The 115,343-nt window shown below is 58.6% G+C and carries 71 protein-coding genes and 1 pseudogene; 40 read left to right on the top strand and 32 right to left on the bottom strand.

The window, feature by feature from the left end:
- Positions 1-213: 213 nt before the first annotated feature.
- The 9 genes from gspM to gspE all read right to left on the bottom strand — a co-directional run bounded on the left by gspM (position 214) and on the right by gspE (position 7,421).
- Complete coding sequence (gene gspM / locus QMK55_RS01220) at positions 214-816, bottom strand: type II secretion system protein GspM (protein ID WP_320328477.1); 603 nt, start codon at positions 814-816, stop codon at positions 214-216.
- Positions 791-1,723 carry a PilN domain-containing protein gene (locus QMK55_RS01215; RefSeq protein WP_320328476.1) on the bottom strand — a complete coding sequence of 311 codons (933 nt, stop codon included), beginning with the start codon at positions 1,721-1,723 and terminating at the stop codon, positions 791-793. The genes gspM and QMK55_RS01215 overlap by 26 nt, the downstream gene beginning before the upstream one ends.
- Before the next feature lie 173 nt (positions 1,724-1,896).
- Positions 1,897-2,607, bottom strand: coding sequence for a PilX N-terminal domain-containing pilus assembly protein (locus QMK55_RS01210; RefSeq protein WP_320328475.1), 711 nt, complete (start codon positions 2,605-2,607; stop codon positions 1,897-1,899).
- A complete protein-coding gene (locus QMK55_RS01205) occupies positions 2,604-3,236 on the bottom strand; it encodes a prepilin-type N-terminal cleavage/methylation domain-containing protein (RefSeq protein ID WP_320328474.1) in 633 nt (210 codons plus the stop codon). Before QMK55_RS01205 ends, QMK55_RS01210 begins: the two co-directional genes overlap by 4 nt.
- Positions 3,233-3,610, bottom strand: coding sequence for a type II secretion system protein (locus QMK55_RS01200; RefSeq protein ID WP_320328473.1), 378 nt, complete (start codon positions 3,608-3,610; stop codon positions 3,233-3,235). The genes QMK55_RS01205 and QMK55_RS01200 overlap by 4 nt, the downstream gene beginning before the upstream one ends.
- Positions 3,607-4,056, bottom strand: a complete 450-nt coding sequence (locus QMK55_RS01195) for a GspH/FimT family pseudopilin (protein ID WP_320328472.1) — start codon at positions 4,054-4,056, stop codon at positions 3,607-3,609. Before QMK55_RS01195 ends, QMK55_RS01200 begins: the two co-directional genes overlap by 4 nt.
- Before the next feature lie 11 nt (positions 4,057-4,067).
- The gene (gene gspG / locus QMK55_RS01190; protein ID WP_320328471.1) at positions 4,068-4,490 is read right to left on the bottom strand and encodes a type II secretion system major pseudopilin GspG; all 423 of its coding nucleotides are present in this window, start codon (positions 4,488-4,490) and stop codon (positions 4,068-4,070) included.
- A gap of 13 nt (positions 4,491-4,503) precedes the next feature.
- Positions 4,504-5,715, bottom strand: a complete 1,212-nt coding sequence (locus QMK55_RS01185; RefSeq protein WP_320328470.1) for a type II secretion system F family protein — start codon at positions 5,713-5,715, stop codon at positions 4,504-4,506.
- 2 nt (positions 5,716-5,717) lie between these two features.
- Positions 5,718-7,421 (bottom strand): type II secretion system ATPase GspE, encoded by a 1,704-nt coding sequence (gene gspE, locus QMK55_RS01180; protein WP_413787263.1) that lies wholly within the window; start codon positions 7,419-7,421, stop codon positions 5,718-5,720.
- A 325-nt stretch (positions 7,422-7,746) separates the two neighbouring features.
- On the opposite strand from gspE, the gene QMK55_RS01175 reads away from it, so the two are divergent.
- The 7 genes from QMK55_RS01175 to QMK55_RS01145 all read left to right on the top strand — a co-directional run bounded on the left by QMK55_RS01175 (position 7,747) and on the right by QMK55_RS01145 (position 16,587).
- Positions 7,747-9,315, top strand: a complete 1,569-nt coding sequence (locus QMK55_RS01175; protein WP_320328468.1) for a DUF6531 domain-containing protein — start codon at positions 7,747-7,749, stop codon at positions 9,313-9,315.
- Positions 9,316-9,653: 338 nt separating this feature from the next.
- Positions 9,654-11,087, top strand: a complete 1,434-nt coding sequence (locus QMK55_RS01170; RefSeq protein WP_320328467.1) for a DUF6531 domain-containing protein — start codon at positions 9,654-9,656, stop codon at positions 11,085-11,087.
- 82 nt (positions 11,088-11,169) lie between these two features.
- Positions 11,170-13,821: an RHS repeat-associated core domain-containing protein gene (locus QMK55_RS01165; RefSeq protein WP_320328466.1), complete on the top strand. Its 2,652-nt coding sequence runs from the start codon at positions 11,170-11,172 to the stop codon at positions 13,819-13,821.
- A 9-nt stretch (positions 13,822-13,830) separates the two neighbouring features.
- Positions 13,831-14,235 carry a DUF4279 domain-containing protein gene (locus tag QMK55_RS01160; RefSeq protein ID WP_320328465.1) on the top strand — a complete coding sequence of 135 codons (405 nt, stop codon included), beginning with the start codon at positions 13,831-13,833 and terminating at the stop codon, positions 14,233-14,235.
- Between the two features lie 1,004 nt (positions 14,236-15,239).
- Entirely contained in the window at positions 15,240-15,932 is a 693-nt protein-coding gene (locus QMK55_RS01155) for an ImmA/IrrE family metallo-endopeptidase (RefSeq protein ID WP_320328464.1), read from the top strand.
- Positions 15,933-15,952: 20 nt separating this feature from the next.
- The gene (locus QMK55_RS01150) at positions 15,953-16,189 is read left to right on the top strand and encodes a hypothetical protein (RefSeq protein ID WP_320328463.1); all 237 of its coding nucleotides are present in this window, start codon (positions 15,953-15,955) and stop codon (positions 16,187-16,189) included.
- Complete coding sequence (locus QMK55_RS01145; protein ID WP_320328462.1) at positions 16,186-16,587, top strand: hypothetical protein; 402 nt, start codon at positions 16,186-16,188, stop codon at positions 16,585-16,587. The genes QMK55_RS01150 and QMK55_RS01145 overlap by 4 nt, the downstream gene beginning before the upstream one ends.
- A gap of 324 nt (positions 16,588-16,911) precedes the next feature.
- On the opposite strand, the gene QMK55_RS01140 is transcribed toward QMK55_RS01145, so the two are convergent.
- The 6 genes from QMK55_RS01140 to QMK55_RS01115 all read right to left on the bottom strand — a co-directional run bounded on the left by QMK55_RS01140 (position 16,912) and on the right by QMK55_RS01115 (position 22,470).
- Positions 16,912-17,076, bottom strand: a complete 165-nt coding sequence (locus QMK55_RS01140; RefSeq protein WP_320328461.1) for a hypothetical protein — start codon at positions 17,074-17,076, stop codon at positions 16,912-16,914.
- A gap of 449 nt (positions 17,077-17,525) precedes the next feature.
- The gene (locus QMK55_RS01135) at positions 17,526-17,990 is read right to left on the bottom strand and encodes a hypothetical protein (RefSeq protein WP_320328460.1); all 465 of its coding nucleotides are present in this window, start codon (positions 17,988-17,990) and stop codon (positions 17,526-17,528) included.
- Between the two features lie 101 nt (positions 17,991-18,091).
- Positions 18,092-18,523, bottom strand: coding sequence for a Mov34/MPN/PAD-1 family protein (locus QMK55_RS01130; protein WP_320328459.1), 432 nt, complete (start codon positions 18,521-18,523; stop codon positions 18,092-18,094).
- A gap of 26 nt (positions 18,524-18,549) precedes the next feature.
- Complete coding sequence (locus QMK55_RS01125) at positions 18,550-20,268, bottom strand: ThiF family adenylyltransferase (protein ID WP_320328458.1); 1,719 nt, start codon at positions 20,266-20,268, stop codon at positions 18,550-18,552.
- A gap of 1 nt (position 20,269) precedes the next feature.
- Positions 20,270-21,466, bottom strand: a complete 1,197-nt coding sequence (locus tag QMK55_RS01120; protein WP_320328457.1) for a CBASS cGAMP synthase — start codon at positions 21,464-21,466, stop codon at positions 20,270-20,272.
- Entirely contained in the window at positions 21,460-22,470 is a 1,011-nt protein-coding gene (locus QMK55_RS01115) for a CBASS cGAMP-activated phospholipase (RefSeq protein ID WP_320328456.1), read from the bottom strand. Before QMK55_RS01115 ends, QMK55_RS01120 begins: the two co-directional genes overlap by 7 nt.
- 251 nt (positions 22,471-22,721) lie before the next feature.
- Between QMK55_RS01115 and QMK55_RS01110 the strand changes: the two genes are divergently transcribed.
- Entirely contained in the window at positions 22,722-23,399 is a 678-nt protein-coding gene (locus QMK55_RS01110) for a response regulator transcription factor (protein ID WP_320328455.1), read from the top strand.
- Positions 23,387-25,513, top strand: coding sequence for a HAMP domain-containing sensor histidine kinase (locus QMK55_RS01105; protein WP_320328454.1), 2,127 nt, complete (start codon positions 23,387-23,389; stop codon positions 25,511-25,513). Before QMK55_RS01110 ends, QMK55_RS01105 begins: the two co-directional genes overlap by 13 nt.
- Positions 25,514-25,666: 153 nt before the next feature.
- Here the strand turns inward: QMK55_RS01105 and QMK55_RS01100 are convergent, their stop codons facing one another.
- Positions 25,667-26,794, bottom strand: a complete 1,128-nt coding sequence (locus QMK55_RS01100) for a ParA family protein (RefSeq protein WP_320328453.1) — start codon at positions 26,792-26,794, stop codon at positions 25,667-25,669.
- A 790-nt stretch (positions 26,795-27,584) separates the two neighbouring features.
- Between QMK55_RS01100 and QMK55_RS01095 the strand changes: the two genes are divergently transcribed.
- Entirely contained in the window at positions 27,585-27,890 is a 306-nt protein-coding gene (locus QMK55_RS01095) for a hypothetical protein (RefSeq protein ID WP_320328452.1), read from the top strand.
- 65 nt (positions 27,891-27,955) lie between these two features.
- Positions 27,956-28,702, top strand: a complete 747-nt coding sequence (locus tag QMK55_RS01090) for a hypothetical protein (protein ID WP_320328451.1) — start codon at positions 27,956-27,958, stop codon at positions 28,700-28,702.
- Positions 28,703-28,885: 183 nt separating this feature from the next.
- Here the strand turns inward: QMK55_RS01090 and QMK55_RS01085 are convergent, their stop codons facing one another.
- Positions 28,886-29,617 (bottom strand): hypothetical protein, encoded by a 732-nt coding sequence (locus QMK55_RS01085; protein ID WP_320328450.1) that lies wholly within the window; start codon positions 29,615-29,617, stop codon positions 28,886-28,888.
- Between the two features lie 213 nt (positions 29,618-29,830).
- The gene (locus QMK55_RS01080) at positions 29,831-30,178 is read right to left on the bottom strand and encodes a helix-turn-helix transcriptional regulator (RefSeq protein ID WP_320330233.1); all 348 of its coding nucleotides are present in this window, start codon (positions 30,176-30,178) and stop codon (positions 29,831-29,833) included.
- Between the two features lie 246 nt (positions 30,179-30,424).
- Between QMK55_RS01080 and QMK55_RS01075 the strand changes: the two genes are divergently transcribed.
- On the top strand, positions 30,425-30,976 hold the full coding sequence (locus tag QMK55_RS01075; protein WP_320328449.1) for an Imm57 family immunity protein: 552 nt from the start codon (positions 30,425-30,427) through the stop codon (positions 30,974-30,976).
- 297 nt (positions 30,977-31,273) lie between these two features.
- Here QMK55_RS01075 and QMK55_RS01070 read toward each other — a convergent pair whose 3' ends face one another.
- Genes QMK55_RS01070 through QMK55_RS01055 form a run of 4 tightly spaced genes read right to left on the bottom strand, consistent with a single transcriptional unit; the run spans position 31,274 to position 36,578 of the window.
- A complete protein-coding gene (locus tag QMK55_RS01070; protein WP_320328448.1) occupies positions 31,274-31,687 on the bottom strand; it encodes a hypothetical protein in 414 nt (137 codons plus the stop codon).
- The gene (locus QMK55_RS01065; protein WP_320328447.1) at positions 31,680-33,725 is read right to left on the bottom strand and encodes a hypothetical protein; all 2,046 of its coding nucleotides are present in this window, start codon (positions 33,723-33,725) and stop codon (positions 31,680-31,682) included. Before QMK55_RS01065 ends, QMK55_RS01070 begins: the two co-directional genes overlap by 8 nt.
- 1 nt (position 33,726) lies before the next feature.
- Positions 33,727-35,328: a hypothetical protein gene (locus QMK55_RS01060; RefSeq protein WP_320328446.1), complete on the bottom strand. Its 1,602-nt coding sequence runs from the start codon at positions 35,326-35,328 to the stop codon at positions 33,727-33,729.
- Complete coding sequence (locus QMK55_RS01055) at positions 35,325-36,578, bottom strand: site-specific integrase (RefSeq protein ID WP_320328445.1); 1,254 nt, start codon at positions 36,576-36,578, stop codon at positions 35,325-35,327. The genes QMK55_RS01060 and QMK55_RS01055 overlap by 4 nt, the downstream gene beginning before the upstream one ends.
- 94 nt (positions 36,579-36,672) lie before the next feature.
- Between QMK55_RS01055 and dnaQ the strand changes: the two genes are divergently transcribed.
- The 3 genes from dnaQ (at position 36,673) to QMK55_RS01040 (ending at position 40,561) form a co-directional block, all read left to right on the top strand.
- Positions 36,673-37,431, top strand: coding sequence for a DNA polymerase III subunit epsilon (gene dnaQ, locus QMK55_RS01050; protein WP_320328444.1), 759 nt, complete (start codon positions 36,673-36,675; stop codon positions 37,429-37,431).
- Between the two features lie 245 nt (positions 37,432-37,676).
- Positions 37,677-39,932, top strand: coding sequence for an Orn/Lys/Arg decarboxylase N-terminal domain-containing protein (locus QMK55_RS01045; protein ID WP_102357116.1), 2,256 nt, complete (start codon positions 37,677-37,679; stop codon positions 39,930-39,932).
- 14 nt (positions 39,933-39,946) lie between these two features.
- Positions 39,947-40,561, top strand: a complete 615-nt coding sequence (locus QMK55_RS01040) for a GNAT family N-acetyltransferase (RefSeq protein WP_102357117.1) — start codon at positions 39,947-39,949, stop codon at positions 40,559-40,561.
- On the opposite strand, the gene QMK55_RS01035 is transcribed toward QMK55_RS01040, so the two are convergent.
- Together QMK55_RS01035 and QMK55_RS01030 are read right to left on the bottom strand one after the other, a co-directional pair.
- Positions 40,527-41,420 (bottom strand): LysR substrate-binding domain-containing protein, encoded by an 894-nt coding sequence (locus QMK55_RS01035; RefSeq protein ID WP_320328443.1) that lies wholly within the window; start codon positions 41,418-41,420, stop codon positions 40,527-40,529. The two genes, QMK55_RS01040 and QMK55_RS01035, sit on opposite strands and share 35 nt — an antisense overlap.
- Positions 41,421-41,504: 84 nt before the next feature.
- Entirely contained in the window at positions 41,505-41,735 is a 231-nt protein-coding gene (locus tag QMK55_RS01030) for a hypothetical protein (protein WP_102357120.1), read from the bottom strand.
- Positions 41,736-41,918: 183 nt separating this feature from the next.
- Between QMK55_RS01030 and QMK55_RS01025 the strand changes: the two genes are divergently transcribed.
- Both QMK55_RS01025 and QMK55_RS01020 read left to right on the top strand, forming a co-directional pair.
- Positions 41,919-42,476, top strand: coding sequence for an NADPH-dependent FMN reductase (locus QMK55_RS01025; RefSeq protein ID WP_102357122.1), 558 nt, complete (start codon positions 41,919-41,921; stop codon positions 42,474-42,476).
- Positions 42,477-42,636: 160 nt separating this feature from the next.
- Positions 42,637-43,920: an arsenic transporter gene (locus QMK55_RS01020; protein ID WP_320328442.1), complete on the top strand. Its 1,284-nt coding sequence runs from the start codon at positions 42,637-42,639 to the stop codon at positions 43,918-43,920.
- 105 nt (positions 43,921-44,025) lie between these two features.
- Here the strand turns inward: QMK55_RS01020 and QMK55_RS01015 are convergent, their stop codons facing one another.
- Entirely contained in the window at positions 44,026-44,976 is a 951-nt protein-coding gene (locus QMK55_RS01015; RefSeq protein WP_320328441.1) for a DUF1853 family protein, read from the bottom strand.
- Between the two features lie 115 nt (positions 44,977-45,091).
- On the opposite strand from QMK55_RS01015, the gene QMK55_RS01010 reads away from it, so the two are divergent.
- From QMK55_RS01010 to QMK55_RS28530, 7 genes and pseudogenes are all read left to right on the top strand, one after another.
- Entirely contained in the window at positions 45,092-45,982 is an 891-nt protein-coding gene (locus QMK55_RS01010) for an NAD(+) kinase (protein WP_003224174.1), read from the top strand.
- Complete coding sequence (locus tag QMK55_RS01005; protein WP_320328440.1) at positions 45,982-46,953, top strand: metallophosphoesterase; 972 nt, start codon at positions 45,982-45,984, stop codon at positions 46,951-46,953. The genes QMK55_RS01010 and QMK55_RS01005 overlap by 1 nt, the downstream gene beginning before the upstream one ends.
- Positions 46,950-47,819, top strand: a complete 870-nt coding sequence (locus tag QMK55_RS01000; RefSeq protein ID WP_320328439.1) for a rhomboid family intramembrane serine protease — start codon at positions 46,950-46,952, stop codon at positions 47,817-47,819. The genes QMK55_RS01005 and QMK55_RS01000 overlap by 4 nt, the downstream gene beginning before the upstream one ends.
- Before the next feature lie 33 nt (positions 47,820-47,852).
- Positions 47,853-48,113: a YeaC family protein gene (locus tag QMK55_RS00995; protein ID WP_320328438.1), complete on the top strand. Its 261-nt coding sequence runs from the start codon at positions 47,853-47,855 to the stop codon at positions 48,111-48,113.
- Entirely contained in the window at positions 48,110-48,940 is an 831-nt protein-coding gene (locus tag QMK55_RS00990; protein WP_320328437.1) for a DUF2797 domain-containing protein, read from the top strand. Before QMK55_RS00995 ends, QMK55_RS00990 begins: the two co-directional genes overlap by 4 nt.
- 10 nt (positions 48,941-48,950) lie before the next feature.
- The gene (pepN, locus tag QMK55_RS00985; RefSeq protein ID WP_320328436.1) at positions 48,951-51,608 is read left to right on the top strand and encodes an aminopeptidase N; all 2,658 of its coding nucleotides are present in this window, start codon (positions 48,951-48,953) and stop codon (positions 51,606-51,608) included.
- Positions 51,609-51,941: 333 nt separating this feature from the next.
- Positions 51,942-52,028 (top strand): annotated as a pseudogene (locus QMK55_RS28530) (hypothetical protein); the annotation flags it as partial.
- A 254-nt stretch (positions 52,029-52,282) separates the two neighbouring features.
- Here QMK55_RS28530 and katG read toward each other — a convergent pair.
- Positions 52,283-54,553, bottom strand: coding sequence for a catalase/peroxidase HPI (gene katG / locus QMK55_RS00980; protein WP_320328435.1), 2,271 nt, complete (start codon positions 54,551-54,553; stop codon positions 52,283-52,285).
- Between the two features lie 336 nt (positions 54,554-54,889).
- On the opposite strand from katG, the gene QMK55_RS00975 reads away from it, so the two are divergent.
- Positions 54,890-56,926, top strand: coding sequence for a TonB-dependent receptor (locus tag QMK55_RS00975; protein ID WP_320328434.1), 2,037 nt, complete (start codon positions 54,890-54,892; stop codon positions 56,924-56,926).
- 53 nt (positions 56,927-56,979) lie between these two features.
- On the opposite strand, the gene QMK55_RS00970 is transcribed toward QMK55_RS00975, so the two are convergent.
- Positions 56,980-59,190 carry an LTA synthase family protein gene (locus tag QMK55_RS00970; RefSeq protein ID WP_320328433.1) on the bottom strand — a complete coding sequence of 737 codons (2,211 nt, stop codon included), beginning with the start codon at positions 59,188-59,190 and terminating at the stop codon, positions 56,980-56,982.
- Positions 59,191-59,523: 333 nt separating this feature from the next.
- Here QMK55_RS00970 and QMK55_RS00965 point away from each other — a divergent pair, with 333 nt between their 5' ends.
- Entirely contained in the window at positions 59,524-60,015 is a 492-nt protein-coding gene (locus tag QMK55_RS00965; protein WP_320328432.1) for a hypothetical protein, read from the top strand.
- 7 nt (positions 60,016-60,022) lie between these two features.
- Positions 60,023-60,592, top strand: coding sequence for a hypothetical protein (locus QMK55_RS00960; RefSeq protein WP_320328431.1), 570 nt, complete (start codon positions 60,023-60,025; stop codon positions 60,590-60,592).
- Between the two features lie 241 nt (positions 60,593-60,833).
- On the opposite strand, the gene QMK55_RS00955 is transcribed toward QMK55_RS00960, so the two are convergent.
- The 4 genes from QMK55_RS00955 to QMK55_RS00940 form a co-directional block, all read right to left on the bottom strand.
- A complete protein-coding gene (locus QMK55_RS00955) occupies positions 60,834-61,313 on the bottom strand; it encodes a copper chaperone PCu(A)C (protein WP_102357143.1) in 480 nt (159 codons plus the stop codon).
- Entirely contained in the window at positions 61,313-61,918 is a 606-nt protein-coding gene (locus QMK55_RS00950; RefSeq protein ID WP_102357144.1) for an SCO family protein, read from the bottom strand. The genes QMK55_RS00955 and QMK55_RS00950 overlap by 1 nt, the downstream gene beginning before the upstream one ends.
- A gap of 156 nt (positions 61,919-62,074) precedes the next feature.
- Entirely contained in the window at positions 62,075-63,481 is a 1,407-nt protein-coding gene (locus QMK55_RS00945; RefSeq protein WP_320328430.1) for an efflux transporter outer membrane subunit, read from the bottom strand.
- A 103-nt stretch (positions 63,482-63,584) separates the two neighbouring features.
- Positions 63,585-64,379: a helix-turn-helix transcriptional regulator gene (locus tag QMK55_RS00940; protein ID WP_320328429.1), complete on the bottom strand. Its 795-nt coding sequence runs from the start codon at positions 64,377-64,379 to the stop codon at positions 63,585-63,587.
- A gap of 488 nt (positions 64,380-64,867) precedes the next feature.
- Between QMK55_RS00940 and QMK55_RS00935 the strand changes: the two genes are divergently transcribed.
- From QMK55_RS00935 to QMK55_RS00915, 5 genes are all read left to right on the top strand, one after another.
- On the top strand, positions 64,868-71,281 hold the full coding sequence (locus QMK55_RS00935; protein ID WP_320328428.1) for a non-ribosomal peptide synthetase: 6,414 nt from the start codon (positions 64,868-64,870) through the stop codon (positions 71,279-71,281).
- A 208-nt stretch (positions 71,282-71,489) separates the two neighbouring features.
- On the top strand, positions 71,490-84,503 hold the full coding sequence (locus QMK55_RS00930) for a non-ribosomal peptide synthetase (RefSeq protein ID WP_320328427.1): 13,014 nt from the start codon (positions 71,490-71,492) through the stop codon (positions 84,501-84,503).
- Complete coding sequence (locus QMK55_RS00925; protein WP_320328426.1) at positions 84,500-102,322, top strand: non-ribosomal peptide synthase/polyketide synthase; 17,823 nt, start codon at positions 84,500-84,502, stop codon at positions 102,320-102,322. Before QMK55_RS00930 ends, QMK55_RS00925 begins: the two co-directional genes overlap by 4 nt.
- 66 nt (positions 102,323-102,388) lie before the next feature.
- Positions 102,389-103,537 carry a macrolide transporter subunit MacA gene (gene macA, locus QMK55_RS00920; protein WP_102359029.1) on the top strand — a complete coding sequence of 383 codons (1,149 nt, stop codon included), beginning with the start codon at positions 102,389-102,391 and terminating at the stop codon, positions 103,535-103,537.
- Positions 103,538-103,539: 2 nt separating this feature from the next.
- A complete protein-coding gene (locus tag QMK55_RS00915; RefSeq protein ID WP_320328425.1) occupies positions 103,540-105,498 on the top strand; it encodes a MacB family efflux pump subunit in 1,959 nt (652 codons plus the stop codon).
- A 65-nt stretch (positions 105,499-105,563) separates the two neighbouring features.
- Here the strand turns inward: QMK55_RS00915 and QMK55_RS00910 are convergent, their stop codons facing one another.
- Positions 105,564-106,319: a helix-turn-helix transcriptional regulator gene (locus QMK55_RS00910; protein WP_102359027.1), complete on the bottom strand. Its 756-nt coding sequence runs from the start codon at positions 106,317-106,319 to the stop codon at positions 105,564-105,566.
- A 320-nt stretch (positions 106,320-106,639) separates the two neighbouring features.
- On the opposite strand from QMK55_RS00910, the gene ycaC reads away from it, so the two are divergent.
- From ycaC to QMK55_RS00870, 8 genes are all read left to right on the top strand, one after another.
- On the top strand, positions 106,640-107,272 hold the full coding sequence (gene ycaC, locus QMK55_RS00905) for an isochorismate family cysteine hydrolase YcaC (protein ID WP_102359026.1): 633 nt from the start codon (positions 106,640-106,642) through the stop codon (positions 107,270-107,272).
- 244 nt (positions 107,273-107,516) lie between these two features.
- The gene (locus QMK55_RS00900; protein WP_320328424.1) at positions 107,517-108,569 is read left to right on the top strand and encodes an isopenicillin N synthase family oxygenase; all 1,053 of its coding nucleotides are present in this window, start codon (positions 107,517-107,519) and stop codon (positions 108,567-108,569) included.
- A 27-nt stretch (positions 108,570-108,596) separates the two neighbouring features.
- Positions 108,597-109,406, top strand: a complete 810-nt coding sequence (locus QMK55_RS00895; protein WP_102359024.1) for a MetQ/NlpA family ABC transporter substrate-binding protein — start codon at positions 108,597-108,599, stop codon at positions 109,404-109,406.
- A complete protein-coding gene (locus QMK55_RS00890) occupies positions 109,403-110,203 on the top strand; it encodes a methionine ABC transporter ATP-binding protein (protein ID WP_102359023.1) in 801 nt (266 codons plus the stop codon). Before QMK55_RS00895 ends, QMK55_RS00890 begins: the two co-directional genes overlap by 4 nt.
- On the top strand, positions 110,200-110,871 hold the full coding sequence (locus tag QMK55_RS00885; RefSeq protein ID WP_102359022.1) for a methionine ABC transporter permease: 672 nt from the start codon (positions 110,200-110,202) through the stop codon (positions 110,869-110,871). The genes QMK55_RS00890 and QMK55_RS00885 overlap by 4 nt, the downstream gene beginning before the upstream one ends.
- A gap of 8 nt (positions 110,872-110,879) precedes the next feature.
- Positions 110,880-112,430: a sugar ABC transporter ATP-binding protein gene (locus QMK55_RS00880; RefSeq protein ID WP_320328423.1), complete on the top strand. Its 1,551-nt coding sequence runs from the start codon at positions 110,880-110,882 to the stop codon at positions 112,428-112,430.
- Entirely contained in the window at positions 112,423-113,448 is a 1,026-nt protein-coding gene (locus tag QMK55_RS00875) for an ABC transporter permease (RefSeq protein WP_320328422.1), read from the top strand. The genes QMK55_RS00880 and QMK55_RS00875 overlap by 8 nt, the downstream gene beginning before the upstream one ends.
- A gap of 25 nt (positions 113,449-113,473) precedes the next feature.
- Positions 113,474-114,529, top strand: a complete 1,056-nt coding sequence (locus tag QMK55_RS00870; RefSeq protein WP_102359019.1) for a substrate-binding domain-containing protein — start codon at positions 113,474-113,476, stop codon at positions 114,527-114,529.
- Positions 114,530-115,343 lie beyond the last annotated feature (814 nt).

Here is a 115,343-nt window from a genome sequence, read left to right as displayed (position 1 = left end):
TAAACAATGACTGAGTCCAGATTTCACTGTATGCCTGCAGGGGAATAGGCGAAACCTCAGTTTGTGGCGATGATATCTTTATTATTGGTGGTTGTTCCGCTTGCGGAAACCAGACAACGTTGGCGCCCCAACCGTTTAACATGGCGATGCCCGCACCAGCTAGTACAAGTAGGAGTGGTAGCGATAGCCGGAGATGGCGGGCTAGTTTTACGATCATTCTGCTTTCGCTTTTGGATTATTGCGCGTGTACGCGCTCACAAGCATCTGTGCTGTCAGTCTGTAGCTCTGCTTGGGAGATTGCAAGGGAGACCTTCTTAAACTCAGCGTTTCGATAAAAATCGATACCCGTTCGTTTTCAAGGTTGTAGACAAATGCTGCCAGAGGCTGAATGCTACAGTTGAGGTTGATACTGACTTTGACTTGTTTATACAGGCCAGTTTCGTTTGCTGTAACTGGCATTTTATTGGTGATGCTGCAGCCGCCTCCCCCAGATGATGAGACCGCTTGAAGTCGTGAGGAGGCCAACTGCATTAGTTGGGCCGTGGCAGCTCCAGTATCGGAGTCTGAAAGTAGGTACTCGTTATTTTGAGGGGCGCTTGTAGCCTCTGCTAGCTGCGCATCAATGACAGGCCGTTGAGCCTGGAGAGCTTGATATTGTTGCTGACTAATACGGAGAGTATGCATTTCATCAGCGATCGCCATCAATGGGGCCGTAAACCACCAATGGATACCGAGAAAGTAAACGCCAATCAGTGTAAGTACGGCGAGGGCTATTGCCGTACTTCGTTGCTCACGGGCTGATAGTGGGCGGGGCATGGCTATCGTCCTTGGTTCGTAGACGAGCGGTTATATTAAAGCGGTCTAGCCCTGTACTGCGATCTGGCTGAATAATGCCTTGAAACCGAATGTTCTCCAAGCTAGTGCAGGATTTCATTTTCCCGATCAGCTCGTTGGCTTGGCTGCTTTGCCCATTTAGATCAACTTCTCCTGCCTGGCTGACCTCAAGCTGCTCCAGCCAGGTGTTCGCCGGTATGCAGATGGTCAATTCGCGTAGCAGTGAAGCTTTAGAGACGGCTTGAGCTTTCTGATTTTGAATGAATTGCCCCGTTGTTAATGCAGTGTTCAACTGCTCTTGCAACGTTTTTGTCTGCTGAGTCGCGTTTCGTAACGCTCTGACCTGCATGCTCATCTCTTCAAGCGCGTCCTGACGATTACTGACCCAAAGGAGCATCACGGAAACGAGAAGCGCAATACCTGAGATAGCTAATGAGAGTTTGATATATCGAGCCGGATTGTTTTTTTCGGGGCGGTGTGAAAACGGCAATAAATTAATATTTACACGCTTCTGCTGCTCATCTAGGACATCCACTGCGTCAAAACTAAGCCCTTCTCCAGCGGCTTTATCGAGGATGCTATCGAGTCGTTTCCGAAGCACAACCACCAGCAGAAGGCCTGTGCTTCCGGAACGGCTGCTGCCTATTTGATCCCAAGCTAGATCAAAGTAGACTTGCTTGGACGTAAAAGGAGTGTATTTGTCCATCTCAAACGCTACAACCGTCTCGGCATCTGCTAGGGCGGCGGCAGGTAGCTGAATTGGTTCTAGAAGGATTTCCTCGTAAGGTAGGACTAGGATTTTTCTACTTTGGTGCTCTCCATCAGGCATTGCATCCCGCTTGGGCTGGATGCTCAATGAATCCCAAAATGAGCCGGTATGCCAGTACAAGAGTATTTCTTTCTCTGAGGTTTCCAGCCTTTCTTTCCACTTTTGGGGAAGACAATCGACTAGTTCTTTACGCCACCAGAACAAAAATGCAGGTAGCACTGATCGCCGCCATTGATAGCATAGGCGGTTCTCCAGCACCTGAAGTGTTGATGACCAACTCCTTAAGAATGTCTTCATTCTTGCCAGCGCAACACACGGTAGAGTTGCGCATTGTCTCCTTGTGAGTTGAGAAGGAATGTCACATTCAGATCGGCTGTCGTACCGGTGGTATGGATAGCGTAGATCTTTGCACTGAGAACGCTACCAGGATTACCTCTCGAAACAGGAATTTCCAGCTTAAGGGCAGCCCGAACCGGGGCTAGCGCGAACGATGTGTCAGGCTGAACCAGCCCAGACCATAGCGTCAAGAACGGTTCCATTTGAACATAGAGTCGTGAGTCCATTTCGGGGAATTGCTGAAGCTCCTCTATCGCTTTAATGGTGCTTAAATTTGCCCGTCTTTTGGATAGCTCCTGAGCCATTTGCTGAGTCTGATTAGGGGAGGCACCAAAGAAGCTGGCTAGGAGGGTGAGGCTTTCTATGCTGCAAAAATTTAAATCGAGCTTGCCACGCTCGCTGTAGACCCTTAGCGTCAGCTGAGTATCCTCAAAGAAAAAGGGGTAGGGGCGACCGTCAGCAATCATTACTGATTTAGATGAGCTTAGGTCTTTGAGAGCCATTGCGAAACCGGCTTCGGCGGCGAGTTGGGCTTCAAGGTGATGCAATTCATAGGCGCTCTGCCGGTTTTCCAGGCGGGTTGTTTGTACTGCTGTTCCTACTATCAAACTCAATAGCGCTAATGCCCATAGAGCAACTATCAAGGCTGCGCCACGCTGGGTTCTCATGGCGTGATCCGGTCTATAGGTGCCATTGGGCTAAGGCGTATAGCAACAACGAGCTGAGGCCAACTGATTGGGCCTTGAGTATCCAGATCAACTTTAATGTACTGAGGAAGGCGCTCGGGCCACGGCCAGTTCTCAAGCCAATTGGTTACACGTTGATTATTGTCTAGGCCTCTGTAGCTGATGCGAAGATTTTGAACGTTCTGAAGTAATATTTGTGGTTCTCCCCACGCATTCACCCCTTGGGTTGGAGTTTGTCTGAAGCTAACTTGTAAGTTTGAAGAAGCTTCATCGTTATCAGCTAATTCAATTGAGTGTATCTTTACACCTCCCAGAAGCGGTGGAGGCATCGGAGCGACAAAGCGCAGCTGTTGTCGTTCACCATCGAAAATCCAGTCAGTATTCTTACCGTCGCGCAGAAAAACGATAGGTAAGCTTTGTTGTAGAGACTTGCGAATGAAGCTTTGCGCAGATCTGATTTCACTCAAACGAGTTGAGTAATATTCACTGATGGAAAGTGTGCGGTTGCTAAGAGTTAGTGTTGATGCGATTAGCACCATTAATAAGCCCATTAAACTCATGGTGATCATTACTTCAAGCAATGTAAAGCCGCGGGCCTTTGAGTTCATCATCTTTGTACCGCGCTACTGCTTTGAGCTCTTAAAGTGACAAGTTTTTGTTTGTGGGTGTCGCGTTCGACAATTAATTCCAGTCGGTAAATATCGGTTGGAGGCGTTCCTGGGATTAGAGTTGAGGTCAATTGCCATTGAATGTCTTGATTTTTTCCGTGCCATTGCCCTGTTCTGAGAGGCTCAGTTATCTGTCTTTCGAGGATTGACTTGGCAAACAACGCTAAATAGGTAATCTGCCTATCCTTGTCCAATGCTCTAGTAGAGTTGCTTAACGTGTTCAAGAAAAGCGCGGAGCCAATACTCAAAAGTACTATTGCTGCCAGAATTTCCAGGAGCGTGAACCCGGATTGAGTGTGTTTATTTAGCGCAGTCATGGTTGCTCAACGTCCGTCCACGATACTCTACCGGTTAGCCAGGCGATGTCCACTCGCCAAGAGCGATTGTCCTTTATTAAAACAATATTCCCACCGCTGGAACTACCATCCGGATAGAAGGCGATAGCCTCTCCATCAGGCAGTAGTTTTGCTGCGGTAGTTACACGCATGATCATTCCTTTGGGAAGGACGTGTTCCGGTAGTCCTGGTATTTGATAACCATTGCTCGAAAGATCGAATTGCAGAGTTTTTGTTTGGCTACTAACGATGGCTTGATTCCGGACTTCACGCAGTGCGAAAACTAAATCTGTTTTGGCTCGTCTGTCGCGATGCTTTTCAAGTCCTTGGGAAAAACCATAGAGGAGGAGGGTGAGTCCTACTGAAATGATCAAGATTACGACTAGAGTCTCCAGCAGTGTAAAGCCCCGCTGGGTTTTATGACTCATGCTCACAACTCTCATTCCCAGTTGCCGACATCGGCGTTGTATCCCTCGCCTCCAAGTCGCCCATCCTTACCATAAAATATTAGATCGAAAGGGCCGTGCTCCCCGGGGTACTGGTAACCAAAATCATTTCCAAAGGGATCCTTTAGTTCGCTAGGCTTGGCATAAGGCCCATTCCAGCTCCTTGCTGTGGTCGGCTTGGTAGTCAGGTCGGAGAGGTCTTTAGGTGGAGAGCCGATATCCAATCCATAGCTTTCAATTTTCATTGAAAGGCTAGCAAGTTGTGCCTTGCCAGCACCGTATTTCCCCTTATCTACGTTTCCCCCAATTTGGCGGACGACAATAGTGGCAATCACGCCGATCAATACGATTACCGCAAGCATTTCTAAAAGGGTGAAACCACGGCTTATTGGGGAGAACGATTGCATTCGTTTCATCGTCAGCTTCCATTCATATATTGCTGGTCAGACTCATCAACGGAAGCATGATCGCCAACATGATGACAGCCACCAGCGTGGCCATTATTAGGGTCAATGTGGGTACTAATGCAGCCAAAAGCAGATCTATGTTGCGCTTAGCATCATCTTCATATATCGATCCCACCTTGAGCAGCATTGTGTCGAGTGTGCCAGTTTCCTCTCCGACCTGAATCATCTGGATTGCCAAGTCAGGAAAGATATTCTCCGCTTCAAGTGTGGTTGAAAGACGACCCCCGTCTTTTACTTTCAAGATTGCTCGCTCTAAGGCTTCACGGATCGATTGGTTTTTACAGACTTGTAAGGTGATATCAAATGAAGCTATCAGCGGTACGCCTTGGCTCAGAAGTGTGCCAAGGGTGCGTGCTAGCCGGGCCGTTTCCAGTTTTAAAAGCAAGGGCCCTGCCACCCACCACTGAAGCATGCGTTTATGCCATCTGCGTCGCCCCTCAATGCTTCGTAAGTGCTTACCTATTAGCAAAATAGCTCCAGCGATCAGCAGCGCCACATACAACCCATAGTCCGCTAAGAACTGCCCAAGACTGAGTATCGCTTCTGTGATTAAGGGGATTGGAACGCCAAGGTTGGAAAAAATGGGAACAAATTGAGGAACTACGTAAGCTAGTAATAACAAGAGTGATCCGAGCACTCCGATAAGTAGAAACGCAGGGTAGATCAATGCATTGATGACCTCGCCCCTAACCTTCAGTGTACGCTCCAGGTATGCTGTCAATTGACCAAGCGCCATACCTAACGCTCCACCTGCTTCGCCCGCCTTTATCAGACTAAGGTAGAGAGGCGGGAACTGAATGCCTTCCAATGACATTGCGTGTGAGAGCGTCTGTCCAGCTTTCACGCGATCACGGACGCGTTCGAGCAACTGCCGAGCCTGGGGATTGCTAGGTTGGCGCACAAGCGTGCTCAATGCGCGCTCTAAAGGCTGGCCTGCTCCAATTAAGGTGGCCAGTTGCTGTGTAAAACGAGCTAACTCCGTCCCGTTCAAGGGAAGAGGATTGAGCCACCCTCCTAGACTAAGGCGAGTGATGTCATTTGACGGTGCCACCTGAAGCACAAGCAAGCCTAGCTCTTGCAACTGAGTGGCAGCGTCTTCAGCAGTGTTGGCATCAAGCAGGCCTTCGACAGCACTGCCGCTTGAGTCTAATGCTCGGTATCTAAATTGCTGCATACTCACTCACTGCGTGTGACTCGAAGTACTTCCTCTAGGCTGGTGACTCCAGCTAAGGCTTGACGCAATCCATCTTCATAAAGTGTACGAAGTCCTGATGTGCGAGCAGCGGCCTCAAGAGTTGCTGCATCTGCGTGGCGCATTAACAAGGAGCGCAGCTCATCGTTCATCACCAGGAGTTCGGTTAGGGCGCTGCGTCCTCGGTACCCGTTGTCAGGCGCATTTTTCATAGGGCGATAGAGACGTATGGGCCTGGCGTCTGTGTACTTATCGAGTTGATGCTCTGCAATGATCTCAGGTGTCGCCTCGAACACTTCTCGCCAATCTGGTATAAGTCTGCGTACGAGTCGCTGTGCCAGAATAGCGTTCACTGTAGACGCAATCAGGTAGCTTTCCACACCCATATCCAAGAGTCTGGTGATGCTTGCTGCGGCACTGTTGGTGTGCAACGTCGAAAGCACCATGTGTCCGGTGAGGGATGATTGGATAGCAATCCTGCATGTTTCCAGATCTCGCATTTCACCGATCATGATGACATCGGGATCCTGACGTACGATTGAGCGCAGCACTCCAGAAAAATCCAATCCTATTACTGGTTTAACCTGAATCTGATTGATACCGTCAAGCTGGTACTCAACGGGGTCTTCGACTGTAATAATCTTCCTTTCTGGCGTATTAAGACGCGATAGAGCAGTGTAGAGGGTCGTGGTTTTTCCCGAACCTGTAGGGCCGGTTACCAATAGAATTCCGTGAGGTCGGTCAAGTACCTCTAAAAATTTATCAAGTCGTTCTCCGTCGAAACCTAGGCTAGGAAACTCAAAAGAAACGGTCTGGCGATCCAACAAGCGCATCACTACCGATTCGCCAAAGCTGGTGGGAACGGTGGATACTCGCAAGTCGAGCTCTTTTCCCTGAATTCGAAGCATGATGCGGCCATCCTGCGGGAGGCGTCGTTCGGCTATATCTAGCTTGGCCATGATCTTGATTCGAGAAATGACAGCAGCAGAAGAACTCACGGGCGGTGCTTCGGCAAGGTGTAGTACCCCATCAATCCGATACCGGACTTTCAACTCGCTTTCAAAGGGTTCAACGTGGATGTCAGACGCCCTCTGTTCAACCGCTCGCTGCAACAGTAAATTCACTAGTCGGATAACAGGTGCCTCTGAAGCGAGATCTTTCAGGTGTTCGATATCCGCTGATTGTTCCTCGATGTTTATGTCTAAATTTTCAATTAAGGTTCCCATTGCTGTTCGCCCACGACCATAAAACCGCTCGATCAAATCTTCAATTTCACTTCTTAATCCGATCGATATTCGTATACTGCAATCGCAGGCATACGTGAGTGCCTTCAGAGCTCGGTGCAATGTTGGATTTGCAATGAGTACGTGCAGCTCACCGTGTTCTTTCGATAAAGGCACCATGCAATGATGCTTTAAAAAACGTAAGGATAATTCTGGTAAATTAATACTGCTTTCTAATATCTCTGCTGAATATAATAAAGGTACATTGAATATCGTTGACCAGGCCAATGCTAGATCCTGCTCTGATACGACTCCTAGAGACAGCAGTATCTCGGTCAGCTCCTGGGTGTGGTGGCTCAGCTGCAACTGCTGTGCTCTGTCCACATCCGACTGCTTAAGGCGGCCTGATTCTAAAAGCCATTGAATGACGGCTTCAGCTGGATCAAGGGTTCCCGTCAAGATCAAGGCCACGCCAATTGGGGAGAGTGATGGGTGCTCGCTGTACGCGTGCGGGTTCTGATTGGAATGGCGTATAGAAACTCAAATATCTTCATAAATTCAGATCCTTAGCATGCAAAACGGTCTGCGCTTTAACATCTGATCTACCTGCTGCCCAGTAGAGCTAGCCCTTAATCAGATGGTGTAATTTCTAGATTATTCCTTATGCATCTGTAGCACGCGCTTGCGGATTTTGTCGCATTTTCATAAAAAAAATTGCGAACCTGTAAAGAGTGGCTATAACTTTTTATTCAGTTGATATCGCTTGTAATCAGGCTGGCAAGGAGGCTCTATGCGAGGTGTCGATTCGAAAAGCTTTGGAGCTATCGGAGCTACACTGCTTTTTTTAGCATATGGAATGCCTTGTAGTGCTGAAAATATGTGGATTGGTTTTCGTTCAACAATCACCCCGCAGCCAGATATAATGTCAGCCTGCAAAGAAGCAGTCGAAGTTGAATACGCGCCAGGGGCGTGGCCTTGGTCTCAAGATCTTTTATACAAGGAGACTTTGCATTTTACAAAGCTTGATTATCTTTACATTAATCCAATCATAGCGCAGTGTGAGTTCAAGGCTCGAAGCCCCTATAATCCTGAAATTTATACCTCCCAAGGTGTAGTGATTGCGCGCTATGGAACTCAGTGTGACCCCGGCAATGAGTTTAATCCAAATAATGGTCGTTGTGAGTCAACGTCTGGAGAAATGCCAAGAAAGCAGTTGGGTATTCCTCCATTTCAAGGATGTGAGTCTAATACTTTTGTAGGTAATCCTGTAAATTTTGCAACGGGTAATAAGTTCCAGGTTGAAAAAGATTATCCGGCGTCTAGCAACTCTCCCCTGGAGGTTGTGCGATATTATAATAGTAAAGATGGAGTTTGGAGGCATTCCTATTCTCAAAGTATGTTTTTAACTCCGGAGATGGTGCTGATCACCCTAGGTGACGGGAGGCAGATAAAGTTTTCACGCGCGGGGTCTGTTATTACGCCCGAGTCTACAGAGCTTGGAACTTTGCAAAATACACCTGATGGGGGGTGGATCTACACATCTCCTGAAAACGAGGTTCTGAAATTTAGCGACTGGGCGCGACTTATAGGTAAAGTTGATGCGTTCGGGCGCAGTGTAAGCATTGAAAGGTCAGGCACCACGGTTAATGTGACCGATAGCTTTGGTAGGGTACTTACTTTGACGGAGTATGGTGTAGCTCAATTATTGTCGGTAGACGCGCCAGGGCTGAAAATTAAATATAACTACAATGATCAAGGTGAGTTAGCTTCTGTCGATTATCAGAGGCAGGCTGCTGAGCCTCTCGAAAGAAGAAGCTATCTTTATAAGCCTGGAACTGATAAGAAGCTTTTGGTTGGTCTAGTCGATCAGAGAGGAGTGCGAAGTTCGAGCTGGTCATATGATGATATTGGGCGGGCTGTTTCTAGCGAGCGTGCTGGTGGGGTGGGACGAACAAATATTGTTTATAATGATGATGGGTCGGTTACTGTTGTTAATGAGCTCGGCAAGTCGACCGTTTATCAATTCAGCTTAATGCAAGGTGTAAAGAGGGTTGTTTCAATTGTTGGGCAACCCTCGCCAAATTGCCCTTATAGTAACTCATCATACACATACGACTCTCGCGGGTTAGTAGCAACCAAGACCGACGCGGAAGGTCACCTAACAAGCTATTCATATAATGACCGGGGGCAGGAGATCGTTCGCGTTGAAGGGGCGGGCACTGCACAGGAAAGAACGATTAGCACTGAGTGGGATCCGGTATTGCCTTTGAAGAGGAAAATTGTCGAGCCGACAAGAAAGACAATATTAAATTATGATACTCAGGGTAGGCCGCTGTCTGTTCAGGTGACTAGTAATTAATTCTCATGGGCTGGCTTTGTATTTTTTTGGAGGTGGCATTACATATTATTTCGTGCAGTCGTCAGATGCTGTGTCTATGTTGTCGATAGGGTGTTTTTTTGCGATAGGTTTTGCTGTTGATTTGTTGAAGTGATTGGGGTGGTTGGTTTGAGGGTGAACAATATGACGCTTCCAGTGTTTTTTTGGAAGGGGCTGCAGTCCTATAGATTTTATTTGTGAGTCTATGTCTGATTTTGCAGTGCTAGGCTAAGTACGAAATGTTGAAGCCGTTTTGTTGAGGCAGAAAAGTTGGGAGATATTGTCATTCCTGGTTCAAGGTGTCGCAGGGAGGCTGTTCAGTGAAAAATAACATTATTAATAGATGCAAGATAATAACAGCAGTGATGCTGATTTCTTTCGGGTTGGCGTGTTCGTCGAGTTGGGCAACAACTAACGCAGAGGCATATAGCGATTGTCTAGGTTATCAAAAATCATTCGTGATACTTTTTGGCGCTGGTGAGCAGTGTGTACTTGGCGTAAATCCTTATAGCACGACTGGCGCATATTCTTATGGATATTATACGCCGTGGTATGGCACCTTTTATTCCAGAACGATTGATCAGTACGCTGGAGTGGTGCCTGACGACCTAACTAAGGCGGGAGGGGCAAGCTCTTTATGTGGTGTTGAGAATGTGTTCGTTACAGATCCGATTAACCCTTTGAATGGCAATGAATACTTTGTTGAAAATGATTATGAGGGGGGGCGAGGGCTAGTTTTTAGGAGATTCTACAATAGTGTTGTCGGGTCGTGGACGTACAGTTACTCACGAAATCTTTATATAAAAAGCACGCGTATAGATTTGATCTCTGATGATGGAGAGAAGATTTCTTTTAACTTAATAGGAGGCTCGTGGGTTGGGCCAAAAGGTGCGGGTCGCTTAACCGCGACTGGTAGCGGGTGGAAAATTGTCAGCATCGGAAATGAGTCGAGCTACTTTAATAGCCTTGGGCAGCTTACAAAAGTCTCTAAGCCCTATAATGAGGTATCGCTTAGCTACTCTTCTTGGTATAGCACTGTAACTATCACAAGCTCCTTGGGTGACTCGGCAACGTTGGCGACTGACAATACAAATGGATACGTCGCTTTGAAATCCGCTGTGTTTCCGGGTGTGACTTTTACGTATCAGACTGACACTAAAGCATTTTTTACAGGCGTGACAAAGACTCGCGGTACAAGCGTGCTCAATAAAACTTATTTATATGAGAAACCAGGAAAGCCAAGACTGCTGACCGGCGTGATTGACGAAAGGGGGATTCGTTATGCTACTTGGGATTACGATGACCAGGATCGAGCTGTTTTCAGTGATACAGCAGGAATTGGTGCGGTTTCTATCGTATATAACAATGATGGCTCATCGGTGGTGACTAATGAGCTTGGAAAAAAAGTAAAATATCAAGCGGTATCGTACGATGGAGTGAGGCGTGTGTCATCAGTTGATGGAGAACCCTCACCAAACTGTCCGGCTAGCAACTCTAGCTATACCTATAGTCCTGAAGGTCAGATATTGACTAAGACGGATGCGTTGGGGGTTGTTACTTCATACACCTATAATGATCGAGGACTTGAAGTGAGCCGTGAAGAGGCGAGTGGCACCTCTTTGACAAGAATGGTTAAAACCGAATGGGATCCATCTCTCCCTTTGCCCACAAAAATTACTGAATCGGAGCATACTGCTATTTATACTTATGATGATAAGGGTCGGGCTCTAAGTCGGATAGTTAAAGGAAACTAAATTAAATATTGATGAGGGTATTGTCATGTCGAGTCCTGCGCTTCGGCTTAGTCTTCTAATCTCGATGCTAGCAAGTTTTGTCATGGTTCAGTCTGCGTCAGCTGATAATACTATTAATTATACGTATACAAGCCTTGGTCAGGTTGCAAGCATCGATGGGCCGCGTACGGATGTATCGGATGTTACAAGCTATGCATACGATCCCCAGGGCAATCTAACCACAATCACCAATGCGCTGGGCCAGGTTGTGACATTGGCCAATTTTGATAATCAGGGGCATGCGCAGTCGGTGACTGATCCCAATGGGGTGGTTACGATATTAGGCTATACCCCACAGGGCTGGTTGGCATCCAGTAGCACGGCTGGATCCACCACTCAGTACAGCTACAATGCCGTAGGTGACCTCACGCGTACCACGTTACCGGACGGCAGTTTTCTTGCTTACTCCTATGATGACGCACGACGCCTGATCAGCGTTGCAAATGCTCTCGGTGAAACTCGAACCTATACCCTGGATGCAATGGGTAACCGCACGGTTGTGCAGGTAAAGGACGCGAGTGGCGGCCTAACTCGTCTACAGCAGCGTACATATGACGAATTGGGGCGGTTGCTTACCCTGGTTGGGGCAAGTGGGCAAACGACGCGCTACGCTTACGATCTGAACAACCAACGTATAAAGCAGACGGACGCGCGGAGTAATGCCACTACGCAGGCATTTGATGCCTTGGGTCGAGTAACTCAAGTGGTGGATCCCTTGAGTGGTGTCAGTGCGCTAACCTATAACGCTGGTAATAATATCACCCAGTTTGTGGATCCTCGCGGTGTCACGACACAATATGTGTATGACAGTTATGGTCGTGTCCTACAGGTGAAAAGCCCTGATAGCGGCACTTCGACCTACGTTTACGATGATGGTGGCAATGTCACACAAAAAACCGATGCTCGGGGTTTGATCACAACCTATCAGTACGATGCCCTCAATCGTCTGACGGCGCAGCGCTATCCATCAAGTCCAGAATTGGATGTACTGTACACCTATGATGCAAGCGCTACGGATAATAAGGGCATCGGGCGTCTTACAGGTGTTCAAGATGCAAGCGGTACTGTGTCATATAAGTATGATAGTCGTGGGTTGCTTATTGCTCAGGATAGTGTTCTGAAGTTGGATGGGCTCGATGTAAGTACTAGTCAAAGCTATGGTTACGATAGTGCAGGGCGGCTGGTAAGTTATAACTATCCTGATGACATAGTTTTAAATTATGCGCGTGATAGTTCTGGCCAAATAAATGCTATCACAGCAGTGTTTTTAGGAGATGCCTATCCAATAGCTAGCAACATCAGCTATGTCCCGTTCGGCCCGGTTAAACAATTGACATGGGGCAACGGTTTTGCGTTGAACCGAACGTATGATCAAGATTATCAGCTCACTACGCAGAACGTCGGCACTTGGCAGCATCAGTATGGCTACGATGCGGTAGGCAACATTACTAGCCAACAAAGCAGCCTCTGGGAAGGCGTGCAATACCAGTATGATGCCTTGAACCGCCTTACACGTGAGCAGGCAGTCAGTACGCAAAAGGACTATGTCCTGGATGCTTCTGGTAATCGCACCTTGCGCACAACATTAAACCTTGGTACTGGCAACATCAGTGAGACACAAGAGGCTACTATTGCGTTGGATAGTAACCGCTTGGCGACAGTTAATGGCTCTCAACTTGTCTACGATGCAACTGGCAATATTCAGCAGCACATCAACGGTCTGAATTATTCCTATGATGCATCTGGGCGAATGAATGCAGTTTATCAAGCGGGCAACCAAAAGGTTGCCACTTACGGTTATAATGCACAGGGGCAGCGAAGCATTCAATTAAATTATGACCCTGTAAGCGGCGCCCTGCTGAATGGCAGCGTCTATCTGTATGGTCGTGATGGAAATCTTATTGGTCAGGCAAATTATAATTCGACCGGGCAAAGAACCTTAACACGCTATTGGATATGGCTGCATGGCATGCCACTGGCGCAGGTAGAACTCACCTATGCGAATGGCTCTCATAATGGCGGCCAGTTGATTTATCTGCATCCGGATCACTTGAATACTCCGCGCCTGGCCAGTACGGATCAAGGTGTTGTTTGGAGCTGGAACAGTGATGCATATGGCAATGCGCTCCCGAATGAAGATGTTGATGGGAATGGAGTTCAGACTCACATTCCGCTGCGTTTCCCTGGGCAGTTTTATGATCAGCAAGCGCAGCTAAACTACAATTATTTTAGAGATTATGATCAAAGTATTGGTCGGTACATTGAGAGTGATCTTATTGGGCTGAGAGGTGGTATCAATACATATGTTTATGCTGCAGCAAATCCGCTTCGCTATATAGATACGTATGGGTTAAACTCGACTGGCAGCACTCTTGTTTACGGCCCTGGGGGAGGGGGGGTAGGCGTTGGGGGCGCAGTGCTGGGCGTTGGTGCGGTAGAGATAATTCTTCAGCAGCTATCTCCGCCGATGTTAGCAAAGCCTATTCAGGGCTCGAAACCCAAAGGCTGCCCTCCTGGAACTATTCCGATTGATAAATATCCAGGACTTGATAAAGATGACCTTCACGGAGTGAAGGATGGAGTATTTGCGGGCCCTCAGGACTGGACAGGTGTTGCACCTAATGGCGATGTTATAACTGGCGATTCGGATGGTAATGCAGTAAATAATGGCCCAATTACAGACTATCTACCTTAGGAGGCTGCGATGAATCCTTACTCCTTCACTGTTTCGCTTCGGCTCTCTGGAGCTAGGTTTGATCCAGATTCGGCGAGTACTCAGCTTGGGATGGTTCCAAAGTGGAAGCATGTCTCAGGCGAAAAAAGAATAGCACCTAGTGGGCGAGAACTATCAGGTTCCTATGAGACTAATGCTTGTTCTTACTTGCTATGTCAAAAGCGTGTTGGCAGTCTAAGTGAGTTTATTTCTGAGCAAGTTAGTATGCTTGAAGAAAAATCAGTAAGTTTTCGACAGCTAGCTGAGTCAGGAGGGAAAGCTGAGTTTTTTGTTGGTTTGTATGTCTCGGGGAATTCGGGGGAGGTTATAAGGTATAATCTCTTAGAGCGATTAGGTGCGTTGGGTATTGATCTGAGCTTGGATATTTATGGTTAAGAGTCTAGGCTAGAATATTTTATTCTTAATGAGGTTTCTTGGTTTTAATCATGGTCTTCTCTATTCCGGATAAGGCTAACGTCGTTAGTATATCAATGAAACTGATCCAGAGCCGTGATGGGTCATCCAGGACGGTCATTCCTGCGAGCCATGTTGACTACCTTCGCTTGCTGGGGTTCGAGATTCCGGCCATTCTTGATGTGTTTATTGTAGCCTTCAATCACTGATTGAAGATTGGACAAAGTTTGTCGCGTTGCCCACGCTGGTGAGGCAAACAATCGCGTTGCGTTCGGCCTGCCATTTTCTGTAATCCCACTCCGATCGGCTTGTTCTATGATTGGCTCCTGATCATTGACTGGAGCACCGCTATTGGATCGTGCAAAGACAATGTCACTCGCGGAGAGTGAGGGGCTGCAATCGGTAATTGATAACGCACGAAAGCATGCCGAAGCGGGTTATCCAGACTTTACGGAGAGTGATCCTGCTACGTTCGATGCGGACTTTGTTATCAATAAAGAGCGAGAGGGGATGAGTGTCGCTCAGTCGCTCGAGGCACTCGTCGCATTCAAGCGCAGCCGCAGATTTTAAAGCTTACTTGCTGCTAACTTTCGGTTTGGGTGTTTTGGCTCTGCCAGGCATTTAATAGCTTCATCTGTCGTCCACCTCTATAACAATTCCGGCTCTAGTCCCAAAGTTCACATGACTCATGGGCGTGTGAGCGATTGTTTAGGGCACCTTGGTGCGTTAGAGCCCGCCACCGTCCAACCGCCGAGCGCCTGTATACAGGCGTATGGCAGTCCGAGGCTCGCCGCGTGATCGTCACGCTGAAACCCCTGGCATTGCCTGCGCGTCTTTGTACCGAGCCCTGAGTCACAAGCTAGAGCGTCTCGCTACTCATGATCCGGATCGCGATAAAAAACTGATAAATGCGGATCCAAAAAATTGCCAAATCTACATGTTGTGCTTTAATTTTATATAAGGCACATCATGTGGTGTTTTCTTTCATGAATAGATCAAGTATTCAACAAGACGTCGCTCTGCTGCAGCGGGAAATTTGGAAGCAGAAGGAAATGCTGTGGCCTGATCGACAGCTAATGCCCCTACAAATGCTGGAGCCCGATGCTGCAGCGTACCTGCTCGATGTTGAATACTTGATGCTTCCAAACTTGGGATCCTCCAGATTCATGCGTTCTGGCCAGGGCCCAGGCATCGCGGGACTCATCGATCGCCAGGCCAACAAAATTGCCATTTCGATGGCCTACCCGGAGCAAGTTCAGCGGTTTACTGGCGCTCATGAAGTGGGTCACTTCATTCTGCACGAGGGTCAGATCATGCTCCGTGACCGTCCACTGGACGGCTCTGCCAATGCCGGTCATAGATCAGACATTGAACGAGAGGCGGATTATTTCGCCGCATGCTTTCTCATGCCGCCGAACCTTCTGATGGCGCATTTTGAAGCGCAGTTTGGATGCAAAAGCGCCTTTAAGTTTACCGAAACGACGTCCTTCCACCTGAACCACAACGATCCTGACTCGTTGCAATATGCTTCGCAGGGCTCTCTGGATCGCGAGTTTGCCTTGGCTCGCTGTGAAAACTTTGGTGGCCGAAGAATGAATTCCCTGGCTAAACAATTTCGGGTCTCCGACAGCGCGATGGCGCTTCGGATCAAAGAGCTGGGACTGGTGGTGTGGCCATGACATCCAACCTGGAGACCGACATGAACATTTCCGAGCAGCACACCATTCAATGTCCACAATGCGGTGGTACTCAATTCGAACAGCCGCAGGTTTTGACCGACGGAGATTGGGTCACCTGCGTGACTTGCACACAGTCTTTTCCACTGGACGACATCGGCCAAGTGGGACTCGATCAGGCGATGGAGGTCGTAATTCCCGAAATCAAAGCTGAGGTTGAAAAAATGCTGGAAGGCATGTTCAAGGGCAAGTTCAAATGACCCTGTATGAGACGTTGACGCTATTGGCGTCTCTCCTCGCTCTCGTGGTGTCCACCGTGTCTTTGGTTCGTGGCCGTAAACTGGGCCAGGTTCAGGAAGACCTTGCCAAGATCACTTCCGAACTCGCCCTAAGACAGATTGATTCACTCGATATCGCCAAGCTGGACAAAGCGGTTCCGCAACTGGGTGTGCATATCACAAGCTTGGCTAAAACAAGCTATTTCATCATCACAAATACGGGGCAGGGGAGTGCTTTTGATGTTGATCTGGAGTTGATCGATTGTCCCGATAATCCGTTGGTCAGGGCGGTTGATCTCTTGCCATGTCCCGAGCTCAAGCCTCGCAGCACGGTGAAACTCTTGGCAAGCTTCCATATGTCGAGTCCGCTTCGATATTAGGTCAAACTGAGATGGACGACGGAGAACGGGAGAGGGGAATCCGAGGTTTTTTGGGTTTCTCAGGCATAGCGCTGAACGTTGGGGCCATGACATTCAGCCGGCTGCCTCTGTGAATGAAGAGTGTGCCTCTCTCTAACAGTGCCGATCCTGCAGATAATCCTCTACCGCGATGAGCAGAAGCTTGTTCCGAAAGGCAGGTATTGCGAGGTTAGCCAGGTAGCGGGGCAGCGAGTAAGCCACCCTTCGATGTGTTGCAACCGGATTGGTGAAGAGGCAATGGTAGAACCTGCCAGACTCATCTAGCTAGGTGTTGCTGGCGTTCTCTCAATCAGTAGAGGGAGGCCCATAAATATGTATCAGAGCGCCGAGTGCCGCCGTACAAGCCAAAATGGCCATGAATAAAGGCGGTTGAGCCGCTTGAGGCCCCTCTACCAGCGCATAGACCAAAACGGCTATTACCACAATCAACGCAACCGCAATTTTACCCATGTCCGATTTCCTGGAGGGTAGTGGCATATTGAGGTTGTGGTGCCACTACGCGACCGAGCGTAACTGAGCAATATGACAGTTGTATATCTCGATCGTGGCTATGGAAACCGGCATGCTTAGCATGCTGTGTTCAACAGCTAATCGAATCCCCCCATCCCCTGTTTAGGGCAGTCTTTCCAGGAATTCCTGTGGTATCGCGTGCCTCCATTGCGTTGCCAAACTGTATCTCCTTGGAACTAACTGAAGGCGAGTTCTGAGCCGAAAGGCGTCGCATTGATTGCCGCCGACCTCCAATTGACGGCAATCTTCACGGCCCGGTTTGATACTAAATCGAAGGTGATGGATTCCCAGTCATCCACGACATCCTGACAGGCCTCTTTTGGTGTGAAGCTTGTCCTGATGATGGCCACAGCTCTGCAGGGTTGATCTGGGACTATTTATTGTTGAGTTCATGAGTCTTTTTTAGAGTGAATAAAGCTGACAAATGGTGAAGAAAGGAAGAAAAAAACTGAAAAAGTAAAGCATAAAATGCTAGCGGTTTTAGCTGCATCAGTTACAGCTTTGAGTGCCTCTAATGATGCGCTAGACGAGTTTATTTTATGCTGAGCGATAAAGCATTCAGCTCGGTAGTTGGAAAGTGTTCTGCAGTCTGTCTGATCCAGAACGAGCTGAGTGTTCGCTTCAAATTTGTACTTTTCGGTGTATGCGTCAATTTCTTTGTCGTATATTGTCAATGCGGTTTGCGACATTCCGATTAAATATACTCCTATTGAAACAGTACCGGCTTTAAATAGTCCTGAGTATGTGGGTTTGTCAAAGAGTATTGAGAGAAGCCTTACCATTCCTGAGCCAAAACTTGTCGTCGGATTGATTTCAGATTGTGCGACTTCTGAGGGCGGGGGCAGGGTGTTCATTTAGTTTTCTCCATTAGGGTATTTTGTGTTGATTGGAGTTTTGAGTGAATTAAAAATACTGGCTAAGCGGTAGAAAAGGCAAGTAACAGGTAGGGCTAACTTTATCCGCTACGAGTTAGAGGTACTGTTCTTTGATTCACGTGATAGGCTGAAAAAATCTTTTCGCGCTCCCCCACAATTATGAAGAGCAATGGTTTGTTCAGGGTCAAACCGAGTTTTCTCCACTCGTTGTAGTCGATGCAAGAAGGTGATGGATTTAATTGCGGGTGTGTATGCCAGTCTCCCAGGTAATCAATGCGGCCCTGGCTATCTTCCCAAGCCCTTGTCACGGTAAGCTGATGACCAGGATCCAAGCGTTCAAAACTGACCCGTGAGCTTCGATCTAGGGGCATGGGGACTGTCGCGCGCAAGACATGAAGGTGCTGACCTGATCGATATCCCATCAGCGTACCTCCAGCTTCGTGCTTCGTTTTACTGTCTTGACGATAAGCACATATGACGTCCAGAACATTGCTTTCGACGAGGATGTACATCCCCTGTAGCTCCGGGGCCGTGAGAATTATTTCTTCGCGCATGCGGGACAGTTACTCAGCGGTGTAATGTCTTGGTTCTTTATTTTGCGGGTGTCTGCGTTTTCCACTGCTCTGGTTCGAAACCTAGGGCTTGGGCTGCCATTCTTTTTCCAGTCAATCAACATGTCTGTGACCAAGGCAGCAGCAGATAGCGATGCGGACACTGCGTACGGTGTAAAGTGTTGGCAAGCGCGAAATCCCTTTTCCACATCGTTATTGAGCACTGGAAATCGTTCCGTCATTTCGTTCCCAGGGTCATACCGCCGCAAGCAGCGGAAGCAACCGTGTTTCAATGAGTCAGTCCATAACGCTTGAACACATTCGCCATTACCCTTGATCCATGCATGCAAGACTGGAGGAAATGTCCTTTCATTGCTAATGCGTAGCGCATTCAACATTTCTGAAAGGGGTTCTTCACCGGTCGCATTGATGATGAGATCGAAGCTGGAGTAATCGAGTTTGGGTGTTATTGCGATAGGCCGAGACTCGATGTTGCTGTAGGGGAACTGCAAATCAAGCTCATCCTTCAAGGCTTGAGTTTTACGCTTGAGCAACGCGTTAAACCCGAGAGCGTGTCGACCTATGTTTTCAGGCGCCAAAAACTGACTGTCGATCAGCGTGAGCACGCCGCCTTCTGTACCAGCGCCCAGTCGCGTCAATGCTTGAGCGACATATCCTCCGACCGAACCACACCCAAGTAGTGCAATTTTCAGCCCGGACAGCCCGTTTTTCAGTGAGCCCGACAGGTTTCGCGTGTGTACAAAGTTCGCACTAAGATCTGTCGTAAGGAGACGTAATATCTGCTCTGATCCGCCGACTCGATGGAGATATTGAAAGTATGCTTTACCCGCAAATTTTCGGCTCCCCGCAGCCCCTTTGGTAGTTGCTTTGGTGATGTAACGCTTGTTGACTGTAAAGCCAAATCCGATCCACCCTACAGGCGAATCAATCAGTATATAAATTCGGCTTGAGTTCAAAATCGACGTGTCAGCTTCAATCCGCCTTTGCAGTGCGGTATAGAGTGAATTGTCCCACGTTTTCAGCCAAGTCAACGTCTCCTTGACTGTCCATGGGAGTGCTACGGAAGTGTCCGGTCGCGTAGTTGTCCGGAAAAGCCAGCAAGATTGTGTCTCAAGTGGTTGGACGCTTGCGCCCCAAGAGAGGGCGATCCGATCCGCAGCTTCTTTGCTGGTGGTAATGATGTCGCCAAATGGCCCTTTGGGGGACAGTCTGTATGCCTTAGCTGTGTCGTTTGCTGATGTTAGTTCAGACAATCCAATTGGGAGCAGTGTCCCCGCGCTCGATCCTGCCCAATAGGACTGAAACTCTGCTTGGATGTCAGCTTGGCTTTTTGCGGGGTTGCTGATGAGTTGGTCGATAAGGCTTGTGGCTTGCTGCAAGCAAAAAGCGACTGCTCCAGTCGGATTGTATCGATCGAGCACTACAGATCCTTCAGCCAAGTAGCAAAAGTCGCCACCGACCACTGAGTGCGCCATTCGAATCGGCAGAAAAGAAGGCTTCTCTGTAATCCGGATTTTCGGGTAGACAAGAAAATCCCAATCGGCCACGGCCAATTCAATGGGAACTGGCCCAGCGATGGACGTCAATGTTCCAAGAAAACGGCGCACCCCATTCTTGGTCGGACGGGTTTTGAAGCCCAGTCCATGCATGTAGCGAAGCACATCGCCAAGGCCTTCAAATTCCATATCAACCTGCGGAAGTGTTCGGTACACGAGGGGCAGGCACTACGGCAGGTGCGGTTGAACGCACAATTTCCGTGGCGCTTTCAATATCAATCAGATTTGTGTTCGATGGGATTCGCTCACCGAGCTGACCTGAGATGATCTGCAATGCCTGATGCTTTTGGTACTCCTGGCACCCTCTGGCTCTTCTGAGCGCCACGGCCAGATCCTCGGCTTTACTTGAGGCTTCGTCGCGTTCTTCCTCGTTTAAGCGGTTGAAGTCCTCTGCGCCGTCATCAATCCCGGGCTCGCGAATTTCAGCACTCAGTGCTGTGGACAGAGCGTTGGCAGCATTCTCGAAAGCAATATCATCGCGGCCCCGTTTACCTTCGAAGCTCTGCGCAATCGCGATCATCAACGAAATGGAGGTTGGCCCGCGAGATTTCCAGTGGAAGTCACGCCAGGCTTTGGCGTACCGACATACGCGAAGGAACTGATTACCCAGATCATCAAAGCGTGCGACTTGGTCTCTGATCCATTTGGCAACATCTTCAGGGTCTGATGCCCTCCACAAACCAGACCGAGATGCGAGCATGATGGTGTCAAGATCGTCCCATGTCTGAGCGATAGCCTTCGCTAACACCTCAAAGCTTTCGCTTCCGTTAACACTGTCAAAAACCATCGAACGCCGCTCGTTGCTGAGTGCAACTGTGCGCTCGACAACCTTATTGAACTCCTCAATCGGCGCGGCGTACAGCGGAATGTCAATGTGTGCCCACGAGCAGACATCTATCCGGATGCAGGTATCTTTGGCATCGGTGCCGGTTATCAGCCTCCATCCTTCCTGAGCGCAAAGAACCTGCAAAAGCGTTTCAACCAGGTCGAAGTACTTTTTGGCCATCGCCGCTGGCGGGCCGTTTTCCTGCCAAACATCCACAGGCAGGTAGACGCCATAGTCCAGGTCAATTTCCTGTTTGTCAGGGTGCGCAGGTTGGATACAAGTTTTATACGACCAGGAACCTTGCGTTCTGAACCGAGGCTCCACACGCTTTTCCATACCCAGTACAGCGACGGTCGCGTTGGCAATCGCGGGCTTCAAATACTCACGAATTTTTGTCCGGCATTGGGTCAGAAAGTCACGCTGCTCGTCCGTGGGCGCGATTTTGTCGCTGAAAACGATGTCGTTAGCGGAAGAGAAAAACAGCTTCGTAAGGTTCAGCATGTTTCAGGCTCCTGACGTGTTGCGTTGTTGCCGTAGTAAAAGTTTATTGGACGAGCTTGGTGCGCAAGGAACTCCATGAAGTCCGTTTTTCCAAGGCATGTTTTGGCTTTCTCAAGGCCAGAGCCGATGAGCACTTCCTGCGCGTGGATGTCCGCTTTGTCTAGGGCGACCGCCTTGGAGCGATCGTCTGTGAGATCTTCGTCGACATGCATGTAGCGTGAGCCGAGCTTGTGCTGCAGCATGAAGTCGCAGAGCGACTCTTGAACGGAAATCGACAAGCCAAACAGCCGCTGTGCTGCTTTCAGGGGATTGCCTCCGCCCCAGTCCATGGCACCGCCCTCACGGTTGTTTTTTGGGTTCACTGTAAATTTGGACGACATCGTCCCGATGGACAGGAGATGAATGTCCGAGCTGGCTACGTCGAAAAACGTTTCGGCTTCATGGAGCGCGAGAAGACCAGGGGCGTTGGCAAACAACCCGCCATCGACGTATTGGTTGTGTTGGAACTGATGACGCGGAAAGTAGGTTGGAGCCGCACTGGTGGCGAGGGCTATGTCCACCATTGAGTGTTGGTGGTCACGGCGAAAGCTTTCATGGTGCGGGGTTTTGAACAGCACTGGCTTGCCCGTCGAATAATTGATCGACGGGATGACGACCGGGTGCAGGCAATCACCAAGAAGCTTGGTGCCCAGCATTTCAGGCGTTGATATTTGCTTTTTAAGCTCATCGCTGCTGAACGTGGATTTAAAGATCGGCATGCTCGTGCGGGGGTTGAAGATCGCCTCTCCATGCTTTTTAAAGAGGTCTACGATTGCTTGAGCAGGAATCTCTGATGCGATGGCGAGTGCCAGGATGCCGCCAATCGATGTTCCGGCAATGAGATCGAAATGGCGAGAGATGGGGCCGCCGATTTCGCGTTCGACCTCTGCCAATATGGTCGCGGTGTACAGCCCTCTGTACCCCCCGCCTGATAGTGCTAAAACCTGAAAGCGATCTGATGACATTTAGACTAATCTCCGGTGCTGCGTATGGGGAGCACGATTAGTCGCAATTTACCGGGATCATCGTGAGCGAAAAATGGAGTTTGGTGTAGTGTTTAGTAAGTTTCGCCTGCGTCGGCTGTCTTTCCGTTCATGAAACTACGTAATGTGATCGAAATATACTGAGCGTGAGTATTTGCTCACGTTTTGTGTGTTGATTTGGCAAGGAATATAAAGAACTATAGGATGGAGCGGTTTTTTCTGAGGAGGGCCAGATGTACAGAATTGCGATAATTGAAGATTCGGAAACCGTGAACAATGCTCTTGCGGATTTCTGCCGTAAGCTCAATGGCGAAACGCAGGTAGAACAATTTTTTGACAGAGCCTCGGCGCAGGCTGCGATCAAAGAAAATAATTATTCATTGATCGTCTTGGATATTGAACTTCCTCCCGAAAGAAATGCCGGTGTAGGTATTATAAGCGAAAATTCAAAATGTTTTAGAAGTCCTGTTATGGTCGTTTCGGGACTAGATTCATCCGTCTATCGCTCAATCATGTATGAACTTGATGTGTGGGACTATCTGGAAAAACCTATTGCGCCAGATGGCCAGTCTTTTTTGGCTGCAGCCATGCGAGTGTTGCGAACCGAGCAAAACTCGCAAGTTGAAGACGTTGAAGACGACTTTTCGATAGATCCTGATACGGCAAAAGCGAGTTATAAGGGGAAAAGGCTGAATCTGCCTGAAACCGCTAAAGTAATGTTGAATCGCTTTTATAAGGCAAAGGGTGAGCTCGTTCCCTACGAGGCACTTTTTGATCTAGTGAGAACTGGTAAAAATAAAGAAGCGATTCGGCAGCATATAAAAAATATCCGTGACGCACTGAAGGATGTTGGCGAGGTCAAGGATCATATTCATGTCGTCAGAATGAAGGGCGTGCGGTGGGTGGACTAGACTTACGAAAAGTAAGAAACAATTTAAATAAGGCTACTTTCAGGATTTATATTGTTGGTGTTCTTATTATTTTGTTTTTTGTTGTGATATTTGGAACATATTTTGCGCTCAATGTGAGCTTTGGGTCTGTGTTTCAACAGTATAGATCGAACGTTCAAAGAAATCTGCAGCGAATCGTTTATGAGTTCGATTCTATTGATGGGAGAATCCAGCTGGATAATGCAGGGTATTCAGCTCCCGATATTTTTGGTGTACCGGTTTTTAAAATTCCGCTGGAATATATAAATGTTACTCCTGGGCATGTGGAAGACATAAAGCCTCTACTTGGATGTAGCTTTTCAAGTCTTCTTTCCCCTCAAGATAAACTGTGCGTGGGTATACTTTCTAATAAGGCTCTAGGTGCTGTTGCATACGTTAGGGGAACTTTCCATAAAGGTAACGGGTTGTCCTCTCCGGTTTATATTGAGGATCCTCGTACGGGTGATTATTTCCTAGTGGAAGTAAATGTGCGAGGTGTTGCAAGTAAATTCGTCATAACCTTTGATGAGGTTAATAGGCAGAGTAGCTCTAAAGTTCCCTATCTATCTCCTGCTTGGAGTTTGACGGGGTTCAAAATTGGCACTAGGGACAGATGGGCATACTCGCGTGAGCCGCAAATTAGGGGGCGGGCCCTTAAAGTCAGCGATAAGATCGGAACCGATCGCTTCGAGTTCATTTTTCAAATTCCAATATCCATTTTTGCAGATGACGCCGTGCATGCTAATCAAGCGTCTGATGGAGCCATTTGGCCTCCCAAGGATCTATCCGAGGCGCGAGTTTCTGTAAAGCTGATTGGTAAGGAGGCGAACGGTGAGAGCAGGATCGTGTTGGACTCATCGATGGCAGATCCAGATACGGTTTTCTCTTTTAGAAAAATGGGGAACTACTTGACACCAGGAGAATCTTTAACATTCAACTTGTCGGATGGCAGCAGTTTTTTGGTAAAGCATCCGGATACAGACAGCCCGATAGTAAGGCAGCGTTTCCCATTTGGGATTTTAGATCGACTAACAGATTTAATTATAAAAGTTATTGTTCCGAAAATCCAAGTTAATGAGGTCGCGTTTTTGCCGGGTGGACGGAGTGTGGCTATTCACGGAGATGCGTCTAGCGTCTTGGGCGGATGGCGTGCGGCTGCCCAGTCTATCATCATGCTTTCGATTCTTTTGATGATAGCGCTCATTGTGGCTTATGTTGTTCTTCGCGTATTCGTCTTGACACCGCTTTACCGCGTTAGGCGAAATACCTTACATATAAAAGAGCGGTTTAAAGTTGGCCAAGATCTTACGCTCCCATTCGAAATCAAGGAAAGCCAAAGTGAAGTTGGTGTGTTGTGGCGAAATATTTTAGATTTGCATGAAGAGGTACTGGCCTACAGTCGTAGCGCTGTCGAACGGGCGAAGTCGGAACAGAAGCTCTTGCAAGCCATTGGTCATGAGATCAAGTCTCCCCTGCAAGACCTTTTGCTGCGTCATAATGATGAAAGTGATCCGAGTGCTCGTTATGTTCGCAGGATTTCATTTGCAGTGCAAAATTTATATGGCGGAACGTTGGGGCAGGATAATGGTGACAATCTAAATCTGAAAACTCCTCAGGAAGCGATGAGTTCATTAAATGGCAATATTACCAAGGAAGATGTTGTTGAGTATTTGGTTAATGCCTCGGAGTCGTCAGTCAGTGATGTTGTGTACGTCGGGCAAGCTTCCTCTGCGATTATCATGGCAGATGGCGATATGTTGGAGTCCGCTCTCACAGCTATTTTAAATAATGCAAATGATTTTAGAGTGCTTGGCACCTCTATTTTTTTTAGCGTCGAACTTGTGGGGGGCGATGTGCTTGTAACTGTCCATAATACAGGCCCATGCATTCCAAATAACCCTATTGAAGAAATTTTTGAATACGGGGTGTCTGCGCGCTCAGGGAAGGATGAGCATTTGGGTCAAGGACTCTACATGGCCAATACGTACGTTTCGCTCATGGGTGGGACGTTAAATGCAGTCAATACTGTAGACGGAGTTCGATTTGAAATGAGGTTCCCCTGCGTTGAGTGGGTACCATTAGGTGGAAGCTCGTGAGCTTCTGTCATGCCAGTCGAGATCGATAGAAAGTATAACGCTTAGATTGTTAGTATATACTCACGATGTACAATCCGAACAAGGTTGACAAATGTTCAACACCTGTCGGTGTTCGACTTTTTTTTAGGATAATTAGCTGCCCACACCAAGGCCTTATACTCGATAATTGATCAGCTCTGATGTGAGACGGCGGATTTCCCCGGCAGCAGGTGAGTGCGGAGCTACATCGATGAGCGAATGGAAATAGCAGTACCCATCCAAAAAATTCCGACCTTCATTATAAAGCTCGATGGCGATCTTGTGAGATGCTGTCATTTCCGTTGTCAGCATCGGCAAATCCAGTTCATGAATGATTTGGTTTAAGCGTTCACGACGCAGATAATTTTCGCGCTTGGCTTGCTGAAGATCATCACGAGTCTTATCGCTCAAGCCCGGGAGGTCTCCAACGAACTCTTGCAGCTCTCTGCTGACACCGCCCACATCGCAGTTGGTAATCAGCCCAAAATAGGCTGGCGTAACCTTACGACACTTGATGGCTCTTTGGGCTGCCAGAAACGCCTCCGCGCTCTGAATTGAGTAGTAGCAGTTGCTGTCCAGAACAATCGCCACCAAGTCGGCGTATCTACGGATCAGCTCGGTCTTCGCGTTGATATCTAGAAAAACGTAGTCGTATCGAGTGATCAGATCGCTAAGCCGTTCGGTAGCTAATGCTTTTCGGTCAACGTCCTTGATGAGGTGGCCGTAGATGAATTTGCTCATCGGCTGCTCTTCAATGGGCAAGAGCGTGACGTTGTCGCGAATCTCTTTTTTCATCTTTTTGAGATCCTCCGGAGACGTTACAAGGTCGAGCTCATCATAAAAGTCAATTTTGCTGACTTGGGTGCCAGGAGCCGGCCCCCGACCGTCATTGCACATTCCGCGAAAAACCCCGTCGTCTGTGACAACAGCAACCTTCGAGTGCTGCGCCGCCAGTTGTGCTGCAACGTTAATCGTGATGGGGGATTTGCCAACACCACCTTTGTAGCTGGTGATAGAGATCACACGCCCCAGTGGTTTTCCATTCGGATGAGCTGTGAACTCTGGAGGTATCTCGATTCCGGAGCGTTGAAAGAAGCTCCACAGTGCTTTTTCGGATGGCTGGCGGTCATACTTTGCGCCTTTCAAGGTCTCCCAGGAGCGCCAAGTCCGCTCGTCCACAAATGCTCGCTTCGCTGCTAGCGCGACGCTGATCTTTGCTGATTTGCGAAGTGTTCTAAGTAATATGCGAAGCTCGTCTCTCATTTGTCTTCCCTGGCCGTGTCTTGGTGATAGGAAGACTAGCTAATGTCGCCAGGCGAAAAAAACTAGGAGCATTGCTCCTAGCTCAGTCACGGTTTGTCTGTAATTCAAAAGAGGGGGAGGGGTATGGCTCTTACGCCAACTGCCATTTACCGGCACAGGACGAGCATCGAATGTGCGTTACGTATCTTGCACGATGGTTATTTCAACCCCGTGAGTGGAGACCCTCTGAACGGGGACGCCTGTATGAATCTATGGAATCAGCAGACGAATCTCGCCGGCAGCATTACTAAAACCGGTGTGGACATTGTGGTCGCCTGGTATGGCCTCCCTGCGGTAAAAGGCAACCCAAGATCCTATACGCCTCTTCCCCCTGCTACCTGTATCGATTTCAATCCGTGGAGGATCGCTATCACTCAGCATGTTCCGAAAGGACTGTTGCGAGTTTTACGGGTAGACGTGGTTGATAAGCAGGGGGTGGATGATTTTCTTCAGAGTAAGTTTTGGCGTGCTCATACGCCCTGCGGCCTTCGGCAAGAGCGACTCCGGCTCTTTCGATATATCAGGAGAGAGATTAGAGCGAAAGATTGCTTCCTAGAGATAAAATGGTGTCGATTCATCTGACTCAACTGCACTTGGCTGAATAAAGAAGCGACATAGTCACCAACCGACCATTGAGCAATCTGGTTTGATGCACCACGGTTTAATAAAAAGTTCGGATCGGAGTTGCTCAGAGAAAGTCTCCGTTGCCATAGTAAAAGGGAGGGCAAAATCACGGTCAGAGAGAAATATTATGGAAAATAGAGATGTAGAGAAATTGAATATTGATTTGCTTAGGGTATTTGGATGGCAGGTGGAGGTTGCCGAGCAGGATGAGTCCTTCGGCGTCTCGGGGAAGTACTTAAAACTCTACCGGGTTACCAGGGCTGGCCATCCTGATTGCAAGAAATCCTATGTCGGCCCGATGCCTATCGACATACCCGACTTCGCTATCCATAACGCCGGATGGCTTTGCCGTGATTATTACCTCCTAGGCTACAAACAGGGGCGCCGTGATGAAGGTCAACTCAGACGAAAAAAACGCCTCCGTCATAGGTAAGAATTGAAGTTGCCAACGTACGCTGGGGCTGGCAGGATTTTGGATCCATCCTGTCGGAGCTGCAAATGTTTAAGGCATTTCACCCGTTTGAGCCGAAATCTATTCACATCCGCGACTACATCCATCTGATCCGTACGACGCCTTCCTTCGGCGATGCGCGTTGCCCCGCTTGTGAGCAGCCATTAACGGTAAAGGGAGATCTTGATCCTAAGCCAGGCGTTAAAACTCATTTTGCGCATCGGCGAGATCCAAACTCACCCGTGTGCCCTATTAAAAGTGAAGGTGCCATTCGGTATCAGGTGCTTACCGAAACCTTGCCGGACACTGAGGCTGCGAGATCTTTGCGCGAGAGATTTTTCAAGAACTGGACATACCATTGGCATCAGTTCAAAAAATATGTTCGCACCGTCGATGCTAACGATTTCGCCAAGGCCCTGCAGGAAGTGGATGCAAGAGGCGTCTGGAAGTACCGAGATATCAAAGAGCATGAAGTGATCATTGCCATGCTTGCCACCAGAGACTTTAAACCCGTCAAGAATTATCGGGCGCGCTGGGTACGCTTTTGGTTCCGAAGTGAAGTAGAAAATCTTCAGGAATTCTGGAATCTGGGCGGCAGTAAGAAGGTTATGATCCGGGCTGAGTACGATCTCTCGGCGAAAGCCACGAAGATCCGAGAGGACAAGTTCAAGGATTTCAGTGTGCTGCCAGTCGATTCCAGCTACTTGGACGATGAGGCGTATGCTGAGGTACCCTGGGTCGTTCAAGCCATCCTGTCGAAGCATTTCCCTCGTTTGATCGATCCTCCAGCCTGACGAAGTCGGTAACACGGGAAGGAGGAGTGGCTCTCCCTAGTCGACCGATTAGGGAGAGCCACCTCCCAAGGCATCTCCAGGTTCGGTAGGCGCTGGGCAATGTCATCAACCACTTATGTTGCCCAATCCTCCGTTACGTCGTCTGCGCTTTCATCATTTCGGCAGGATCAAAGTGGATTACCCCTATCGAGTAATCCCATCTGAGCCATACAGCTCCTTGTTTTCCTGATCTTGTTTTCGGCGTAGGCGCGGATGATAGACATAGGCCCGAGGCCACGGCGTGAGAATCGCAAAGACGGGCAGGGTGAATACTGCTAGGGCCAGATATAGGTAGAACGGTACTTCGTAGCCTCGGGCGACCCATAGGATCAGCGTCTGGGTGTCAGATGTATAACCCGCCCAGATATCCGCAATTGTTAACAACATCAGGCCAATGAGAAGGGTCGCCGCTTGTTGCTGATCGCGTAGCTTGCGATTCCAGATGGAGCTCTTTTCCCGATAGATAGTCATCAGGAAATCATCGTTCGTCCGTAATGCTTCGGTGTGCAGATAGTGGAGCGATACCTCATCAGGCTCGGCGCCGCGTTCCCGGAATGCACTGAAGAGAAAATTGGGCGCGAACTCCATAACGACCGCTTTCAGTAGCCCAGAAACCATTGGGATGATGAGCGAAACGGTGAGACAAAATCCCGCAACAGCTATGAGGAGGCCGCCAATCGATTCCCATATATGTGTGGTGTTCGTAGTAACCGACAGCAAATTCTTGTGAAGAAACCAAGCCAGCACTGTATCGGCATAGAGCGCGATGTAGATCAATTGGATACCCCATTTGAATTCCCAGGCCTTTTCAATGAAACCAATGGACACGGCCTGAGCAGCATCGAGCTTGCCTTTGCCTTGAGCTTCTTCAGTCATTTCAATCCCTTATTCGTGTCTGCATGTTGTTGGGTGGTTCGTCGGAGGCAGGTTGCGATCGGCGTGCTCGTTGAGTACTGCGGTGACCCTCACTGGGCCACCGTTGGTGTTGGTGTTGGTGTTGGCGTCGGAGAGGGGCGGAGTGTAATCACGCCTGACCATGAGGCTTTCTCTGAAAGTAGGTGGTTGGCGCGCTTCAATCAGCGCACATTATTAAGCGGAGGGAGGTCGCGCAGAAGGGGCGGTGGGAGCGCCAAAATCCCCCATGTTTTTCTTGGCGGCTGCGGCATTGAGCTCTACAGGGCTAAGGTGAGCCAGGCTTACCGTAAGGCCGAATTTCTTGAATACTGCGTCTAGGGTCGCGACAGTCGGATTGCCGCTGTCGACCTCCAGCTGCGACAGAGTACGCTTTGAAATTTTGCAGGCCATCGCGAAACTCTCTTGGCTTAGGCCCAGAACATTTTCACGGAGTCGTTTGGCGGCGCCACCGAGCGATAGCTTCCCCCGGGCAACCTCCTCGGCCACTGCTTGAATGTAATTCTTGCGTTCTTTCAGAGTCATCTCTTTCACATCGACCTCTATTCTTCAGGCGTATACAGCAGGCGTATCCAGATTGAGCGAAATGCACTCGCGTAGAGCATTATAATGCACTGGTGTGCGATGAGTTGCAGGTGTTGGTGCATTAAAATGCGCTGATCGAAAGCACATTATTTGCGGGTGTTTGTAAAAGTGAATGGCTGCCAGTGGGAGCGTTTTCACTTCTATGTTGCTGATAACGTTAGCCCTCACATCCATCGCGGTGGTGCCATGAAATTTATAAAAATCCTAAGTTCTGTTGTGATCCTAGGTTGCTCTCTGAGCTTAGAGGCTTCAACTTTAAGCGATGTCAGAGCTGAAAATGAGTCCAAGCAGGTCAGATTTTCTGAAAGGGTGATCATGGCCGAAATGGCAAAAGCAATGAGCCCTGTTGTTAGGTTTAGAAAAGAACAGTGTGGAGATGCTTGTTCTGAGAATGGGGCTTTGGAGGTCGCAATTGGACTGCTGGGTATAAGTAAAAGCGATGAGGCAAGTTTTGCTTTAATTAACTTATTTGGTACGCGCTTGGATGGAGCTGGTTCTGAAGAGCTCGGCTGTCAAGTTTTGATTCGAGGGAAAGAGATTGCTTTGTACTTTTCAAAAATAAGCGCAAAACAGTCGGTCGAGCACTGTAGAGAAACTTTTTTTGACTTGAAAAAGGTAGAGATTAGAGCTGTTCCAGATATCAGTGTCGAACAGATATGCCGTACTGAACACGAGGCTGATATGATTAGAAACGATTACCTAAAAGCAATTGTGGCAGGTGTTAAATGCGAGCAATGACCTAAAAATAGAGGTAAGTTGCCATAACAATGCTGGTGTCAATTGTGCTATGTATTCCACTGGCGGCAGCTTCTGTCTGGTTGTTTTTCGACAAAACCTATGCGAACGCTCTTTTGAGCGTTTTGTTTTTCGCCGCGCTGCCATTCATTTTTCAACAGGCGCAATCGGGGCATCGCTAAACGCGCCTGTTTTGGGACATGGTGAGGTCTCAATTTGACTGAAAGCTAAATTCGACAGTGCCAGCTAAAGGATGAGCTGGCACCCGTTCAGGTTAAAAGACTACCAGCCTTCTCCTGGCTAACCTTTTCTATCCGGCTTAGGAATCGGGTTCATCAGCTTGTCCCGAGTCAATCCATTCAACGCAGCGTTGTGAATGAATATTTGAGCAGTTTCGGCCATGAGCTGGAGTTCTTTTTTCAACCGATTATTCTCTTCCTGCAGTCTGAGAATCTGCTCCGCTGCAGCGCTGAGGCTTTTCGGCAATGGCATACTTGCCATGCGATCTCGGTCTGAAGTGATCTCCGCTTTTCTGACTTTGTAAGCGTTAACAACCAATGCTTTTCCAGCCAGCGCTTGGCGGGTCGGAACAAAGCCTAAGGCCGATTGAGAGGCTTCGCATATAGCCTCCCAAGTCAGCTTTTTCTTCGACGGCCACTCTCTGATAATGGCCGTTATAGCTTTAAGCTCCTTCGCGGTGAACGCGCTAGGCATCGTTGTTTTCTTCCATCAATTCTTTCAGGCAGCTTAACAAATCGTCGCTGTAGACGTCACTGAGCCCACTGGACTCAAGCAGTTCAGGGTGTTTGGTCGTCAGTATGCGCTTGGCGTGTGTGAAGTCATGACCCACCATCTGCACCGGGCTACCATCCGGAATCGCTGGATTCTTGTGCATCGCCACAATCTCATCCAGGCGCACCAGATACAGTTGATGCCGATCGACCCAACGCGTTGCCGCACGATTGCCTGCCTCGATTTCCTTGAGTGCAGCCTCCAGGTTTTCCGCGACATGCGCACGCTCGCGCTCCACGGCCTTTAGAGAGTTCTTGTGCCCTTTGCAATGCAGCAGTTCTGAGCAATTCAGGCAGTCCGCAGCCTTCTCGCAGGCCGACACCGTCCATGGATGAGTACAGATACCATACCGGGTCGTTATGTGGGGCCCCTTGCCGAGGATGCTGTATTCCTCCTCCGTGATAGGGGTGTGCGTGGTATCCGTCACCGGTATCAAACGATCGCCAATTTCCCTCGCAGTCCGCTTCGGGTCTTTATGCATGTACGTGCGTGATTGCTGGACAGATGCGCGACCGCTCCATGCAGTAATTCTTTCGATGGCAACACCCGCCTCTTCAGCGGCGGTGTTTAAGAAGTGCCGGAGTTGATGGGATTTCAGGGTGATGTTTTCGTAACCATGCCGGTGCAAGAAGGAAGGGTACGTCTTGCCATTGAGCTTGCTCACGTTGTTCTGAGACAGACGCTTGTTGTAGTAATCACCATTGATGGGGGCCAGGAAAATCGGGCTCGTCGCAAAGCCATCCGCCAATTGGAATTCGCGGAAGCAAAGAAGTGATTCCGACATTTTGGGCGGCGTGATGGAACAGAGCCTCGGGTCTACCTGGTAAGGGAAGAACGGGTTGTTCTTTTTGTGATACTCAACCACGGATGCCCATAGTGTCCTAAGCGTCCACCCTGCCAACCTCCGATGGCCCTCCATCCATTTCATCAGGTTTTCTGCTGACTTGAGGGTAGGGCGACCCAGTGCTGCGACGGCTTGGTCGCGTGTCAGAACCTGATTAGGGGGAACATCAGGACAGGTTTCGTGCGGATAGAAGTCCTTCGCGCCTGATTCGTAATAGCGTGCGAGCTTTCGACCTTCTTCAGTGATTTTTTCCAAGCGTCGGAAAGCCTCTTCGCAGTGGCTTGCCATCACTTGCGGAATCTCTTTCGTGACAATTTTGTTTATCTTTGGAGAGTAGTGCCGCAGGAATTTCTGAGGTTGACCGAGGGTGTCGAAATCCTCTTCGAGCGATACGGGCTTCAGCCAGCTCTGTTCATTGATGCGAAAAGGGGCCGAAAGGAAGATGGCCGTAATACTAGTGATGTAGGTTGCCTCATCATTCAGATCACCTGTGTGGCCGTTTGCAAAGATTTCGGCGAGCGCCAACAGAGTTTCGTCAAGGGGAAGCTTCGTTTCTCGGTCGTAGGTAGCGCCAGGTTCTCGTAGGCCTCGGAAAGGGTGCTGCCAGTGGCGAATGCCGCTAGAGGTGATGTTGTGCTTGGTGACTTCATCAACCAAGTTTTTTAGCGCCGCGCCCATACCTAAAAGATCGACATAGGTCTCCTTGATGATGGCAGAGGCGCGATCAAGGTGCTGCTCCGAAAGCCGAGTAATGTCTGCATAGCCGTCTACTTCATTGAGCGCTTGTTCAACGACCATTATTATAGAGAAGTCTTTTGCGGGCACCTTTGTGGCGCTTCCTCGTCGCGTTTCCACGATGTAAGCCTTGGCGAATTCAATGAACTCTGGTGCTAGTTGTTGGCTCGCCGAGGGCATGACGCTTTTATGCAGACCTGCGTTCTGCAAGTTCAAAAAGCGAAGCCTGCCACGAGGCAGTGCCCATACGTTGTCGTTCCAGTTAAAGCTTGGGAGGCTGGCATATGTCGGGTTCACATGCCTTGCGTTGAAAATGTAGTTGGCAAGGTTTTGAGCGTTCGCGATAGCGGCTTTTGATTTGAAAGGCGTTGGCACTAACATTTTATTTTTCTTCCAATTCAGCTTTGCGCTTCTCGCACAATGCAATAACCGTTTTTACGGCCCTGATGTCCTTGTCAAGCTGAAGAGGTGCCAATATGCGGCGCGACTTGCTCGGCAAGTGGATGTTGTTTTCTTCTTCTTGGCGATCAATGAGCCGAATCAATACCTCTTCGTGCGGCCCGTACACCCAGGGCTGAAATTTGTTGCAGCGGTAGCAGGGGATCGGCACCGAAGCGGAGCAAAATCCTGATTCGCCGCAAGTGCCCACACCCTTGCGTCCATCCAGCTCAATTCGGCTGGTCGGATCATCGCCTCGGATAGCGTGGGACTCGTCATCCCTGATTACGCCGCTAAATGCTTGTGCCAGAGGAGCAAGCAGTGTCCCAACGTCGTTGTTGAGGGTTCGCGCGCGTTCAGCTGGATCGTCATAGTAAGAATCGAGAGAAATTGGGGACTCGTGACCCAACCAATACTGAAGAACCTTCCTCGGCACTCCCAACCTTGCCAATTGACGGGCGCGCGTGTGCCGCATCCGATACCCAAATTCGTGAAGCAATTCTCCTGTCCTCTCGGAGAATACAGGGCTACCATCTTTCCTCTGGAGGATTTGGGAGATTGAAGACGCGCTTTTATGCCAGATTAACGAGTAGTAGTATTCGTCGCCTGCTGCATATTTATCTGCCAACTTTTTTCTTTTTCTAAGCGCCGGCTTATCAATTGTAAGAAAAAAAGGTAGCTGGCCTCGCTCGATCTCGCTTAAAGTTTTTCCAAAGAAATTCTCAAAGGCTTCGATGGAGTTTTTAATTTGAAGTTGACAGATGCTCCAGAGGTCATCACCCATTGGGTGAACTTCAGATTTTCCGTCGCGAAACTCTCCGGAGTGTTCATCTTTTACGCTAGGAAAGGATACGCGCTTTCCAGATACACCAAAGGTAGACCCCTCAGACTCAAAATCCATATTTTTCAGGTATGAGAGTTGTTTTGGGCGTCTGCCGTATTGAGCATTCAATAGCGTGGCTACGCTATTTTGCAAGCTAATCCGCCCCGTGCCATAGTCGTGCCACATCGTACTGACTAAGTCATCATACTCTTGTTCCGAGTACCAGCCTGTATCGATATTTCCCGCGATGGCTCTACTGTTCGGCTTATGGTAGGGGCGTTGAAGTCTATGAACAGTGTCAATCACCTCGTCACTAACACCGGGGATGCCTAGTGAATGCCAAGTGATTAACATGTTTCCGATTTCATTGGCCGTTTTATCGTTTTCACCATCAATAAGTTTCGAATAGGATTCTGGTGTGAAAGTTGATGTCGGGTTGATTCGCAAAACTTTTACTAGGCAGCGAATTTCGTTACGCATTGTGCTGGCGGACAGCTTTCCGGTGCGGCCAACTGTTATTACCATTGATTTAAAACCCTCAACGGTTTTTTCGTCCATGGTGAGAATCGATGTGATCTTCATCCCATAGTGGCCGACCAGGTTTAGATGGTCACCGTTGAACTCTGCTATATAGCCTCTTTTGTTTTTAACGCTGCTTTTATCAAATTTTTCAAGTGTGGCCAGTATCTGTGTCGGTACTTCAAGCTTTTCACGGGCGCTCATTTGTTCTTCCTGCTTTTACTGTCTTTTGCTGTATCTTCCGCAATTGCCAAACCTGTTTTAAATGCGGACTCGCGCACGTAACGACGATCATAGATTTTGGCGGACTCTGATCCTGGCGCCCACCCCATGAGATACTCTCTGTCAGAACGTTCTTTCGCCTCACTCATGCCCTCTGCCTCACACTTAAGCGAGAAGCGATAGTTCCAGTCATGGCGAAGCAAGTGGGGGTGAAGGTGCCTCAGGCGCGCGTCTTTTTTGATCATCTCCGTGAGAGCAGCTCTGAAAGTATTCAGAGTGATCTCTCGTCCTTGGCCCTGTCCCTTTTTATGCTTTACGAAAATGAAAGCGGTCTTCTCAAACCCCGCATTTGGAATGTCGGCACGCCAAGTCCCCAAATATTCAAGGATCATCTTTTCAAGTTGGGGAGAGATTGCGATGTCTCGGCCTAATGTCTTTGCGACAGGCTGCATTTGACGGCGGTCGTAACGATCATCATGGTTGCGCTCAACAACAAGGTAGGCATGATCACCACCCCGGGCGGGAAGGAAATGCTCTAACTTCAGGCTTAAAAGCTCTCCAGCCCTCATGCCCGAGTCGTAAAGAATGTAGAGTGCCAGCGCGTTGCGAAAGGCAATGCCCTTATCAAATGCGGTCGCGTCGTCATCGTATGGATTGGAGAACATCTCCAGCAGCGCTTCGCGAGTGACCTCATTCAGCTTTTTGTCGATCTGCTTCTGTTTTGCGGCTGCTGGGGAACCAGACTTGACCTTACGTTCCAGCAGGCTCTTCTCAAGCTTTTCGATGAGCGCATAGTTTTCCGGTGCGTTCGAGTCCTGGGTGAGGCGCCCAAAGAGCCAGGACAGATAGAGGGCAAGCACCTTCAGTGAGTTGTTGATGCGTCTGCCCGTCACCTGAGAGCCATCATTCTCGCGGCTGCTAACCGAGATGTGCTGGGTCAGAGACTCCACTTCTGGCAAGGACAGAAGCTTCTTGGTGGCGAACCGTAGCTCAAGGTCTATGCCTTGCTCATCAGCCCAGGTGTACAGGCTTTTCAGGACGTACAGGTTCGCCCTTTGAGTGTTCGCGGTCAGGCTGGCCGTCCGAAGGCTCGTGTAGGCTGTTGGATAGAACAGCGGAAAACCGTCACCATCGGTATCATAAAGGAGGGAGAATCGCCTGCCGTTCCTGGCAATGTGATCCTTCACCTTCAGTGTCTGTTTACGTTTTTGATCGGACTTTGTATTTTTCATTTTTGGTTTTTACATTTTTCAGCCAGATTTTGGAAGCAGATTTCCCTCAAGGGCTGCTACCATAGGGCTTCTAGGTCGAGGTTATTTACTCTTTATGGTTAACAGGTTAGTAGTACTCGATACCGAAACCACCGGCATGCCGGTGACCGATGGTCACCGGATCATTGAAATCGGCTGTGTCGAACTGATCGGTCGGCGCCTGACGGGCCGGCACTTTCACGTCTACCTGCAACCGGATCGCGAAAGTGACGAGGGCGCGATCGGCGTCCACGGCATCACCAACGAATTCCTCGTCGGCAAGCCGCGTTTCGCCGAAGTGGCCGACGAGTTCTTCGAGTTCATCAAAGGCGCGCAGCTGATCATCCATAACGCGGCGTTCGACGTTGGCTTCATCAACAACGAATTCGCCTTGATGGGGCAGCACGATCGCGCTGACATCACGCAGCACTGCAGCATCCTCGACACCCTGATGATGGCCCGGGAACGCCACCCGGGGCAGCGCAACAGCCTTGACGCCTTGTGCAAACGTTACGGCGTCGACAACTCCGGCCGTGAACTGCACGGCGCCTTGCTCGACTCGGAGATTCTCGCCGACGTCTACCTGACCATGACCGGTGGCCAGACCAGCCTGTCGCTGGCCGGTAATGCCTCCGACGGCAATGGCACGGGCGAGGGCGCGGACAACTCCGCTACCGAAATCCGCCGCTTGCCGGCCGATCGTCAGCCAGCGCGGATCATTCGTGCGACCGAAGAAGAACTGGCGGCGCATCAGGTGCGGCTGGAAATCATCGCCAAATCCGCTGGCGGCCCGGCGTTGTGGACGCAGATCGCCGAAGCGGACGCGCAGGCGTAAAACCAACTACCTCTGAGCAGATGATCTGTGGCGAGGGGGCTTGCCCCCGTTGGGCCGCAAAGCGGCCCCTGGGTTTTCCGGGCAAGATGCGCTGCTGGTCTTGCGACTGCTACGCAGTCGAACGGGGCCGCCACAAAGTTGCTCACGCGATGGGAGCAACTGGCCACCCTCGCCACTTTCGCGGCAACCCTCTACCCTGAGTGCATTGGCAGACATTCATCCGCCGCCTCAGGACACTGAGCCTCATGTACAAAGATTTGAAGTTTCCGGTGTTGATCGTCCACCGCGACATCAAGGCCGACACGGTCGCCGGTGACCGTATCCGTGGCATCGCCCGGGAGTTGGAGCAGGAAGGTTTCAATATCGTGTCGGCCATCGACTACACCGAAGGGCGGTTGGTGGCGTCGACCCATCATGGTCTGGCGTGCATGCTGATCGCTGCCGAAGACGCCAGCACCCATTCGCACCTGCTGCAGAATATGGCCGAACTGATCGGCCTGGCGCGGGTGCGGGCGCCGGATCTGCCGATCTTTGCCCTGGGCGAACAGGTCACCCTGGAAAACGCCCCGGCCGACGCCATGGCCGAGCTCAATCAGCTGCGCGGCATTCTCTACCTGTTCGAAGACACCGTGCCGTTTCTCGCACGGCAGGTGGCGCGGGCGGCGCGCAAGTATCTGGATGGTCTGCTGCCGCCGTTTTTCAAGGCGCTGGTGCAGCACACCGCCGATTCCAACTATTCCTGGCACACCCCCGGGCATGGCGGTGGCGTGGCTTATCACAAGAGCCCGGTCGGGCAGGCGTTTCACCAGTTCTTTGGCGAAAACACCCTGCGTTCGGATTTGTCGGTGTCGGTCCCGGAGCTCGGTTCGTTGCTCGATCACACCGGCCCACTGGCTGAAGCGGAAGAGCGCGCCGCGCGCAACTTCGGCGCCGATCACACCTTTTTCGTGATCAATGGCACCTCGACCGCCAACAAGATCGTCTGGCACTCGATGGTCGGCCGTGATGATCTGGTGCTGGTCGATCGCAACTGCCACAAGTCGGTGCTGCACGCGATCATCATGACCGGTGCGATCCCGCTGTATCTGTGTCCGGAGCGCAATGAGCTGGGGATCATCGGCCCGATTCCGCTGAGCGAATTCAGCCGCGAATCGATCCAGGCCAAGATCGACGCCAGCCCGCTGACCAAGGGTCGCGCGCCGAAAGTCAAACTGGCGGTGGTCACCAATTCGACCTACGACGGCTTGTGCTACAACGCCGAACTGATCAAGCAGAGCCTGGGCAACAGCGTCGAAGTGCTGCATTTCGATGAGGCGTGGTACGCCTATGCGGCGTTTCACGAGTTCTTCGCCGGGCGCTATGGCATGGCCACTTCGCGCACCGCAGACAGTCCATTGGTGTTCACCACCCATTCCACCCACAAGCTGCTCGCTGCGTTCAGCCAGGCCTCGATGATTCATGTGCAGGACGGCGGCGCGCGGCAACTGGACCGTGACCGGTTCAACGAAGCGTTCATGATGCACATCTCGACCTCGCCGCAATACAGCATCATCGCCTCGCTGGACGTGGCCTCGGCGATGATGGAGGGCCCGGCCGGCCGTTCGCTGTTGCAGGAAACCTTCGACGAAGCCCTGAGTTTTCGGCGTGCGCTGGCCAATCTGCGTCAGCACATCGCTGCGGATGACTGGTGGTTCTCGATCTGGCAACCACCCGGTGTCGAGGGTATCGACCGGGTGCAGACCGAAGACTGGCTGTTGCAGCCGGACGCTGACTGGCACGGCTTCGGCGAGGTCAGCGACGACTATGTGCTGCTCGATCCGATCAAAGTGACCCTGGTGATGCCCGGTTTGAATGCCGGTGGCGCGCTGAGCGAGAGGGGCATTCCGGCGGCGGTGGTCAGCAAGTTCCTCTGGGAGCGCGGGCTGGTGGTGGAGAAGACCGGGCTGTATTCGTTTTTGGTGCTGTTCTCGATGGGCATCACCAAGGGCAAATGGAGCACGCTGCTCACCGAGTTGCTCGAGTTCAAGCGCAGTTACGACGCCAACGTCAGTCTGGCGAACTGCCTGCCCTGTGTCGCACAGCAAGACACCGCGCGCTATCGCGGCATGGGCCTGCGTGACTTGTGTGATCAACTGCACGCCTGTTACCGCAGCAACGCCACCGCCAAACACCTCAAACGCATGTACACGGTGCTGCCGGAAATCGCCATGAAACCGGCCCATGCCTACGATCATCTGGTGCGCGGCGAAGTCGAGGCGGTGCCGATCGATGAGCTGGAGGGGCGGATCGCGGCGGTGATGCTGGTGCCGTATCCACCGGGCATTCCGTTGATCATGCCGGGGGAGCGCTTTACCGAGGCAACCCGCTCGATCATCGACTACCTGAAGTTTGCCCGCACGTTCGATAGCAGCTTCCCCGGTTTTGTCGCTGATGTGCATGGACTGCAACATGAAGACGAAGGCAATGGGCGGCAGTACACCGTCGATTGCGTCACGGAATGAGGACTTTTCCGAGTATGCAACCGGTCATGAATCCGAAATACCCAGGGCTGTCGGTGCGCGTGGCCGACGATGGTTTTGCGGCCTACATATGGGGCAGCGACTTCAGTTTCGAAGTGGCTGCGTATGGCGCAGCGGTGATCGGCGAGCCGGTGGCGCAGTGGGCGGTGACACCGATCGTGCCGTACCGCAAATGCTATGGCATCGATCCCGAGGAGTTCAGCAGCTACCGCGATGCCGCCGACAGTGCGATTTTCATGGCTTATCTGGACGATGAGCCGGTCGGTCATCTGGTGATCAGCACCAACTGGAACGGTTTCGCACACATCGACGAACTGGCGGTGCATGCGCCGGCGCGCCGGCATGGCGTGGCGAAGGCGTTGCTGGATGTGGCGCAGTTCTGGAGTCGCAAGAAAAAGCTGCCGGGGATCATGCTCGAAACCCAGAACAACAACCTCGGTGCCTGTCGCCTGTATGAGCGCTGCGGCTACGAGATTGGTGGCGTCGACCATCTGCGTTATCGCGGCATTGACCCGAACACCGCCGAAATCGCGTTGTTCTGGTATCGACTGTTCGATAATCCGCTGGAAAACCCGCTCAGCTCGCCAGCATCGCCTCGGCTTGTTCCGTGATGATCGTCAGCAGGGTCTGAATCGCCGCCGGTGTGGCGCTGTGTTGGTAGGTCAGTGCATACAGGCTGATTGGCACCGCCGGTGACAACGGGCAGACATCCAGGCCACCCGCCCGCGCGCCGAGGGCGGTGAACGGGTCGACGATGGCCAGCCCTTCGCCGGCCTCGACCATGCTGCGCATCATCTGATGGGTTTGCACCCGGGTCTGGATGCTCGGCGCCGGGCGCAGGGCCTGGAGCTTGTTTTCCAGTGCCGGACTCAGTGGGTCCTGACCTTCGAGACCGACCATCGCCTGGCCGGCCAGGTCCTGCAGGGAAATGTATTTCTGCTTGGGTTGCAGCCAGCCGTGGGGGGCGAGCAGTTGCAACTTGCCATGGGCCAGTGGCTGAGCATGGATGTCGGGGTGTTCGGGGTCGTGCAGGCTCAGGCCCAGATCGCTTTCGCGCAGCAGCAGGCTGCGCACGATGTCGTCAGTGGCAGCGTTGAGCAGACGGCAAGGTGCATCCGGCAAACGCCGACGCAGCAGCGCGATGCTTTGTGGCAACAGCTGTTGCGCCAGCGGCGGCGTGCCGATGATGCGCAGGGGCGGGGCGAGGTATTGCTTGAGGCTGCTGGCCAGACGCTGCACAGGTTCGAGCGCCTCATAGACATGAGCGATCTCGACTTGCAGCGCTCGCGCCTCAGGCGTTGATTGCAGCCGGCCGCGTACGCTGGCGAACAACATGAACCCCAACTGACTCTCGGCTTCGCGCAATCGCTCCTCGACCTCGGTCACCGGGAGCTGCAGCCATTCGGCGGCGGTGCCCAGGTGACCGGTCTGCAAGAGCGCCTGAATCACTTCGATATGACGTAAACGCATGCGTGAAGTCCATGTTCAGCAGGTGGGTCAGTGGCTGAATCCTACCCCAAGTCTGCGCACATGACTTCTGCTCATAACGCGCGGTTATGAAGCAACGGTTGGCTCAGGTTCGCGCGTCAGGGTGATGCCTGACTGAACCAGTTCGAACGTTTGCTCATCGATCTTTCTGATGCGATCGCCGATGGCCAGTTTGTAAACGGGCTCCGAGCCAGTGAGACCGTCTGCCGACGGGGTGGATTCCTGGAACTCATGCACGGAATAAACGCGGCCTTCCGCATCTCTTGCATGGAACTGACCGACGAGTACTGCTGCCATCTGCTTAGAACCTCTGGAGATAAAACGCTTGATTTGCGGCTTGGTAGACCGTCATCAAGCCCTGTAAGTTTTCCTACAGGAAAAAAATAATCAGCATGGAGGAATTTCCCTCGCTCACTGGTGAAACCGTCATCGAATCATCTATAACTACTGGCTCTTCCCACGGACAGTCGAGAGTCTTCCATGAGCAATGTCTACAACGTCGCTGTAGTCGTCGGCAGCCTGCGCAAAGCATCGATCAACCGCAAGGTCGCACTGGCGCTGGCCGAGCTGGCGCCGGCGAACCTCAAACTGAAGATTGTCGAAATTGGCGATCTGCCACTTTATAACGAAGACATCGACGGCGATTCACCGCCGGCAGCCTACAGCACTTTCCGCCAGGAAGTAGGCTCTTCCGACGCGGTGCTGTTTGTCACCCCTGAATATAACCGCTCGGTGCCGGCGCCATTGAAGAATGCGATTGACGTGGGATCGCGGCCATATGGCAAGAGCGTCTGGGGTGGCAAACCGGGGGCGGTGATCAGCGTGTCGCCGGGGGCGATTGGCGGCTTTGGTGCCAACCAGCACCTGCGTCAATCCTTCGTGTTCCTCAACGTGCCATGCATGCAGCAGCCGGAAGCGTACCTGGGCGGCGCGGGTTCGGCGTTTGACGAGGCGGGCAAATTGAGCGAGTCGGTCAAGCCGTTCCTGCAGAACTTCATCAATGCGTATGGGCAGTTCGTAGAGCAACACAAAAAATAATCTGGTCAGAGCAGCGGTAAAACAGAGATCCTGTGGGAGCGGGCTTGCTCGCGAAGGCGGTGTGTCAGATGACAACGTTGTGTCTGACACACCGCCTTCGCGAGCAAGCCCGCTCCCACATGGGGATCTCCACTCATTTGAAATTTGAAGGCTGTTGCGAATGCTCGCTGCGTCACTGATTTTCCTGCTGACCATTACCCTTGTCATCTGGCAACCCAAAGGCCTCGGCGTCGGCTGGAGTGCGACGCTTGGCGCCGTGCTGGCGCTGATCTTCGGCGTTGTGCACCTCAGCGATATCCCGCTGGTCTGGCAGATCATCTGGAACGCCACCGGCACTTTCGTCGCACTGATCATCATCAGCTTGCTGCTTGACGAAGCCGGGTTCTTCAATTGGGCCGCGTTGCACGTGGCACGTTGGGGGCGGGGCAGTGGGCGCAAGCTGTTTGCCTTCATGGTGCTGCTCGGCGCGCTGGTGTCGGCGTTGTTCGCCAACGACGGCGCAGCGCTGATCCTTACGCCGATCGTGATTTCGATGTTGCTGGCTCTACGCTTTTCCCCGGCGGCGACCTTGGCCTTTGTCATGGGCGCGGGTTTCATTGCCGACACCGCGAGCCTGCCGCTGGTGGTGTCGAACCTGGTCAATATCGTCTCCGCGGACTTCTTTCACATCGGTTTCAACCGCTATGCAGCGGTGATGGTGCCGGTCAACTTCGTTAGCGTGGCCGCGACGCTGGGCATGCTGTTGTGGTTTTTCCGCCGCGACATTCCATCGGCGTACGACCCTGAGCAACTCGAACATCCCGAAACCGCGATCCACGACAAAGCCACGTTCTACGCCGGTTGGGCGGTGCTGGTGATTCTGCTGATCGGTTGCTTTGCGCTGGAGCCGCTGGGCATTCCGATCAGTGCGATTTCCGCCGTGTGCGCCGCGCTGTTGCTGGGCATCGCCGCCCGTGGCCACAAGATTTCCACGCGCAAGGTGCTGAAAGAGGCGCCGTGGCAGATCGTGATTTTCTCGCTGGGCATGTACCTGGTGGTCTATGGCCTGCGCAATGCCGGGTTGACCGGGTATCTGGCCGGTTGGCTGGATGTGTTCGCAGGTCACGGCGTGTGGGGCGCGGCAATGGGCACGGGCGTGCTGACTGCGTTGCTGTCGTCGGTCATGAATAATTTGCCGACGGTGTTGATTGGCTTGCTGTCGATTGATGCCAGTCAGGCCAGCGGAGTGGTCAAGGAAGCGATGATTTATGCCAACGTGATTGGCAGTGACCTGGGGCCGAAGATCACACCGATTGGCAGCCTGGCCACGTTGTTGTGGCTGCATGTGCTGGAACGCAAGGGCATTCACATTGGCTGGGGGTATTACTTCAGGGTCGGGATTGTGCTGACGGTACCGGTGCTGTTGGTGACGTTGGCGGCATTGGCTTTGCGGCTTTCTCTTTAGACCGAGGTGACCCTATCGCGAGCAGGCTCACTCCTACAGGGGAACGCATTCCAATGCAGGAGTGAGCCTGCTCGCGATAGGGCCGGTACAAACGCCACAAAAACTTCAGGCCTGGCCGGGCACATTTGGCCAAAGATCCGAGACCAGAAACAACCGCTCAGCCTCTTCCCATTCCCCTTGCGCATTCTCGATCAGGCGCACCATCAGTTGTGCCGGGGCCAGCGGCTCGAGGTCTTCCAGCCACATTCGTAAATGCTCCAAAGTCCAGGTCTGATCAGCCGAGTAATGCGCTGGCGCCAGCCAGGCATGCCGGGGCAGGGGTTGCCAGCGTCCGGCCGGACGTTGCGCGACAAACGCCGGCCAATCCTTCTGATGCAACCAGCTCCCGCGTAAATGCTGCGGATGCGCGCCTTTCGGTGGTTCGGCCTGGCCGGGCCACGGATACAGCAGATAACCGCCCAGCCACAACTGCGCACTGAACACTTCGATATCCAGTGTGGCCAAGGCCGCGCGGCTTTCCGGACGCGCCGAAATCGGCAATTGGTGTTCGGCCAGGTGCGCCAGTTTACGGTCCAGTCGATCGTGACAGCCCGGGCCCAGCCACTGCGCCGTATCATGCCCATCGCCATGCTGCGGGCCGAGGTAGAGCTTGATCGCCAGTTCCAGGTGATGCACGCCGTCGCGATCGCGCAGCAGCATGTCCAGCTCGCCGAGGGTGTGGCCTTCGCGGCGGATCGGCAGATTGGCGGCAATCAGTTCGATGCCCGGCGCATGCTCCACGGCAAACTGCCACAACCGCTCGTAATACAAGCCCAGCCGCCGGGTACGCGCCTGGGACAGCCAATGCAGCAAGCCATAACTGTCGCGATCCAGCTGCCGCAGCCAGTGCTCAAGACGCTGCGGGTCGCTCACCCAGTCGCTGCCGGCCAGCGGATGACGCTGCGGCCATGGCGTCGTCGCGAGCATCGGCGGGGCGAGAATCACCCACGCCAGATCCCGCACTTCGGGATGGCGTAATTGGTGTGGCAACTGGAGCAGGTCGGGAAACAGGATCATCTTGCGAGCATAGCCTGAAACACGAGCGCACCCCTGAGGCTGAAAGGATTTTGTCTATGGCGGGCTTTCGCCCATAATCGTGTTTTTCGCGTTTTCGATTGTCCGCAGAGGTCCCATGGAGCAATTTCGTAATATCGGCATCATCGGTCGCCTGGGCAGTTCCCAGGTGCTGGATACCGTCCGCCGACTGAAACGCTTTCTGCTCGATCGTCACCTGCACGTGATTCTCGAAGACACTATCGCCGAAGTCCTGCCGGGCCACGGCCTGCAGACCTCGTCGCGCAAGATGCTTGGCGAAGTCTGTGACATGGTCATCGTCGTCGGCGGCGACGGCAGCCTGCTCGGCGCTGCTCGCGCATTGGCCAAACACAATATTCCGGTGCTGGGGATCAACCGTGGCAGCCTCGGCTTTCTGACCGACATTCGCCCCGATGAGCTGGAAGTCGAAGTGGCCAAGGTGCTCGATGGCCATTACCTGGTGGAAAACCGCTTCTTGCTGCAAGCCGAGGTTCGCCGGCATGCCGAGGCCATCGGCCAGGGCGATGCGCTGAACGACGTGGTGCTGCACCCGGGCAAATCGACGCGGATGATCGAATTCGAGCTGTACATCGACGGTCAGTTCGTCTGCAGCCAGAAGGCCGACGGCCTGATCGTCGCCACCCCGACCGGTTCCACCGCTTACGCGCTGTCCGCCGGCGGGCCGATCATGCACCCCAAGCTCGATGCCATTGTGATTGTGCCGATGTACCCCCATATGTTGTCGAGCCGGCCAATTGTGGTCGATGGCAACAGTGAGCTGAAAATCGTCGTGTCGAAAAACATGCAGATTTACCCGCAAGTCTCCTGCGACGGGCAGAACCACTTCACCTGCGCGCCGGGCGACACCATCACCGTCAGCAAGAAAGCACAGAAGCTGCGACTGATTCACCCGCTCGACCACAACTACTACGAAGTCTGCCGGACCAAGCTCGGCTGGGGCAGCAAGTTGGGTGGTGGAGGCGACTGATGCTCGATCCCGCGCGCAGTTATGACTTGATTGGTGACGTGCACGGATGCGCCCTGACCCTGGAACACTTGCTTGACCGACTCGGTTATCACAAGCAGGGCGGGGTCTGGCGGCATCCATCGCGCATGGCCGTGTTCGTCGGCGACATCATCGACCGTGGCCCGCGGATCCGCGAGGCGCTGCACATCGTCCACGACATGGTCGAGGCCGGGCAGGCGTTGTGCATCATGGGCAACCACGAATTCAACGCACTGGGCTGGAGCACGCCGGCCCCTCCGGGCAGCGGCAAGCAGTTCGTGCGCGAGCACACGCCGCGCCATGCGCGTCTGTTGCACGAGACCCTGACCCAGTTCGAAGGTCACTCCGGCGACTGGCACGATTTCCAGCGCTGGTTCTACGAGCTGCCGCTGTTTGTCGACGCCGGGCGGTTCCGCGTGGTGCATGCCTGCTGGGATGCCGGGCTGATCGAGCCACTGCGCGCGTTGATCCCCGACGGCTGCATCGACGAACACTTCCTGCAGGCCTCGGCGGTCCCGGACAGCTTCGCCTGCACCGTGTTCGACCGCCTGCTGCGTGGCACCGACATGCGCCTGCCGGATGGCCTGACCATGACCAGCGGCGACGGTCTGGTGCGTTCGTTCTTTCGCACCAAGTTCTGGGAAGACGACCCGAAAACCTACGGCGACATCGTCTTCCAGCCGGATGCTCTGCCGGAGCCGGTGGCGCAAAAGCCGCTGACCTCCAGCGAAAAAAACAACCTGCTGCGCTACGGCGTCGACGAGCCTTTGCTGTTCGTCGGCCATTACTGGCGCAGCGGCAAACCGGCACCGATCCGCCCGAACCTCGCGTGTCTCGATTACAGCGCGGTGCTCTACGGCAAACTGGTGGCCTATCGTCTGGATCAGGAAACACGCCTGGATCCGCATAAATTTGTCTGGGTCGATGTCGAGCGGCCGGAGGTGCTGCAATGAGTGCGGTAGCGGTATTGCGTCTGCCGTTGGCGGTAGACCTGAGCGGTTTTGTCAAACTGTTGCAACGCATGCAGGTGCCCCATCGGGTCAGCGAGGAGGCGGGGGAGCAGGTGCTGTGGGCACCGTCGGAAATCAGTGAGGATGTGCGTTCGCTGTACGAGCGTTTTCCGGCTGGAGATCCCGATCAGCAACTGGACATCCCGGTGGCCCCGACGTTCAAGCGTCCGAGCTTCACCGAGCAACTCAAACACGCCAAGGCCACCGGGTTCATCCTGCTGCTGAGCCTGCTGGTCGGCGGCCTGACGTACCTGGGCGACAACCTTGAGACCGTGCGCTGGCTGACTTTCCTCGATTTTCGCGTGGTCGGTGATTACATCCACTTCACGCCTCTGGCCGACAGCCTCGCGGCGGGGCAGTGGTGGCGGTTGTTCACGCCGATGCTGCTGCACTTCGGCATCCTGCACCTGGCCATGAACGGCATGTGGTACTGGGAACTGGGGCGGCGCATCGAGTCGCGCCAGGGCAGCATCAACCTGCTCGGCCTGACGCTGCTGTTCAGCCTGGTGTCGAACTATGCGCAGTTCGCCTGGAGCGGTCCGAGCCTGTTCGGCGGCTTGTCCGGCGTGCTCTACGGTTTATTGGGCCACTGCTGGATCTTCCAGCTGCTGGCGCCGAACCCGGCGTATCGCCTGCCGCGTGGCGTGCTGGTGATGATGTTGGTGTGGCTGGTGATCTGCATGTCCGGGCTGGTCTCGATGATCGGCTTCGGCCAGATCGCCAACGCCGCCCACGTCAGCGGGTTACTCATCGGATGCTTCACCGGTTTGTTGGGCGGTTTGTATAACCGCCGTAAACTGGCCGCCTAAAATTTTCAGTGAATAAAGAGCACGGAGACCCTGATGTCCTCTTTTAACGACATGATCAACAACATTACCCCGGACATCTACGAGAGCCTGAAACTGGCGGTAGAGATCGGCAAGTGGTCCGACGGTGGCAAACTCACCGCCGAACAGCGTGAGCTGTCGCTGCAGGCGATGATCGCCTGGGAAATCCAGAACCTGCCTGAAGAACAGCGCACCGGTTACATGGGCCCGCAAGAATGTGCGTCGAAGTCGATCGAAGTGCCGAACATCCTGTTCAAGTCGGACGCTATCCATTGATCGAGATTGGCCGCGGTGCAATCAGCAAAATGTCGGCACGCCTGGACGGGCCAAACGTGCAGTACGCGTTTCGTCTGGATGACGTCGAGGTGCCGGTCAACCCCATGATCGGCACCACGGTGCGTCTGGAATACCTGGGGGCGATTCATTGCACCCATTGCGGGCGCAAGACCAAAACCAGTTTCAGCCAGGGCTACTGCTACCCGTGCATGACCAAACTGGCGCAGTGCGACATCTGCATCATGAGCCCGGAGCGCTGCCACTTCGAGGCTGGCACCTGCCGCGAGCCTGCGTGGGGCGAGAAATTCTGCATGACCGATCATGTGGTGTATCTGGCCAACTCGTCGGGGATCAAGGTCGGTATCACTCGTGCGACGCAACTGCCGACCCGCTGGCTCGATCAGGGCGCGAGCCAGGCATTGCCGATCATGCGTGTGGCGACGCGCCAGCAGTCGGGCTTCGTCGAAGACCTGTTTCGCAGCCAGGTGGCAGACAAGACCAACTGGCGCGCGCTGCTCAAGGGCGACGCGGCGGCGGTGGATCTGGCCCAGGTGCGTGATCAGCTGTTCGACAGCTGCGCCGAAGGCCTGTTGGGTCTGCAACAGCGATTCGGCCTACAGGCAATTCAGACAATTACCGATGTAGAACCTCTCGAAATCCGCTATCCGGTCGAGCAATACCCGGCCAAAATCGTCAGCTTCAACCTGGACAAGAACCCGATTGCCGAAGGCACGCTGCTGGGGATCAAGGGCCAGTACCTGATCTTCGACACCGGCGTGATCAACATTCGTAAATACACGGCCTATCAGCTCGCCGTGCATCAATAAGGATTCCAGCATGCGCACCGAACAACCGAAGATGATTTACCTGAAGGACTATCAGGCGCCCGAGTACCTGATCGACGAGACGCACCTGACCTTCGAGCTGTTCGAGGACCACAGCCTGGTCCACGCGCAACTGGTGATGCGCCGCAACCCTGAGCGTGGCCCGGGCCTGCCGCCGCTGGTGCTGGATGGGCAACAGCTGGAGCTGCTGTCGGTGACCCTGGCCGACCAGGAACTGAATGCCAGCGACTATCAGCTGACGGAAAACACCCTGACCCTGCAACCGGCCAGCGCCAGCTTCACGGTCGACACCAGCGTCCGGATCCACCCGGAAACCAACACCGCGCTGGAAGGCCTGTACAAGTCCGGCACGATGTTCTGCACCCAGTGCGAGGCTGAAGGCTTCCGCAAGATCACCTATTACCTCGACCGCCCGGACGTGATGAGCAAGTTCACCACCACGGTGGTCGCCGAGCAGCACAGCTATCCGGTGCTGCTGTCCAACGGCAACCCGATTGCCTCCGGCCCGGGCGAAGACGGCCGGCACTGGGCGACCTGGGAAGATCCGTTCATGAAACCGGCGTACCTGTTCGCGCTGGTAGCCGGTGACCTGTGGTGCGTCGAAGATACCTTCACCACCATGACCCAGCGCAACGTCGCGCTGCGCATCTACGTCGAACCGGAAAACATCGACAAGTGCCAGCACGCGATGAACAGCCTGAAGAAGTCGATGCGCTGGGACGAAGAGGTCTACGGTCGCGAGTACGATCTGGATATTTTCATGATCGTCGCGGTGAACGACTTCAACATGGGGGCGATGGAGAACAAGGGCCTCAACATCTTCAACTCCAGCGCCGTGCTGGCCCGCGCCGAAACTGCCACCGACGCTGCGCACCAGCGGGTCGAGGCGATCGTCGCCCACGAATACTTCCACAACTGGTCGGGCAACCGTGTGACCTGCCGCGACTGGTTCCAGCTGTCGCTCAAGGAAGGCTTCACCGTGTTCCGCGACGCCGGTTTCTCCTCGGACATGAACTCGGCCACGGTCAAGCGCATTCAGGACGTGGCGTACCTGCGTACCCACCAGTTCGCCGAAGATGCCGGCCCGATGGCCCACGCCGTGCGTCCGGACAGCTTCATCGAGATTTCCAACTTCTACACCCTGACCGTGTACGAAAAGGGTTCGGAAGTGGTTGGCATGATCCACACCCTGCTGGGCGCCGACGGCTTCCGCAAGGGCAGTGACCTGTACTTCGAACGCCACGACGGCCAGGCCGTGACCTGCGACGATTTCGTCAAGGCCATGGAAGACGCCAACGGTGTCGACCTGACCCAGTTCAAACGCTGGTACAGCCAGGCCGGCACACCGCGTCTGGCAGTGAGCGAGTCCTACGACGCGGCGGCGAAAACCTACAGCCTGACCTTCCGCCAGAGCTGCCCGGAAACCCCGGACAAAGTGGAAAAACTGCCGTTCGTGATCCCGGTCGAACTGGGCCTGCTCGACAGCAAAGGTAACGAGATTGCCCTGCGTCTGGCCGGTGAAGCGGCGGCGCCAGGCACCAGCCGCGTGATCTCGGTGACCGAAGCCGAGCAGACCTTCACCTTCGTCGACATCGCCGAACACCCGCTGCCATCGCTGCTGCGTGGCTTCTCGGCACCGGTGAAACTGAGCTTCCCGTACAACCGCGACCAGTTGATGTTCCTGATGCAGCACGACAGCGACGGTTTCAATCGCTGGGATGCCGGTCAGCAACTGTCGGTGCAGGTGTTGCAAGAGCTGATCGCCCAGCAGCAGAAGGGCGAGAGCCTGGTGCTCGACCCGCGTCTGATTTCGGCACTGAAAACCGTGCTGTCCGATGAGTCGCTGGATCAGGCCATGGTCGCCGAAATGCTCTCGCTGCCAAGCGAAGCCTACCTGACCGAAATCAGCGAAGTGGCGGATGTCGAGGCGATCCATAACGCTCGCGAATTTGCCCGCAAGCAACTGGCGGACAACCTGTTCGAAGCGCTGTGGCTGCGTTATCAGGCCAATCGTGATTTGTCGAAGAAAACCCCGTACGTGGCCGAGGCCGAGCACTTCGCCCGTCGTGCGCTGCAGAACATTGCGCTGTCGTACCTGATGCTCAGCGGCAAGCCGGAAGTACTGGCCGCTACTCTTGAGCAATTCGAAAACAGCGACAACATGACCGAGCGCCTGACTGCGTTGGCGGTGCTGGTCAACTCGCCGTTCGACGAGCAGAAAGCGCTGGCGCTGGCGAGCTTTGCCGAGCACTTCAAGGACAACCCGCTGGTCATGGATCAGTGGTTCAGCGTGCAGGCCGGCAGTACTTTGCCGGGCGGTCTGGCGCGGGTGAAGGCGTTGATGCAGCACAAGGCGTTCAACATCAAGAACCCGAACAAGGTGCGTGCGCTGGTCGGTGCGTTTGCCGGGCAGAACCTGATCAACTTCCATGCTGCGGATGGTTCGGGCTACCGCTTCCTCGCGGATCTGGTGATCGAGTTGAACGGCTTCAATCCGCAGATCGCTTCGCGCCAATTGGCGCCGCTGACCCGCTGGCGTAAATACGACAGCGCCCGTCAGGCGTTGATGAAGGCTGAGCTGGAGCGGATTCTGGCTTCGGGGCAGTTGTCGAGCGACGTGTACGAAGTGGTCAGCAAAAGCCTGGCGTAACGCATAACGAAATGTGGGAGCGGGCTTGCTCGCGAATACGGTTTGTCAGACACAGAGATGTTGACTGATACACCGCATTCGCGAGCAAGCCCGCTCCCACAGTTGTTATTGGGGTGAGCACGTATTCTATCCCCCGAACTGGAGCGGATTCTGGCTTCGGGGCAGTTGTCGAGCGACGTGTACGAGGTGGTGAGCAAAAGCCTGGCGTAACGCATAACGAAATGTGGGAGCGGGCTTGCTCGCGAATACGGTTTGTCAGACACAGAGATGTTGACTGATACACCGCATTCGCGAGCAAGCCCGCTCCCACAGTTGTTATTGGGGTGAGCACGTATTCTATCCCCCGAACTGGAGCGGATTCTGGCTTCGGGGCAGTTGTCGAGCGACGTGTACGAAGTGGTCAGCAAAAGCCTGGCGTAACGCATAACGAAATGTGGGAGCGGGCTTGCTCGCGAATACGGTTTGTCAGACACAGAGATGTTGACTGATACACCGCATTCGCGAGCAAGCCCGCTCCCACCGTTTTTATTGGGGTGAGCACATATTCTGCCCCCACCACAGATCTTTTGCAGGGGGGAGCCTGTTCGCGATTGCGGTGAATCAGACACAGAGATGTCATCTGATGTACCGCAATCGCGAGCAGGCTCACTCCTACAGGGGTTGCGTCTAGTCAGCTACTTCAGGTCAAACCGATCCAGGTTTGTCACCTTCGTCCAGGCTGCCACGAAGTCCTTCACGAACTGCTCTTTGGCATCCGAACTGGCATACACCTCGGCCAGCGCGCGCAGTATCGCGTTGGAACCAAACACCAGATCGACTCGCGTCGCCGTCCACTTCACGCTGCCGGTTTTGCGGTCGCGTCCTTCGAACTCGTCCGCTGCCCGTGAGGTTGGTTTCCACTCCACGCCCATGTCCAGCAGGTTGGTGAAGAAGTCGTTGGTCAGCGCTTCCGTGCGAGAGGTGAACACGCCATGCCGGCTTTGCCCGACGTTGCCCCCCAATACCCGCAGACCACCCAACAGTACGGTCATTTCCGGCGCGGAGAGAGTCAGCAGTTGCGCCTTGTCGATCAGCAGCGCTTCGGCGGAAACGGTGTATTTGCCCTTGCTGTAGTTGCGGAAACCATCGGCAATCGGCTCGAGGAAACCAAACGACTCGACGTCGGTTTGCTCCTGAGTCGCGTCCGTGCGTCCTGGATTGAACGGCACCGACACCGAGTGCCCGGCGTTTTTCGCTGCTTGCTCGACCCCGGCGTTACCCGCCAGCACGATCAGGTCCGCCAGCGAGACTTTTTTGCCGGATGAGCCTGCGTTGAATTCGTTCTGAATGCCTTCGAGGGTCTTCAGCACCTTGTCCAGTTGCTCTGGCTGGTTGGCCTGCCAGAACTTCTGCGGGGCCAGACGCAGACGGCCACCGTTGGCGCCACCACGCTTGTCTGAACCGCGGAACGTCGATGCTGCCGCCCACGCGGTGGACACCAGTTGCGACACCGAGAGGCCGGACGCCAGCACTTTGCTTTTCAGCGCCTGCGCATCGTTGCTGTCGATCAGCGGGTGAGAGGCGTCAGGAATCGGGTCCTGCCACAGCAGTTCCTCGTTGGGCAATTCCGGGCCGAGGTAGCGTGACAGCGGGCCCATGTCGCGGTGGATCAGTTTGTACCAGGCGCGGGCGAAGGCGTCCGCCAGTTGATCCGGATTGGCCAGAAAGCGTCGGGCGATCGGCTCGTAGATCGGGTCGAAGCGCAGCGCCAGGTCGGAGGTGAGCATGGTCGGCGAGAGTTTCTTGCTCCGATCATGCGCATGCGGAACGGTGCCAGCCCCGGCGCCGTTTTTCGGTTTCCACTGGTGCGCACCGGCCGGGCTCTTGAACAGTTCCCACTCGAAGCCGAACAGATTTTCCAGGTAGTTGTTGCTCCACTGGGTCGGGGTGGTGGTCCAAGTCACTTCCAGGCCGCTGGTGATCGTATCGGCGCCCTTGCCGGTGCCGAATGCGTTGCGCCAGCCGAGGCCTTGTTCTTCCAGTCCGGCCGCTTCCGGCTCAGGCCCGACGTTGTCGGCAGGGCCGGCACCGTGAGTCTTGCCGAAGGCGTGACCGCCGGCGATCAGGGCCACGGTTTCTTCGTCGTTCATGGCCATGCGGCCGAAGGTTTCGCGGATGTCGCGACCCGAAGCGACCGGATCGGGGTTGCCTTCAGGGCCTTCCGGGTTCACATAAATCAGGCCCATCTGCACGGCGGCCAACGGGTTTTCCAGATTGCGTTCGCCCTGATCGGTACGGCTTTGCTCTTTGCCGTGCAAATCCGGTTCGGCCACCAGCGTGCCGTCACCGGGTTCCTGCATGGCGGCCTTGTCTTTGCCATAACGGCTGTCGCCGCCGAGCCATTCGTGTTCCGAACCCCAGTACACGTCTTCATCCGGTTCCCACACATCAGGACGGCCACCGGAGAAGCCGAAGGTCTTGAAGCCCATCGATTCCAGCGCGACGTTGCCGGTGAGCACGATCAGGTCGGCCCAGGAAATGTTTTGCCCATACTTCTGCTTGATCGGCCACAGCAGGCGGCGGGCCTTGTCGAGGCTGACGTTGTCCGGCCAGCTGTTCAGCGGGGCAAAACGCTGTTGCCCGGAACCTGCACCACCGCGGCCATCGGCGGTTCGATAGGTGCCGGCGCTGTGCCAGGCCATGCGGATGAACAGTGGGCCGTAGTGGCCGAAGTCGGCTGGCCACCAGTCCTGGGAGTCGGTCATGAGCGCGCGCAGGTCTTGTTTCAGCGCCTGGAAGTCGAGGCTCTTGAAGGCTTTGGCGTAGTCGAAGTCCTTGCCCAGTGGATCGGACTTGGGCGAGTGCTGGCTGAGGATCTTCAGGTTCAGTTGATTCGGCCACCAGTCACGGTTCGTCGTACCACCACCGGCGGCGTGGTTGAACGGGCATTTCGATTCGTTTGCCATGTTCGGGTCCTTATCAGGTCTTCTATGGCCGGCTCGTGCCGACTTCGGACTAGTAAGGCTAGACCCGACTCGGGCAGTCAGCTAATAGGCCGACTATTGGAGGCCGATAGCCGCAGTCTTTCAGCGACTTCATGCCGTTGTGCAGGCAGCCAAGCCCTCAGAGCAAAGCTGCAGATCCGCGTCCTTGAGCGCTTGCTGCAAAACAAATTGCGAGAGTCGGGATGACAGAAAGAAATGTTATTGTATAACATAAAAAAGATTTCATTCTGTTTCTGCCGGCGTCATTAGCAAAACGCCGGTAGCGATTCTTACTTTTCTGCTCACGGAAGTTCTGAAATGCCTGCCCGTTCCCAGCCCCTTCAACGACGCCTGACTCCTCTGGCCGCCGCGCTGCTGCTTACCTCACCGGTGTTCGCCGCCGAACCGCTCGAGTTGCAACCGCAAGTCATCACCGGCAATCCGCTGGGCAACCAGACCCTGGCATCGCCCTCGACCGTCCTCAGTGGCGACGACCTCACGTTCCAGCAGAAGGGCAGCCTCGGTGAGACCCTGAACAAGCAGCCTGGCGTATCCTCCTCGTACTTCGGCCCGGGCGCGAGTCGGCCGATCATTCGCGGTCAGGACGGTGACCGCATTCGCATTCTGCGTAACGGCGTCGGCGCGCTCGATGCATCGTCGCTGTCGTACGATCACGCGGTGCCGCTGGACCCGGTCAACGTCGAGCGTGTTGAAATCGTCCGTGGTCCGGCGGCGTTGCTGTACGGCGGCAGCGCGATCGGCGGGGTGGTCAACACGTTCGATAATCGCATTCCCACCGAGGCCATCGACGGCATCCACGGCGCTGGCGAGCTGCGTTACGGCGGTGCAGACACGACTCGCAGCAGCGCAGGGAAACTGGAGGCCGGCAACGGTCAGTTTGCCTTGCACCTGGATGCCAGCGCCCGTGAGTTCAATGACCTGAAGATTCCCGGTTACGCCAAGACCGGCGCCGCGCGGGCCAACGACGACGGTGATTCGCGCAAGCATCGGCTGGCCAACAGCGACGGGCGTCAGGACGGTGGCGCAATCGGCGGTTCCTACACCTGGGATGACGGTTACGCCGGTCTGTCCTACAGCAATTACGATTCGAACTACGGCTCACCCGCCGAAGACGACGTGCGCATCCGCATGCAGCAGGAGCACTACGCGTTCGCCACGGAAATCCGCAACCTCGACGGCCTGTTCAGCTCGGTCAAACTCGACGCGGGCTACACCGATTATGAGCACCGGGAAATCGAGGGCGGCGAAGTCGGTACCACCTTCAAGAACAAAGGTTACGAAGCACGGGTCGAGGCTCGGCACCAGCCACTGGGGCCGTTCAACGGGGTGATCGGCGCCCAGGTCAGCCGTAACGAATTCTCGGCCTTGGGCGAAGAGGCGTTCGTGCCGCACACCGATACCGATGCCGGTGCACTGTTCATTCTCGAAGAATTACAGGCCACCGAGCGACTGCTGTTCACCCTCGGCGGACGACTGGAACACACCACGGTCGATCCGGATGCAAAAGGCAACGAGCGTTTTGCCAACGCCGACCGCTCCAGCAGTTTCACCGCCGGCAGTCTGTCGTCTGGTGCGGTGTACACGCTGACGCCGATCTGGTCGGTCGCCGCGACACTGGGCTACACCGAACGCGCGCCGACGTTCTACGAGTTGTACGCCAACGGCGCGCACGTCGCGACCGGCACCTATGAAGTCGGTGACGCCGGGCTGTCGAAAGAAAAAGCCGTGTCCAGCGACCTGGCATTGCGTTTCGACAACGGCACGCACAAGGGCAGCGTCGGCGTATTCTACAGCCACTTCTCCAATTACATCGGCCTGCTCGGCACTGGCCGCACGCTGAACGACGAAGGGGAAGAGGACGCCGGCGGCATTCCCGAATACACCTACTCGGGTGTGCGCGCACGCTTCAGCGGCATCGAAGCGCAGGATCGCTGGACGCTTGGCGAAAACGCCTACGGCAAGTTTGCCCTGGAGCTGTCAGGCGACTACACCCGGGCGAAGAACCTCGACAACGGCCAAGACCTGCCGCGCATCGCGCCGCTGCGCTTGAACAGCGGTCTGCTGTGGGAACTGGATCGCTGGCAGGCGCGGATCGATATCGAGCACGCCAGCTCGCAGCATCGTGTACCGGCCAACGAAAGCAGCACCGATGGTTACACCACACTGGGCGCCAACGTGGGTTATCACTTTGATGTCGGCCAGAGCAAATGGCTGGCCTTCGTCAACGCCGAGAACCTGACCAACCAGACCGTGCGTTACGCCAGTTCGATCCTGCGCGACATTGCGCCGGCCGAAGGGCGCAGCATTCAGGTGGGGTTGCGCACCACGTTCTGATTTGACGCTGCATTTGCCCGCGTCACGCCTGTCGCGTGACGCGGGCAATGTCCTCAACTCGATTGCGCGGTGTCGTCGTCCGGCAGAGCATCGAGTGGATCTTCCTGTCCCGGCAATTCAGTGATCACACTGAAATCCGTGACCTCGACCGCCCCCAGCCCATAACCCAGCAAGTGGAACGAGAAGGCCTTGCGCTGTTTCGGGTTGTCGAAACTGAAATCCATCTCCAGCGGCTGGTCCGCCGTGGCGACCATCTCGGTCGGCAGGCCCAGTTGCACGTCCTGTTCGAACTCCTTGGCCTTGAGCTGAATGTACGCTGCCTGCTGCGGATCCACCGAACGCACGGTCAGGCGCACGCGGGTGTGTGAGCCCTTGGGCATTTCCAGGTATTGCGCGCCGATCAGGTTGTCGGCCCAGTCATCGTTGATCTGCGCCTGCAGCGGGATCACGTTGTTGCTGCCGAACTGATAGCGCTGATTGAGCGGCGTGCGCAGCAGCGACAGGTCCAGCGCCATGGCGCGCGCGGCAATCTGCCGGGCCTGCTGGCTGCTTTCGTTGCCCTTGAAGGTGGCGCTGTCGGCGATGAACCCGGCACTTTCGTAGTAGCGGCAACGGCGCGGCATGTCGCACTCGGAGAAAATCCCCTGGCCATTGTGATAGCGCATCTTGCCGTTGGTGTAGGACATGATTTCGCGCCCGCTGTCATAGTCGCGAAACAGCGAACGGCCGCTCAACGCCGACGGCACCGGCAAGTCGAAATAGTCGAGGATCGACGCGCTCAGGTCGACATGACCGTAGACCCCGGCGTTCAGCCGCGGCAGCTGTTCGTGTTCCGGCGCCAGCGTCAGGTTGAAGCCCCAGGACGACGCCAGGCGAACGCCATCGATGCCGTGGGATTCATCCGAGGTGATCACCACCAGCGTGTCCTTGAGCACGCCCTGGCGTTCGAGACCGCTGAGGAACTGCTCCAGCGCATCGTCGAGATAACCGACGGCGGCTTGCTTCGGCGTGTCGTAGCGCTCCAGGTATTGCTCCGGTGCGGAGTAGGGCTGGTGCGTGCCGACGGTCAGCAGGGTGAGCATCCACGGTTGCTTCTGCTGCTTCAGTTGGCCGACGTAATCCAGCGCACCTTCGAAGAACGCCTTGTCATCCTTGCCCCACGGGAACTCCAGGTAGTTGGCGTTGGTGAACCATTCCAGGCCATGGGTCGCATCGAAACCGATGTGCGGCATGATCTTGTCTTTGGCCATGAAGCGCAGACCGGCGCCTTGCAGGTAGTGGGTGCTGAAACCGTTCTGCCGCAGCTGCGCCGGCAGGCACGCCTGATTGCGTTCGTGCTGGGTGAGCATTTCCACGCCTTTGGGCGTGCCGTTGTTGAGTTTGTCGTAATCGCCACAGAGCATGGCGTACAGGCCGCGAATGGTCTGGTGGGTATGCAGCACGTAATCGGGAGTGTTCATGCCGCGCTCGGCCCAGCGGCTGAGATTGGGCATCAGGTCTTCCTGATAATGGCTGCCGATCGCCTCGCGGTTGGCGCGGATGTAGGCGCCGGGAATGCCTTCCAGAGTAATGATCAGCACGTTGCGCGCCTGCCCCGGCCCGGCCAGCAGCTTGTGTCCGTTGAGGTCCAGATCGGTCAGCCCGGTCATCTGCGGCGCGGCTTCTTCGACGTCAGCGTCCAGCCATTCCTCGGCCTGCAACTGCAAGTCGGCCACCTGCGTGGCGAGCAACTGGTGCGGCAGGTTGTACAGGCGCCACGGGTCCTGATCGTTCGGCCACAGGGTTTGCACGCCCCAGTGCGCGGCGAACAACAGCGCCGGTGCAGCCCACACCGCACGGGACAGGGCAGGCGCGGTTTGGCTGCGATTGGCGAAACGGGTCGCTAACCAAATGATCAGCGCCAGTCCCAGAATGATGCCCACGGCAGGATGGGCAAGGCCGCCCCCGGTGGAGTTTTCCACGAACTGCGGGTCAATCAGGTAATGCAGGTCGGCAGGGTTCGGCAGTCGGCCGACCGCGCTGACCAGCTCGGCCGTTGCCACCGCCAGCAGCCCCCAGAACAGCAACAACGGCAACGCCAGCCACCAGGCACGGCGATGCAGCAACACCAGCAGCAGGCTGCCAATCGCCAGATCGGACAAATAACCCAGCGGCGACGACCAGCCCAGCACCGCGCGCAGGCACACCGGTACGATCAGTACCAGCAGAATCAGGGAAAAGAGGCGGGCCTGCGGCTGCCGCAACCAACGAAAAAGAACGCTCACAAAAAGACCTTCCAGCCATCAAACCGTCATAAAAGTGTGCGCGATGATACCAAGGGTGGGCTGTCTGATCGCCCTTTTAAACTCAGGGCTGATCTGCTCGCGCGAGCGCGGCGCAGGCCTTGAAGCCATGCCCCGCGTTCGTGTCAGCCCGATAGCAGCGAGTGGACGGGGTGATCTCGGCGGCGGATTTATTGTTTCAGGCTGTTTAAGGTTCCCAGTTGCAGGCCCACGCTGGCCGCATTTCTGGACAACGTTATGGCCACTCAGTAGCATTCGAGCCCAACGGATTTTCCCTTTGCACGTCGCCCGGCGTGGAACTCTCAAGGAATCGACATGCGCGCGCCCCCCAATGGCCAACAACGAACGGTCGTGACCGTGGTCAACGGCGAGATTCACCATGAAACCCAGATCAGTTTCAGCTCGGTGTCGGTGGTCAATGGCGAGGTTCGGGTGCATACCACTGAAGGCAATCAAATAGACATCCAGGTGCCCGGTGCGGATTTCGCTCTGCGCTTTGATCTGGATGGGGTGCAGCAGATTCCAGTGGCGCAACAGACGCCGGTTGAAACGGTGCCGGTCGATGACAGCCTGAAGTTGTTCACCTGGAAAACCGTGCTGATCACCCTTGGGCTGTGGTTTTTCGTGGGTTCGGTTTTCGGTTGGCTGGGGTTTGTCGTTGCAGCCGGATATTTCGGCTACCACTGGCGCCAGGTGGCAGAGCGCAAGAAATTGCTGGCACAGCCGAGAGTGGATCAAGCCGTGCCACGTTCCAACTCGGGGATGTCTCGGCAAAGTGTGCGTGACGCATTGGCTCGAAAGCATTGATGACGACATGCCAGAATTAGCCATGCGAGCGTTCAAGAGTGGAAAGGTTGTCGTCGAGTTCGCTGATTTCAAAGGAACGATGGTTCGCCATGAGCGGTTTATGATGCCTGCCGGCGGGCGTCAGGATCGATATTGGGTCAGGACTGCACAGGGTGACCTGCCGCTGGATCTGTTCGACAAGGACCTGCAGGTCAAGCGGGGCCATGAGATATCGGTGCTCTACGGCAGCGTGCCAGGCGGCGAGCTCAGGAGCGCGATCTGTGTGTTCAACCACTGCGAGGGCCGACTCACGCCGCTGTCGGAGGGGAAAGTACTTCACCAAGAATTCTTTCCTCGCAGCCGAATCATCCTCCCGTTTATTGCCTGCCTGGCGACTTCCGCAGTGGCGGGGGCTTACTTCGATTGGTGGGGCGCGTCTGCGGGCTTTGTCGTTTACTACCTGCTGAAAGCCGAGAGCGCCAAACGCAAAATGCTTCTGGTCAGTGGCCTGGATCTGCACCTGGAGAAATTGAGCAAGCGTTATGTGCGTGAAGTGACTCGGCGCAGGATCACGCGGTTGCTGGCGCGACATCTTTGAACGACGGGAAGTGGGACAGTTATTCGCCGACGACTCATTAATGAACATAGCGGCTGCGTTCACTTCTCGATGGCAGGATCGAGTGATGCCTGCTCTGCTGGCGCACATTGAAAAACCGGGCAACGTCCAGGCGGCCAGACACAAGATTACCCGCGCGATTGCGCGAGACGTGTAACGCGCAAAAAAAGGGGCGACCTGATCATCGATCAGGCCGCCCCTTTTTTATTGCCGCAAAGTCAGATCAATGCATCTTGCTGTGATCGTGACCTTCCATGTGCGTCAGCGAACGGACTTCGGCTTTCACTTCAACGGTTTCTTTCTCGCCCTTGGCGTTTTCCACGGTCAGGGTCAGCGGTACGCTTTCGCCTTCCTTGAGCTGGCCGTTCAGGCCCATCAGCATCACGTGGTAGCCGTTCGGGTCGAACTTGACGGCTTTGCCGGCCGGCAAGTCGACCGATTTGACCGGGCCCATGCTCATCACGTCGTTCTTCATCGACATTTCGTGGATCTGCACATCTTTGGCCACTGGCGAGGCAACGCTCAGCAGTTTGCTGTCGCTGTCGGCGGTGACGGTCATGAACGCGCCGCTGGCCGATTGGGTCGGCACGGTCGCACGCACCCAGGCGTCGTCGACCTTGGTCTGGGCCGAGACTTGAAATGCCAGGCCCAGCAGGGACAGACCGAAAACGGCGCGTTTGATGTTGTTCAGAACGGGGTGCATCAGCAGACCTCCATAACGGTGAGCAAATCTTCCGTGCACTCTTGTGCCGAAAGCGATACAGACAGACCCATGCGCAGTTGGCCGCGCGAGTCGTAGACGTAACTGGTGGACGTGTGGGAGATGGTGTAAGTGTCGCCCGCTGGAACCTTCTCGTAGAACACGTCGAATTCCTTGGCCGTGGCCTTGGTTTCTTCCAGCGTGCCGTACAGCGCGACGAAGCTCGGGTCGAAGGCTTTTACATACGCGTCGAGGATTTGCGGCGTGTCGCGCTCCGGGTCCAGGGTGATGAAGATCACCTGCAGACGGTCGCCGTCCTTGCCCATCAGTTTCTTGATTTGCGCCGCGCGGGCGAGGGTGGTCGGGCACACCGCCGGGCATTGGGTGAAGCCGAAGAAGATCATCGGCATCAGGCCGCGGAAGCTCGACAGCGTCATGGTTTCGCCGTCGGTGTTCTTCAGTTTGAAGGTGCGTCCGAGGATCTTGTCACTCAGGTCCTTGCCGTACTTGTACGACAGTTGGCCACGGGTGTCGCAGCCGGCGAGCAGGCCCAGGCCCAGCACGCCCATTCCCGCAAGCACCTTGCGGCGAGTCAACAAAGCCGTCATCTAATACCGCCTTTTGCAGCCCGTCAGTCGGCAGGACTGGCGGGGGGTTAACCGTAAAAGCGGCGCATGATACCAAACTGCAGGCAACCGCCGGCCGCGGATCGCCGCGCAGCGTAGGATCGGGCGACAAAAGGTGTAAGAAAAAGTGACGAGTGACTACTGCGCGCGAGTCTCATCGGCCCGCCAGCCGCCGCCCAGCGCGGTGTACAGGTTGACCTCGGCGACCAGTTGCGCCAGCCGATCTGTGATCAAACCCTGTTGCGAACTGAACAGTGAACGCTGTGCGTCGAGAAACGTCAGGCTGCTGTCGACGCCGTTCTGGTAACGGTGTTGCGCCAGGTTGTAGTAGTCCTGCGTGGCTTGCACCAGGTCGCGCTGCGCCTGCAGTTGTTGCTGATAGGTGCCTCGAGCGGCAAGGCCGTCGGCGACTTCCTGGAATGCGGTCTGAATCGATTTCTCGTATTCGGCGACGGCCACGTCTTTTTGCAGTTTCGAATAATCCAGGCTCGCGCGCAGGCTGCCGGCATTGAAAATCGGCAGGTTGATTTGCGGCTGGAAAGTCCAGGCACCGGAGCCGGCGCTGAACAGCCCGGAGAGATCGCGGCTGGAGGTGCCGGCGTTCGCGGTCAGGCTGACACTGGGGAAAAACGCCGCCCGCGCCGCGCCGATATTGGCATTGGCGGCCTTGAGTTTGTACTCGGCCTGAAGAATGTCCGGGCGCCGTTGCAGCAGGTCCGACGGCAGCCCGGCCGGCAGTTGTTGCAGCAGATCGCTGGACAGCGGTTGCGCGGGCAACGTCGCGGGAACCTGAGTGCCGACCAGCAGCGTCAGGCTGTTCAGGTCCTGTGCCACTTGGCGCTGATAGCGCGCCAGATTGGCTCGCGAACTGTCGACGCTGGTCTTGGCCTGCGCCTGTTCCAGCGCCGAGGACTTGCCGGCGTCACGGTTGCGGGTGGTCAGGCGCAGGCTCTGTTCATCGGCGGTGAGGGTCTGGCGGGTCAGTTCGAGCAGCTCCTGATCGGCGCGCCAGGTCAGGTAGGCGTTGGCGACGTTGGCCACCAGGCTCAGCTCGGCGCTGCGCCGCGCCTGTTCGGTCGCCAGCCAGGTCTGCAGCGCCTGCTCGCTGAGGCTGCGCACCCGGCCGAAGAAATCCAGTTCATAGGCGCTGACGCCCAGGTTCACCGCGTAGGTCGAGTTGATCATGGCTTTGCTGCGGGTCACGCTGGGCGGCAGGCGCTGGCGTGATTCGCTGGCATTGGCCGACAGCGCCGGCAGCAGGTCGGCGCGCTGGATCCGGTACTGCGCCTGAAACGCCTCGACGTTCAGCGCCGCCACCCGCAGGTCGCGATTGTTCACCAACGCGCTTTCGATCAACTGTTGCAGCGCCGGGTCGTTGAACAGCGTGCGCCAGTCTTCGGTGCGCGTTGGCGCCAGTGTCTGTGCCGGGTAAACCCTGCCTTGCGGATACTGCGCAGCGCTCGGCGAGGCAGGGCGCTGGTATTCGGGAACCAACGAGCAACCGGCCAGCAGGACGGCCAAGGACAACAGGGAGGTGCGCAACATCGAACGTTCTCATGCAGAAAAAGGCGTGCCGGTGTCGGCACCGTCGGGTCAGGGCACTGAATCCCTCACCCCATTGGAAAATGTTGATCAAGGGTTTTTTCGATCAGGCCCCGGCCATCCACCGCGCCAGGCCATGCCGCCCGCTGACCCCGAGTTTGGCGGTCGCACGCTTGAGGTAGGTCTCGACCGAACTGCTCTTGACCCGCAACTTCTCGGCCAGTTGCGGCACGGTGCCGCCAGTCAGCAGCCCTAGGCAGACTTCCTTTTCCCGGGCCGACAGGACGATGCCGCCCAGCGCCAGACGCTCATCGAACACCTGCTGCAATGGCGCCTGCTCCAGGTCGGCCAATGGCAGGCGCGGCTGCTTGGTGATGATCTGCCGACTGAGGTGTGCGTGGCGCTCGATCAGTGGCAGCAGGGTGTCGGACAGGCTTTTGAGAAACGACAGCTCCGGCAGGGAAAACACCCGTTGCGTATGCGGTCGATAGAACGAGATGACACAGCGGCGGTTGGAGGTGCGAGACACCAGATTGCACTGGTGCACGCTGTGCTGCGGATGTCGGGGCTGGAGCGACGCTTTGAGTTGAATCAGCAGTGAGTCATTCATCTCGATCATCTTTTGCAACAACGGATGATCGTCCGGGCGCTGCAAAGGATCCGGCGGTGGGAAGGTCTGCGGCAGGCCTGCGCTGCCCAGCGCCTTGATCTCGACCACGCTGGCCTGGCGTTCGTCCAGCGTCCATTCGCTGAGATCGACCCGATTGACCGGCACCAGCGTGTCGACCAACTGGAACAGGTTGCTGGCGAAATGATCGTCGCCGGTGCTGGCAATCAGTTCGCCCAGTTGCCAGTAGAAATGCGGGTTTTCCATGTTGCGAATGCTGCCGGTCAGATTCATATCCTTGTCATCCCTGGTTCCGAGTCATCACCGAGTCGTCCGCTGTTTATGCAAAAGCCGCCCACGCAATCGCCTTTCCTTGAAACTGATCTGGGGCGGGATTTAAGCCTATGGTTTTGCCCTGCGTCTGTAGGGGAAACCGGGGACACAAAGTGCCATCATTTCTGAAAGTTGGCGCCGGGCTTCTGACGGTGTTTGGTACAGGTGACGGGGTTTGTGTGACTGTTTGGTCACGCCAAAGCCCTGAAAACCGGGGGCGTCATGTTGTTGTGGGCGCTCTGCGCAGGTCGATGGCAGCGCTGGCGTGTGGCATTTTTCCTACAAATTTTTCAGTGTTTCCTCTCCGAACTTTTACAAACTTCCGACGTATTTAGGTGCGGCAGGTGCTGACAGGCCTGCGCAGGGGGCCGGGTTGTCCGGGTTTCACGTGTCACGTCGGCGCCGGGGCCGATGCTTGAATAGGCGCAAAATCACATGAGAAGGATCTTATGCCGTCTATTTCTGCCCCGACGGTGGACACCCCGTCCGCATCGCTCCAGACGTATCCGCTGACTGCTGCGCAGTTGGACATCTGGCTGGATCAGCTGAGTCGCGGCGATTCGCCGTTGTACAACATCGGCGGGTATATGGACCTGATCGGCCCACTGGATCCGGCATGTATGCAGGCGGCCCTCGAAGGTCTGGTGGCCCGGCATGACGCCATGCGTACGATCCTGTTGCCGGGCGCCGGTGTCGATGGCCTGTCTTTGCAGCGGTTTGCCCACGCATTGCCGGCGCCGATGCCGATTCATGATGTGTCGGCGCACGCCGACCCGGAGTCGGCAGCGCGGGCATTGATTCAGCAGCGTATCGATCAGCCCTTCGTGCTGGACGGCGATCCCTTGTTCCGTTTTCTGCTGATCCGCCTCGACGAGCAGCGGCATTGGCTGTCGATTCTGGCCCATCACTTGATTGTCGATGGCTGGAGCTTTGGCGAGATGCTCAAGTCACTGGACGAGATCTATAACGCCCTGGCGCACGGTCAGCCCGCACCGGCTTCGGCGCCGTCGTACATTGACTTCATCGAAGACAATGCGCGCTATCACGGCTCGCCCCGTTATGCGCTGGACCGTGCCTACTGGCTGGACAAATACCGACAATTGCCCGAGCCGTTGCTGCTACCGCGCCATCAACAGAGTCTGGCCGGTGCTGATGCGCAGACGCAGGTTTTTGCGCAGCCCCTGCCGGCACTGCTGCACCAGCGCATGAAGCAGGTGGCCCGGGAGTTTGCTGCCTCGGCGTTCCATGTTCTGCTGGCAGCGCTGCACGTGTACTTCAGCCGCACCGCGCAGCGTGACGAATGGGTGGTGGGGCTGCCGATCCTCAACCGCTCCGGTGCACGGTTCAAATCCACCCTCGGGCTGTTCGCGCAAATCAGCCCGGTGCGCATGGGCTTTGGCCGTGAACAGACCTTCGGTGAGCTGATCAGGGCAATCCGTGATGAACTGAAAAAGGATTTCCGCCATCAGCGCTTCCCCTTGAGCGAGATGAACCGTGCCCTGGGCCTGCTGCGCGAGGACCGCTCGCAACTGTTCGAACTGACCGTTTCCTACGAGCAGGACACCCACGATTACCGCTACGGCGAGGCGCTGGCGCGGGTCACCAAGGTCTCGAACGTGGAAGAGGCGACGCCGCTGGCGGTGCACCTGCTGAGTAATCTGGCCAACGACGACGCGCGTCTGTACCTGATTTACAGCGAGGCGTATTTCAGTGCCGATGAAGTCAAGGTGCTGGCCGAACGCTGGCTGCTGATCCTGGAACAAGGACTGGAGGCGGTGAACCTGCCGATAACGGCGTTCAGCCTGAGCACGCCTGAAGAAGTCGCGCTGCTGCAACAGTGGAATGCGACGCGGGTGGACTACCCGAGCGTGACCACGATTCAGCAGCGAATCGAGGCTCAAGCGCTGCAACGGCCGCAGGCGCTGGCGGCGGTTCAGCAAGGGAAATGCCTGACCTATGCCGAGCTCAATCAGCGCGCCAACGCACTCGCTCATCATCTGCTCGATCTCGGTGTGCGCCCGGATGACCGGGTGGCAATCGTCGCCCGGCGCGGTCTCGACACGCTGGTCGGGCTGCTGGCGATTCTCAAGGCCGGCGCCGCGTATGTGCCACTCGACCCGGCGCATCCGACCGAGCGCCTGAGCTATCTGCTGGACGACAGCGCGCCGCTGGCAGTGCTGACCCAGAGTGCGTTACGCGGGCATCTGCCAGCGTTGTCGGTGCCGGTGATCGAGCTTGATCGCCAGACCTGGTCCGCCGCCAACCTCGGCGCGCCGAGAGTGCCCGCACTGACCCCGGCAAACCTCGCCTACGTGATTTACACCTCCGGCTCCACCGGCCTGCCCAAAGGGGTAATGGTCGAGCACCGGACCTTGTGCAACCTGGTGGATTGGCACGCTGACGTTTTCGACTTGAATGCCGGCAGCCATACCTCGTGCCTCGCCGGGTTCGGTTTTGACGCGATGGCCTGGGAGGTCTGGCCGGCGCTGTGCGTGGGCGCGATCCTGCACCTGGCGCCCGCCAGCGATGGCAACGAAGACATCGATGCGCTGCTCGACTGGTGGCGTGCGCAGCCGCTGGACGTCAGTTTTCTGCCGACCCCGATCGCCGAATACGCGTTCAACCGCCAACTCGATCACCCGACCTTGCGCACGCTGCTGATCGGTGGTGATCGCCTGCGGCAGTTCCCGCGCCAGCAATCGTTCGCGGTGATCAACAACTACGGCCCGACCGAAGCCACGGTGGTGGCGACCTCCGGGCGCATTGACGCGGGGCAGGCGCTGCACATCGGCAAGCCAGTGAGCAACGCCACGGTGTATTTGCTCGACGAGCAGCAACAACCGGTGCCGCTGGGCGTGACCGGCGAGCTGTACGTCGGCGGGGCCGGGGTGGCTCGTGGTTACCTGAACCGTACGGACCTGACCGCCGAACGCTTCCTGCGCGATCCGTTCAGCAACGAACCGGGGGCGCGGCTGTATCGAACTGGCGACCTCGCACGCTGGCGTACCGACGGCACTTTGGAGTATCTGGGGCGCAACGACGATCAGGTGAAAATCCGTGGCGTGCGTATCGAACCGGGGGAAATCGAGAGCGCACTTGCCAGCCATGCGGCGGTGCGCGAGGCCGTGGTGCTGGTGCGCGATGGTCAGTTGTTGGCGTGGTTTACCGAGCAAGCGCCGCTGGACATCAACCAGTTGCACGCGCACCTGAAGACTCGCCTGAGCAGCGCCATGCTGCCGAGCGCCTACGTGCGTCTGCCGGCCCTGCCACTGACCGCCAACGGTAAGGTGGATCGCAAGGCACTGCCGGTCCCTGGCCCGGACGACTTGATCCGCCGCGAATACCAGGCGCCGCAAGGCGAGGTCGAAATCGCCCTGGCGCAGATCTGGGCAGAAGTGCTGCAAGTCGAGCGCGTCGGGCGTCACGACCATTTCTTCGAGCTGGGCGGGCATTCGTTGCTGGCGGTGATTCTGATCGAGCGCATGCGTCAGCTCGATTTGAGCAGTGACGTGCGCGTGCTGTTCAGTCAGCCGACCCTCGCGGCGCTGGCCGCCTCGGTCGGCAGCGGGCGCGAAATCGAGGTGCCGGCCAATCGCATCGTCGCCGGTTGCACGCACATCACTCCGACGATGCTGCCGCTGGTGCAACTGCAGCAGGCGGACATCGAGCGGGTCGTCGCCACGGTGCCGGGCGGGGCGGCCAACGTGCAGGACATTTATCCGCTGGCGCCGTTGCAGGAAGGCATTCTCTACCACCACATCACCGCCGCGCAGGGCGATCCGTACCTGCTGCAATCGCAATTGGCGTTCGACAGTAGCGAGCGCGTCGAGGCCTTCGCTGCGGCGCTGCGCGAGGTCATGGCGCGCCACGATATTCTGCGCACGGCGGTGGTCTGGGAAGGCTTGACCACGCCGGTGCAGGTGGTGTGGCGCGACGCGCTGCTGCCGTTGCAGAAAGTCGAACTTGATCCGCTTGACGGGCCGATCCTCGAGCAGTTGCACGCGCGCTTCAACGCCCGACGTTATCGCCTCGACGTCAGTCAGGCGCCGTTGATGCGTCTGGTGTATGCGCCGGATCCGGCGCTGGGCCGGGTGGTGGGGATTTTGCTGTTCCATCACTTGGCGATGGACCACATCGCCCTCGAAGTGATGCGCGGCGAGTTGCAGGCCAGTCTGTCGGGGCACGTCGTGGCGCTGGCGCCGCCGGTGCCGTATCGCAACTATGTGGCGCAGGCGCGACTGGGCGTCAGCGAGCAGGAGCACGAGGCATTCTTCCGCGAGCAACTGGCGGACATCGACGAGCCGACTCTGCCGTTCGGTCTGCAAGAAGTGCAGGGCGACGGACGCGGCATCGACGAAGTGCAGCAGGCGCTGCCGGCAGACGTGTATCAGCGTTTGCGCCATCAGGCGCGCCAGGCCGGTGTCAGCGTCGCAAGCCTGATTCATCTGGCGTGGGCGCGGGTGCTGGCGGCGACGTCCGGCCAGCAACGCGTGGTGTTCGGCACGGTGCTGATGGGGCGCATGCAGGGCGGCGAGGGCGCTGACCGGGCACTGGGGGTGTTCATCAATAGCTTGCCGCTGCGCATCGACGTCGACGCCGGAGTACTGGACGCCGTGCGCGCGACCCACGCGCGGCTGACCGCGCTGCTTGGGCACGAACACGCTTCATTGGCGCTGGCCCAGCGTTGCAGCGGGGTGGCGTCGCCGTCGCCGCTGTTTAGCGCGCTGCTTAACTACCGGCACAGCGATGAATCGGAGTTGCTGGAACCCTCGCGGCAATCCTGGCAAGGCATCGAAACCCTGGCCAACGAAGAACGCACCAACTATCCGCTGACCATGAGCGTGGATGATTATGGCAACGGCTTGCGCCTCACCGGTCGGGCTGTGGCGCAGATCGGCGCGCAGCGGATCTGCGGTTACATGCAAGCGGCGTTGAGCGGCTTGGTGCAGGCGCTGGAGCAGGCGCCGCAACAGCCGTTGAACCGCTTGCCGATCCTGCAGCCCGAGGAGTTGCAACGCTTGCTGAGCGCGTTCAACGCCACCGAGGTCGACTGCCCGCTGGAGCAGCCGCTGCATGCCTTGTTCGAAGCCCAGGCGCGGCGTAAACCGCATGCCATCGCGCTGCAGGCCGGTGAACGCAGCCTGAGTTATCGCGAACTCAACGAACGCGCCAACCGTCTGGCCCATCACTTGCGTGAACTGGGTGTGCAGCCGGATGCGCGAGTGGCGATCTGCGTCGAGCGCGGGCTGGATCTGGTGGTTGGTCTGCTCGGCATCCTCAAGGCCGGCGGCGCCTATGTGCCGCTGGACCCGGACTATCCGCTGGAACGCCTCAACTACATGTTGCAGGACAGCGCGCCGGTCGCCCTGTTGGTGCATGGCGCCACGCGGCAATTGCTGGGCGAACCGGGTGTGGCGCTGATCGACCTTGATCGCGGCAGTTGGGCGCAGCAGCCAGCAGGCAATCCGCAGGTGCCGGGCCTGAGCGCTTCGAACCTCGCTTACATGATCTACACCTCGGGTTCTACCGGGCTGCCCAAAGGCGTGATGATCGAACACCGCAGCGCCTGCAACATGGTGCACTGGGGTTCGCAGCTCAGTCCGCCGACCGAGCACGGCGCGCTGCTGCAAAAAGCCCCGTTCAGCTTCGACAGTTCGGTGTGGGAGATCTTCTGGCCGCTGTGTTCCGGCATGCGTCTGGTGTTGGCGCGACCGGATGGCAACCGTGACTCGGCGTACGTGGTGCAGACCATTCGCGAGCATCAAGTGACGGTGGTCAAGTTCGTCCCGGCATTGCTGCAGCAGTTCATCGAGCAGGAGGGTGTCGAGCAATGCACCAGCCTCACCGACGTGCTCAACGGTGGCGGTGAACTCAGTGCCGCGCTGGCGCGTCAGGTACGTGCGCGGCTGCCGTGGGTGCGTTTGCACAACGTCTATGGCCCGACCGAAACCACGGTCGACAGCACCGGCTGGACGCTGGAACCGCACATGCCGGTGCCGGACAACGTGGTGCCGGTCGGCAAAGCCCTGAGCAACACCCGCCTGTACGTGCTCGACGCCTACGACCAACCGGTGCCACAAGGCGTCAGCGGTCAACTGCACATCGGTGGTGTCGGCGTGGCGCGGGGTTATCACGGTTTGCCGGAGATGCAGGCTGAACGCTTCATCGACAGCCCGTTTGTAGCCGGTGATCGGCTGTACCGCACTGGCGATCTGGTGCGCTACGCCAACGATGGCGAGCTGGAATTCCTCGGCCGCAACGACTTCCAGATCAAGCTGCGTGGCTTACGTCTGGAACCCGGAGAAATCGAGGCGCGGCTGATCGAGCATTCGGCGATTCGCGAAGCGGTGGTGATGGTGCGCGACGAGCGTCTGGTGGCCTGGTACACCGTGCGTTCCGGCGTAGAAGAACCCAGTCTGGAGACCTTGCGCGCCCACGTGCTGGAGCGGTTGCCCGAGTACATGGTGCCCGGCGCATTCGTGCAACTCGACGCCTTGCCACTGACGCCGAACGACAAGATCGACCGAAAAGCCCTGCCGGAACCGGGGGCAGACGCGGTGATCAATCGGCCTTACGTCGCGCCGCAAGGTGAAGTCGAAGCCACGCTGGCGCAGATCTGGGGTGAAGTACTCGGTGTCGAACAAGTCGGGCGGCATGACAACTTCTTCGAACTCGGTGGGCACTCGTTGCTGGCGGTGAGCCTGGTGGCGCGCATGCGCCAGAGCGGTCTGCACACCGACGCCCGGGCGCTGTTCAGCCAGCCGACGCTGGCGGCGCTGGCACTCAGCACCACCGATCAGGCGCAGCAAGTGCTCATCCCGCAAACCACCATCCCGAGCCTCAATCGCAAACGCCGGCTCTGACCCGCAACTGATTGTGCAAACCAAACCCTGTGGGAGGGGGCTTGCTCCCACAGGGAATTGCGTTGCCCACCCGCAGGGAGGCCGGCTTGTCCCCGCTTCCCATGTCAGCCCCCCAGGCCCCGATGTTTTAGTTTTTCCAGGCTGCGCGCTACTCGCACGGACTCGCGGCTGCGCGCTCCTTTTTCTCGTATTTACAGCAGGTTATCCCATGCATTTCAGCGAACTGATGGCGGTTATTTCCACCCATGCGATCCGCCTTCAACAGGAAGATGAAGACCTGGTCATTCTGGGCAGCGACGACGCGCTGGATGATGCGCTGTGGGACAGCCTCGCTGCGCACAAGGCGCAATTGCTGGAGCTGGTTGCCCGCCACGGTGGTGACTGGTTGAGCCCGGCGTTTCGCATCACCAAGGACATGCTGCCGCTGGTGCAGCTGGATCAGCCGACCATCGACCGGCTGGTCGCCAACGTACCGGGCGGCGCTGCCAACCTGCAGGACATTTACCCGTTGGCGCCGTTGCAGGAAGGCATGCTTTACCTGCACCTGTCGGCGCCCGCTGGTGACCCCTACGTGTCGCAGGCGCGGTTCGCCTTTGACAGCCGCGAGCGTCTGGACGCCTTCGCCGAGGCGCTGCAGTGGATGATTGAACGCCACGACATCCTGCGTACTTCGTTCGTCTGGGAACGCCTGGATGAGCCGCTGCAAGTGGTGCAACGGCATGCCCCGCTGCATTGCGAAGAAGTGCTGCTCGAGCCGGGCGCCGATGTGTTGACGCAACTGCTTGAACGCCACGATCCACGCTTCTTTCGCCTCGACATCCAGCAAGCGCCGCTGCTGCGTCTGGTCCACGCCAAGGACCCCGCCAACGGGCGTGTGGTCGCCTTGCTGCTGTTCCATCACCTGATCATGGACCACGTCGCCCTCGACGTGGTGCGTCGGGAAACCCGCGCGCATCTGCTCGGCCAGGCCGCGCAGGTCGGGCCGGCGGTGCCGTACCGTGATCACCTGGCCAAAGCGCGCATGGGTCTGGACGAACAGGCCCATGAGGCGTTCTTTCGCGAGATGCTCGCCGACATCGACGAGCCGACCTTGCCCTGTGGTTTGCAGGATGTGCAGGGCGACGGCCAGAACATCGAAGAAGCCGTGCTGATGCTTGAAGCCGATTTGAGCCGGCAATTGCGCGGCCAGGCGCGTCAGCTCGGGGTCAGTGTCGCCAGCCTGATGCACCTGGCGCTGGCGCGGGTGCTCGGCCAGTTGTCGGGGCGTACGGCGGTGGTGTTCGGCACCGTGCTGCTGGGGCGGATGGAAGCGGGCGAGGGTGGCGAGCAAGCGCTGGGGATGTTCATCAACACCTTGCCGCTGCGGGTGGATGTCGGACAGGACGGCGTGCGTGCTGGAGTTCTGGCAACGCATCGACGCCTGACCGCGTTGCTCGGCCATGAACAGACGTCTCTGGCGCTGGCCCAGCGTTGCAGCGCGGTGGCGGTGCCGACGCCGTTGTTCAGCGCGATCCTCAACTATCGCCACAGCAGCCAAGAAGAGATCGCCGAGGTCAGTGAACTGGTCCCCGGTGTTCAGGTGCTTGGCGCTCGCGAGCGCACCAACTATCCGCTGACGATCAACATCGACGACCTCGGCGAGGACTTGCGCATCACTGCGCTGGCGGACGCAGCGCTGGGTGCCGAGCGCATCGCCGGTTATTTGCACACCGCGTTGCACAGTCTGTTGCAGGCCTTGCAGGCGACCCCGGAGGCGCCGCTGCAACGGCTGAACATTCTGCCGGCCGCCGAGCGCGACTACCTGCTGCACGGGGTCAACTCGCCGTTGCCGCAGTTCCCTGAAACACCGTTGATCCATCAGCAGTTTGAAGCCCACGCGCAGGCACGCCCCGAGGCCACCGCGCTGATTTTCGAAGCGCAGACGCTGAGCTACGGCGAGCTCAACCGCCGTGCCAATCAACTGGCACATCACCTGCTGGCGCGAGGGATTCGCCCGGATCAGCGCGTGGCGATCTGTGTCGAGCGCGGCCCGCAGATGATCATCGGCCTGCTGGGCCTGCTCAAGGCCGGCGCCGGTTATGTGCCGATCGACCCGGCGTATCCGCTGGAGCGCATCGCCTACACCTTGCAGGACAGCGCCCCGGTGGCGGTGCTGACCCAGGCCGATACCCTCGAGCGGGTCGGCGCGCTCAGCGTGCCGAACATCGACCTCGACAGCGTGCAGTTGCAGGCTGAACCGAGCAGCAACCCCGACATTCCCGAGCTCAGCCCAAGCCATCTCGCCTACGTGATCTACACCTCTGGTTCGACGGGCCTGCCCAAGGGCGTGATGGTCGAACACCGCAACGTGGTGCGGTTGTTTTCGGCGACCCATGACTGGTTCAATTTCAACCCGCAGGACGTGTGGGCGCTGTTCCATTCCTTTGCCTTCGACTTCTCGGTGTGGGAAATCTGGGGCGCATTGGCGTTTGGCGGCCAGTTGCTGCTGGTGCCGCAGGCGATCAGCCGCTCGCCGGACGACTGCTACACCTTGCTGTGCCGCAGCGGCGTGACCGTGCTCAATCAGACCCCGAGTGCCTTCCGCCAGTTGATCGCGGCGCAGGGCCGCAGCCCGTTGCAGCACTCGCTGCGCGAAGTGATTTTCGGCGGCGAAGCGCTGGAGCCAGGCCTGCTCAAACCGTGGTACGCGCGGGTCGGCAACGCCGGCACGCGGCTGGTGAACATGTACGGCATCACCGAAACCACGGTGCACGTGACTTATCGTCCACTGCAGGCGGCAGACGCGCACCTGGTCGGACGCAGCCCGATCGGTGTCGCGATTCCCGACCTGCAACTGTACGTGCTCGATGCTCAGCGCGAGCCGGTGCCCACCGGCGTGATCGGCGAGCTGTACGTGGGCGGCGCCGGGGTCGCCCGGGGTTACCTCAATCGCGCGGCGCTGACTGCTGAACGCTTTATTGCCGACCCGTTCAGCGGGCGTGCCGAGGCGCGTCTGTACAAGACCGGTGACCTGGCGCGGCGGACCGCGGATGGCAGCCTCGAGTACCTGGGGCGCAACGACGATCAGGTGAAGATCCGTGGTTTCCGCATCGAGCTGGGCGAGATCGAAGCCCGCCTCGCAGCCTGCGCCGGTGTGCGCGAGGCGGTGGTGATCGCCCGTGAAGACAGCCCCGGTGATCAGCGGCTGGTGGCGTACTGGCTGGCCGCTGCCGACGCCGAACCCAGCGCCGCGCAATTGCGTGACGAGTTGCTGTTGTCGCTGGCCGAGTACATGCTGCCGAGCGCCTTTGTGCGTCTCGATGTACTGCCGCTGACCACCAACGGCAAGCTCGACCGCAAAGCCTTGCCGCAGCCCGACAGCGAGGCCTTTGCCCGTCGTGGTTTCGAAGCCCCGCTGGGCGAAGTTGAAACGCTGATTGCCGGCCTCTGGCAGACCCTGCTCGATGTCGAGCAAGTGGGCCGGCATGACAATTTCTTCGAGCTCGGCGGCCATTCGCTGCTGGCGGTGAAGCTGATCGAACGCATGCGCCAGCACGATCTGCACTGCGACGTGCGCGTGCTGTTCGGCCAGCCGAGCGTGGCGGCGCTGGCCGCGACCCTGAGCAGCGGCCACGCCATCGCGGCCCCGGCCAATCTGATCAGCCCCGATTGCACGCAAATCACCCCGGAGCTGCTGCCGCTGGCGACGCTGGATCAGGCCGGCATCGACCGCATCGTGGCGACGGTGCCCGGCGGCATCGCCAATGTACAGGACATCTATGGGCTGGCGCCGTTGCAAGCGGGGATTCTCTATCACCACCTGGCGACCAGCGCCGGCGATCCGTACGTGCTGCAGGCGCAGTTCGCCTTCGCCGGTCTGCCTCAGATCAAGGCCTTCGTCCGCGCGCTGAACGCGGTGATCGAGCGCCACGACATCCTGCGCACCAGCGTGGTCTGGGAAGGCCTTGAAGAGCCGATGCAAGTGGTCTGGCGTGAAGCGCCGCTGGCGCTGGAACGCGTCGATGCCGACCTGCTGGAAGGCGACGTGCTGGAGCAGATGCAGGCACGTTTCGACCCGCGTCACTACCGCCTCGACCTGCGCCGCGCACCGCTGATGCGTCTGGCTTACACCGAAGACCGCGAGCACCAGCGCTGGATCGGCATCCTGTTGCTGCACCACATCGTGCTCGACCACACCGCGCTGGAAGTGTTGCTGGCGGAAATGAACGACAGCCTGCAACCGAGCGGCCGCGAACTGCCGGCGCCGGTGCAGTACCGCAACTACGTGGCGCAGGCGCAACAGGCCGCCAATGCCCAGGCGCACGAAGCGTTCTTCCGCGACATGCTCGGCGACATCGACGAGCCGACCGTGGCCTTCGGTCTGCAGGACGTGCATGGCGATGGCAGCACGGTTGTCGACAGCGTGCAGGCACTGGACGCCGGCGTTGCCCGGCGTTTGCGTGAACAGGCACGCCGGCTCGGCATCAGCGCGGCGAGCCTGGTGCATCAGGCCTGGGGTCAGGTGCTGGCGCAAGTCTCGGGGCGCGACGAGGTGGTGTTCGGCACCGTGCTGCTCGGGCGTATGCAGGGTGGCGAGGGCGCCGAACGCGCGCTGGGCATGTTCATCAATACCTTGCCGCTGCGGGTCAGCGTCGGCGCGACCGCGGTGCAACAGGGTGTACGTGCCACCCATGAACGTCTGGCGCAACTGCTCGCGCACGAACAGGCGTCACTCTCGCTGGCCCAGCGTTGCAGCGGCGTTTCTGCGTCGCTGCCGCTGTTCAGCACCTTGCTCAACTACCGCCATAGCGCGGCGCAATCGGCGAGCGTGCAGTGGGACGGCATTCAGGTGCTCAGCTCCCGCGAGCGCAGCAACTATCCGTTGGTGATCAGTGTCGACGATCTCGGTGAGGGCTTTGGCCTGAGCGTGCAGGCCGTCCCGCAAGTCGACGGCGCACGGGTTTGCGATTACTTGCAAACCGCGCTGCACAACCTGCTGACCGCACTCGAAGACAATCCGGCCACGCCGCTGCGGCAGGTTTCGGTGATGTCGTTGAGCGAGCGGCAGCGGGTCCTGGTCGGGTTCAACATCACTGGTCGTGATTACCCGCACCCGCAGACGGTGCAGCGTCTGGTCGAAGCCCAGGCGGCGGCGTACCCCGAGGCCACGGCGGCGGTGCAGGGTGCGCAGCAGTTGAGCTACGGCGAACTCAACCAGCGCGCCAATCGCCTCGCGCATTACCTGATCGGCCTTGGCGTACAGCCCGATGATCGGGTAGCCCTGTGTGCCCGGCGCAGCCCGCAGATGCTGGTGGCGTTGCTGGCGATCCTCAAGGCCGGCGCCGGTTATGTGCCGGTCGATCCGGCGTACCCGGCAGAACGCATCGCCTACCTGTTGCAGGACTGTGCCCCGGTGGCGGTCCTGGCTCAGGCCTCGACCCGCGATCTGCTCGGTGGCGTGCCGGTCATTGATCTGGACGGCGATCTCTGGCAGCACCTGTCAGATGCCAATCCGAAGCTGCCGGCATTGACGCCGAACCATCTGGCTTATGTGATCTACACCTCCGGCTCCACCGGCCAGCCGAAAGGGGTGATGGTCGAACATGCCACTCTGGAAAACCTCGTGCATTGGCACGTTGAAGCCTTTGACTTGCACGCCGGCAGCCATACCGCGAGTGTCGCCGGCTTCGGTTTTGATGCGATGGCCTGGGAAGTGTGGCCAGCGCTGTGCGTCGGCGCGACCTTGCACCTGCCTGCGCAGTCGATCCGTAACGAGCATCTGGACGATCTGCTCGACTGGTGGTGCGCGCAGCCGTTGCAGGTGAGCTTCCTGCCGACGCCGGTGGCCGAATACGCTTTCAGCCGTCAATTGCAGCACCCGACCTTGCGCACGCTGTTGATCGGCGGCGATCGGCTGCGCCAGTTCACTCGCCAGCAAACCTTCGAGGTGATCAACAACTACGGCCCGACCGAAGCGACGGTGGTCGCGACGTCGGGACGCGTCGAGCATGGCCAGCCGTTGCACATTGGCCGACCGATCGCCAACGCCAGGGTCTACTTGCTGGACGCTGACCTGCGCCCGGTGCCGGTGGGCGTGGCGGGCGAGTTGTATGTCGGCGGCGCGGGCGTGGCGCGCGGCTATCTGAATCGCCCCGAATTGAGCGCAACGCAGTTCCTCTTCGATCCTTTCAGCGACGCGCCACAGGCACGCATGTACCGCACCGGCGATCAGGCGCGCTGGCTGGCCGACGGCAATATCGAGTACCTGGGGCGCAACGACGATCAGGTCAAATTGCGCGGCGTGCGTATCGAACTCGGTGAAATCGAAGCAGCGCTCGGCAGTCACGCCGCGTTGCGGGAAGCCGTGGTGCTGGTCCGCGATGGGCGGCTGATCGCGTGGTTCACCGAGCGTACTCCGGTCGATATCGGACAATTGCGCAATCACCTGCAAGCACGTTTGCCCGATGCGCTGCTGCCGGCGGCTTACGTGCGTCTGCAGGCCTTGCCGTTGACCGCCAACGGCAAGATCGATCGCAAGGCCTTGCCTGAACCGGAGCACGGCGCGTGGCTCAGCCGCGAATACGAGGCGCCACAAGGTGCTGTGGAAACCGCGCTGGCGCAGATCTGGATCGACGTGCTGAAAGTCGAGCGGGTCGGGCGCCACGACAACTTCTTCGAGCTGGGCGGGCATTCGCTGTTGGCGGTGAGCCTGATCGAACGCATGCGCCAGATCGACCTTGCGGCTGACGTGCGCGTGTTGTTCAACCAGCCAACCCTGGCAGCACTGGCGGCCGCCGTGGGTAGCGGTCGCGAAATCGAAGTGCCGGCCAACCGTATCCCGCCCGGCTGCACGCATATCACTCCATCGATGCTGAGCCTGACCGAACTGGACCAGGCCAGTATCGAGCGCATCGTCGCCACGGTGCCCGGTGGCGCGGCCAACGTGCAGGACATTTACCCGTTGGCGCCGTTGCAGGAAGGCATTCTTTATCACCACCTGAGTGCCGAGCAGGGCGATCCGTACCTGCTGCAATCGCGCCTGGCCTTCGACAGCGTCGAACGCCTGCGCACCTTCAGCAAGGCCTTGCAGCAGGTCATTGCCCGTCACGACATCCTGCGTACCAGCGTGGTCTGGGAAGGGTTGGCGAGCCCGCACCAGGTGGTGTGGCGCGAGGCGCCGCTGGTGGTGCAAGCCGTGGCGCTGGACCCTGCACAGGGCGACATGCTCGAACAGTTGCACGCGCGCTTCGACGCCCGCCACCACCGTCTCGACCTGAGCCACGCACCGCTGATGCGCATCGTCTACGCCGAGGATCCGGCGCAGCACCGGGTGGTGGCGATCATATTGTTTCAGCACTTGATCCTCGACCACACCGCGATGGAAGTGGTGGGGCAGGAAATGCGCGCGTTCATGTTCGATCAGGCCGACCGCCTGAGCACGCCGATGCCGTATCGCAACTACGTGGCGCAGGCGCGGCTGGGCGCCAGTGAGCAGGAGCACGAAGCGTTCTTCCGCGACATGCTCGGCGATGTCGACGAGCCGACGCTGCCGTTCGGCCTGCACGACGTGCAAGGCGATGGCGGCGACATCGAGGAGGCGCAGCAAGCCGTCGATCCCGAACTGAGCCGGCGTCTGCGCGAGCAGGCCCGGCAGTTGGGCGTCAGCCCGGCGAGCCTGATGCACCTGGCCTGGGCGCAGGTGGTGGGCGTGCTTGCCAACCGCCGCGACGTGGTGTTCGGCACGGTGCTGCTGGGCCGCTTGCAGGGCGGCGAGGGCGCCGACCGCACGCTGGGGGTGTTCATCAACACCTTGCCGCTGCGCGTGGATGTCAGCGAAGGCGTGCGCAGTGCGGCCAAGACCACCCATGCACGGCTGACCGCACTGCTGGCCCATGAACATGCGCCATTGGCGCTGGCCCAACGCTGCAGCGCAGTGTCCGGCGCGCCGCTGTTCAGCGCCTTGCTCAACTACCGTCACAGCGCGGCCGATGCGCAGCCGCGTGACGGTCAGGGCATCTGGGAAGGTGTGCAGTTGCTCGGTGGCGAAGAGCGCAGCAACTATCCGCTGACCCTCAGCGTCGACGACCTGGGCGAAGGTTTTGCCCTGGCGGTGCTGGCGCTGGTGCAGATCGGCGCGCAGCGCATCTGTGGCTACATGCACACCGTTCTGGAACATCTGGTGGACGCGCTGGAACAGGCGCCGCAACGTCCGCTCAACCGCTTGCCGATTCTTTCGGTCGAGGAATACGAGCACTTGCTGGTCGGCTTCAACCCGACGACGGCGGCATACCCGCGCGGCGCAACGATTCAGGCGCTGGTGCAAGTGCAGGCCGAGCAGCAGCCACAGGCGCTGGCGGTGGTGCAGGGCGATCAGCAACTGACCTATGCGCAACTCAATCAGCAAGCCAATCGCCTGGCGCATCACTTGCTCGGCCTCGGCGTGCAACCGGACGACCGGATCGCCGTGTGCCTGCAACGCAGCCCGCAAATGCTCGTGGCGCTGCTGGCAATCCTCAAGGCCGGCGCCGGTTACGTGCCGGTCGATCCGGCGTACCCGGCGGAACGCATCGCCTACCTGCTGCAGGACAGCGACCCGGTGGCGGTGCTGACGCAGGCTTCGACCCGCGACCTGCTGGGCCGGGTGCCGGTGATCGATCTGGACAATGCCATCTGGCAGCACCTGCCGGACAGCAATCCGCTACTGCCGACGCTGACCCCGGCGCATCTGGCCTACGTGATTTACACCTCGGGCTCCACCGGCCAGCCGAAAGGCGTGATGGTCGAACACGCGACCCTGGAAAACCTCGTGCACTGGCACTGCGAGGCGTTCGACCTGCGGGCCGGCAGCCACACCGCGAGTGTCGCCGGTTGCGGTTTCGACGCGATGGCTTGGGAAGTCTGGCCGGCGCTGTGCGTCGGCGCGACCCTGCACCTGCCGCCGCAATCGATCAGCAACGAACACCTGGATGACTTGCTCGACTGGTGGCGCGCGCAACCGTTGCAGGTGAGCTTCCTGCCGACGCCGATCGCCGAATACGCCTTCAGCCGCGAACTGCAGCACCCGACGCTGCGCACGTTGCTGATCGGCGGCGATCGTCTGCGCCAGTTCAACCGCGAGCAAAGCTTTGCCGTGATCAACAACTACGGCCCGACCGAGGCCACGGTGGTTGCGACCTTCGGGCAGATCAATGCCGGACAGTTGCTGCACATCGGCCGGCCGATGAGCAACGCCAAGGTCTACCTGCTTGATGATCAGCAACGTCCGGTACCGGTCGGGGTCGCCGGCGAGTTGTACGTCGGTGGCGCGGGCGTGGCCCGGGGTTACCTGAACCGTCCTGAGCTGACTGCCGAACGCTTTCTCGAAGACCCGTTCAGCGACGAACCGCAGGCGCGCATGTACCGCACCGGCGATCTCGCGCGCTGGCTGGCCGATGGCAACATTGAGTACCTGGGGCGCAATGACGATCAGGTCAAGCTGCGTGGCGTGCGCGTGGAACTGGGGGAAATCGACGCCGCGCTGTCCAGCCATCCGGCGGTGCAGGATGCGGTGGTGCTGGTGCGCGAGGCGCGCCTGATCGCCTGGTTCACCGCCAGTACGGCGGTCGACATCGAAGATCTGCGCCTGCATCTGCAAGCGCGCTTGCCGCAGGCACTGGTGCCCGCCGCTTACGTGCGCCTGCCAGTGCTGCCGCTCACGGCCAACGGCAAACTCGACCGCAAGGCCTTGCCCGAACCGGATCAGGACGCCTGGCTCAGCCGCGAATACGCGGCTCCGCAAGGCTCGGTGGAAATCGCGCTGGCGCAGGTCTGGGCCGAGGTGTTGCAGGTCGAGCAGGTCGGGCGACACGACAACTTTTTCGAACTGGGCGGCCATTCGCTGCTGGCGGTGAACCTGATCGAGCGCATGCGTCAGCTCGGCCTGAGCACCGATGTGCGCGTGCTGTTCAGCCAGCCGACCCTCGCCGCACTGGCCGCCGCCGTGGGCAGCGCTCGCGAAGTCGAGGTGCCGGCCAACCTGATTGCGCCGGGATGCACGCGCATCACCCCGGACCTGCTGACGCTGCTGCAACTGGATCAGCCAAGCATTGAACGGGTGGTTGCCACCGTGCCGGGTGGTGCGGCCAACGTGCAGGATATTTATCCGTTGGCGCCGCTGCAGGAAGGCATTCTTTATCACCACTTGAGCGCCGCGCAGGGCGATCCGTACCTGCTGCAATCGCGCCTGGCATTCGACAGCCTCGAACGCTTGCAGGCCTTCGCCGCCGCGCTGCGTCAGGTCATGAGCCGGCACGACATCTTGCGCACCGGGGTGGTCTGGGAGGGCTTGGCAACGCCGGTGCAAGTGGTGTGGCGCGAGGCCGAGCTGCCAGTGCAGGAAGTCGCATTCGACCAGGCGGCCGGTGATGTTCTGGCGCAGTTGTATGAGCGTTTCGACGCACGGCATTACCGCATCGAGCTCAGTCAGGCACCGTTGATTCGTCTGGTCTATGCACGCGATCCGGCCAACGACCGGGTGGTCGCCATGCTGTTGTTCCATCACATCGCCATGGATCACACGGCACTGGCCGTGGTGCAGGAGGAAATGCAGGCGATCCTCTTTGGCCACGCCGACGCGCCGCTGCCGGCCGTGCCGTACCGCAACTACGTGGCGCAGACGCGCCTGGGCGTCAGTGAGCAGGAGCATGAGGCGTTCTTCCGCGCAATGCTCGGCGACATCGACGAGCCGACGCTGCCGTTCGGTCTGCTCGATGTACGCGGGGACGGGCATGACATTGAAGAAACGCGGCAGAGCGTGCCCGCGGCCCTGGCCCTGAATCTGCGCCGCCAGGCGCGGCAGATGGGCGTGAGTGTCGCGAGCCTGTTCCATCTGGCGTGGGGGCAAGTGCTGGCGGCGACTTCCGGGCATGATCGGGTGGTGTTCGGCACCGTGCTGTTGGGCCGAATGCAGGGCGGCACCGGCGCCGATCGCGGGCTGGGAATGTTCATCAACACCTTGCCGTTGCGCGTGGACCTGGGCGACACCTCGGTGCGGGCCGGCGTGCGTGCCACCCATGCACAACTGACGGCGTTGCTTGGCCATGAACACGCGTCACTGGCGCTGGCCCAGCGTTGCAGCGGTGTGGCGGCGCCGTCGCCGCTGTTCAGCGCGATGCTCAACTACCGGCACAGCGTCAGCGAAGCACAGCAACAGGCCACGCGTCTGAGCTGGCAAGGCATCCATAACCTCTCCAGCGAGGAGCGCACCAACTACCCGCTGAACCTCAACGTCGATGATCTGGGGCAGGGCTTTGACCTCACGGTCATGACCCCCGCGTCGATTGGCGCGGCGCGGGTCTGCGGGTACATGCAGCGAGCCTTGGCGGCGCTGGCCGAGGCGCTGGAGCAGGCACCGCAGCAGGCGTTGAATCGCCTGCCGGTGTTACCGGATGCCGAGCGTCGGCAGTTGCTGTTCGGCCTCAATGCCACCGACGTTGGTTACGATCTTCAGCAGACCATTCATGGGCTGTTCGAGGCGCAGGTGCAGCGCTCGCCGCAGGCGCCAGCGGTGGTTGCCGGGGAGCTGGCGCTGACTTATGCCGAACTCAATGCCCGGGCCAATCAACTGGCGCGGCACCTGCGTGAGTTGGGCGTGCAGGCGGATTCACGGGTCGGGATCTGCGTGGAGCGTGGTCTGGACATGGTGGTCGGGCTGCTGGCGATCCTCAAGGCCGGCGGCGGTTATGTGCCGCTGGACCCGGCGTATCCGCTGGAACGTCTGGCCTACATGCTGGAGGACAGCGCGCCGCTGGCGGTGTTGGTGCAGGGTTCTACTCGTTCGTTGCTCGGCGACGTGGCGGTGCCGCTGATCGATCTGGATCAGCCGCAATGGCAAGTGCTGCCGACGGACAACTTGGCGGTCGCTGAACTGACCCCGCAGCACACCGCGTACGTGATCTACACCTCCGGCTCCACTGGCCAACCAAAAGGCGTGATCAACGAACATAGCGGGGTGGTCAACCGCCTGCTGTGGATGCAGGACGCTTATCAACTGACGGCAGCGGACACGGTGCTGCAAAAAACGCCGTTCAGCTTCGACGTCTCGGTCTGGGAGTTCTTCTGGCCATTGATGACTGGCGCACGTCTGGTCATGGCCCGGCCTGAGGGGCACAAGGATCCGCTGTACCTCAGCGAAATCATCGAGCGCGAGCACATCACCACACTGCACTTTGTACCGTCGATGCTCGACGTGTTCCTCGCCCACGCCGACACCGCACGCTGCGGCGGTTTGCGTCAGGTGATGTGCAGCGGCGAAGCGTTGCCGGGCAGCGTGGTGCGACGCTTCAAGCAGCAACTGCCGGGCAGTGAACTGCACAACCTCTACGGCCCGACCGAGGCGGCGGTGGACGTGACCGCGTGGAACTGCGCGGGGCCGCTGGAGCAGACCCCGGACAACACGCCGATCGGCAAACCGATCGCCAACACCCGGATGTACATCCTAGGTGCCCAGCAGCAACCGGTGCCGCACGGTGTGGTCGGCGAGCTGTACATCGGTGGCGTGCAGGTGGCACGCGGTTATCTGAATCGCCCGGAGTTGAACGCCGAACGCTTCCTCGACGATCCGTTCCAGGCCAATGGACGGATGTACCGCACCGGCGACGTCGCCCGTTATCTGCCGGACGGCAATATCGAATACCTGGGCCGCAACGACGATCAAGTGAAGATCCGTGGCCTGCGCATCGAACTCGGCGAAATCCAGGCCCGCCTGACCCAGATCGACGGCGTGCAGGAAGCCGCCATGCTGGCCCGTGAAGACGTACCCGGCGACAAGCGTCTGGTGGCGTACTACACCGGCGCACGCCTGGAGGTCGACGTCCTGCGCAGCCACTTGCTGGAGCGCCTGCCGGACTACATGGTGCCTGCCGTGTTTGTGCATCTCGATGTGTTGCCACTCAGCCCCAACGGCAAACTCGAACGCAAGGCACTGCCGGCGCCGGATCTGACAGCGCTGACTGTCCGTGAATACGAAGCCCCGGTCGGCGAAGTGGAAATCATCCTCGCCCGGCTGTGGGCCGAACTGCTCAACGTCGAGCGGGTGGGGCGTCACGATCATTTCTTTGAACTGGGTGGTCACTCGCTGCTGGCGGTCAGTCTGATCGGCCGCCTGCGTCAGGAAGGCATGGAAGCCGATGTCAGGTCGTTGTTCGAACATCCGACCCTGGCCGGCTACGCCGCAATTACCGAACGAATGGAGATCGTCCTGTGAACGTGATCGAACTGTTGGCCACATTGAAGGCTAAAGATATCCAGCTGGCGGTCTCGGACGACCAATTGCGGGTCAACGGCAACAAGCAGGCGTTGAACGACCCGGCCTTGCTGGTGCTGCTGCGCGAGCACAAACCGGCACTGATCGAGCTGATCAAGACCGGGCAATACTCGGCCACCAAACACGGCCAGGTCGAGGTGCCGGCCAACGGCATTGTCCCGGGCACCACCCGCATCACCCCGGCGATGCTGACCCTGGTTGAACTCGACCAGGCGACCATTGACCGTCTGGTCGAGCAAGTGCCCGGCGGCGCGGCCAATGTGCAGGACATTTACCCGCTGGCGCCGCTGCAGGAAGGCATCCTTTATCACCACGCAAGTGGCGGCGAGGGCGACCCGTATGTCATGCAGTCGCACTTCGCATTTGCCAGCCGTGAGCGTTTTCAGGCGTTCGCCCAAGCGTTGCAAACGGTGATCGATCGCCACGACATCCTGCGCACTGCGGTGTTCTGGCAAGGGCTGGACGCGCCGGTGCAGGTGGTCTGGCGTCGGGCCGAACTGCCGGTGGAAGCGGTGTTGCTGCCAGACGCCGACAGCGATGTTCTGGCGTATCTGCACGAACGCTTCGACGCTCGGCACTTCCGCCTCGACGTGACTCGCGCGCCGCTGATGCGCCTGGCCCACGCCTGGGATGAGGCCGGGCAACGGGTGGTCGCCACGCTGCTGTTCCATCACATGGCCCTCGATCACTCGGCCCTCGACGTGGTGCGTCATGAAATGCGTGCCTGCCTCACCGGACAGAGTGAGTCGCTCGGACGCCCGGTGCCGTTCCGCAATTACGTGGCCCAGGCACGACTGGGCGTCAGCGAAGCCGAACACGAGGCATTTTTCCGCGACATGCTCGGCGCCATCGACGAGCCGACGCTGCCCTACGGTCTGCAAGACGTGCAGGGTGACGGCAGCCACATCGTCGAACTGAGCGTGCCGGTCGAAACGCTGCTCGGTCAGCGCTTGCGGGCGCAGGCGCGGACGCTCGGGGTCAGTGTCGCGAGCCTGTTTCACCTCGGTTGGGCGCAGGTGCTGGCGGCGCTCACCGGCAAGCAGCAGGTGGTGTTCGGCACGGTGCTGATGGGGCGCATGCAAGGTGCCGAGGCGATTGACCGCGCGTTGGGAATTTTCATCAATACCTTGCCGCTGCGGGTGGATATCGACAGCCAGGACGTGCGTGCGGCGGTCAACGCCACGCATGCACGCCTGACCACGCTGATGCGCCACGAACATGCGCCGCTGGCCCTGGCCCAGCGCTGCAGTCACGTGGTGGCGCCAACGCCGCTGTTCAGCACGCTGCTCAATTATCGCCACAGCCACAACGTCGCCAGTGCCAGTGCGCAAACCCTCGCGGCGTGGGACGGTATCTCCACGTTGCACTCCGAGGAGCGCAGCAACTATCCGCTGACCCTGAGCGTCGATGACCTCGGTGACGCGTTCAGCCTGACCCTGTTGGCCAGCACGCAAACCGATCCGCAGCGCATCTGCGACTACCTGCATTGCGCGCTGGAAAACCTCGTGCTCGCGCTGGAGCAGGCGCCGCAGACGCCGGTCAATCAACTGCCGATCCTGCCGGCGGCGGAGCTTGCGCAGGTGCTGCTCGGCTTCAATTCGACTCAGGTTGAATTCAGCAACACCCTGACCATTCACCAGCGTTTCGAGGCACGGGTGGCCGAGCGGCCTGAGGCAGTGGCGGCGGTGTGTGCCGACAGCCAATTGACCTACGCCGAACTCAACCGTCAGGCCAACGCTCTGGCGCATCACCTGATCGAACGCGGGGTGAAACCCGATGATCGAGTCGCCATCGTTGCCCGTCGCGGGCTGGACACGCTGGTCGGACTGGTGGCGATCCTCAAGGCTGGCGCCGGTTATGTGCCGATTGACCCGGCACACCCGACCGAGCGTTTGAACTACCTGCTCGGCGACAGCGCGCCGGTGGCGGTTCTGACCCAAAGCAATCTGCGCGAGCGCTTGCCGGCGCTGGCCGTGCCGGTGATTGAACTCGATCGCTGCACCTGGTCGCAGGGCGTTGCGCATGACCCGCAAGTGCCTGGCCTGAACACCGCACACCTGGCCTACGTGATCTACACCTCCGGCTCCACCGGCCTGCCCAAGGGCGTGATGGTCGAGCATCATACGCTGAGCAATCTGGTCGATTGGCACTGCGCAGCGTTCGACTTGTGCGCCGGTCGCCACACTTCAAGCCTGGCCGGCTTCGGTTTCGATGCGATGGCCTGGGAAGTCTGGCCGGCGCTGTGCGCGGGCGCGACCCTGCATCTGGCGCCGACCCACGAGGGCGGCGAAGACATCGATGCGCTGCTGGCCTGGTGGTGCGCGCAGCCGCTGGACGTGAGTTTTCTGCCGACCCCGGTGGCCGAATACGCCTTCAGCCAGCACCTCGAACACCCGACCTTGCGCACGCTGCTGATCGGCGGCGATCGCTTGCGCCAGTTCAATCGCCACCAGCATTTCGACGTGATCAATAACTACGGCCCGACCGAGGCCACGGTGGTCGCGACCTCGGGGTTAGTCGAAAGCGGCGATGCGCTGCACATCGGCCAACCGGTGAGCAATGCCACCGTGTACCTGCTCGACGAGCAGCAACGCCCGGTGCCGATTGGTGTCGCTGGCGAGTTGTACGTCGGCGGTGTCGGGGTCGCCCGTGGCTACCTGAATCGCCCGGAAATGACTGCCGAGCGCTTCCTGCGTGACCCGTTCAACACGGCGCCGAACGCACGCATGTACCGCACTGGTGACCTCGCACGCTGGCGCGCGGACGGCAATATCGAGTACCTGGGGCGCAACGACGATCAGGTGAAAATCCGTGGCGTGCGCATAGAACTGGGGGAAATCGAAACCTGCCTCAACCAGTTGCCGGGGATTCAGGAAGCGGTGCTGCTGGCCCGCGAAGACCAGCCCGGGCAGCCGCGACTGGTGGCGTACTTCACCGAACAGGCACAGGTCGAGGCGCTGCCGGTCGGCGAGTTGCGCGCGCAATTGCTCAGCCGCCTGCCGGAATACATGGTGCCGGTGGCGTTCGTCAAACTCGCCGCGTTGCCGTTGACTGCCAATGGCAAGGTCGATCGCCGAGCCTTGCCGGCGCCGGATCTGGCGGCGCTGTTCACCCGCGAATACGTGGCGCCCGAAGGCGAAGTGGAAACCGCGCTGGCGCAGATCTGGGCCGATGTGCTGCAGGTCGAGCAGGTGGGGCGTCTGGATCACTTTTTCGAACTCGGCGGCCATTCGCTGCTGGCGATGCGCATGGTCTCGCAGGTGCGGCAACGGCTCGGTGTCGAGCTGGCGCTGGGTGATCTGTTTGCCAACGCTGAACTGGCGGCGGTCGCGTTGCTGCTGAGCGCGGCCGGACGCAGTGCGCAACCGCAGATCGTGCCGGTAGCCCGTGACGGTGCCTTGCCGCTGTCGTTCGCCCAGCAGCGCCTGTGGTTCCTCGCGCAAATGGAAGGCGCCAACACCGCCTACAACATTCCCGTGGCGCTGCGCCTGCGCGGCCGCCTTGATGACGCCGCGCTGCAACGCGCACTGGCGCGCATCGTCGCCCGCCACGAAACCCTGCGCAGCCGCTTCGCCCAATTCAACGACGAAGCCCAGGTGCTGATAGCCCCGGTGGATACCGGCCTGCTGCTGCGGGTCGAAGACCTGCGCCAGCACCCGCAGCCTGACGAAACCCTGCAAGCGCTGATTCAGGGCGAAGCCTCGGGGCCGTTCGACTTGCAGGACGATCCGCTGATTCGCGGACGCCTTGTGCGGTTGGCCGACGATCACCACGTGCTGTTGCTGACCCTGCACCACATCATCTCCGATGGCTGGTCGATGGGTGTACTGACCCGCGAACTGATGGCGCTGTATCAGGCGTTCAGTCACGGTCAACCCGATCCGTTGCCGCCACTGGCACTGCAATACACCGACTACGCGGTGTGGCAGCGGCGCTGGCTCAGCGGCGAAGTGCTGCAACGCCAGAGCGAGTACTGGCAACAGACGCTCGCCGGCGCCCCGGCGCTGCTGATGTTGCCCACCGACCGACCGCGACCGGCGCAGCAGGACTATGCCGGCAGCAGCGTCGCCGTAGTGCTCGACGAACGTCTGAGCGCCGGGCTCAAAGCTTTGGGCCAGCGCCACGGCGTGACTTTGTACATGACGCTGATGAGTGCCTGGGCGATGCTCCTCAGTCGCCTGTCCGGGCAGTCGGACGTGGTGATCGGCTCGCCGGTGGCCAACCGCACCCGCGCCGAGATCGAAGGGCTGATCGGCATGTTCGTCAACACCCTGGCCTTGCGCATCGATACGTCGGGCGAACTCAGCGTCGAAGCGCTGCTGGCGCGGGTCAAGGCGCAAACCCTGCTGGCGCAGGCGCATCAGGACCTGACTTTCGAGCAAGTGGTGGAAGTCATCCGGCCAGTGCGCAGCCTGGCGCACAGCCCGGTGTTTCAGACGTTGCTGAGCTGGGACGGTCTCGAAAGCCCGGCGCTGGCCCTCGGCGAACTGACCCTGGAAGGCGTGGCCGAACCGAGCCACTTTGCCAAGTTCGACCTGTCGCTGAACCTGAGCGAGTCCAATGGCGTGATTCGCGGCTCGCTGGAATACGCCACGGCGCTGTTCGACGAAACCACGGTGCAGCGTTTTGTCGGTTACTTGCAGCGCCTGTTGCAGGCGATGGTCGCCAACGATCAGGCAGTGCTGGAACATGCGCCGCTGCTGGCGCAGGAAGAACAGCAGCGCTTGCTGGTCGAGTTCAATGCCACCGACGTTGGTTACGATCTTCAACAGACCATTCATGGGCTGTTCGAGGCGCAGGTGCAGCGCTCGCCGCAGGCGCCAGCGGTGGTTGCCGGGGAGCTGGCGCTGACTTATGCCGAACTCAATGCCCGGGCCAATCAACTGGCGCGGCACCTGCGTGAGTTGGGCGTGCAGGCGGATTCACGGGTCGGGATCTGCGTGGAGCGTGGCCTGGACATGGTGGTCGGCCTGTTGGCGATCCTCAAGGCCGGCGGCGGTTATGTGCCGCTGGACCCGGCGTATCCGCTGGAACGTCTGGCCTACATGCTGGAGGACAGCGCGCCGCTGGCGGTGTTGGTGCAGGGTTCTACTCGTTCGTTGCTCGGCGACGTGGCGGTGCCGCTGATCGATCTGGATCAGCCGCAATGGCAAGTGCTGCCGACGGACAACTTGGCGGTCGCTGAACTGACCCCGCAGCACACCGCGTACGTGATCTACACCTCCGGCTCCACTGGCCAACCAAAAGGCGTGATCAACGAACATAGCGGGGTGGTCAACCGCCTGCTGTGGATGCAGGACGCTTATCAACTGACGGCAGCGGACACGGTGCTGCAAAAAACGCCGTTCAGCTTCGACGTCTCGGTCTGGGAGTTCTTCTGGCCATTGATGACTGGCGCACGTCTGGTCATGGCCCGGCCTGAGGGGCACAAGGATCCGCTGTACCTCAGCGAAATCATCGAGCGCGAGCACATCACCACACTGCACTTTGTACCGTCGATGCTCGACGTGTTCCTCGCCCACGCCGACACCGCACGCTGCGGCGGTTTGCGTCAGGTGATGTGCAGCGGCGAAGCGTTGCCGGGCAGCGTGGTGCGGCGCTTCAAGCAGCAACTGCCGGGCAGTGAACTGCACAACCTCTACGGCCCGACCGAGGCGGCGGTGGACGTCACGGCGTGGAACTGCGCGGGGCCGCTGGAGCAGACCCCGGACAACACGCCGATCGGCAAACCGATCGCCAACACCCGGATGTACATCCTCGGTGCCCAGCAGCAACCGGTGCCGCACGGCGTCGTCGGCGAGCTGTACATCGGCGGCGTGCAGGTCGCCCGCGGTTATCTGAACCGTCCCGAGCTGAGCGCCGAACGCTTCCTCGACGATCCGTTCCAGGCCAATGGACGGATGTACCGCACCGGCGACGTCGCCCGTTATCTGCCGGACGGCAATATCGAATACCTGGGCCGCAACGACGATCAAATGAAGATCCGTGGCCTGCGCATCGAACTCGGCGAAATCCAGGCCCGCCTGACCCAGATCGATGGTGTGCAGGAAGCCGCCGTACTGGCCCGCGAAGACGTACCCGGCGACAAGCGTCTGGTGGCGTACTACACCGGCGCACGCCTGGAGGTCGACGTCCTGCGCAGCCACTTGCTGGAGCGCCTGCCGGACTACATGGTGCCTGCCGTGTTTGTGCATCTCGATGTGTTGCCACTCAGCCCCAACGGCAAACTCGACCGCAAGGCACTGCCGGCGCCGGATCTGACAGCGCTGACTGCCCGTGAATACGAAGCGCCGCTCGGTGAGGTGGAAATCGCCCTGGCGCAGCTCTGGGCCGAACTGCTCAATGTCGAGCGGGTAGGGCGCCACGATCACTTCTTCGAACTCGGAGGGCACTCGCTGCTGGCGGTCAACCTGGTGGCAAAAATGCGTCGTGCCGGCCTGAGCGCCGACATTCGCGTGCTGTTCAACCAGCCGACCCTGGCGGCGCTGGCCGCTGCCGTGGGCGGTGAGCCCGAGGCTGAAGTCGCGGTCAACCTCATCACTGCAGATTGCACATGCATTACCCCTGAGCTGCTGCCATTGGTGGCGCTCGATCAGCCGAGCATTGACCGCATCGTCGCCAGCATTCCCGGCGGCGTCGCCAACGTGCAGGACATTTACCCGCTGGCGCCGCTGCAGACCGGCATCCTGTTTCATCACCTGTCCGCGGTGCAGGGTGATCCGTACGTGTTGCAGGCGCAGTTTGCGTTCGCCGCTGAACAGCGCTTGCAGGCCTTCACCCAAGCGCTGCAAAGCGTGATCCAGCGCCATGACATCCTGCGCACCTCGCTGTTCTGGGACGGGCTGCAAGACCCGGTGCAAGTGGTCTGGCGCGAGGCGCCGCTGGCTTGTGAAAGCCTTGCGCTGGACTCGGCGGACGGCGATGTACTGGAGCAATTGCGCGCTCGCTTCGACGCCGGGCATTACCGCATGGCGGTCAATCAGGCACCGCTGATGCGCGTGGTACACGCTTGGGACGACGCCAATCAGCGCGTGGTGGCGCTGCTGCTGTTCCATCACCTGATCATGGACCACGTGGCGCTGGAGGTGCTGCAACATGAGATGCAGGCCTTCCTGGTCGGCCTGCCGCACCGTCTGGCCGAGCCGGTACCGTATCGCAATTACGTGGCGCACACCCTGTCGGGGCTGAGCGACCAGCAGCACGAAAACTTCTTCCGCGACATGCTCGGCGACGTCGACGAGCCGACCTTGCCTTACGGCCAGAATCCGCCCCACGAAGGGCTGGCCGAACAGGCCCGACTGACGCTCGACGCCACCCTGAGCCGGACCCTTCGCAGTCAGGCGCGGCGTCTGGGTGTCAGCGCCGCAAGCCTGATGCACCTGGCCTGGGCGCAGGTGCTCGGGCAATTGTCGGGCCGCGACGATGTGGTGTTCGGCACGGTATTGCTTGGCCGCTTGCAGGGCGGCGAGGGCGCCGAACGCGCGCTCGGGGTGTTCATCAACACCTTGCCGCTGCGCATCGACCTGAGCGCGCACAGCGTCAAGGGTGCGGCATTGGCGACGCATCAATTGCTGAGCCAGTTGTTGCAGCACGAACACGCGCAACTGGCGCGCATTCAGCATTGCAGCGCAATGGCGCCGACCACGCCGCTGTTCAGCACCTTGTTCAACTATCGCCACGGCGCCTCGGCGGGCGGCGGTTCTGCCGAAGCTCAAGCGGCCTGGCAGGGTATGCAATTGCTCGAAGCCGAAGAGCACAGCAACTATCGCCTGACCCTCAGTGTCGACGACTTGGGCGAAGGTTTCAGCCTGGCGGCACTGGCCGGTGCCGGCATCGATGCGCAGCGCACCTGCGATTATCTGCAATGCGCCTTGTACAGCCTGGTGGAGGCGCTGGAACACGCGCCGCATCAGGGTCTGGAACGCTTGTCGATCCTGCCGGTGGCCGAGCGCGAGCAACTGTTGGTCGGGTTCAACGCGACCGGCGTCGATTACCCGCAAGGGCTGACGATTGCCCAACGCTTCGAGCAGCAGGTGGCTGAACGCCCGCAAGCGCTGGCGGCGCAGTCTGCCAGAGTCACGCTGAGTTATGCCGAGTTGAACCGCCAGGCCAACGCCTTGGCGCATCACCTGATCGCCGCGGGTGTGCAGCCTGACGATCGCGTGGCCATTGTCGCCCGCCGTGGGCTGGATACGCTGGTCGGACTGGTGGCGATTCTCAAGGCCGGCGCCGGTTACGTACCGGTCGATCCGGCACACCCAGCGGAACGCCTGGGCTATCTGCTGCAAGACAGTGCGCCGGTCGCCGTGCTGACCCAGAGCGATCTGCGCGCACGGTTGCCGGCACTGGCGGTGCCGGTGATCGATCTTGATCAGCGCCAATGGTCCAGCGACAACGTCGTCAATCCTGTGTTGCCAGCCCTGACGCCGCAGCACCTGGCCTACGTGATTTACACCTCCGGTTCCACCGGTCTGCCGAAAGGTGTGATGGTCGAGCACCACACGCTGAGCAACCTGGTGGACTGGCACTGCGAGGCCTTCGACCTGCACGCTGGCGGCCACACCTCAAGTCTGGCCGGGTTCGGTTTCGACGCGATGGCCTGGGAAGTCTGGCCGGCATTGTGCTGTGGCGCGACGCTGCATCTGGCGCCGAGCCACGACGGCAACGAAGACATCGACGCGCTGCTCGACTGGTGGCGCGCGCAGCCGCTGGACGTGAGCTTCCTGCCGACCCCGGTGGCCGAATACGCCTTCAGTCAGGGGCTGACGCATCCAACCTTGAAAACCCTGTTGATCGGCGGCGATCGCTTGCGCCAGTTCACCCGTAACCAGGCGTTCCGGGTGATCAACAACTATGGCCCGACCGAGGCCACGGTGGTCGCGACCTCCGGCCTGATTGAGGCGGGTGGTGTCTTGCACATCGGTAAACCGCTGAGCAATGCCACGGTGTACCTGCTCGACGGGCACCAGCGTCCGGTGCCGCTGGGGGTGATGGGCGAGTTGTACGTCGGCGGGGCCGGCGTGGCCCGGGGTTACCTGAACCGGCCGGACATGACTGCCGAGCGCTTCCTGCACGACCCGTTCAGCCCCTTGCCAAATGCGCGCATGTACCGCAGCGGTGACCTTGCGCGCTGGCGCGAGGACGGCACCCTTGAATACCTCGGACGCAACGACGATCAGGTGAAAATCCGTGGCGTACGCATTGAACTGGGGGAAATTGAAACCCGCCTCAACCAGCTCCCCGGTATTCAGGACGCGGTGTTGCTGGCCCGTGAGGACGAGCCTGGCCAGCCCCGGCTGGTGGCGTATTACACCGGGCAGGGCGAACCGCTGAGCGTCGCTGAACTGCGCGAGCACCTGTCGGCGCAGTTGCCGGAGTACATGGTGCCGGCGGCGTTCGTCCGTCTCAACGCGCTGCCGCTGACTGCCAATGGCAAGGTCGATCGCAAGGCGTTGCCGAAACCCGATCTGACCGCGCTGTTCACCCGTGAGTACGCCGCGCCGCAAGGCGCACTGGAAACCGCACTGGCGCAAATCTGGGCCGACGTGCTGCACGTCGAGCGGGTCGGTCGCCATGATCACTTCTTTGAACTTGGCGGCCACTCGCTGCTGGCGATGCGCATGGTCGCGCAGGTGCGGCAACAGATGGGACTGGAACTGGTGCTGGCCGATCTGTTCGCCAACGCCGAACTGGCGGCGGTTGCCGAGTGCCTGCGCGCAGCGGAGGTCAGCAGCCAACCGCCGATCGTAGCGGTGCCGCGTGACGGTACGTTGTCCTTCGCCCAGCAACGTCTGTGGTTCCTCGCCCAGATGTCGGGCGGCAACTCGGCGTACAACATTCCGATTGGCCTGCGCTTGCGCGGGCGGCTCGATGACGAAGCGCTGCAACGCGCACTGGTGCAGATCGTCGCGCGGCACGAAACCTTGCGTAGCCGCTTCGTCAGCATCGACGATCAGGCGCAGGTGACGATTGCACCCGTCGAAAACGGCCTGCTGTTGCAGACGGAAGACCTGCGCCAGGACCCGCAGGCCGAAGCCAGCGTGCAGGCGCTGCTCGCGCAGGAAGCCGCGACCGCCTTCGATCTGCAGCACGATCCGCTGATTCGCGGGCGGCTGGTGCAAATGGCCGATGATCATCACGTGCTGTTGCTGACCGTGCATCACATCGTCGCCGACGGCTGGTCGATGGGCGTACTGACTCGCGAACTGATGGCGCTGTATCAGGCCTTCAGTCAAGGCCAGTCCGATCCGTTGCCACCGCTGGCGCTGCAATACGGTGACTACGCCGTGTGGCAACGGCGCTGGCTCAGCGGTGAAGTGCTGCAGCGCCAGAGCGATTACTGGCAGCAGACTCTCGACGGCGCGCCGGCGTTGCTGACCCTGCCCACCGACCGTCCGCGTCCGCCACAGCAGGATTTTGCCGGCAGCAGCGTCGAAGTACGGCTGGATGGGCGTATGAGCAATGGGCTCAAAGCCTTGAGTCAGCGCCACGGCGTGACCCTGTTCATGACCCTGATGAGTGCCTGGTCGCTGTTGCTGAGTCGTTTGTCCGGGCAGTCCGATGTGGTGATCGGTTCGCCGGTGGCCAACCGCACCCGGGCCGAAGTCGAAGGCCTGATCGGCATGTTCGTCAACACCCTGGCCTTGCGCATCGACACCTCGGGCGAGCCGAGCGTGGCCGCGCTGCTGGCGCGGGTCAAGGCGCAAACCCTGCAAGCCCAGGCGCATCAGGATCTGCCGTTCGAGCAAGTAGTGGAAATTGCGCGGCCGGTGCGCAGCCTGGCGCACAGCCCGCTGTTCCAGACCACGCTGAGCTGGGACAGCAACGTCGGCCCGAACCTGGCGCTCGGCGATCTGAGCCTCGAAGGCGTGGCCGCGCCGGGGCAGGTCGCCAAGTTCGATTTGACCCTGACCCTGGGCGAAGCCAACGGGGTGATTCGCGGGTCGCTGGAATACGCCACGGCGTTGTTCGATCAGGCGACCATCCAGCGTTATGTCGGCTACTTGCAGTGCGTGCTGGCGGCGATGGTCAGCGATGATCAGGCGGTGCTGGAGCGGGTGCAGTTACTCGCCGAGGATGAGCGTCAGCGCTTGCTGTGCGGGTTCAACGCCACCGCGCGCGAGTACCCGCAGACGCTGACCGTGCACGGGGTATTCCAGCAGCAGGCCGCAGCCCATCCAAAGGCTGTGGCGGCGGTGCACGGCGAGCATTCGCTGAGCTACTTTGAACTGAACGCCCAGGCCAATCGCCTGGCGCACCATTTGATCAGCCAAGGCGTGCAGGCGGGCGACCCCGTGGCGATCCTGCTGCCGCGCTCGCTGGAACTGCTGGTGGCGCAACTGGCGATTGCCAAGTGCGCGGCGGCCTATGTGCCGCTGGACATCAACGCGCCGAGCGAGCGCCAGGCGTTCATGGTCGAGGACTGTCAGGCAGTGGCGCTGCTGACCCTCAGTAGCGAAGTGATCGATTACGCGGCGCCGCGCATCGACCTTGATCGCTTGAAGCTCAGCGGCCAGCCGACGCACAACCCGAACCTGCTGCAGTCCTCGGAAACGCTGGCGTACATCATGTACACCTCCGGCTCCACCGGCACGCCGAAGGGTGTGATGGTCCCGCACCGGGCCATCGGCCGGCTGGTGCTGAACAACGGTTACGCCGATTTCAACGCGCAGGACCGCGTGGTGTTCGCCTCCAATCCGGCGTTCGACGCCAGCACCATGGACATCTGGGGGCCGCTGCTCAACGGTGGGCGCGTGGTGGTGATCGATCACCCGACCTTGCTTGATCCGAATGCGTTCGGCCGTGAGTTGAGCGCCTCTGGGGCGACGGTGCTGTTCGTCACCACCGCGCTGTTCAATCAATACGTGCAGTTGATTGCGCAGGCGCTCAAGGGCTTGCGCATCTTGCTGTGCGGTGGCGAGCGCGGCGATCCGGCGGCGTTCCGCACACTGCGGGCCGAGGCGCCGCAACTGCGCATCGTGCATTGCTACGGCCCGACCGAAACCACCACCTACGCCACCACCTTCGAGGTGCTCGAAGTGGCGGAAAACGCCGAGAGCGTGCCGATTGGCGGACCGATCTCCAACACCCAGGTGTATGTGCTCGACGCGCATCAACAACCGGTGCCGATGGGCGTGACCGGCGAGTTGTACATCGGCGGGCAGGGCGTGGCGCTGGGTTATCTGAACCGCCCGGACCTGACCGCCGAGAAGTTCCTGCGTGATCCGTTCAGCGAGCGGCCAGGTGCGCTGCTGTATCGCACCGGTGACCTGGCGCGCTGGCTGGCACCGGGGCAACTCGATTGCATCGGGCGCAATGACGACCAAGTGAAGATCCGTGGTTTCCGTATCGAACTGGGAGAAATCGAGAGTCGCTTGCTCAACTGCGCCGGGGTCAAGGAAGCCGTGGTGCTGGCGCGCCGCGACGGTCAGGAAACCCTGCGTCTGGTGGCTTATTACACCGCGCACGAGCAGCCGCTGGACAGCGCCGACCTGCACGCGCAATTGCAGGCGCGGCTGCCGGAATACATGGTGCCGAGTGCGTGGGTGCAGCTTGCGGTGCTGCCGCTGAACAACAACGGCAAGATCGACCGCAAGGCGTTGCCCGCGCCGACTCAAGAGGCGCTGCTCAGCCGCGCTTATGAGCCACCGGCCAATGCGCTGGAAGCCAGTCTGGCTCGGGTCTGGGCCGACGTGCTGCAGGTTGCGCAGGTCGGTCGTCACGACAACTTCTTTGAACTGGGCGGGCATTCGCTGCTGGCGATGCGCATGTTGTCGCAGGTGCGCCAACAACTGGGGATCGAACTGGCGCTGGGCGAGCTGTTCGCCAACCCGGAACTCGCCGCCGTGGCGGACGTGCTCAGCCGTGCCGGACGCAGCACGCTGCCGGACATCCTGCCGGCGCCGCGTGATCAAGTGCTGCCGCTGTCGTTCGCCCAACAACGCCTGTGGTTCCTGGCGCAGATGGGCGGCGGTAATAGCGCCTACAACATCCCGGTCGGCCTGCGCCTGCGCGGCCGGCTCGATGAAGACGCGCTGCAACGGGCGCTGGCGCGCATCGTTGCGCGGCACGAAACCCTGCGCAGCCGGTTCCACCAGCTCGACGACGAGGCTCAGGTGCTGATCCTGCCGGTGGACAGCGGTCTGCTGCTGCGGGTCGAAGACTTGCGTGGCTATCCGCAGGCCGACGAGGCCCTGCGCCGCTTGGCCGAGGCCGAGGCCAGTGCGCCGTTCAATTTGCAGGAAGATCCGCTGCTGCGCGGGCGTCTGGTGCGGCTGGCGGACGATCACCATGTGCTGTTGCTGACCCTGCACCACATCGTCTCCGACGGTTGGTCGATGGGCGTGCTGACCCGTGAACTGGCGGCGTTGTATCAGGCGTTCAGTCACGGCCAGCCCGACCCGTTGCCGCCACTGGCGCTGCAATACACCGACTACGCGGTGTGGCAACGCCGCTGGCTCAGCGGCGAGGTGTTGCAACGCCAGAGCGATTACTGGCAACAGGCCCTGGCCGGCGCGCCGGCGTTGCTGACCCTGCCCACCGACCGCCCGCGTCCGGCGCAGCAGGACCACAGCGGTGCCAGCGTTGAAATTCAGTTGGGCGAGGCAGTGAGTAGCGGGATCAAGACCCTGTGTCAGCGCCGGGCGGTGACGCCGTACATGGTGATCATGAGCGCCTGGGCGATGACCCTCAGTCGTCTGTCCGGTCAGTCCGAGGTGGTGATCGGCTCGCCGGTGGCCAACCGTACTCGCGCCGAGATCGAAGGCTTGATCGGCATGTTCGTCAACACCCTGGCCTTGCGCATCGACACCTCTGACGAGCCGAGCGGCGAGGCGTTGCTGGCGCGGGTCAAGGCGCAAACCCTGCAAGCGCAGGCGCATCAGGACTTGCCGTTCGAACAGGTGGTGGAAATCTGCAAGCCGTTGCGCAGCCTGTCCCATAGCGCGTTGTTCCAGACGCTGCTCAGTTGGGACAACAACGACGGTCCGGCGCTGACCCTGGGCGATCTGACCCTCGAAGGCGTGGCCGGGCCGAGCCGCTTCGTCAAATTCGACCTGTCGCTGACCCTCGGTGAACACCCGAGCGGGATTCGCGGGGCGCTGAACTACGCCACGGCGCTGTTCGACGAAGCGACCATTCGCCGCTTCGTCGGTTACTTCCAGCAACTGCTGGCAGCGCTGGTCAACGATGATCAGGTGGTGCTGGCGCAGGTGCCGTTGCTGGCGGCGGATGAGCGTCAGCGTTTGCTGGTGGACTTCAACGCGACGCAAGTCGATTGCCCGCTGGAGCAGCCGCTGCACGGGTTGTTCGAAGCACAAGTGCGACGCAGACCGGATGCTGTCGCCGTGCAGACCGGTGAGCGCAGCCTGAGTTATCGCGAACTCAACGAACGCGCCAATCGTCTGGCCCATCACCTGCGTGAACTCGGGGTGCAGCCGGATGTGCGAGTGGCGATCTGCGTCGAGCGCGGGCTGGATCTGGTGGTTGGTCTGCTCGGCATCCTCAAGGCCGGCGGCGCCTATGTGCCGCTGGACCCGAGCTATCCGGCGGAACGTCTGGCGTACATGCTCAAGGACAGCGCACCGACCGCGGTGCTGGTGCAGACGACTACTCGCGGGTTGTTCGACTCGTCTGCGGCGACGTTGATCGACCTTGACCACAGCATTTGGCAGAACATGCCGGAGCATGACCCGCAGGTGCCGGGCCTCAGCCCTTCGAACCTCGCTTACATGATCTACACCTCGGGTTCTACGGGCTTGCCGAAGGGCGTGATGATCGAACACCGCAGCGCCTGCAACATGGTGCACTGGGGTTCCCAGCTCAGTCCGCCGACCGAGCACGGCGCGTTGCTGCAAAAAGCCCCGTTCAGCTTCGACAGTTCGGTGTGGGAGATCTTCTGGCCGCTGTGTTCCGGAATGCGTCTGGTGTTGGCACGGCCGGATGGCAACCGCGATTCGGCGTACGTGGTGCAGACCATTCGCGAGCATCAAGTGACGGTGGTCAAGTTCGTACCGGCGCTGTTGCAGCAGTTTATTGAGCAGGATGACGTCGAGCAATGCACCAGCCTCACCGACGTGCTCAACGGTGGCGGTGAACTCAGTGCCGCGCTGGCGCGACAGGTGCGTAAGCGGCTGCCATGGGTGCGTTTGCACAACGTCTATGGCCCGACCGAAACCACGGTCGACAGCACCGGCTGGACGCTGGAACCGCACATGCCGGTGCCGGACAACGTGGTGCCGGTCGGCAAAGCCCTGAGCAACACCCGCCTGTACGTGCTCGACGCCTACGATCAACCGGTGCCACAAGGCGTCAGCGGTCAACTGCACATTGGCGGTGTCGGCGTGGCGCGGGGTTATCACGGTTTGCCGGAGATGCAGGCTGAACGCTTCATCGACAGCCCGTTTGTAGCCGGTGATCGGCTGTACCGCACCGGCGATCTGGTGCGCTACGCCAACGATGGCGAGCTGGAATTCCTCGGCCGCAACGACTTCCAGATCAAGCTGCGTGGCTTACGTCTGGAACCAGGAGAAATCGAGGCGCGGCTGATCGAGCATTCGGCGATTCGCGAAGCGGTGGTGATGGTGCGCGACGAGCGTCTGGTGGCCTGGTATACCGTGCGTTCCGGCGTAGAAGAACCCAGTCTGGAGACCTTGCGCGCGCATGTGCTGGAACGGTTGCCCGAGTACATGGTGCCCGGCGCATTCGTGCAACTCGACGCCTTGCCACTGACGCCGAACGACAAGATCGACCGCAAAGCCCTGCCGGAACCGGGGGCAGACGCGGTGATCAATCGGCCTTACGTCGCGCCGCAAGGTGAAGTCGAAGCCACGCTGGCGCAGATCTGGGGCGAGGTACTCGGTGTCGAACAAGTCGGGCGGCATGACAACTTCTTCGAACTGGGCGGGCACTCGTTGCTGGCAGTGCGGCTGGTCAATCTGATGCAACGGACCGGGCTGACACTGTCGTTGGCCGAGCTGTTCCAGCATCCGAGCGTCGAATCTGCCGCCGCGCTGCTCAGTCAGGGCGAGGCGGGCGGGCAGGCGGACGGGCTGGTCGTGGTGCGTGCCGGGGAGCACGGTACGCCGCTGTTCCTGATGCATGAGTTCAGCGGTCGCGACGTGTATTTCCCGACGCTGGCCCAGCACATCGGCGGCGAGTTCCCGATCTACGGTCTGCCCGGCGTGACGCTGGGGCAAGCGCAATTGCGCACGATCGAGTGCATGGCGCAGCGCATGGTCGGGATCATCCGCGCGGTGCAGCCGCACGGGCCGTATCGACTGGCGGGCTGGTCATTTGGCGGGGTGCTGGCGCATGAGGTCGCGCAGCAATTGCTTGGCCTCGATGAGCCGGTGGAGTTCATCGGCATGCTCGACAGCTATGCGCCCAATCCGCTGGCCCAGGACAAGGCGATGTGGAGCGGTGAAGGGCTGGACAAGCGCCAGTTGCTCGGCCATTGCCGTGGGCGTTCGATGATGCTCGGCGCTGAAGGCGAGGCGGCGCTGGCGGCTGTGCAGGCGCTGGAAGCACAAATCGAACAGCTGGACTTCACTGCGCTGTTCCAGCGTTGCCAGGCGCAGCAACTGACCGACCCGGAACTGGCGAGCGTCAGCGCGGCGGATGCCTGGCACTACTTCGATCGCGAAGCGGCGCATCGGCTGGCGCTGGCGCATTACCGGGTCAGCCCGGCGAGTCAGACGATCCACCTGTTCCGCGCTCAGGAGCTGATGGACGGACAGCCCCTGCCGAGCCCGACCCGTGGCTGGGAAGAGCGTTTCGACACAGGGTTGCTGCGCTGCATCGACATCCCCGGCGATCACCGGACCATGATGAAACCGCCGCACATCCAGGCCCTCGGCCAGGCGCTGACGCAGGCACTCGACGCGGTGGTCATGCCGGAGCCGGCGCCGTATCAACCGCTGCTGACGATCCAGACCGGGCACGCCGGGCATGCGCCGATTTTCTGTGTGCCGGGGGCGGGTGACAGTGTCACCGGGTTCATCCACCTGACCGAGGCGATCGGCCCGGAATGGCCGATCATCGGCCTGCAACCCCGGGGGCTGGACGGCGTCAGTGTGCCGCACAGCGAAGTCGAAGCGGCTGCGGCGTTCTACCTGCAAGCCATCGAGCAGATCTACCCGCAAGGGCCGGTGCACCTGATCGGCCATTCGTTCGGCGGCTGGGTGGCGCATGCGATGGCGGCGCAGTTGCAACAAGCCGGACGTGAAGTGGCTTCGCTGACGCTGATCGACAGCGAGGCGCCGGGTGGCGACGGTACGGCGGGTAAACCGTACACGGCCACGGCCGCGCTGCAACGGCTGATCGACACCCTGCAGTTGTCCTGCGGAAAATCGCTGGGGATCGATCCTGCGATGTTCGCCAACGCCGATGACACCACGCAATTGCGCCTGCTGCACGAAGGCATGGTGCGCGCCGGGGTGTTGTCGGAGCGTGCGGCGCCCGACGCGATGCACGGCCCGGTGCGCACCTTCGCCACGGCACTGCGCACGGTCTATCAGCCGCGTCTGGCCTATACCGGGCCGGTGCGGCTGGTGCTGGTCGATGATCCGACGCTGGACGAGTGGGGCAATCAGCGCGAGCAGGCGGCGATGCTCGAAGGCTGGCAGCGTCGGGTCGACGATCTGGCGGTGTGGTACGGGCCGGGCAACCACTTCACGATTCTCAAGGCGCCCAACGTCTTCAGTTTCGCGGCGTGGTGGCACGACGGTCTGTCGGTAGCGGTCGGCCCAGTGCTGTCCTGAGTAGTGTTTTTCTATCAAGACCCGGCCGCTGGCCGGGTCCATCCCTGAACGGACTTGTGGTTATTTATGGAAAAGTCGAAGTTGCGCAAAGTCGGTATGGGGTTGGCGTTGGCGGCGGTGGCCGGGTTGGTGCTGTACACGGTGCAGGCACCCGCCGAAGCACCGAAATACCAGACCGCGCCGGTCGAGCGCACGGACATCGAAAACACCGTGCTCGCCACCGGTTTGCTGGAGGGCATCAAGCAGGTGGACGTCGGCGCGCAGGTGTCGGGGCAGTTGAAGTCGCTCAAGGTCAAGGTCGGCGACAAGGTGAAGAAGGGCCAGTGGCTGGCGGAAATTGACCCGCTGGTGCTGCAGAACACCCTGCGCCAGGCCCAGGTCGATGAGGAAAACCTGCAGGCGCAAAAGCGCGCGACGCAGGCTCAGCTCAGACAGACCAAGGCGATTTACGAGCGTTATCAGAACCTGCAGGAAGACGCGTCGATCTCGCGTCAGGATTTCGAAACCGCGCAATCGGACTACGAAGTGCAACAGGCCAATCTGTTGTCGCTGGATGCGCAGATCAAGAGCGCACACATCCAGATCGACACCGCCAAGGTCAACCTCGCGTATACGCGGATCGTTGCGCCGATCGATGGCGACGTGGTCGGCATTGTCACTCAGGAAGGCCAGACCGTGATCGCTAACCAGTTGGCGCCGATCCTGCTGAAACTGGCGGACCTGGACACCATGACCATCAAGGCCCAGGTGTCGGAAGCCGATGTGATTCACATCGCGCCGGGGCAGGCGGTGTATTTCACCATTCTCGGCGAGGACAAACGCTATTACGGCAAGCTGCGCGGCACTGAACCGGCACCGCAGAACTTCCTCGAAACGCCACCCGCCGGTACGCCGAAACAAAACAGTGCGGTGTTCTACAACGCGCTGTTTGAGGTGCCCAACCCCGACCACCGCTTGCGCATCTCGATGACTGCGCAGGTGCGCATCGTCCTCGACACCGCGCAATCGGTGCTGACCGTGCCGGTGGCGGCGCTCGGGCCGCGCAACGCCGACGGCAGCTTTACGGTGCGGGTCCTGGACGGCAAGGGCCAGGCGCAGTCGCGCAACGTGCAGACCGGGATCAACAACAACGTCAAGGTGCAGATCAATCAGGGCCTGAGTGAAGGCGACCGCGTGGTGATCGGCGATCCGTTGCCCGCCGTGGCGGGGGCTTGAGCATGACGCAACCGCTGCTGCAACTGACCGGCATCACCCGCAGTTTCACCGCTGGCGATCGCGAGTTTCTGGCGCTGAAGAACATCAACCTGACGATCGAAGCCGGAGAAATGGTGGCGATTATCGGCGCGTCCGGCTCCGGCAAATCGACCTTGATGAACATCCTCGGTTGTCTCGATTACGCCACCGCCGGCAGCTACAAGATCAACGGGCAGGAGACCCGCGACCTCGACGATCAGGCGCTGGCCGAGCTGCGCCGCGATTACTTCGGCTTCATCTTCCAGCGCTATCACTTGCTGCCGCACCTGAGCGCGATGCACAACGTCGAGATGCCGGCGATCTACGCCGGCACGCCAGCGCCGCAGCGTCACGCCCGGGCCCGGGAGTTGCTGGCGCGGCTGGGGCTGGAGGGGCACCTGACCCACCGTCCGAGCCAGCTCTCCGGCGGGCAACAACAACGGGTGAGTATCGCCCGGGCCTTGATGAACGGCGGTGAAGTGATCCTTGCCGACGAGCCCACCGGCGCCCTCGACACCGCCAGCGGCAAGGAAGTAATGCGCATCCTGCTGGAGCTGCACGCGGCCGGGCACACGGTGATTCTGGTGACCCACGACCCGAAAGTCGCGGCCAACGCCGAACGCATCATCGAAGTCAGCGACGGTGAAATCCTCAGCGACCACCTCAACGTGCGCGACTGCGGGCAACTGTCGAGCGAAGAGGACGTCGCGCCGAAACCACCGGCGACCCGCCGGCTGGTGGCCAGCCTGGGTTTGTTCAAAGAGGCGTTCAATATGGCCTGGGTGGCACTGGTGTCGCACCGCATGCGCACCTTGCTGACCATGCTCGGGATCGTCATCGGCATCACCTCGGTGGTGTCGATCTCGGCGATCGGCGAGGGCGCCAAACGCTACGTGCTCAAGGACATTTCGGCGATCGGCAGCAACACCATCGATATCTATTCCGGCACCAGTTTCGGCGACAAGCGCGCGGCCTCGATCGAGACGCTGGTGCCGGCGGACGTCACCGCGCTGAATCAGCTGTATTACGTCGACAGCGCCACCCCGGTGGTCGGCCGCAGCATGCTGCTGCGTTATCGCAACATCGACCTTGATGCGCAGATCAACGGTGTCAGCGACCAGTATTTTCAGGTGCGCGGGATCAAGCTGGAGGCGGGCATCACCTTCAGCGAAAACGACGCCCGGCGTCAGGCGCAGGTGGTGGTGATCGACTACAACACCCGACATCGGTTGTTTGCCGAGGGCGTTGATCCGCTGGGCCAGGTAATCCTGATCGGCAACCTGCCGTGCACGGTGATCGGGGTCGCGGCGCAGAACAAGAACCTGTTTGCCTCGGGCAAGACCCTCAACGTCTGGGTGCCTTACGAAACCGCCGCCGGCCGTCTGCTGGGCCAGCGTTTCCTCGACAGCATCAGCGTGCGGATGAAGGACGGTCAGTCGAGCAAAGTGGTGGAGGAACACGTCAACCAGTTGATGCTGCAGCGCCATGGCATCAAGGACTTCTATACCAACAACCTCGACAGCGTGATGCAGACCGTGCAGAAAACCAGTCGTTCGCTGGCGCTGCTGCTGTCGTTGATCGCGGTGATTTCGCTGGTGGTCGGCGGCATCGGGGTGATGAACATCATGCTGGTGTCGGTCACCGAGCGCACGCGGGAGATCGGCATTCGCATGGCGGTCGGCGCGCGTCAGTCGGACATTCGTCAGCAGTTTCTGGTGGAGGCGGTGATGGTTTGCCTGCTCGGCGGGGCGATCGGCATTTCCTTGTCGTATGCCATCGGGCACCTGTTCTCGGTGTTCATCAAGGAATGGGAAATGGTCTTCTCGCTGGCCTCGGTGATCACCGCGGTGATCTGCTCAACCCTGATCGGTATCGTTTTCGGCTTCGTGCCGGCGCGCAACGCGTCGCGCCTGGATCCGATCGAGGCGCTGGCGCGGGACTGAATGACGCTCCAAAAAAAAACCGCTGCCTGGGGAGGGCGGCGGTTTTTTTGCGTCCGGTTGCGGGCTCAGGCCGCCGTGGTGGCGTCGCTGGCGTCCTCCGGCGAATACATCCAGCGCATCAACGAATGCCGGCCGCTGATGCCCAGCTTGATCGCGGCGCGCTTGAGGTAGCTTTCTACCGTGTTGACCTTCAACTGCAACTGCTCGGCCAGCTCCGGCGCGGTGCGCCCGGCGAGCAGGCCGATGCACACCTCGGTTTCGCGATTGGACAGGCTCAGACCGAGTTGCTGCAGACGTTCGCCGAAACGCTGACGCAGGTTTTCCAGGCCCGGTTGCGTGCCGTCGGCGTTGGGCGACTGATCTTCCGCGCTGGCCCGCACCGGTTGCAGGGCATGAATGTGTTTTTCCACCATCGGCAGCAGTACCGGAGAAATATCCTGCAACAAACTTCGTTCCTGAGCCGAGAAGCGTTGCGACTGATCGTGGCGATACACCGAGATCACATAGCGGTAGCCGTCCTTACGCCGGGTCAGGTGCAGTTGCGAGGCGTCGGTACTCGCCGGTTGTGCTTCGACCGGCTCGGCGCTGCGCACGGCACTGTGCTCGGAGAACACCGTTTCGGCCAGCTGGGCCGGGTCTTTTCCGAGGTCCGGCTGGCTGCGGTTCGCGGCGCGGCCCACCGGCTCAATGCGCATCTGGCGGATGTGCATGGCGTCCACCGCCAGTTGAGTCTGGATCAGGTCATGCAGCATCCGCGGAAAGTGCCGGCTGCCGGTGCTGGCGATGACTTTACCGATGTGGGGGAACAGGTGTGAGTTCATAAGCGTCATCCATGATTTACAGGTGAAACAATCCATTCCTGATGCTGCGCCGACCGTGTTCCTTTGGTCGACACAACGTCAGGAATTGGATCCTATCCTAGTACAACGTTTGGAAGACGGTTTAATGAAGGTGTTATTAGCTCATAACCGGCGACCATCAGGATTTCTGCAGGCAGCGCCTGCTTCTCGTGGCTCGATTGTCCCTTGTGAGTTGACAGTAAAACGCTTTTCAACGGATTTATCCGTTCAGGTCATGTCCGTAATCTGTGCCCATGTTCAACGCAACCCCAACCATCACAACCAAGAAAAGGGATTCAACCATGAGCACTGCAACCTACAACCGCCTGAACAAAGACGACGCCGTAGTCCTGCTGGTCGACCACCAGACCGGCCTGATTTCGCTGGTTCAGGACTTCTCGCCGAACGAGTTCAAGAACAACGTACTGGCGCTGGCCGACCTGGCAAAATTCTTCAACTTGCCGACCATCCTCACCACCAGTTTCGAGCAAGGCCCGAACGGCCCGCTGGTTCCGGAACTCAAGGAAATGTTCCCGGACGCGCCCTACATCGCCCGCCCAGGCCAGATCAACGCCTGGGACAACGAAGACTTCGTCAAGGCGATCAAGGCCACCGGCCGCAAGCAGATCATCATTGCCGGCGTCGTGACCGACGTCTGCGTAGCGTTCCCGACCCTGTCGGCACTGGCGGAAGGCTTCGATGTATTCGTCGTCACCGACGCCTCCGGCACCTTCAACACCACCGTCCAGCAAGCCGCCTGGAGCCGCATGACCCAGGCCGGCGCACAAATGATGAACTGGTTCTCGGTCGCCTGCGAGCTGCACCGCGACTGGCGCAACGACATCGAAGGGCTGGGCAATCTGCTGTCGCAGCGGATTCCGAACTATCGCAACCTGATGAACAGTTACTCGGCGATTACCGCAGCGCAGAAGTAAGCGTTGGTACCAGACTGAAAGCCTGCTTTGGAGAGCAGGCTTTTGTTTTTTCGACACCCGCAGCGCTGATCATTCCCAGCGCTAAGCTAATGCAAAAAAGATATTTGTCCGGCGTTTTTAATATCGTTTAGTTTTGGTTCACAGACGAACCAAAGCATCAAACCGATAGACCTCCCGATTGCCATGACGGCACACGCTGAATCGATCACAGGCTCTTCAGGTTTGATTCACACGGGAGTGAATCATGCCGCACGCACCAGTCATCAACACGCTGCCTACTCTTGATCTTTCGCTGCTCGACGGCTCGGCGCAGCAGCGCCGGCAATTTCTCGAAGACCTGCGCCATGCTGCTCGGGATGTCGGTTTCTTTTACCTGACCGGGCATGGCATCGACAGTGACTTGCTGGCGCAGGTCCAGGATCAGGCGCGGCAGTTTTTTGCCTTGCCGGACAGCGATAAAACTGCCGTCGGCATGATCAATTCGCCGCACTTTCGCGGTTACAACCGCGCAGCTTCCGAGATCACTCGTGGTCAGCCTGACCTGCGCGAGCAGTTCGATCTCGGTGCCGAGCGCGAGGCGTTGCCGTTGTTGGCGGGCAGTCCTTTTTGGGCGCGGTTGCAGGGGCCCAACCAATGGCCGCAGGCCCTGCCGCAACTCAAGCCGTTGCTGCTCGACTGGCAGCAGGCGATGACGCAGATGTCGCTGCGCCTGTTGCGGGCGTTTGCCGAGGCGTTGTCGCTGCCAGCCGATGCCTTTGACCGGTTGTACGGCGACAAGCCCAACGAACATATCAAGCTGATGCGCTATCCGGGGCAGGCGCGCGCGGCCAGTCATCAGGGCGTTGGCGCGCACAAGGATTCGGGTTTCCTGAGTTTTCTACTGCAAGACCAGCAGGCAGGGCTGCAAGTGGAAGTCGAGGAGGGGCGCTGGATCGATGCGTTGCCCCGCGATAACACACTGGTGGTGAACATCGGCGAGCTGCTGGAGCTGGCCACCAACGGCTATCTGCGCGCCACCGTGCATCGTGTGGTGTCGCCGCCCGAAGGCAGCGAACGCCTGTCCATCGCGTTTTTCCTCGGCGCACAACTCGACGCCGTGGTGCCGCTGTACCCGTTGCCCACCGCGCTGCTACGTGAAGCGCGTGGCCCAGCGAGTGATCCGCTCAATCCGTTGTTTCGCGATGTCGGCTGGAACTACCTCAAGGGTCGGTTGCGCTCGCATCCTGATGTCGCTCGACGCTTTTATGCCGATGCACTGATTCCCGGAGCACCGTTGCGCAAGACCACCAACGCCTGATTCATCACTCGCTCAAGGACTACGCACATGTTGAAAAAAGCAGGTTTGACCCTGGCCGTGCTCGGCGCGCTGGTGACTTCGTTTGGCGCTCAGGCGCTGGAGCCGTTGCGGGTGGCCGCTGATCCGGTGCCCCACGCGCAGATCCTCGCCTACATTCAGAAAATCGATCCGCAGCTCAACCTCAAGGTCATCGAAATCCCCAACGGCGTGAACTCCAACGAGCTGTTGGTGCACGGTGATGTCGATGCCAATTACTTCCAGCATCTGCCGTACCTGAAATCCCAGGAGCAGGCGCTGGGGCAGCAACTGGCGGTGGCGGCCACGGTGCATATCGAGCCGCTGGGAATTTATTCGCGCCGGCACAAAAACTTCGCCGAGGTGCCAGAAAAAGGCACTGTGGCTGTACCCAACAACGTCACCAACCTGAGCCGTGCACTGTACCTGTTGCAGGACAACGGCCTGATCAAACTCAAGCCCGGTTTCAAGGATCCGGCGGCCGATCAGGCGACGCCCAAGGATATCGCCGAGAACCCGAAACAGCTGAAGATTCTTGAAATCGAATCGCCGCAGATTCCCCGGGCGCTGGACGATGTCGACCTCGCCGTGATCAACGGCAACTACGCGCTGGAAGCCGGGTTGGTGCCGGCCAGGGATGCGCTGGGGCTGGAGAAGGCCGAGCACAATCCGTATGCCAACATTCTGGTGACCACGCCGAAGTTGCTGAACGATCCGCGGATCGCGCAACTGGCCAAGGATCTGACTTCGCCGCAAGTGGCGAAATACATCACCGATAATTTCAATGGCTCGGTGATTCCAGTGGTGGATGCCAAGCCATGATCGTCGTCGAGCAGGTGAGCAAAACCTATTCGGCGGCCGCCACGCCGGCACTCGATCAGGTGTCGCTGAGCATTCCCGACGGCGCGGTCTACGGCATTCTCGGGCGTAGCGGTGCGGGCAAATCGACCCTGCTGCGTTGCCTCAACCTGCTCGAACGCCCGGACAGCGGGCGGATCCTGATCGACGGCGTGGACCTGCTGACGCTGTCGCCCAGCGAGCTGCGCCGCCAGCGTCAGCGCATCGGCATGATTTTCCAGGGCTTCAACCTGCTGCACTCGCGCACCGTGTTCGACAACATCGCCGTGCCGCTGGAGATCGCCAACGTTGGCAAACCGTGGCGTCATGTGCGGGTGCGCGAGCTGCTGGAACTGGTCGGTTTGAGTGACAAGGCGCAGGCCTTTCCCTCGCAGTTGTCCGGTGGTCAGAAACAACGGGTGGGGATTGCCCGCGCCCTGGCAGCAGAGCCGGCGTATCTGCTGTCGGACGAAGCCACCAGTGCGCTGGACCCGGAAACCACCGCGTCGATTCTCGAACTGTTGCGCGACATCAACCGGCAACTGGGCCTGACCATCGTGTTGATCACCCATGAGCTGGACGTGGTCAAGTCGATCTGTGATCACGCTGCTTCCATGGCCGACGGGCGACTGGTCGAGGCCGGGCCGGTGCCGCGCTTGCTGGCGGATCCGCAGTCGCTGTTGGGCGCCTCGCTGCGTCCGACCTGTGGTCTGCCACTGGGGCACGCCGCGCCGGGGCTGAGTTTCCTCAAGCAATACGGCGTGCGGGCGGCGCAGTCATGAACCGCACAATCAACTGGGATGAAATTCTGCAACTGGTGTTCAACGCCACCGGTGAAACCTTGTACATGGTGCTGCTCGCCGGGCTGTTCACGTTGCTGATCGGTTTGCCGCTGGGGGTGTTGCTGTTTGTCAGCCGGCGCGACGGACTGTGGCCGATGCCGCGGCTGAATGCGGCGCTGGGTTCGCTGGTCAATCTGGGGCGCTCGTTGCCATTCGTGGTGATGCTGATCGCGCTGATTCCGCTGACCCGTCTGCTGGTCGGTACGACGCTGGGCAGCACGGCGGCGGTGGTGCCGATCACCATAGGCGCGTTTCCGTTTTTTGCGCGGATCGTCGAGAACGCGCTGGACGAAGTCGACCAGGGCCGGATCGAAGCGATCCTCGCCATGGGCGGCGACATCTGTCATGTGATTTTCAAGGTGCTGTTGCCCGAAGCGCTGCCGGCGCTGCTGGCGGGGATCACCCTGACGCTGGTGATGCTGATCGGTTTTTCTTCCATGGCCGGGGTGATTGGCGGTGGCGGGCTGGGCGATCTGGCGATCCGTTACGGCTATCAGCGTTTCAACAATGAAGTGATGGTCGCCACCGTGGTGGTGCTGGTCATTCTCGTGCAGGGCGTGCAAAGCCTCGGTGACCGGCTGGTGCGGTCGCTGGCCCATCGACGTTAAGGACATTTATGAGTGTGGTCGTGGCCTCCAGGCCGCTGATTGAAGTGCGTGAACTGAGCAAGAGCTTCGACTCGAATCGCGCGCTGGATCGCGTCAGCCTGCAGATTCGTCCCGCCGAAGTGGTGGCGTTGCTCGGTGCCAACGGTGCCGGCAAATCGACGCTGGTGAAGATTCTCGCCGGCAGCCAAAGTGCCGATGCCGGGGAAATTTATGTCGATGGCCAGCCTCGTCAGTTCAGCTCACCGCTGTCGGCGCGGCGAGTGGGGATTGTCGCGGTGCATCAGCAAATCAACGAGGGCATTGCGCCCGGTTTGAGCGTGGCGGAAAACCTGCTGCTCGATGAGTTGTGCAAACCCGACGCCGACTTCTGGCTCAACCGCAAGCGCCTGCTGGAGCGCGCCGCGAGCATCGCCGCCGGACTCGGCCTGGTGTTGCCGCTGGAGCAAGGCATTGAACACCTGGGCCAGGCCGAACGGCAGTTGGTGGTGCTGGCCCGGGCCTTTGCCTTGCAGCCGCGTCTGCTGATTCTGGATGAGCCGACGGCGGCGTTGTCGGATGCCGAGGCCCAGCGCCTGTTTGGCCTGATCGACACCTTGCGCAGCCGTGGGGTGGCGATCGTTTACATCTCCCATCGCTTGTCCGATCTGCAACGGGTGGCGGATCGCGCCATTGTGTTGCGTGACGGGCGACTGGCCGGCGAGTTCAGCGCGCGACGGCTGCCAGAGGCGGTGCACGCGATGCTCGGGCAGGCGCTTGACGGGCGCACCTACACGCCCGCCACCGTGGGGCGAAAAGTCCTGGGTGCGCGCGACCTGCAGATTTTTTCACGCTCGAACAGTTTTGATTTTGACCTGCACGAAGGTGAAGTCGTGGTGTTGACCGGGCTGCTCGGCGCCGGCAAAAGCGAGATCGCCGAAGTGTTGTTCGGCCTGCGTAAAGCCGTGGCAGGTAGCCTGCAACTGGATGGCGTGGACTTTTTGCCGGGCTCGCCAAGGGAAGCGATTCGCAGCGGTGTATTTCTCGCGGCGGAGGACCGGGCCAGTCAGTCATTGGTAGCGGATTTTTCCCTGCGCCGCACGCTGACGCTGCCGTTTCTGGAACGCTTCACTCGCGCCGGGTTCATTCGCAATCGCGCTGAAGCCGCCGCGGTCGAGGCGCAAGTCGCGGCGCTGGGGATCAAGACCGCTGGAATCGAAGTGCCGATGAGCGCGCTGTCCGGTGGCAATCAACAGAAGGTCGTGCTGGGCCGTTGGTTGCTTGGGGCAGGGCGGCTGTTGATTCTCGACGAGCCGTTTCAGGGTGTCGATGTGCGCGCCCGCCGCGAGATCGGGCAACTGCTGCGCGACAGCGCTGGTGGCCGGGCGACGCTGGTGATTTGCGCTGACGTCGACGAAGCCCTGGAAGTCGCCGACCGAATTCTGTTGGTGCGCGATCACACGGTGGTCGCCGACTACCCGCGCGCCGGCCTGGAGCGCGCCACGCTGGTCGCCGCGCTGGCCGGCAGCGACGTCATCGAACACCCCTTTCATGCCACGCCAAGGAGCAGCGCGAGTGCCTGATTCGAGTTCACTGTTATCGAGCGCAGCGGCACCCGCCGAGCGCCTGCTGCAAGCGTTGATCCGCTACGGCCTGTTGTGGCTGCTGGCGCTGATCGTGGTGTTTTTCAGCGTTGCAGAGCCGGCGTTTCTGCGCATCGGCAATCTGTTCAGCATCTTGCAATCGGTGTCGATCGTTGCGCTGCTGGCACTGGGTGTGACGCTGACCATGGCGGTTGGCGGGCTCGATCTGTCGATCGGTGCGGTGGCGGCGATGAGCCTGATGATCGCCAGTTACGTGATGGTGGTACTCGGTTGGGGCGCGGTGCCGGCGGTGCTGATCAGTCTGGCCGGTGGCGCACTGGTCGGGCTGCTCAATGGCTGGCTGATCGTCAAGCTGCGGGTGCCGGACATTCTCGCGACGCTGGGCAGCATGTTTCTGGTGATTGGTGTGCAACTGATTCCTACGGGCGGGCGCTCGATTGCGGTGGGCATGACCTTGCCCAATGGCGAGGAAACCGAAGGTGCCTTCAGTGCGGCGTTTCTCGCCTTGGGGCGTGGGCGATTGTGGGAGGTGGTGCCGGTGCCGGTGTTGATCACCGCACTGGTGGCGTTGGCGGTGTGGCTGTTTCTCGAGCGCACGCGCATCGGCCGTTTGTTTTATGCGATCGGCGGCAACGAGCAGGCCGCGCGGCTGGCGGGGGCACCGGTGCAGCGCTTCAAGTTGCTCGCTTATGTGCTGTCGGCGCTGCTCGCATCGCTCGGCGGTCTGCTGTTGGCGGCGCGCCTGGGCCGGGGCGATGTCAGCTCCGGCAACGGTCTGGTGCTGGACGCCCTCGGTGCGGCGCTGATCGGTTTTGCCGTGCTCGGCGCGAAGAAGCCTAACGCCTTCGGCACGCTGGTCGGTGCACTGCTGGTGGCTTCGCTGCTCAACGGCCTGACCATGCTCAACGCGCCGTACTACGCGCAGGATTTCGTCAAGGGACTGGTGCTGGTGCTGGCCCTGATGTTCACCTTCGGCCTCGCGCATCGGGCGCGCTGAGCCGACATCGTTCAAGGAAAGTCGTATGCACGGTTCACTCAAACAGTTCGCGCGCCATTGCCTCGCCACGGCCATGTTCTCGGCGCTGGCCCTGAGCGCCCAGGCCAAGGCGTTACCGGGTGCGCCGGCGCCGTTCGACAAGGGCCAGGTGCAGATCGCCCTGGTCGGCTATCTGTTTTCCGGAGACTTTCCCGAGGCGTATCTGCGCGGCGTGGAGAAACAGACCGAAGCGCTGGGGGCCAACCTGCGGGTATTCGATGCGCGGCAGCAGGCGGCGAGTCAGGGCGAGATGATCGATCAGGCGATCGACCTCGGCGTTGACGGGATCATCGTGCAACTGGGGCTGGCAGAAACCCTCAAGGGGCCGATTGACCGGGCGATCGCCAAAGGCATCAAGGTGGTGGCGTTCGACGTCGATCTGAACAGCCCGCAGGTGACCCAGGTCGAGCAGGATCACCACGCATTGGCGCGACTGGCGCTGGATCAGGCGGTGAAGGACAACGGCACGCGGTTCGACGCCGGTTACGTGTACATCAGCGGTTTCACGCCGATGGAGCGCCGCGACGAGATCTGGAGCCAGGTGAAACAGGCCAATCCGGGCATCATCGAAAAGGCGCGGTTCGGCACGCTCAACCCGCCGATTGCCAACTCGGTGGCGGATCAGGCCAGCGCGGTGTTGCGCGCCAATCCGGGAATCAGCGTGATCTTCGCGCCGTTCGACGAGTTTGCCAAAGGTGTGAAGATTGCTGTCGACGAGGCCGGGTTGGGGCGCAAGGTGAAGATCTACAGCGCCGACATTTCCACCGCCGACATCCAGATCATGAAAGAACCGGACAGCGCCTGGGCGGCGACAGCGGCGGTCAATCCACAAGTGGCGGGGGCGATCAGCGTGCGCAGTCTGGCGATGTTGATTGCCGGCGAAAATCCGGGGCATCAGGTGCTGGTACCGCCGACCCTGATCACCCGTCAGCAGCTACTGGACCTGGACGTGAAAAACGTCCGCGACCTCGCGCAAAAACTCCCGGCCTTCGGTGATACCGCCAATGTGGCGCGGGCCGAGTGGATTCCTGTGGCGAACTGACAACCTCATCCAACGACAAATCCCTGTGGGAGCGAGCTTGCTTGCGAAGACGTCAGCCCAGTCAATATCTGCATGGACTGATACACCGCTTTCGCGAGCAGGCTCACACCTACAAAGGATCTGTAGCGGGTGCAGAATCTGTGTTCACCCCAATAAAAACTGTAGGAGTGAGCCTGCTCGCGAAGAGGTCAGCCCAGTCAATATCTGCATGGACTGATACACCGCAATCGCGAGCAGGCTCACGCCTGCAAAGGATCTGTAGCGGGTGCAGAATCTGTGTTCACCGCAATAAAAACTGTAGGAGTGAGCCTGCTCGCGAAGAGGCCCGCCCAGTCAATATCTGCATGGACTGATACACCGCAATCGCGAGCAGGCTCACGCCTGCAAAGGATCTGTAGCGGGTGCAGAATCTGTGTTCACCGCAGTAAAACGGTGGGAGCGGGCTTGCTCGCGAAGAGGTCAGCCCAGTCAACATCTTCATTGACTGACACCCCGCAATCGCGAGCAGGCTCACTCCTACAAAGGATCTGTGGCGGGTGCAGAATCTGTGTTCATCGCAATAAAAACTGTAGGAGTGAGCCTGCTCGCGAAGAGGCCCGCCCAGTCAATATCTTTATGGACTGATACACCGCAATCGCGAGCAGGCTCGCTCCAAAGGATCTGTAGCGGGTGCAGAATCTGTGTTCACCGCAATAAAAACTGTAGGAGTGAGCCTGCTCGCGAAGAGGTCAGCCCAGTCAACATCTTCATTGACTGACACCCCGCAATCGCGAGCAGGCTCACGCCTACAAAGGATCTGTAGCGGGTGCAGAAT

The sequence above is a fragment of the Pseudomonas sp. P8_229 genome, assembly GCF_034008635.1.
In the GTDB taxonomy this organism is placed as follows: domain Bacteria; phylum Pseudomonadota; class Gammaproteobacteria; order Pseudomonadales; family Pseudomonadaceae; genus Aquipseudomonas.
This window is presented reverse-complemented; position numbering and strand designations above follow the sequence as displayed.

What these genes read in the sequence shown, in the direction of transcription:
- QMK55_RS01070 (WP_320328448.1), bottom strand. Translation starts at nt 31,687, where the DNA reads ATGCCTAGCGCGTTCACCGCGAAGGAGCTTAAAGCTATAACGGCCATT.
- QMK55_RS00910 (WP_102359027.1), bottom strand. Translation starts at nt 106,319, where the DNA reads ATGAACTCACACCTGTTCCCCCACATCGGTAAAGTCATCGCCAGCACC.
- QMK55_RS00895 (WP_102359024.1), top strand. Translation starts at nt 108,597, where the DNA reads ATGTTGAAAAAAGCAGGTTTGACCCTGGCCGTGCTCGGCGCGCTGGTG.
- QMK55_RS01035 (WP_320328443.1), bottom strand. Translation starts at nt 41,420, where the DNA reads ATGCGTTTACGTCATATCGAAGTGATTCAGGCGCTCTTGCAGACCGGT.
- dnaQ (WP_320328444.1), top strand. Translation starts at nt 36,673, where the DNA reads ATGGTTAACAGGTTAGTAGTACTCGATACCGAAACCACCGGCATGCCG.
- QMK55_RS01010 (WP_003224174.1), top strand. Translation starts at nt 45,092, where the DNA reads ATGGAGCAATTTCGTAATATCGGCATCATCGGTCGCCTGGGCAGTTCC.
- QMK55_RS01080 (WP_320330233.1), bottom strand. Translation starts at nt 30,178, where the DNA reads ATGACTCTGAAAGAACGCAAGAATTACATTCAAGCAGTGGCCGAGGAG.
- QMK55_RS01165 (WP_320328466.1), top strand. Translation starts at nt 11,170, where the DNA reads ATGGTTCAGTCTGCGTCAGCTGATAATACTATTAATTATACGTATACA.
- QMK55_RS00915 (WP_320328425.1), top strand. Translation starts at nt 103,540, where the DNA reads ATGACGCAACCGCTGCTGCAACTGACCGGCATCACCCGCAGTTTCACC.
- QMK55_RS01100 (WP_320328453.1), bottom strand. Translation starts at nt 26,794, where the DNA reads ATGAGAGACGAGCTTCGCATATTACTTAGAACACTTCGCAAATCAGCA.
- QMK55_RS00945 (WP_320328430.1), bottom strand. Translation starts at nt 63,481, where the DNA reads ATGTTGCGCACCTCCCTGTTGTCCTTGGCCGTCCTGCTGGCCGGTTGC.
- gspG (WP_320328471.1), bottom strand. Translation starts at nt 4,490, where the DNA reads ATGAAACGAATGCAATCGTTCTCCCCAATAAGCCGTGGTTTCACCCTT.
- QMK55_RS01075 (WP_320328449.1), top strand. Translation starts at nt 30,425, where the DNA reads ATGAAATTTATAAAAATCCTAAGTTCTGTTGTGATCCTAGGTTGCTCT.
- QMK55_RS01135 (WP_320328460.1), bottom strand. Translation starts at nt 17,990, where the DNA reads ATGAACACCCTGCCCCCGCCCTCAGAAGTCGCACAATCTGAAATCAAT.
- QMK55_RS01150 (WP_320328463.1), top strand. Translation starts at nt 15,953, where the DNA reads ATGAACATTTCCGAGCAGCACACCATTCAATGTCCACAATGCGGTGGT.
- QMK55_RS01060 (WP_320328446.1), bottom strand. Translation starts at nt 35,328, where the DNA reads ATGAGCGCCCGTGAAAAGCTTGAAGTACCGACACAGATACTGGCCACA.
- QMK55_RS01015 (WP_320328441.1), bottom strand. Translation starts at nt 44,976, where the DNA reads ATGATCCTGTTTCCCGACCTGCTCCAGTTGCCACACCAATTACGCCAT.
- QMK55_RS01040 (WP_102357117.1), top strand. Translation starts at nt 39,947, where the DNA reads ATGCAACCGGTCATGAATCCGAAATACCCAGGGCTGTCGGTGCGCGTG.
- QMK55_RS00965 (WP_320328432.1), top strand. Translation starts at nt 59,524, where the DNA reads ATGCGCGCGCCCCCCAATGGCCAACAACGAACGGTCGTGACCGTGGTC.
- QMK55_RS00975 (WP_320328434.1), top strand. Translation starts at nt 54,890, where the DNA reads ATGCCTGCCCGTTCCCAGCCCCTTCAACGACGCCTGACTCCTCTGGCC.
- QMK55_RS01020 (WP_320328442.1), top strand. Translation starts at nt 42,637, where the DNA reads ATGCTCGCTGCGTCACTGATTTTCCTGCTGACCATTACCCTTGTCATC.
- QMK55_RS01000 (WP_320328439.1), top strand. Translation starts at nt 46,950, where the DNA reads ATGAGTGCGGTAGCGGTATTGCGTCTGCCGTTGGCGGTAGACCTGAGC.
- QMK55_RS01120 (WP_320328457.1), bottom strand. Translation starts at nt 21,466, where the DNA reads ATGCTGAACCTTACGAAGCTGTTTTTCTCTTCCGCTAACGACATCGTT.
- QMK55_RS01055 (WP_320328445.1), bottom strand. Translation starts at nt 36,578, where the DNA reads ATGAAAAATACAAAGTCCGATCAAAAACGTAAACAGACACTGAAGGTG.
- QMK55_RS01125 (WP_320328458.1), bottom strand. Translation starts at nt 20,268, where the DNA reads ATGGAATTTGAAGGCCTTGGCGATGTGCTTCGCTACATGCATGGACTG.
- QMK55_RS01045 (WP_102357116.1), top strand. Translation starts at nt 37,677, where the DNA reads ATGTACAAAGATTTGAAGTTTCCGGTGTTGATCGTCCACCGCGACATC.
- QMK55_RS01175 (WP_320328468.1), top strand. Translation starts at nt 7,747, where the DNA reads ATGCGAGGTGTCGATTCGAAAAGCTTTGGAGCTATCGGAGCTACACTG.
- gspM (WP_320328477.1), bottom strand. Translation starts at nt 816, where the DNA reads ATGCCCCGCCCACTATCAGCCCGTGAGCAACGAAGTACGGCAATAGCC.
- katG (WP_320328435.1), bottom strand. Translation starts at nt 54,553, where the DNA reads ATGGCAAACGAATCGAAATGCCCGTTCAACCACGCCGCCGGTGGTGGT.
- QMK55_RS00900 (WP_320328424.1), top strand. Translation starts at nt 107,517, where the DNA reads ATGCCGCACGCACCAGTCATCAACACGCTGCCTACTCTTGATCTTTCG.
- QMK55_RS01185 (WP_320328470.1), bottom strand. Translation starts at nt 5,715, where the DNA reads ATGCAGCAATTTAGATACCGAGCATTAGACTCAAGCGGCAGTGCTGTC.
- QMK55_RS01130 (WP_320328459.1), bottom strand. Translation starts at nt 18,523, where the DNA reads ATGTACATCCTCGTCGAAAGCAATGTTCTGGACGTCATATGTGCTTAT.
- QMK55_RS00940 (WP_320328429.1), bottom strand. Translation starts at nt 64,379, where the DNA reads ATGAATCTGACCGGCAGCATTCGCAACATGGAAAACCCGCATTTCTAC.
- QMK55_RS01145 (WP_320328462.1), top strand. Translation starts at nt 16,186, where the DNA reads ATGACCCTGTATGAGACGTTGACGCTATTGGCGTCTCTCCTCGCTCTC.
- QMK55_RS01210 (WP_320328475.1), bottom strand. Translation starts at nt 2,607, where the DNA reads ATGAGAACCCAGCGTGGCGCAGCCTTGATAGTTGCTCTATGGGCATTA.
- QMK55_RS00950 (WP_102357144.1), bottom strand. Translation starts at nt 61,918, where the DNA reads ATGACGGCTTTGTTGACTCGCCGCAAGGTGCTTGCGGGAATGGGCGTG.
- QMK55_RS01025 (WP_102357122.1), top strand. Translation starts at nt 41,919, where the DNA reads ATGAGCAATGTCTACAACGTCGCTGTAGTCGTCGGCAGCCTGCGCAAA.
- QMK55_RS00885 (WP_102359022.1), top strand. Translation starts at nt 110,200, where the DNA reads ATGAACCGCACAATCAACTGGGATGAAATTCTGCAACTGGTGTTCAAC.
- QMK55_RS00960 (WP_320328431.1), top strand. Translation starts at nt 60,023, where the DNA reads ATGCCAGAATTAGCCATGCGAGCGTTCAAGAGTGGAAAGGTTGTCGTC.
- QMK55_RS01085 (WP_320328450.1), bottom strand. Translation starts at nt 29,617, where the DNA reads ATGACTGAAGAAGCTCAAGGCAAAGGCAAGCTCGATGCTGCTCAGGCC.
- QMK55_RS01205 (WP_320328474.1), bottom strand. Translation starts at nt 3,236, where the DNA reads ATGATGAACTCAAAGGCCCGCGGCTTTACATTGCTTGAAGTAATGATC.
- QMK55_RS01005 (WP_320328440.1), top strand. Translation starts at nt 45,982, where the DNA reads ATGCTCGATCCCGCGCGCAGTTATGACTTGATTGGTGACGTGCACGGA.
- QMK55_RS01195 (WP_320328472.1), bottom strand. Translation starts at nt 4,056, where the DNA reads ATGAGTCATAAAACCCAGCGGGGCTTTACACTGCTGGAGACTCTAGTC.
- QMK55_RS01090 (WP_320328451.1), top strand. Translation starts at nt 27,956, where the DNA reads ATGTTTAAGGCATTTCACCCGTTTGAGCCGAAATCTATTCACATCCGC.
- QMK55_RS01030 (WP_102357120.1), bottom strand. Translation starts at nt 41,735, where the DNA reads ATGGCAGCAGTACTCGTCGGTCAGTTCCATGCAAGAGATGCGGAAGGC.
- QMK55_RS01115 (WP_320328456.1), bottom strand. Translation starts at nt 22,470, where the DNA reads ATGTCATCAGATCGCTTTCAGGTTTTAGCACTATCAGGCGGGGGGTAC.
- QMK55_RS00955 (WP_102357143.1), bottom strand. Translation starts at nt 61,313, where the DNA reads ATGCACCCCGTTCTGAACAACATCAAACGCGCCGTTTTCGGTCTGTCC.
- QMK55_RS01110 (WP_320328455.1), top strand. Translation starts at nt 22,722, where the DNA reads ATGTACAGAATTGCGATAATTGAAGATTCGGAAACCGTGAACAATGCT.
- QMK55_RS01160 (WP_320328465.1), top strand. Translation starts at nt 13,831, where the DNA reads ATGAATCCTTACTCCTTCACTGTTTCGCTTCGGCTCTCTGGAGCTAGG.
- QMK55_RS01140 (WP_320328461.1), bottom strand. Translation starts at nt 17,076, where the DNA reads ATGGGTAAAATTGCGGTTGCGTTGATTGTGGTAATAGCCGTTTTGGTC.
- QMK55_RS00880 (WP_320328423.1), top strand. Translation starts at nt 110,880, where the DNA reads ATGAGTGTGGTCGTGGCCTCCAGGCCGCTGATTGAAGTGCGTGAACTG.
- QMK55_RS01065 (WP_320328447.1), bottom strand. Translation starts at nt 33,725, where the DNA reads ATGTTAGTGCCAACGCCTTTCAAATCAAAAGCCGCTATCGCGAACGCT.
- QMK55_RS00995 (WP_320328438.1), top strand. Translation starts at nt 47,853, where the DNA reads ATGTCCTCTTTTAACGACATGATCAACAACATTACCCCGGACATCTAC.
- ycaC (WP_102359026.1), top strand. Translation starts at nt 106,640, where the DNA reads ATGAGCACTGCAACCTACAACCGCCTGAACAAAGACGACGCCGTAGTC.
- pepN (WP_320328436.1), top strand. Translation starts at nt 48,951, where the DNA reads ATGCGCACCGAACAACCGAAGATGATTTACCTGAAGGACTATCAGGCG.
- QMK55_RS01200 (WP_320328473.1), bottom strand. Translation starts at nt 3,610, where the DNA reads ATGACTGCGCTAAATAAACACACTCAATCCGGGTTCACGCTCCTGGAA.
- QMK55_RS00935 (WP_320328428.1), top strand. Translation starts at nt 64,868, where the DNA reads ATGCCGTCTATTTCTGCCCCGACGGTGGACACCCCGTCCGCATCGCTC.
- macA (WP_102359029.1), top strand. Translation starts at nt 102,389, where the DNA reads ATGGAAAAGTCGAAGTTGCGCAAAGTCGGTATGGGGTTGGCGTTGGCG.
- QMK55_RS01155 (WP_320328464.1), top strand. Translation starts at nt 15,240, where the DNA reads ATGAATAGATCAAGTATTCAACAAGACGTCGCTCTGCTGCAGCGGGAA.
- QMK55_RS01095 (WP_320328452.1), top strand. Translation starts at nt 27,585, where the DNA reads ATGGAAAATAGAGATGTAGAGAAATTGAATATTGATTTGCTTAGGGTA.
- QMK55_RS00870 (WP_102359019.1), top strand. Translation starts at nt 113,474, where the DNA reads ATGCACGGTTCACTCAAACAGTTCGCGCGCCATTGCCTCGCCACGGCC.
- QMK55_RS00930 (WP_320328427.1), top strand. Translation starts at nt 71,490, where the DNA reads ATGCATTTCAGCGAACTGATGGCGGTTATTTCCACCCATGCGATCCGC.
- QMK55_RS00890 (WP_102359023.1), top strand. Translation starts at nt 109,403, where the DNA reads ATGATCGTCGTCGAGCAGGTGAGCAAAACCTATTCGGCGGCCGCCACG.